The organism is Salmonella sp. SSDFZ69, from assembly GCF_004010755.1.
GTDB classification, from domain to species: domain Bacteria; phylum Pseudomonadota; class Gammaproteobacteria; order Enterobacterales; family Enterobacteriaceae; genus Salmonella; species Salmonella enterica.
This window is the reverse complement of the sequence record NZ_CP034831.1, coordinates 1,089,794-1,205,136: the sequence shown is the minus strand read 5'-3', so window position 1 is coordinate 1,205,136 and position 115,343 is coordinate 1,089,794. Positions and strand designations below refer to the sequence as shown.

Here is a 115,343-nt window from a genome sequence, read left to right as displayed (position 1 = left end):
ATCTTGAAGGTGAGATGGCGCAGATCAAACGTAACGAAGGTATTAAGCGTCTCACCGACGGTCGCGTTAACGTCCTGGTCGCGACCGACGTCGCGGCACGCGGGATTGATATTCCTGACGTCAGCCACGTTATTAACTTCGACATGCCGCGCAGTGGCGATACCTATCTGCATCGCATTGGTCGTACAGGCCGTGCGGGTCGCAAAGGCACTGCAATCTCGCTGGTAGAAGCCCACGACCATCTGTTGCTGCTGAAAATCGGTCGCTACATCGAAGAGCCGCTAAAAGCGCGCGTCATTGATGAGCTTCGCCCGACCACGCGTGCGCCAAGCGAAAAGCTGACCGGCAAACCGTCGAAAAAAGTGCTGGCGAAACGCGCCGAGAAGAAAAAAGAGAAAGAAAAAGAGAAGCCGCGCGTGAAGAAACGTCACCGCGATACAAAAAATATCGGTAAGCGCCGCAAGCCAAGCGGTACAAAAATGCAGGAGCAATCCAGCGAAGAGTGATGATAATGCCGGGTTCGTTAACCCGGCATTTTTTTATCTTCCACGGTAAAACACGCCTCCATACACTGCATAAATATCTGCATTGCCGGGCTGACCGCTTTCCCGGCATGATGGGCGCACAGCGCCATGATCGATAGCGACGGCGCGCCAAACGGCAGCTCTTTCAACTGACCGGTACTAAGTTCTCGTTCAACGGTAAAACGTGGTAAAAAGCTGATGCCCAGGTTAGCAGCCACACACTGTTTAATACTTTCAATACTCCACAGTTCAATGGTGTTTTCCAGCGTAATCCGCCTCTGCCGTAGCGTACTTTCAAATAGCTGGCGGAAGACACATTGCGGTTCATTGATGATGAAGCTGCAGGGGATATGCTGATCTGGCTGCGTAAAATCAGCATCCTGTAGCAGTGGAGAGGCCACCAGCGCCAGCGACTGCTCCCCCAGTTGCTGCATCGTGAGCGCGTCATCATTACCTACGCGATAAAAAACGCCCAGATCGACCTCGTCATTCAGCAACGCATCACGTATCACATAGCAATTCAGCGACTGTAGCGACAATTTGACATTCGGCGCTCGCAGCTTAAAACGTTGTAAAACCTGCGGCATTTTGTACGCCAGTAAGGTTTCACCTGTCGCCACGCGCAGCTCTCCGCCGGGTTCCGCATCCTGTCTTGCGGCTTTACGAATCGACTCCATCACACGCGTCAGTTCATGGATATGCGGCATCAGCTTTTTCCCCTCATTGGTCAGGCACATTCGGCGCCCTATTTTCTCGAACAGTTGCAGGGAAAACTCACGTTCAAGCTGTTGAATATGAAAAGTTACTGTCGACTGAGTGCAGCACAGCTTTTGCGAAGCCCGCAGAAACGAGCCCTCTTCCACTACCGTTTTCAGCGTAATAAACCGACGCAGATCCATGACCACCAACCTATCGAAAATCTCGAATTCAGAATTAAAAAACATTCATTTTTTTAAATATTTCATATCGGGTACTGTCTGCTAAAACAGAGGAGATGACAAGTGACACCGATGCTTTTAAGCGCTTTCTGGACTTATACATTAATCACCGCCCTTACCCCCGGCCCAAACAATATTCTCGCGCTTAGCGCAGCAACTGCACATGGTTTTCGGCAGAGTATTCGTGTACTGGCAGGTATGAGTCTGGGATTTTTGGTCGTCATGCTGCTGTGCGCCGGGATCGCGTTTTCCCTTGCGGTTATCGATCCGGCAATCATTCATTTACTCAGTTGGGTGGGGGCTGCGTATATCCTGTGGCTGGCGTGGAAAATTGCCACCAGTCCAGCGGCGGATGAGAACGCCAGACCAAAACCGGTTGGCTTTTGGGTAAGCTTTGGCCTGCAGTTTGTGAACGTCAAAATTATTCTGTACGGCATTACCGCTCTGTCTACATTTGTTTTACCGCAAACGCAGGCGCTGAACTGGGTCATCGGCGTCAGTATATTGCTGGCATTGATCGGCACGTTCGGTAATGTGTGTTGGGCGCTGGCGGGACATCTGTTTCAGCGGGCGTTTCGCCATTATGGTCGCCAGTTAAATATCATTCTGGCGTTACTGCTGGTGTACTGCGCGGTGCGGATTTTTTACTGACCCAAATAAAACAAAAGCGGAAAAGGCCCGGCCTCTTCCGCTTGTTATTACCGGATAAGCCTTACAGGCTTTCGGTAAAGGTACGAGCGATAACGTCGCGCTGCTGTTCCGGCGTCAGGGAGTTAAAACGCACCGCATAACCAGAAACACGAATAGTCAGCTGCGGGTATTTTTCCGGATGCTTAACCGCATCTTCCAGAGTTTCACGACGCAGAACGTTAACGTTCAGATGCTGACCGCCTTCAACGCGTACTTCCGGTTTAACTTCCATCGGAATTTCACGGTATTCAATCTCGCCCAGTTTGCTGACAGCCACAACTTCATCTTCAGCAAAGCCGGATTTTGCAACGATGCAGCGCGCTTCGCCTTTTTCGCTGTCCAGCAGCCAGAAGGAATTCAGCAGGTCGTCGTTAGCGGCTTTAGTAATCTGGATACCTGTAATCATGTGATGCCTCCCCAGGCAAAATTATTTGATTTCGGTCGGCCTAATCCCGGCCAATTGGTAAAACCATTGTTGCTTGAGTGTATATATACCCTTCGATCACCCTTCATTCTTTGATTTAAATCAATAAAAACCACACCATAAAAAGGGTGATGAAGGGAATTTATTGTTTTACATCAACTTACACCATTCAGACCTATAAACTTTTTACATAAATTTTCAACTATCTTTTGTAGGTAACCGTTTTTGTAGCACGCAGGATTTTGCACTGCAGAAAGAAGCAGTTAAGCTAAGGGAACTGGAAATTCGCAGGAGAGCGAGATGGCGACTGAGTTAACCTGGCACGATGTGCTGGCTGATGAGAAACAGCAACCTTACTTTATCAATACGCTTCACACTGTTGCTGGCGAGCGTCAGTCGGGTATCACGGTCTACCCGCCGCAAAAAGATGTGTTTAACGCCTTTCGCTTCACGGAACTGGGCGACGTTAAGGTGGTGATCCTGGGACAAGATCCTTACCACGGCCCCGGCCAGGCACATGGTCTGGCGTTTTCCGTGCGTCCTGGGATCGCTCCCCCGCCGTCATTAGTGAATATGTACAAAGAGCTGGAAGCCTCCATTCCCGGCTTTGTTCGCCCCGCGCACGGTTATCTGGAAAGCTGGGCGCGCCAGGGCGTACTGTTACTGAATACGGTGCTCACGGTACGGGCAGGCCAGGCGCACTCTCATGCCAGCCTGGGGTGGGAAACCTTTACGGATAAAGTGATAAGCCTGATTAACCAACACCGCGAAGGGGTCGTCTTCCTGCTGTGGGGCTCGCACGCCCAGAAGAAAGGCGCGATTATTGATCCACAGCGCCACCATATTCTGAAAGCTCCGCATCCCTCGCCACTCTCTGCGCACCGCGGATTTTTTGGCTGTAACCATTTTGCGCTAACGAACCAATGGCTGGAACAACACGGCGAGAAAACTATCGACTGGACGCCAGTATTACCGGCTGAGAGTGAATAACGTTGGCGACTCGCCGTTTTATCGCCCGGATAACGGCGCGAAAGCGCCTTGTCTGACCGGGCGGTAGAAAGTACATCATTGGCCCGGCGCGCGTTGCGTCACCGGGCTGCAGCCCTTACGCTTTATTCTGTCGCCACCACTCGGCGAGCAGTACGCCTGTCGCAACCGACACATTCAGGCTTTCCACGTTCCCGGTGCCGTTAATTTTCACGCACAGATCGTCGGGTTCGCGCGCCGCTTCCGGCAGGTAGTCATATTCACGGCCTAAGACCAGCACCATCTTTTCCGGCAGGGTCGTACTAAAGAGCGCCTGACCGCGATCGCTGGACGTCGTCACCACGGTGTACCCCGCCTGACGAAAATCATCCAGTACGTCAACAATGCTTTCACCAGTGATCGGCTGGACATGCTCCGCCCCGCCTTCCGCAGTACGAATCGCCGCGCCGGACTCCAGCAACGCCGCATCCTGTACCACCACGCCTTTCACGCCGAAGTGCGCGCAGCTACGCATCATGCCGCCCAGATTATGCGGGTTAGCGACATCTTCCAACGCCAGCACGCAGTCTTGATCCGCCGCCTGCTTTACCCATTGCTTAACGGTCGTACCGTTACGCTTTTTAATCAGGAAACACACGCCACCGTGGTGCTCGGTGCCGGAAGCTTTTGCCAGTTCGGCTTCATCCACCACATGGTAGGCTTTACGATTCGCCGCCATCCAGCGCAGCGCCTCTTTAAAACGCGGGGTCACGCTTTGGATAAACCATGCGCGCACGATGGCGTCAGGACGGCTCTGGAATAGCGCCTGGCAGGCGTTTTCACCGTAGACGCGTGTCTCTTCCGCACGCTGGCGACGCAAAACTTCAGGGTCGATAAAACTTTTACCGCTAATACCACCATGATCGACTTTCTCAGGAGTTTCATCGCCTGGCGCGCGGGACACGGTGCGCCACGGCGAAGTTTCATGTTTACGGTCACGGCTCTGATTATTTCGCTCATCACGGGCGGGGCGACGTCCACCGTCAGTGCGAGACTTTGCTGGGCGGCCTCCCCCTTTCCCGGTACGCGGGTTATGGGTGCGTTTATCAGAGTCATCATCACTACGGACATACATCACTTTGACTTTGCCGCTTTTGTTTTTTAATTCATCGTTCATGCTTTTCTCCACCAGCGCTGCGCGAAGCGCGAAGATTACCCGATGTGCATCCGGTTAGCCATGATTTCGTTTAAAAGCTTGCGACTATTGTACTCATTGAATAAAACACATTGTTGTTTAGCACAGACTCCTCGATAATATGTAACATTATAGAAACATCCCGCGCGTAGCGGGACGTCTTCCGACGTATTCAGAGGTTAGCTATGAACACCGTTTGTACCCATTGTCAGGCCATTAACCGCATCCCCGACGATCGGCTTCAGGACGCGGCAAAATGTGGACGCTGCGGTCATGAGTTGTTTGACGGAGAAGTCATTAATGCGACCGGCGAAACGCTGGACAAACTGTTGAAGGACGATCTTCCAGTGGTGATCGACTTTTGGGCCCCCTGGTGCGGCCCTTGCCGTAACTTTGCGCCAATCTTCGAGGATGTCGCAGAAGAGCGCAGCGGTAAAGTCCGTTTCGTCAAAGTGAATACCGAGGCGGAACGGGAACTCAGCGCCCGTTTCGGTATCCGCAGCATCCCGACGATTATGATTTTTAAACATGGACAGGTGGTCGATATGCTTAATGGCGCAGTGCCTAAAGCGCCTTTCGACAGCTGGCTGAACGAAGCGCTGTAAACGCCACGGGGCGCATCTTGTGCCCCGTTTTCACCTCTGCCACAATAGCGTTTTTCTCCGCAAACGCTTTCTATGACCAATAACGCTGTACTTCAGTTACGCGCCGAACGGCTTGCGCGCGCTACTCGCCCTTTTCTTGCCAGAGGCAATCGGGTTCGCCGCTGTCAACGCTGCCTGCTGCCGCTAAAATCTTGCCTGTGTGATACGTTAACGCCTTCTCAGGCGAAAAGCCGTTTTTGTCTGGTCATGTTTGACACTGAACCGATGAAACCCAGCAATACCGGCCGACTGATAGCCGATATTTTGCCGGATACCGCGGCGTTTCAGTGGTCGCGTACCGAGCCGTCGCAGGCGTTGCTGGAGCTGGTACGGCATCCGGATTATCAGCCGATAGTGGTCTTTCCTGCGTCCTACGCCGGCGAAGCGCGCGAGGTCATTTCCACCCCGCCCGCCGGGAAACCGCCGCTGTTTATTATGCTGGACGGCACCTGGCCCGAAGCACGTAAAATGTTTCGTAAAAGCCCTTATCTGGATCATCTGCCGGTCATTTCCGTCGATTTATCGCGTCTTTCAGCTTATCGTCTGCGTGAAATCCATGCCGAAGGGCAATATTGTACCGCCGAAGTCGCCATAGCGTTGTTAGATCTGGCGGGAGATACCGAGGCGGCAACCAGTTTAGGTGAACATTTTACCCGTTTTAAAACGCGCTATCTGGCAGGAAAAACGCAACATCCGGGAAACGTCACAGCATAAAATAGCGAAAGCGTTTAAAATTATCCGGTCACTTCTGTGTAAGGGAAACCGGTATGAGCCAGCAAGGACTGGAAGCGCTACTGCGACCAAAATCGATCGCGGTGATTGGCGCATCAATGAAGCCCCACCGCGCGGGTTACCTGATGATGCGTAACTTGTTGGCGGGCGGATTCAATGGCCCCGTCCTTCCCGTGACGCCCGCCTGGAAAGCCGTTTTAGGCGTCATGGCCTGGCCGGATATCGCCATTCTTCCTTTCACCCCCGATCTGGCTATTTTATGCACTAACGCCAGCCGTAACCTGGCGTTACTGGACGCGCTTGGCGCGAAAGGGTGTAAAACGTGCATTATCCTTTCTGCTCCCACGTCGCAACATGAAGAACTTCTTGCCTGTGCCCGGCATTATAAAATGCGTCTGCTGGGTCCAAACAGTCTTGGACTCCTCGCGCCGTGGCAAGGGCTGAATGCCAGCTTTTCTCCCGTCCCGATTAAACAGGGCAAGCTCGCTTTTATTTCCCAGTCTGCCGCCGTTTCCAATACTATTCTTGACTGGGCGCAACAGCGTGAAATGGGCTTTTCCTACTTTATCGCGCTGGGCGATAGCCTGGATATTGATGTCGATGAACTACTGGACTATCTGGCGCGCGATAGCAAGACCAGCGCAATTTTGCTCTATCTGGAACAGTTAAGCGACGCCCGCCGTTTTGTTTCCGCCGCCCGTAGCGCTTCACGTAACAAACCGATTCTGGTGATTAAAAGCGGCCGAAGCCCGGCAGCCCAGCGTTTACTTAATACCAGCGCGGGAATGGACCCTGCGTGGGATGCGGCCATCCAGCGCGCAGGTCTGCTGCGAGTCCAGGATACGCACGAGCTTTTTTCCGCCGTCGAAACACTGAGCCATATGCGTCCGCTACGCGGCGACAGACTGATGATCATCAGCAATGGCGCCGCGCCTGCCGCGCTGGCGTTAGATGAGTTGTGGTCGCGTAACGGCAAGCTGGCGACGTTGAGCGAAGAGACCTGCCTGCAACTACGGCAGGCGCTTCCCGCGCACATTGATATTGCCAATCCGCTGGATCTGTGTGATGACGCCAGCAGCGAACATTACGTCAAAACGCTGGATATCCTGCTCGCCAGTCAGGATTTTGACGCGCTTATGGTTATCCACTCTCCCAGCGCTGCCGCGCCGGGTACGGAAAGCGCCCATGCTCTGATCGAGACGATTAAGCGCCACCCCAGAGGCAAGTTTGTTACGCTGCTGACAAACTGGTGCGGCGAGTTCTCGTCTCAGGAGGCAAGACGGCTATTCAGCGAAGCCGGCTTACCAACCTACCGCACGCCGGAAGGCACGATTACCGCGTTTATGCATATGGTGGAATACCGGCGTAACCAGAAGCAACTGCGGGAAACGCCAGCGCTGCCGAGTAACCTGACGTCCAATACCGCTGAGGCGCATAATCTGTTACAGCGGGCGATTGCGGAAGGCGCCACCTCACTGGATACCCATGAGGTACAGCCGATTTTACACGCCTATGGGCTGCACACGCTCCCAACCTGGATTGCCAGCGACAGCGCTGAAGCGGTGCATATCGCCGAACAGATAGGCTATCCGGTAGCTCTCAAGCTGCGCTCGCCCGACATTCCGCATAAATCTGAAGTTCAGGGGGTCATGCTTTACCTGCGGACCGCAAGCGAGGTACAACAGGCCGCGAACGCCATTTTCGATCGTGTAAAGATGGCCTGGCCGCAGGCGCGGATTCACGGTTTGCTGGTACAAAGCATGGCTAACCGCGCCGGCGCGCAGGAGCTGCGTGTTGTGGTCGAGCACGATCCGGTGTTTGGTCCTTTGATTATGTTGGGTGAAGGCGGCGTAGAGTGGCGTCCGGAAGAGCAGGCGGTCGTCGCGCTGCCGCCGCTCAACATGAATCTGGCGCGCTATCTGGTGATTCAGGGCATTAAACAGCGGAAAATTCGCGCCCGTAGCGCGCTGCGTCCGCTGGATATTGTCGGTTTAAGCCAGCTGCTGGTCCAGGTTTCAAACCTGATTGTCGACTGCCCGGAAATTCAGCGTCTGGATATCCATCCGCTGCTGGCTTCCGCCAGTGAGTTTACCGCGCTGGATGTGACGCTGGATATTGCCCCGTTTGATGGCGATAACGAAAGTCGACTTGCGGTACGCCCCTATCCCAACCAGCTTGAAGAGTGGGTGGAGATGAAAAATGGCGATCGCTGCCTGTTCCGTCCTATCCTGCCGGAAGATGAGCCCCAACTGCGACAATTCATCGCACAGGTCACCAAAGAGGATCTTTACTACCGTTATTTCAGCGAGATCAACGAATTCACCCATGAAGATTTAGCCAACATGACGCAGATCGACTACGATCGAGAAATGGCCTTTGTGGCCGTGAGGCGGATGGACAACGCTGAAGAGATCCTCGGCGTAACGCGCGCGATCTCCGATCCTGACAACGTAGATGCCGAGTTTGCCGTATTGGTGCGTTCAGATCTCAAAGGGTTGGGTTTAGGACGCCGTTTAATGGAGAAATTGATTGCCTATACTCGCGATCACGGATTGAAGCGGCTGAACGGTATTACGATGCCGAACAATCGCGGCATGGTCGCGCTGGCCAGAAAACTGGGATTTCAGGTCGATATTCAGCTCGACGAGGGCATCGTGGGATTGACGCTGAATCTGGCCAAATGTGATGAATCGTGAGTAATGTACTGGAAATGTTGACCACTTTAACGGGTACTGATGTTATTATTGCTCGCTTATGTCGTCTGCATAGCACAGAGGACCCTTCAATGAACAGAGAAGAAATGCACTGTGATGTTGTCAAAATTTAAGCGTAATAAACATCAACAACACCTTGCCCAACTCCCTAAGATTTCTCAGTCAGTTGATGATGTAGATTTCTTTTATACTCCTGCTACTTTTCGGGAGACACTGCTGGAGAAAATCGCCAGCGCGACGCAGCGTATTTGTATCGTTGCCCTGTATCTGGAACAGGACGATGGGGGTAAAGGTATACTCGACGCGCTCTATGCGGCTAAACGGCAGCGTCCTGAACTGGACGTGAGGGTGCTGGTCGACTGGCATCGCGCGCAACGCGGGCGCATTGGCGCAGCAGCCTCGAATACCAATGCAGACTGGTATTGCCGACTGGCGCAGGAAAACCCCGGCATTGATGTCCCGGTTTACGGCGTACCGATTAATACGCGAGAAGCGCTTGGCGTACTGCATTTTAAAGGCTTTATCATTGATGATAGCGTCCTGTACAGCGGCGCCAGCCTGAACGATGTCTATCTCCATCAGCATGACAAATATCGCTACGATCGCTACCAGCTGATTCGCAATCGGCAAATGGCAGACATCATGTTTGACTGGGTGACGCAAAATCTGATGAATGGCCGTGGTGTGAATCGTCTGGATAATACCCAGCGTCCGAAAAGCCCGGAGATTAAAAACGATATCCGTTTATACCGTCAGGAGCTGCGGGATGCGTCATATCATTTTCAGGGTGACGCTAATGACGAGCAGCTCTCCGTTACGCCGCTGGTCGGGCTTGGCAAATCCAGTCTGCTGAACAAAACCATTTTCCATCTCATGCCCTGTGCGGAGCATAAGCTCACCATTTGTACCCCTTACTTCAATCTACCAGCGGTACTGGTGCGGAATATTATTCAGCTACTGCGCGACGGAAAGAAAGTCGAAATCATTGTTGGCGATAAAACCGCGAATGATTTTTACATTCCGGAAGATGAACCGTTCAAGATCATTGGCGCGCTGCCCTATCTCTATGAGATTAACCTGCGCCGCTTCCTGAGCCGTTTACAGTATTACGTCAATACCGATCAGCTTGTGGTGCGTCTGTGGAAAGATGACGACAATACCTATCATTTGAAAGGGATGTGGGTAGATGATAAATGGATGCTACTCACCGGCAACAATCTGAATCCCCGCGCCTGGCGTCTGGATCTGGAAAACGCCATTCTGATCCACGATCCTAAGCAAGAGCTTGCCCCTCAGCGGGAAAAAGAGCTGGAACTTATCCGAACGCACACAACCATCGTAAAACATTATCGTGACCTGCAGAGCATTGCCGACTATCCGATAAAAGTGCGTAAATTGATTCGCCGTCTGCGCCGGATCCGCATCGACAGATTAATTAGCCGTATCCTGTAATCGAAGCCCCGTCCTGTACGGGGTTTTCTCTTAGGAGTGAACTGGTGCGCGTGTTGATTCCTTTTACGGTGTTGTTTCTCTCCGGGTGCAGCCATCTGGCTAACGACCGCTGGAGCGGTCAGGATAAAGCCCAGCATTTTATGGCATCAGCGATGCTATCGGCAGCCGGTAATGAGTATGCGCGTCACCAGGGAGTAGGCCCTGACCGCAGCGCAGCGATAGGGCTGATGTTTTCTTTGAGTCTCGGAGCCTCAAAAGAACTCTGGGACAGCCGCCCGGAAGGCAGCGGCTGGAGCTGGAAAGATTTTGTCTGGGATGTCGCTGGCGCGACAACCGGTTACGCTATCTGGCAAATGGCGCGATACTAAAGGCGTAAGCCCTTTCCTTTACGGTGCAACATCAACGAAACCAGGAAAGCCAGAACGGCCATCGCGGTAACATACCAGAAGAACGAACTCTCCATACCGACAGATTTTAGCGACAGCGCGATATATTCCGCAGAGCCGCCAAATAACGCGTTTGCTACCGCGTAAGATAAACCGACGCCCAGGGCGCGAACCTGCGCCGGAAACATCTCCGCTTTCAGGATCCCGCTAATCGAGGTATAGAAACTCACAATCAATAGCGCGCACATCACTAAAGCAAATGCGGCATAAGGCGACGTCACATTCTGCAACGCGGAGAGAATTGGAACGGTGAAAAGCGTCGCGAGTGCGCCAAAACATAGCATAGAGGTGCGCCTGCCAATCTTATCGGATAACGCGCCGAATAACGGCTGCACCAACATGAAAACACACAGCGCGACCGTCATAATGCCGCTGGCGACATTGGCATGCATACCTGCTGTATTTACCAGATATTTCTGCATATAGGTGGTGAAAGTATAAAAGCACAGCGAGCCTGCCGCGGTGAAACCAAGCACCATCAAAAAGGCTTTGCGATTACGCCACAAACCTTTCAACGAACCGGCTTCTTTTAACGCGCGAGTCTCATGCTTCGAGGTTTCATCCAGTTGGCGACGTAGCCATAACGCCACAACTGCCAGCACGGCGCCCAGCGCAAAGGGAATACGCCATCCCCAGGCACGAAGCTCAGCATCCTCCAGAACCTGCTGCAAAATCACAACGACCAGCAATGCCAGTAGTTGGCCACCGATAAGCGTAACGTACTGAAACGAGGCGAAAAATCCCTTACGACCTTCAAGCGCAACTTCACTCATATATGTCGCGCTGGTCCCATACTCTCCCCCTACCGAGAGCCCCTGAAATAACCTTGCAATAAGTAGCAGCGCCGGTGCCCAGGTGCCGATGGTATCGTAACCAGGTAAGCAGGCAATCACCAGCGACCCCATGCACATCATGCACACCGAAATCAACATTGAGGCTTTGCGCCCGCGTCGATCGGCAATGCGTCCAAACAGCCAACCACCGATAGGCCGCATTAAAAAACCGGCGGCAAAGACGCCTGCCGTTTGCAAAAGCTGAGTAGTGGTATTACCAGAAGGAAAGAAGATATGTGCAAAATAGAGCGAGCAGAAAGAGTAGACGTAGAAATCAAACCATTCCACTAAGTTTCCGGAAGAGGCCCCCACGATAGCCCATATGCGTCGCCGCATCTCCGGAGCCTCAGCGTTGTTTTTATCTATACGCTGAATAATTTCTGCCATACTGTTCTCCTTGTTGCCAGGCTTAATCGGCCTTTTATTTTGGAGATTCAGATTACGCGAGACCCAAAAGTAAATAAAGTGTTAATTATTTGTTTGCTAATTTTTATCCCCACCGTGCCTGATGCTGGCGTTTCCGTTTCAGATAGTCTTCGTCCTGACGAATTTTATCCCACCAACCTTTGAAAACCGTTGCCGCCGCGGCCTTAATAGGATCATTACCCCGTGTATTCAGGCTGCCGTCTTCTGCATACTTTTTACCGCCTTTATAGTTAGCGTATCGCCTGGCGCGGGTGTATCCCATCTGAATAAATTTACGCGCCATGTCCATACCAACGAAATCATCCTGCTGCCGGTAAGCTTCGAACAACTGGTAGATCTGTTCTGCGGATTTCATCGCCGATGCTTCATCTTTATAGCGCCAGAAAGGAAGAATTTCGCTTTTGTAGGGTTCAACCAGTAGCCCCCCCTGCTCTCCTCGTCCAACCTGATACAATTCAGGCTGCTGGCGGAAGTCAATGCTGGAAAAGTCTTGCTGGTAGTTAAAAGGTTTGATAGCCAATGAAAATCCTCACTGCTTATATAAGCACGTGTAAAGGATAGTTCATCGTTAACGATTGGGTGGGTTGTGCTCTTATCGGTTCTACAAGAGCACCAGCTTCGTAGGCGGGATAATTCCTGTGGGCCGAATAAGGCGGAGCCGCCATCCGGCGGTGCCGGTTGCCTGATGGCGCTGCGCTTATCAGGCCTACATTTTTACAGTTACCGCACACGCAAAAAAGCCCGTCCGTCAGGATGGGCTTCTTCACTTGTCTGATGCCTGGCAGTTTATGGCGGGCGTCCTGCCCGCCACCCTACGGGCCGTTGCTGCGCAACGTTCAAATCCGCTCCCGGCGGATTTCTCCTCCTCAGGAGAGTGCTCACCGGCAGACCACAGATAAAACAAAAGGCCCTGTCTTCCGACAGGGCCCTTCGTTTTATTTGATGCCTGGCAGTTCCCTACTCTCGCATGGGGAGACCCCACACTACCATCGGCGCTACGGCGTTTCACTTCTGAGTTCGGCATGGGGTCAGGTGGGACCACCGCGCTACGGCCGCCAGGCAAATTCTGTTGCCGGAAACAAATCTTTTACACCGATGCTGCGTTGGCTGCATTCGCAAAGTCAGTCACATACTTCAGTATGCTCCTTCCTTTCCTTCATTTGCCGCCTTGCCTCAGCGTAAAATCTTTCGTTCCCGAAAATCTGTAATCAAAGCTGAAAATCGTCTCTCAATCCGCCAAAACATCTTCGGCGTTGTAAGGTTAAGCCTCACGGTTCATTAGTACCGGTTAGCTCAACGCATCGCTGCGCTTACACACCCGGCCTATCAACGTCGTCGTCTTCAACGTTCCTTCAGGAGACTCTAAGTCTCAGGGAGAACTCATCTCGGGGCAAGTTTCGTGCTTAGATGCTTTCAGCACTTATCTCTTCCGCATTTAGCTACCGGGCAGTGCCATTGGCATGACAACCCGAACACCAGTGATGCGTCCACTCCGGTCCTCTCGTACTAGGAGCAGCCCCCCTCAGTTCTCCAGCGCCCACGGCAGATAGGGACCGAACTGTCTCACGACGTTCTAAACCCAGCTCGCGTACCACTTTAAATGGCGAACAGCCATACCCTTGGGACCTACTTCAGCCCCAGGATGTGATGAGCCGACATCGAGGTGCCAAACACCGCCGTCGATATGAACTCTTGGGCGGTATCAGCCTGTTATCCCCGGAGTACCTTTTATCCGTTGAGCGATGGCCCTTCCATTCAGAACCACCGGATCACTAAGACCTGCTTTCGCACCTGCTCGCGCCGTCACGCTCGCAGTCAAGCTAGCTTATGCCTTTGCACTAACCTCCTGATGTCCGACCAGGATTAGCTAACCTTCGTGCTCCTCCGTTACTCTTTAGGAGGAGACCGCCCCAGTCAAACTACCCACCAGACACTGTCCGCAACCCGGATCACGGGTCTACGTTAGAACACCAGCCATTAAAGGGTGGTATTTCAAGGATGGCTCCACACGAACTGGCGTCCGCGCTTCAAAGCCTCCCACCTATCCTGCACATCAAGGACCAGTGTTCAGTGTCAAGCTATAGTAAAGGTTCACGGGGTCTTTCCGTCTTGCCGCGGGTACACTGCATCTTCACAGCGAGTTCAATTTCACTGAGTCTCGGGTGGAGACAGCCTGGCCATCATTACGCCATTCGTGCAGGTCGGAACTTACCCGACAAGGAATTTCGCTACCTTAGGACCGTTATAGTTACGGCCGCCGTTTACCGGGGCTTCGATCAAGAGCTTCTCCTTACGGATAACCCCATCAATTAACCTTCCGGCACCGGGCAGGCGTCACACCGTATACGTCCACTTTCGTGTTTGCACAGTGCTGTGTTTTTAATAAACAGTTGCAGCCAGCTGGTATCTTCGACTGATTTCAGCTCCATGGGTAAACCACTTCACCTACATATCAGCGTGCCTTCTCCCGAAGTTACGGCACCATTTTGCCTAGTTCCTTCACCCGAGTTCTCTCAAGCGCCTTGGTATTCTCTACCTGACCACCTGTGTCGGTTTGGGGTACGATTTGATGTTACCTGATGCTTAGAGGCTTTTCCTGGAAGCAGGGCATTTGTTACTTCAGCACCGTAGTGCCTCGTCATCACACCTCAGCGTTAATAAGGTACCGGATTTACCTGGAACCTCCGCCTACATGCTTAAACCGGGACAACCGTCGCCCGGCTAACATAGCCTTCTCCGTCCCCCCTTCGCAGTAACACCAAGTACAGGAATATTAACCTGTTTCCCATCGACTACGCCTTTCGGCCTCGCCTTAGGGGTCGACTCACCCTGCCCCGATTAACGTTGGACAGGAACCCTTGGTCTTCCGGCGTGCGGGTTTTTCACCCGCATTATCGTTACTTATGTCAGCATTCGCACTTCTGATACCTCCAGCATCCCTCACGAGACACCTTCGCAGGCTTACAGAACGCTCCCCTACCCAACAACACATAGTGTCGCTGCCGCAGCTTCGGTGCATGGTTTAGCCCCGTTACATCTTCCGCGCAGGCCGACTCGACCAGTGAGCTATTACGCTTTCTTTAAATGATGGCTGCTTCTAAGCCAACATCCTGGCTGTCTGGGCCTTCCCACATCGTTTCCCACTTAACCATGACTTTGGGACCTTAGCTGGCGGTCTGGGTTGTTTCCCTCTTCACGACGGACGTTAGCACCCGCCGTGTGTCTCCCGTGATAACATTCTCCGGTATTCGCAGTTTGCATCGGGTTGGTAAGTCGGGATGCCCCCCTAGCCGAAACAGTGCTCTACCCCCGGAGATGAATTCACGAGGCGCTACCTAAATAGCTTTCGGGGAGAACCAGCTATCTCCCGGTTTGATTGGCCTTTCACCCCCAGCCACAGGTCATCCGCTAATTTTTCAACATTAGTCGGTTCGGTCCTCCAGTTAGTGTTACCCAACCTTCAACCTGCCCATGGCTAGATCACCGGGTTTCGGGTCTATACCCTGCAACTTAACGCCCGGTTAAGACTCGGTTTCCCTCCGGCTCCCCTATTCGGTTAACCTTGCTACAGAATATAAGTCGCTGACCCATTATACAAAAGGTACGCAGTCACCCCACCACTAAGCCCCCTCTGCTTCTTTTGAGGTTGAACGTCGCTTTCGCTCCGTTAACCGTATCCTCAGCAAAGGATGCGTATGTGGAGTTCACCACTGGCTTAGTGGTGGGGCTCCCACTGCTTGTACGTACACGGTTTCAGGTTCTTTTTCACTCCCCTCGCCGGGGTTCTTTTCGCCTTTCCCTCACGGTACTGGTTCACTATCGGTCAGTCAGGAGTATTTAGCCTTGGAGGATGGTCCCCCCATATTCAGACAGGATACCACGTGTCCCGCCCTACTCATCGAGCTCACAGCACATGCGCTTTTGTGTACGGGGCTGTCACCCTGTATCGCGCGCCTTTCCAGACGCTTCCACTAACACACATGCTGATTCAGGCTCTGGGCTCCTCCCCGTTCGCTCGCCGCTACTGGGGGAATCTCGGTTGATTTCTTTTCCTCGGGGTACTTAGATGTTTCAGTTCCCCCGGTTCGCCTCATTAACCTATGGATTCAGTTAATGATAGTGTGACGAATCACACTGGGTTTCCCCATTCGGGTATCGCCGGTTATAACGGTTCATATCACCTTACCGGCGCTTATCGCAGATTAGCACGCCCTTCATCGCCTCTGACTGCCAGGGCATCCACCGTGTACGCTTAGTCGCTTAACCTCACAACCCGAAGATGTTTCTTTCGATTCATCATCGTGTTGCGAAAATTTGAGAGACTCACGAACAACTTTCGTTGTTCTGTGTTTCAATTTTCAGCTTGATCCAGATTTTTAAAGAGCAAATATCTCAAACGTGACTCGTAAGTCAGTTTTGAGATATTAAGGCAGGTGACTTTCACTCACAAACCAGCAAGTGGCGTCCCCTGGAGGTTTGACCTCATCAGTTTGAACGCTGGCGTCCCCTAGGGGATTCGAACCCCTGTTACCGCCGTGAAAGGGCGGTGTCCTGGGCCTCTAGACGAAGGGGACACTGAAGTCTCAATCGCAAGACGCCTTGCTATTCACTTTTCATCAGACAATCTGTGTGAGCACTGCAAAGTACGCTTCTTTAAGGTAAGGAGGTGATCCAACCGCAGGTTCCCCTACGGTTACCTTGTTACGACTTCACCCCAGTCATGAATCACAAAGTGGTAAGCGCCCTCCCGAAGGTTAAGCTACCTACTTCTTTTGCAACCCACTCCCATGGTGTGACGGGCGGTGTGTACAAGGCCCGGGAACGTATTCACCGTGGCATTCTGATCCACGATTACTAGCGATTCCGACTTCATGGAGTCGAGTTGCAGACTCCAATCCGGACTACGACGCACTTTATGAGGTCCGCTTGCTCTCGCGAGGTCGCTTCTCTTTGTATGCGCCATTGTAGCACGTGTGTAGCCCTGGTCGTAAGGGCCATGATGACTTGACGTCATCCCCACCTTCCTCCAGTTTATCACTGGCAGTCTCCTTTGAGTTCCCGGCCGGACCGCTGGCAACAAAGGATAAGGGTTGCGCTCGTTGCGGGACTTAACCCAACATTTCACAACACGAGCTGACGACAGCCATGCAGCACCTGTCTCACAGTTCCCGAAGGCACAAATCCATCTCTGGATTCTTCTGTGGATGTCAAGACCAGGTAAGGTTCTTCGCGTTGCATCGAATTAAACCACATGCTCCACCGCTTGTGCGGGCCCCCGTCAATTCATTTGAGTTTTAACCTTGCGGCCGTACTCCCCAGGCGGTCTACTTAACGCGTTAGCTCCGGAAGCCACGCCTCAAGGGCACAACCTCCAAGTAGACATCGTTTACGGCGTGGACTACCAGGGTATCTAATCCTGTTTGCTCCCCACGCTTTCGCACCTGAGCGTCAGTCTTTGTCCAGGGGGCCGCCTTCGCCACCGGTATTCCTCCAGATCTCTACGCATTTCACCGCTACACCTGGAATTCTACCCCCCTCTACAAGACTCAAGCCTGCCAGTTTCGAATGCAGTTCCCAGGTTGAGCCCGGGGATTTCACATCCGACTTGACAGACCGCCTGCGTGCGCTTTACGCCCAGTAATTCCGATTAACGCTTGCACCCTCCGTATTACCGCGGCTGCTGGCACGGAGTTAGCCGGTGCTTCTTCTGCGGGTAACGTCAATTGCTGCGGTTATTAACCACAACACCTTCCTCCCCGCTGAAAGTACTTTACAACCCGAAGGCCTTCTTCATACACGCGGCATGGCTGCATCAGGCTTGCGCCCATTGTGCAATATTCCCCACTGCTGCCTCCCGTAGGAGTCTGGACCGTGTCTCAGTTCCAGTGTGGCTGGTCATCCTCTCAGACCAGCTAGGGATCGTCGCCTTGGTGAGCCGTTACCTCACCAACTAGCTAATCCCATCTGGGCACATCTGATGGCAAGAGGCCCGAAGGTCCCCCTCTTTGGTCTTGCGACGTTATGCGGTATTAGCCACCGTTTCCAGTAGTTATCCCCCTCCATCAGGCAGTTTCCCAGACATTACTCACCCGTCCGCCACTCGTCAGCAAAGCAGCAAGCTGCTTCCTGTTACCGTTCGACTTGCATGTGTTAGGCCTGCCGCCAGCGTTCAATCTGAGCCATGATCAAACTCTTCAATTTAAAAGTTTGATGCTCAAAGAATTAAACTTCGTAATGAATTACGTGTTCACTCTTGAGACTTGGTATTCATTTTTCGTCCTAGGACGTCAAGAATCCGTATCTTCGAGTGCCCACACAGATTGTCTGATAAATTGTTAAAGAGCAGTGCAACGCGGCTTTCGCTCACCGTTGCGAGGTGGCGTATATTACGCTTTCCTCTTTTTGAGTCAAGCCTTTATTTTCGCTTTCCTCACAGACTTCTTAACGAAGTCTTTCTGACCCGGCGGCCTGTATGCCGTTGTTCCGTGTCAGTGGTGGCGCATTATAGGGAGTTATTAGAGCCTGACAAGACCTAAATGCAAAAAAAAAGCTCAACCGTTCACTTTTCAAACAACATTTGAACCAAAAGCCTATTTTCGCCTGGTTTTTAAACAAAAACGAGCCCGTCAGGGCCCGTTTTATTCAAATTTGTGACTTACTGCACTGCCACAATACGATCATCATTGGCTTCAAGGCGAATCACTTTGCCAGGAACCAGTTCACCAGACAGGATTTGCTGCGCCAGTGGGTTTTCGATCTGCTGTTGAATAGCACGTTTTAACGGACGCGCCCCGTAGACCGGATCGTAACCGTTGGCGCTCAACAGTTTCAGCGCCTCGTCGGAGATGTGGATTTCATAACCACGTTCTTCCAGACGTTTGTACAGACGCTGCAGCTGGATCTGAGCAATAGAAGCGATGTGTTGCTCACCTAACGGATGGAATACCACAACTTCATCAATACGGTTGATAAATTCCGGACGGAAGTTTTGGCTAACCACACCCAGCACCATCTCTTTCATTCGACCGTAATCCAGTTCGCCAAAGCGCTCCTGAATGAGATCGGAACCGAGGTTAGAAGTCATAATGACCACCGTATTACGGAAGTCGACCGTTCTCCCCTGCCCGTCAGTCAGCCGACCGTCGTCCAGCACCTGCAACAGAATGTTGAATACATCCGGATGCGCTTTTTCTACTTCATCCAACAAGATGACGGAATAAGGACGACGGCGTACCGCTTCCGTCAAATAACCGCCTTCTTCATAGCCGACATATCCCGGAGGCGCCCCGACCAAACGAGACACGGAGTGTTTCTCCATAAACTCAGACATATCGATACGCACCATCGCGTCGTCGCTGTCGAACATAAAGTTAGCCAGCGCTTTACACAGTTCGGTTTTACCGACCCCCGTCGGCCCAAGGAACAGGAAGGAACCAATCGGACGGTTCGGATCGGACAGCCCCGCGCGGCTACGACGTATGGCGTTCGATACTGCTTCAACGGCTTCATTCTGCCCGATCACACGGCTGTGTAACTCTTGTTCCATACGCAACAGTTTTTCACGTTCGCCTTCCAGCATTCTGGCAACCGGAATACCGGTCCAGCGCGCCAGCACTTCGGCAATTTCCGCATCCGTTACTTTGTTACGTAACAGACGCATGGTTTTACCTTCCGACTGGGTCGCGGCTTCCAACTGTTTTTCCAGCTCCGGAATTTTGCCGTACTGCAATTCAGACATTCGCGCCAGGTCGCCAACGCGACGCGCCTGCTCGATGGCAATCTTCGCCTGCTCCAGCTCCGCTTTAATAGTTTGCGTACCAGAGAGCGACGCTTTTTCCGCTTTCCACTCTTCTTCTAACTCAGAATACTGACGCTCTTTATCGTCCAGTTCTTCATTCAGCATATCGAGACGTTTTTTACTCGCCTCGTCAGACTCTTTCATCAACGCCTGCTGTTCCAGTTTGAGCTGAATAATGCGGCGGTCGAGTCTGTCCAGCTCCTCCGGCTTAGAGTCAATCTGCATACGAATGCTGGATGCCGCTTCATCGATGAGGTCGATAGCTTTATCCGGCAACTGACGGTCGGCGATATAGCGATGAGACAATGTTGCCGCCGCCACAATCGCCGGGTCAGTGATCTGCACATGGTGGTGCAGCTCGTAACGTTCTTTCAGGCCACGCAGAATAGCAATGGTGTCTTCCACTGAAGGTTCTGCGACAAACACTTTTTGAAAACGACGTTCCAGCGCCGCGTCTTTTTCAATGTACTGACGGTATTCATCCAGCGTGGTGGCGCCCACACAGTGCAGTTCACCACGCGCCAGCGCCGGTTTCAGCATATTCCCGGCGTCCATTGCGCCATCAGCCTTACCTGCGCCAACCATGGTGTGCAGCTCGTCAATAAACAGGATGACGTTGCCTTCCTGTTTTGCCAGATCGTTCAGCACGCCTTTCAGACGCTCTTCAAATTCGCCGCGATATTTCGCCCCGGCCACCAGCGCGCCCATATCCAGCGCCAGTACGCGGCGGCCTTTTAAGCCTTCAGGAACTTCACCATTAATAATGCGCTGCGCCAGCCCTTCAACAATTGCCGTTTTACCGACCCCAGGCTCACCGATTAACACCGGGTTGTTTTTAGTACGACGTTGCAGTACCTGAATGGTACGGCGAATTTCTTCATCACGACCAATTACCGGGTCAAGCTTACCTTGTTCAGCCCGCTCGGTCAGATCGACGGTATATTTTTTCAAGGCCTGACGTTGGTCTTCAGCCCCTTGATCGTTCACGCTTTCACCTCCGCGCATCTGTTCAATTGCCTGAGTGATATTGGCCGTGGTCGCACCGGCTGATTTCAGCAGATCGGTTAACGTGCCGCGAGACTCAAGCGCCGCCAGAACAAACAGCTCTGACGAAATAAAATTGTCCCCCCGTTTTTGCGCCAGCTTGTCGCAAAGGTTCAGTACGCGTACCAGTTCCGAAGAAGGCTGTACGTCGCCGCCGGTGCCTTCCACCTGCGGTAAACGGCTCAGCGCCTGATCGATAGCGGTGCGCAACTGGCCAGCATTAATGCCGGCGGAGGTTAATAAAGGACGTATCGATCCCCCTTCCTGGTTCAGCAAGGCACTCATTAAATGAAGAGGTTCGATGAATTGGTTGTCGTGCCCCAGCGCAAGCGACTGGGCATCGGCAAGAGCAAGCTGGAATTTGTTAGTAAGACGATCCAGACGCATAACTCCTCCCATAACAGGTCAAAATTGCTACTGGAGATTAAATGAGGTCATCCCTCAATTATTCAAGGTGAATGACCTGAATTATGTGAAAAGAAAGTTACCCGTACCGGATCGTCTTGATTCTTTAGGTTATATCAGCCAAATAAAACTTGCCATACGACCTGTCGTCTTGTCGCGACGATAAGAGAAGAAAGTCTCACTTTCGCTAAAGGTGCAGCGATCCCCGCCATAGACATGTTCAACGCCGGTATTCGCCAGACGTTGGCGTGCAAGCTGATAAATATCCGCCAGAAATTTTTCCCCGTGCGGCAAAAATGCGCTATCGGCTTGCGCATCTTTTGCTAAAAATGCGTCACGCACTTCCGGCCCCACTTCAAACGCGGTCGGGCCGATCGCCGGACCTAACCAGGCGATGATATTTTCTGGTTTGTCAGCAAAGCAGGTGACAGTTTCCTCCAGTACGCCTTCACATAATCCGCGCCAGCCCGCATGAGCCGCCGCCACTTCTGTTCCCTCACGGTTACAGAATAGCACAGGCAGGCAGTCTGCCGTCATTACCGCGCAGACGGTTCCTGGCGTATTGCTGTAAGACGCATCCGCACGTTTGGAGGCATAAGGTTCCCCGGTAAGCCTCAACACATTTTTACCGTGAACCTGTTCAAGCCAGACAGGTTTCGAAGGCAGATTGCCCGCCGCAAACAGACGCTTGCGGTTCTCTTCAACATGCTCCGGGTTATCGCCGCAATGCGCGCCCAGATTCAACGAATCGTAAGGCGGTAAACTCACCCCGCCAATACGGGTAGAACTACAGGCTGCGACGCCTTTCGGCAGCGGCCACTGCGGGACAATCAGTGCATTCATAACCAGTCCACATCATCTTTATGATCTTCGAAATCGGCGCGCATCGCATCGATAAGGTCCACCATATCCTGTGGAATCGGCGCGTGCCACTCCATTTCGATACCCGATACAGGATGGTAGAGACGCAGCATCGTTGCATGCAGCGCCTGGCGGTCAAACTTACGCAGCGTGGAAATAAATTCTTCCGATGCGCCTTTCGGTGGACGTGGACGACCACCGTAGACCTGATCGCCCACTAACGGGTGCGTAATATGCGCCATATGCACGCGGATCTGGTGCGTACGCCCAGTCTCCAGACGCAGCCTAAGACGCGTGTGCACACGGAAATGTTCCATAATGCGGTAGTGGGTCACCGCCGGTTTGCCCATGGGATGCACCGACATATGGGTACGTTTGGTCGGGTGACGACTGATGGGTTCATTCACCGTTCCTCCCGCCGTCATATGTCCGATCGCGACCGCTTCATATTCGCGGGTAATCTCGCGCAGCTGCAAAGACTCCACCAGGCGCGTTTGCGCCGGAACGGTTTTGGCCACCACCATCAGACCCGTCGTGTCCTTATCCAGACGATGCACAATGCCCGCGCGCGGAACATCCGCAATCGGCGGATAATAATGTAGCAACGCGTTCAGTACCGTACCATCCGGGTTACCCGCGCCAGGATGTACCACCAGATCGCGTGGTTTGTTGATAACCAGAATATCGTCATCTTCATAAACAATATCTAACGGGATATCCTGCGCTTCAAAACGAATCTCTTCGTCGATCTCCGCATCAATAGCCACCCGCTCGCCGCCTAACACTTTTTCTTTTGGCTTATCGCAAAGTTGACCATTGACCAACACGCGCTGATTCAAAATCCATTCTTTTATACGCGAACGTGAATAATCCGGGAACATTTCGGCCAAAGCCTGATCTAAGCGTTGACCGAGTTGGTTTTCGGAGACCGTTGCGGTGAGTTGTACTCGTTGTGCCATATACAGCTTCTTCGTTTAACGTTGGGTTTTACGGCTTTGCCGTTTAATATAGTGTGCTATTGTAGCTGGTCTTAACCGGGAGCAGGAACAGAGAATCTCCCGTAAAACATTTTGAGGAAAGTCAAAACGTCATGACGCGCATGAAATATCTGGTGGCAGCAGCCACGTTGAGCCTGTTTCTGGCGGGTTGCTCGGGTTCAAAGGAAGAGGTGCCCGATAATCCGCCGAATGAAATCTACGCGACTGCTCAGCAAAAGCTGCAGGACGGTAACTGGAAACAGGCAATAACGCAATTGGAAGCGTTAGATAATCGTTATCCATTCGGACCGTATTCTCAGCAGGTGCAGTTGGATCTTATCTACGCCTATTACAAAAACGCCGATTTGCCGCTAGCGCAGGCCGCTATCGATCGTTTTATGCGTCTTAATCCAACGCACCCTAATATTGACTATGTCATGTACATGCGCGGCCTGACGAACATGGCGCTGGATGATAGCGCGCTGCAAGGTTTCTTTGGCGTCGATCGCAGCGATCGCGATCCGCAACATGCGCGGGCGGCGTTCAATGACTTTTCGAAACTGGTACGCAGCTATCCTAATAGCCAGTACACCACCGACGCCACTAAGCGTCTGGTATTCCTGAAAGACCGTCTGGCGAAATATGAATATTCCGTCGCAGAGTACTATACCGCGCGCGGCGCATGGGTTGCGGTCGTAAACCGGGTAGAAGGTATGCTACGCAATTATCCTGATACGCAGGCCACGCGCGATGCGTTGCCGCTGATGGAAAACGCCTATCGTCAGATGCAGCTGAATGCGCAGGCTGACAAAGTCGCGAAAATTATTGCCGCTAACAGCAAAAACACCTGAAGCAATACCAACAAGCAAAACGGCAGCCTTCCGGCTGCCGTTTTTTTATTCGATATCTGATGCAACAGAAATGATTTCACTGCAACGCATCCAGTCAAATATGGCCTGCTTTCAGCCATTCCTCAAGTAAAAGATCGCTTCTTCCTGCGATGCCTCACAAAAAGTTCGCCTTGACAAAAAGTGACAAAATAATGTGATTTACATCACACATTTTGACATTAAGAACGGTATGCTGGAATCACCAAGACGGGAAAGACAAGAGGTAAAATTTATGACAATGAACATTACCAGTAAACAAATGGAAATTACTCCGGCAATCCGCCAACATGTCGCAGACCGTCTCGCCAAACTGGAAAAATGGCAAACTCACCTAATTAATCCTCATATCATTCTGTCTAAAGAGCCACAGGGCTTTATTGCTGACGCCACCATTAATACACCGAACGGACATCTGGTCGCCAGCGCAAAACACGAAGATATGTACACCGCTATTAATGAATTGATCAACAAGCTGGAACGGCAGCTCAATAAAGTGCAGCACAAAGGCGAAGCCCGTCGTGCCACCGCATCGGTGAAAGATGCCAGCTTCGTCGAAGCAGAAGAAGAGTAGTCCCTTACATTGAGTGTATCGCCAACGCGCCTTCGGGCGCGTTTTTTGTTGACAGGATTAAAACAGTACGGGTACTGTACTTACGTACACAAAGGAAACAGTTATGAAGCTAACCCGGTTTTTCTTCGCATTCTTTTTTATCTTCCCCTGACCGGGAGGCGTTTCGTCATGTGATAAAGAATGCGAAGACGAACAAGAAGGCCTCCCCCACCGGGAGGCCTTTTTTATTGATAACAAAAAAGGCAACACTATGACATCGGAAAACCCATTACTGGCGCTGCGAGATAAAATCAGCGCTTTAGACGAAGAGTTACTGGCCTTACTGGCAAAACGACGCGCGCTGGCGATTGAAGTGGGACAAGCAAAACTACTGTCGCATCGTCCGGTTCGGGATATCGATCGTGAACGAGCGCTGCTGGACAGGCTCATCCATCTCGGTAAAGCCCACCATCTCGACGCACACTACATTACCCGTCTGTTCCAGCTTATCATTGAAGACTCCGTGCTTACTCAGCAGGCGCTGCTGCAACAACATCTGAATAATACTCACCCTCATTCGGCACGTATTGCGTTTCTTGGGCCGAAAGGCTCCTATTCTCATCTCGCGGCGCGCCAGTATGCTGCACGCCATTTTGAGCAATTTATCGAGAGCGGTTGCGCAAAATTCACCGATATTTTTCATCAGGTCGAAACCGGCCAGGCCGATTACGCCGTGGTTCCGATAGAGAACACCAGCTCCGGCGCTATCAACGATGTGTACGACTTATTACAACACACCAGTCTGTCAATTGTCGGTGAGATGACCGTCACCATCGATCACTGCGTGCTGGTTTCCGGCGCTACGGATCTGAATACCATCGAAACGGTGTACAGCCATCCGCAGCCGTTCCAGCAGTGCAGTAAATTTTTGAGCCGCTATCCGCACTGGAAAATCGACTATACCGAGAGTACGTCGGCCGCGATGGAAAAAGTCGCGCAGGCGAACTCTCCGCGCGTCGCGGCGCTCGGCAGCGAGGCAGGCGGCATGTTGCACGGTTTACAGGTGCTGGAACGCATCGCCGCAAACCAGACGCAGAATATCACCCGCTTTCTGGTACTGGCGCGCAAAGCCATCAACGTTTCCGATCAGGTTCCGGCAAAAACCACTCTGTTAATCGCCACCGGGCAGCAAGCTGGCGCGCTGGTCGAAGCGCTGCTGGTGCTGCGTAACCACAATCTCATCATGACGAAACTGGAGTCGCGCCCCATTCACGGCAATCCGTGGGAAGAGATGTTTTATCTCGATATTCAGGCGAACCTGGAGTCGCAGGTAATGCAAAGCGCGCTAAAAGAGCTGGGCGAGATCACGCGCTCAATGAAAGTGCTTGGCTGCTATCCCAGCGAAAACGTCGTGCCGGTAGAACCTGCCTGACGTTCAATAAAACGGCTTTTCTTCATCCCTGCGACGGCTACCTGCAGGGTGAAGATGGCGCCGGAGTGCGGATAATCCGCCACTTCCTGAGCAGACATATTTTCTCTGGTTGTTGTAATAAACAGCGTTTTCATATCTGCGCCGCCAAAGCAAACCATCGTCGGACAACGTACCGGCAACCGGTACTCTTCCAGCTGCTCTCCTTGCGGTGAGAAACGCGCCACGCGCCAGCCGTCAAACATCGCGCTCCAGTAGCACCCTTCGCTATCCATCGCCGCGCCGTCGGGAAGTCCTTCTCCTTCGCCAAAATGGCGAAAAAGTTCACGCTTGCCCGGTTCGCCATGCTTATCAAGTAACGTGCGGTATATCACGCCATTCGGCGTATCGGAGGTATACATCCACTGGTTATTCGGGCTGAACGCCAGGCCGTTGTGTCCCTGGATATCGCACTGGATCACTTTTGCCGTCAGGTCATGATCGATCCGCATCAGCAACGCGCCATTATAGTCACCTGGCGCCCAGAACGTTCCGGCATAAAAACGTCCATCGCCATCAGTGCCGCCATCGTTGAAACGCGCCAGTTTCGTATTAGAGGGATTGTCGCAAACCTTACGCTGCAATAATCCATTTTTATCGGCCAGCCAGATAGCATGACGCATGGCCACAATAAATCCGCCCTGCTCACGCAAGGCAAAACAGCCCACCTCTTCCGGAAACGCCAGCACGCTATGCGTCCCGCTCGCCGGATGGTAACGATGGATCTCCTGTTCCAGGATATCGGTCCAATACAGCGCGCTTTCATCCTCGCTCCATGTGGGGCATTCTGGTAGATGTCCGACATAATCAAATAAAACGTGCGGCGTAGTCATAACGGTTCCTTAAACGAAAAAAGCCAGCAAAGCTGGCTTTTAGTATAGATGTCATCGTTATGGTCGGCTGTCATTCGCCTGACGCAATAACACACGGCTTTCATTCTGGAAGCGTCTGGCATAATCGCCAAACCAGTGTTCAACTTTGCGAAAACTGTCGATAAAAGCCTGCTTATCACCCTGTTCCAGTAACCCGATCGCATCGCCAAAACGTTTATAGTAACGCTTGATAAGCGCCAGATTGCGCTCCGACGACATAATAATGTCCGCATACAGCTGCGGGTCCTGGGCGAACAGACGCCCGACCATCGCCAGCTCCAGTCGATAAATCGGCGATGATAGCGCCAGAAGCTGCTCAAGCTGGACGTTCTCTTCCGCCAGATGCAGCCCATAAGCGAAGGTAGCAAAGTGGCGCAACGCCTGGATAAAAGCCATGTTCTGATCGTGCTCGACAGCGCTAATTCGATGCAACCGCGCGCCCCACACCTGGATTTGCTCAAGGAACCACTGATACGCTTCCGGTTGACGCCCATCACACCAGACCACCACCTGCTTCGCCAGGCTCCCGCTGTCCGGACCAAACATCGGATGCAAGCCCAACACGGGGCCATCATGGGCCACCAACATTGCCTGCAACGGACCGCTTTTCACCGATGCCAGATCGACCAGAATACAGTCGGACGGCAGGGGCGGCAGTTGCGCTATGACCTGTTCAGTAACATGAATCGGCACGCTGACGATCACCATTCCGGCATCGGCGACAATGTCCCTGGCGCGCGGCCAGTCCTGTTGTTCCAGAATACGGACCTGATAGCCCGACAGCGTGAGCATTTTTTCAAACAGACGCCCCATCTGTCCGCCGCCGCCCACAATGACGACCGGACGCAGAGAAGGACAAAGCGTTTTGAACCCCTTATCATTTTCGCTGGAGTAAGATTCACGCATTACCCGGCGCAGGACATCTTCAATGAGATCGGGCGGGACACCGATCGCTTCTGCTTCCGCCCGTCGTGAAGCCAGCATAGAGGCCTCACGCTCCGGCACGTAAATAGGCAGGCCAAAACGGCTTTTCACCTCGCCGACTTTGGCAACCAGTTCCAGGCGCTTAGCCAGTAAATTCAACAACGCTTTATCGACATCATCTATTTGATCGCGTAATGCGGTCAATTCAGCAACCATAACAACCTCTTATGCGACGCGCACCGCCAGCTGGCCGCTCAAATCTTTATGAATTTCACGTAACAGGGCATCGGTTATCTCCCAGCTAATACAAGCATCGGTGACGGAAACGCCATACTTCATTTCGCTGCGCGGCTGTTCGGAAGACTGATTACCCTCATGAATATTACTTTCAATCATTAAGCCAATGATTGAACGATTGCCATCTTTAATCTGCGCAACCACAGATTCGGCAACGGCTGGCTGGCGGCGATAATCTTTATTGGAGTTACCATGACTGCAATCTACCATCAGCGAAGGACGTAGTCCCGCCTGTTCCATCTCTTTTTCACACTGAGCGACATCTGCCGGGCTATAGTTTGGCGCTTTGCCGCCACGCAGAATTACATGGCCATGCGGATTTCCCTGGGTTTGCAATAACGCAACCTGACCGGCCTGGTTAATGCCAACAAAACGATGAGGTTGCGCAGCGGCGCGCATGGCGTTAATCGCTGTCGCCAGGCTGCCATCCGTGCCGTTTTTAAAGCCGACCGGCATAGAAAGACCAGACGCCATTTCGCGGTGGGTTTGCGATTCGGTTGTGCGCGCGCCTATCGCCGACCAGCTAAACAGATCGCCCAGGTATTGCGGGCTGTTCGGATCCAACGCTTCGGTCGCCAATGGCAACCCCATATTCACCAGTTCCACCAGTAGCTGACGCGCTATTTTCAACCCGGCTTCCACATCAAATGAGCCATCCATGTGAGGATCGTTAATCAGCCCTTTCCAGCCGACGGTAGTCCGCGGCTTTTCAAAATAGACGCGCATTACCAGATAGAGGCTATCGCTGACCTCTGCGGCAAGGGCTTTAAATCGACGGGCATATTCCAGAGCGGTTTCAGGATCGTGAATAGAACAAGGACCGCATACTACCAACAGACGCGGATCGCGCCCGGCAATAATGTCAGAAATGATTCCCCGGGACTGCGCTATCTGCGCTTCCTGCGCCAGACTCAACGGAAAGGCCGCTTTAAGCTGCTCCGGCGTCATTAATACCTGTTCATCGGTGATACGTACGTTATTCAGCGCGTCTTTTTGCATGATGGCGATCCTGTCTTTTCTTGTTTGCGATAGTTGATCCTCCACGAGGATGTTTAAACCATACCACAAAAAGTAAAGATTTCAATCCATATTACGTAAAATAAACTTTACACCATGCGCAGTAGTCGATTAACCCCCTCCATTTCGTATCAAAAACTTTACACTGCAAGCGAATTATTTTATTCCCAGCCTCAGAAAAGCGGTAAAATGAGCGATGCTCGCTATTTTTTGATTATTTTTTCTCCGCACGCATAATTTTACTTTCTGATATAGGGTGATTAATACCATTATCACAAGAATTTAATATCAGGGACGCCACTTAAATTATTCATATTATCAATAAGACATAATGACGATATGGCAAAATAATGTTATTTTGCTACAAACAATCACGGATGTATTTTAATGCTTTACGACTGAAGATGGTGGGGACTTGTTAATGCGTTTTTCTCACCGATTTATCCTTCTGTTATCGCTATTATTAGCAAGCTTGCCTCTGTATGCTCAACGCGTCACGGAAGAAGAGAAATCCGTACGCGCCATCGTCTCCGGTATCGTCAGTTATACACACTGGCCGGCGTTATCCGGGCCGCCAAGGCTATGCATATTTTCATCTGCGCGTTTTGTCAGGGTACTTAGCGAAGAGGCTGACTGGGCTTTCCCTTATCAACCGCTTGTCATCCGTACCACACAGGAAGCCCTGAGCGCCCGCTGTGATGGTTTTTACTTTGGCAATGAATCGCCAGCTTATCAGGTGGAGTTAACGCGTCATTATCCAGTTAATGCCTTGTTATTAATTGCCGAGCAAAATACCGAATGTATTATTGGCAGCGCATTTTGTCTGATCATTAACAATGATGAAGTCAAATTTTCCGTCAACCTGGACTCCCTCTCGCATAGCGGCGTGAGAGTGAATCCAGAAGTATTAATGCTTGCACGGAATCAAAAGCATGAATAAGGAATTTTCTCTGTCCAGGCCAACATTTAAACGCACACTACGGCGGATTAGTATAATCAGCGTGCTGCTTACAATGACATTGATCTGGCTATTAATTTGCGTTGCGTCTGTCCTTACGCTCAAACAGTATGCGCAAAAAAATCTCGATTTGACCGCCGCCACAATGGCCCACAGCCTTGAAGCGGCACTGGTATTTTCCGATAACGCGGCTGCAGCGGAAACGCTCGCCACACTGGGACGCCAGGGACAATTTTCAGCGGCGGAGGTCCGCGATAAAAATGGCCGTACTATCGCCTCATGGCGCTATGATGCGCGAGCCGCAGACGATAAGCTCATCGGCTTAATTAGCCACTGGCTTTTTCCATTGCCGGTATCACAACCCGTCTGGCACAACGGCAGGGCCATCGGCGAAGTACGGCTTGTCGCCCGCGACAGCCTTATTGGTCATTTTATCTGGCTATCGCTGGCAGTGCTGACAGGATGTATTCTGCTGGCATCCGGCATTGCCCTGCTGCTCACGCGTTATTTACACAATGGCGTTGTGGATGCGCTGCAAAATATTACTGAAGTTGTACACGACGTTCGCACTAACCGAAATTTTTCACGCCGGGTACCTGATGAGCGTATTGCGGAATTTCACCTGTTTGCGCAAGATTTCAATAGCCTTCTGGATGAGATGGAAGAATGGCAGCTACGGCTTCAGGCTAAAAATGCCCAGTTACTGCGTACCGCGCTGCACGATCCGCTGACGGGGCTTGCCAATCGCGCGGCATTTCGCAGCTGTATTAACGCGCTGATGAAGGACAATTCCGCTCGTAGCAGTTCGGCATTGTTATTTCTGGATGGCGATAACTTTAAATATATTAATGATACCTGGGGACATGCGGCAGGCGACCGCGTACTTATAGAGGTTGCCAAAAGATTAGCGGAATTCGGTGGTAGCCGTTATCAAACTTACCGACTCGGCGGCGATGAATTTGCGGTGGTGCTTTACGATGTACATTCGGAATATGAAGTACAACGTATTTGCGCAGCGCTATCCCAGGCGTTTAATCGACCTTTTGAACTGCATAACGGCCAGCGAATAACGATGACCCTGAGTATTGGCTTTGCGCTGACATGGGAACATGCCACTGCCGAAAAACTACAAGAACTGGCCGATCGAAATATGTATCAGGCTAAACACCGGCGTGCGGAACGCTCGCTAAACTAAGGAACGGGCCTGGCCGTTTCTGACTCAGCGTTGAGACCACTGACCCAGACTAATCATGCAACCGTCTATGGCGTGGAGCAACCCCATAAAAAAGGGGCCAGCGTAATGCCAGCCCCTTCTTTTCTACAAGCTTTCGGATGTTGCGAAAGCGCGTTCTTAGTTAAGACGCTCTTTGATACGAGCCGCTTTACCAGTACGCTCACGCAGGTAGTACAGTTTAGCTTTACGAACAGCACCACGACGTTTAACAGCAATGCTGTCAACTACCGGAGAGTGAGTCTGGAAGACACGCTCAACGCCTTCGCCGTTGGAAATTTTACGAACAGTGAATGCAGAGTGCAGACCGCGGTTACGAATAGCGATAACCACGCCCTCGAATGCCTGCAGACGTTTCTTGGTACCTTCAACAACCCATACTTTCACTTCCACGGTATCGCCCGGACGGAAGGAAGGTACGTTCTGCTTCATCTGCTCTTGTTCAAGTTGCTTAATAATGTTGCTCATAATTCAATCTCTTATCCTGGGTAAACTGATATTCGGGGGCCTATGCCATCCCATCATGTTTATGCTGCTGTTGTGCGTGTTCTGTTTTGAACTCCGCCAGCAACCTTGCTTGCTCTTCAGTCAGAGCCAGGTTTTCCAGAAGTTCAGGTCTTCTAAGCCAGGTTCGGCCCAGCGACTGTTTCAAACGCCAGCGACGTATCTCGGCATGGTTTCCCGACAGCAATACTGGCGGTACTTCCATCCCCTCTAACACTTCAGGGCGCGTATAGTGCGGACAATCCAGCAACCCATCAGCAAACGAATCTTCGATTGCTGATGCTTCATGCCCCAGAACTCCCGGTATAAACCGGGCGACGGAGTCAATCAGCGTCATTGCCGGTAGTTCGCCACCGCTGAGAACGTAATCGCCAATTGACCATTCTTCGTCAATTTCGGTCTGAATTACGCGCTCATCTACGCCTTCGTAGCGACCACACACCAGAATAAGCTTCTGATTCGTGGCCAGCTCGCTAACGCCTGCTTGATCAAGCTTGCGTCCCTGAGGCGACAGATAAATCACTTTAGCGCCTTCACCTGCCGCGGCTTTTGCTGCGTGAATGGCGTCCCGCAAGGGTTGCACCATCATTAACATCCCTGGTCCGCCGCCGTAAGGACGATCGTCCACGGTACGGTGCCGGTCATGCGTGAAGTCGCGAGGACTCCAGCTTTGGATGTTCAGCAGGCCTTTTTTTACTGCCCGGCCAGTTACCCCGTAATCGGTAATTGCGCGGAACATTTCAGGAAACAGGCTAACTATGCCAATAAACACAAGCCAATCCCCATAACGCCATTTATTACCGTTTATTCGGTGGTTTAAAAACCAGGATCCCAGTCTACTTCGATAGTACGAGTAGCGAGATCGACTTTCTTGATAACCTGCCCATCGAGGAACGGTACTAGTCGTTCCTTGATACCAAATGCATCTTTCAGGTTCGCCTTAATGACGAGAACGTCATTCGACCCGGTTTCCATCATGTCGATAACTTTACCGAGATCGTAGCCTTCAGCGGTGACTACCTGGCAACCCATCAGGTCTTTCCAGTAGTAGTCTCCCTCCTCAAGCGCAGGAAGTTGCGAGGAATCCACGACAATTTCGCAATTGGTCAGAAGATTCGCGGCATCTCGATCGTCAACGCCTTTCAGCTTGATGATCAGATCCTGATTGTGGTGCTTCCAGCTTTCCAGCTGTACCTGCTGCCACTGACCCGCCTTCTGGATAAACCAGGGCTGATAGTCAAAAATGCTTTCGGCGTCTTCAGTGGAGGAAAACACTCTGAGCCAACCACGGATACCGTATGAAGAACCCATTTTCCCCAGTACAACCGGTTCAGCGGGTACTTGTGCGGCGAGTTGCTTGCTCATCATGACCACCGTGACAGATTAAGCTGCTTTTTTTACTTCTTTGATCAGCGCCGCAACGCGATCGGAAATGGTTGCGCCCTGGCCAACCCAGTGAGCGATGCGATCCAGATCCAGGCGGGTGCCTTCTTCTTTTTCGCTAGCGATTGGGTTGAAAAAACCAACGCGCTCAATGAAGCGACCGTTGCGTGCATTACGGCTGTCGGTGACAACAACCTGGTAGAACGGACGCTTTTTAGCGCCGTGACGAGCTAAACGAATAGTTACCATAACATCCTCTTGTGTGAATAAAACAACCGGGCCCCATCGAGGAACGGAGCCCGGCGTCATATTAAAAGCCCGAAAATTTTACTGATTTCTGGGAGAATTGCAATCAACAGTTAATAACTCTGCTGTAGAAGGCCGTCGGCGGCGCAGCGAGTTCGGTACCGGCGTGCGCGCAGCCACCGCAGCGGCCACGCAGTACGTGAGGATGGCTAGCACACCCCGGTGCCGAAATAGCAAGTGAGCCAGGCCGGGAAATTAGCGGCCAGGGAAGCCTGGCGGCATCATCCCCTTCATACTCCGCATCATCTTCGCCATCCCGCCCTTCTTCATCTTCTTCATCATGCGCTGCATGTCGTCGAACTGTTTCAGAAGGCGGTTAACGTCCTGCACCTGCATCCCACAGCCCTGCGCGATACGACGCTTGCGGGAACCTTTGATGATTTCCGGCTTCGCACGTTCTTTCAGCGTCATCGAATTGATGATCGCCTCCATACGCACCAGCACCTTATCATCCATCTGCGATTTAACGTTGTCCGGAATCTGCCCCATGCCCGGTAATTTGCCCATCAGACTGGCCATACCGCCCATGTTTTTCATCTGTTTGAGCTGTTCCAGGAAGTCGTTCAGGTCGAAACCGTCGCCTTTCTTCAGTTTGGTCGCCAGCTTCTCAGCCTGTGCGCGGTCAACTTTGCTTTCGATATCTTCGATAAGAGACAGTACGTCGCCCATGCCGAGAATACGCGAGGCGATACGATCCGGGTGGAACGGCTCCAGCGCGTCGGTTTTCTCGCCGACACCGAGGAATTTAATCGGCTTGCCGGTGATATGACGAATAGAGAGCGCCGCACCGCCACGCGCATCACCATCAACTTTGGTCAGCACCACGCCGGTTAACGGCAGCGCTTCGTTAAAGGCTTTTGCGGTATTCGCCGCATCCTGACCGGTCATCGCATCGACGACAAACAGCGTTTCTACTGGCTTGATAGAAGCGTGGACCTGTTTGATTTCGTCCATCATCGCTTCGTCAACATGCAGACGACCGGCGGTATCCACCAGCAGCACGTCGTAGAATTTGAGCTTCGCTTCTTTCAGCGCGGCGTTGACGATATCAACCGGTTTCTGGCCGACATCAGACGGGAAGAAATCCACGCCAACCTGCTCAGCCAGCGTTTCGAGCTGTTTGATCGCCGCCGGGCGATAGACGTCGGCAGAGACGACCAGCACTTTCTTCTTGTGCTTCTCGCGCAAGAATTTACCCAACTTACCGACGCTGGTGGTTTTACCCGCCCCCTGCAGACCCGCCATCAATACTACGGCTGGCGGCTGCGCAGCTAAATTCAGCGTCTGGTTCTCTTCGCCCATCGCCGCAACCAGTTCGCTACGGACAATCTTGACGAACTCCTGCCCTGGGGTCAGGCTCTTGTTAACTTCATGACCAACCGCTTTCTCTTTTACGCGATTGATGAACTCACGCACTACCGGCAGCGCAACGTCAGCCTCCAGCAGCGCCATGCGCACTTCGCGCAGCGTCTCTTTAACGTTGTCTTCAGTAAGGCGCCCACGGCCACTGATATTGCGCAGCGTGCGCGACAAACGATCGGTTAAATTATCAAACATTGTCTCTCGCCTGGGGTGGAAACGGTTGGTCGCCGCAGCGACACAGTTACAGAATTTCGCCACAGTATACCATGAAGCCGTCTTTGTTGTTATGCAACGGTTGGAGCTGCGGTCACGTAACGCTATACTGCTTCTCTTTCTCACTGGTCAACTGTCGACACAACTATGCCCGTTTTTGCTTTACTTGCCCTTGTCGCCTACTCCTTCAGCCTCGCGCTGATCGTTCCCGGACTGTTGCAAAAAAACAGCGGCTGGCGGCGTATGGCTATTCTTTCTGCGGTCATCGCGCTGGTGTGCCATGCTGTCGCGCTGGAATCGCGTATTCTGCCCGGCGGCGACAGTGGACAAAACCTGAGCCTGCTGAATGTCGGTTCGCTGGTCAGCCTGATGATCTGCACGGTGATGACCATTGTCGCGTCGCGTAATCGCGGCTGGTTACTTCTGCCCATTGTCTATGCTTTTGCGCTGATTAACCTGGCCTTCGCCACGTTCATGCCTAATGAATATATTACGCATCTGGAAGCGACCCCAGGCATGATGGTGCACATCGGTCTGTCGCTTTTCTCTTACGCGACGCTGATAATCGCCGCGCTGTATGCGCTACAACTGGCGTGGATCGACTATCAGTTGAAGAACAAAAAGCTGGCGTTTAGTAATGAAATGCCGCCATTGATGAGCATTGAGCGCAAAATGTTTCATATCACGCAGATTGGCGTCGTACTGCTGACCCTTACTCTGTGTACCGGCCTGTTTTACATGCATAACCTGTTCAGTACTGAAAATATTGATAAAGCCGTGCTCTCTATTGTGGCATGGTTTGTCTATATCGTTCTGCTGTGGGGGCATTACCATGAGGGCTGGCGGGGTCGGCGGGTCGTGTGGTTTAACGTCGCAGGCGCGGGTATTCTGACGCTGGCCTATTTTGGTAGCCGCATATTACAGCAATTTGTAAGCTAAGCTTTTAAAGGAGTTTCCCCTGGAACACATCTCCACCACCACGCTGATTATCATATTAATCATCATGGTGGTCATCTCGGCCTATTTTTCCGGTTCCGAAACTGGAATGATGACGCTAAACCGTTACCGTTTACGCCATATGGCGAAGCAAGGTAATCGCTCGGCAAAACGGGTAGAAAAATTATTGCGTAAACCCGACCGACTGATAAGCCTGGTGCTGATCGGCAATAACCTGGTCAACATTCTTGCCTCGGCGCTCGGCACGATTGTGGGTATGCGGCTTTACGGCGACGCCGGCGTGGCTATCGCCACCGGGGTACTGACGTTTGTCGTGTTAGTTTTTGCTGAAGTCCTGCCCAAAACTATCGCCGCGCTCTATCCGGAAAAAGTGGCCTATCCCAGCAGCTTCCTGCTGGCGCCGTTACAGATACTGATGATGCCGCTAGTGTGGTTACTTAACACCATCACCCGCCTGCTGATGCGTCTGATGGGAATTAAAACGGACATCGTGGTTAGCGGGTCGTTAAGCAAAGAGGAATTACGCACTATCGTGCATGAATCCCGTTCGCAAATCTCTCGCCGCAATCAGGATATGCTGCTGTCGGTTCTCGATCTGGAAAAGGTCAGCGTGGATGACATCATGGTGCCGCGTAATGAAATTATCGGAATCGATATCAATGACGACTGGAAGTCTATCGAGCGGCAGCTTACCCACTCGCCGCACGGACGCATTGTGCTCTATCGCGATTCGCTGGATGACGCCATCAGTATGCTGCGCGTGCGTGAAGCCTGGCGGTTAATGGCCGAGAAAAAAGAGTTCACCAAAGAGATGATGCTGCGCGCCGCCGATGAAATCTATTACGTCCCGGAAGGTACGCCGCTCAGTACGCAACTGATTAAATTTCAGCGCAATAAAAAGAAAGTCGGACTGGTCGTCAACGAATATGGCGATATCCAGGGGCTGGTCACCGTGGAAGATATTCTCGAGGAGATCGTTGGCGACTTCACCACATCGATGTCGCCGACACTGGCGGAAGAGGTCACGCCGCAAAACGACGGTTCGGTCATTATTGACGGTACCGCCAACGTCCGGGAAATCAATAAAGCGTTTAACTGGCACCTGCCGGAAGATGACGCGCGCACCGTCAACGGGGTGATTCTGGAGGCGCTGGAGGAAATTCCGGTTGCTGGCACGCGCGTGCGCATTGAGCAGTACGATATCGATATACTCGATGTACAGGAAAATATGATTAAGCAGGTAAAGGTTGTACCGGTAAAACCGCTGCGCGAGAGTGTGGCGGAGTAACACAATGGCGAACTCCGGTTCGCCTTTTTTATCGCCGTCTTTTAAGATTCCATCAATTCCTGCCATTTACTTAACAATGCAATAATGTCTTTTCAGGCATTCAGAAAGGATATTGATGTTATGTCAGAAGATTATGTAATTGAATGGGATAAGAATTTTGCAGACGACCTCAACGTCGTCGCCAACGTTTTTTTATCGCACAACCCAACCTTATGGCCCACTATTTTCTCTCAACTTTCGACGCAACCTGAAATCTTTGAAGACGAAGATGAAGACGAATATGGGTTGCAGGACGTCCTGGATTGTAGCGGTGGCGATCTCGGAAATAACGAGCTGGCACAGGCATTTTTACAAGTTCTACGCGGCGAAGGATTTATTCACCTCGTTGACTGGAAAGGTGAAGATGAAGAAGGCGAACTGGCTAATTTTGCCGCAGATCGCTTTTATGAACTCACAAAAAACCTGACGGATTCTGAGGAATTAAGAAATCTTCTTGTCGAAATAACCCAAGAGGATGAAATCTCCGATGTCTGTGAAGCCGGGGACCGTTACCTTGACGAGATCTTTGAGCGCATCCAGACCGAACTCAATAAGAGGGGCTTCCAGATTTTTGATCTGAATGAAGGATCTGACACCTATAATGTGGTCGTTCTGCCAATGAGCGAATATAAAAAAATAGAGGACTTCAACACGCCGTGGCTGGAAGTGCAGGATTTTTTAAGCTAAAAAAATGGCCGACTTTACATCGGCCATCAGACTTTTACTTCGCCTTCGCTACAGTCACCATCGCCGCGCGAATGGTACGACCGTTCAGCGTATAGCCTTTCTGCATAATACCCAGCACATTGCCTGCCGGAACCTCTTCCGACTCCACCATCGCAATCGCCTGATGCACGTTCGGGTCCAGCGGCACGTTGGTCTCAGCAATCACTTCCACGCCGAACTTACGCACCACATCCAGCATAGACTTCAGCGTCAGCTCAATCCCTTCGACCATTGCCGCCATATCCGGATTGGCTTTGTCTGCAACTTCCAGCGCGCGATCCAGGCTATCGATTACCGGCAGCAATTCGTTGACGAACTTCTCGAGAGCGAATTTATGCGCTTTTTCGATATCCTGTTCAGTACGACGGCGCAGGTTTTCCATTTCCGCTTTGATACGCAACACGGTGTCGCGTTCGCGAGTCTGGGCTTCTGCAAGCTGAACTTCCAGATTCGCAATTTTTTCATCGCGCGGATCCACCTGCTCAGCAGAATCGTTTGGTTCAACTGCCTCAACCTCTTCGTGCTGATCCATGATAATTTCTTCCGGGGCTTGCCCCTCAGGCGTTTTCTGTTCTTTACTACTCATGAATTTCTCCGCGTTTTTTTTCGCATTCATCTCGCTAACTTCGCTTATTATGGGGATCAGATTCAGGGTTTCAAGGGAAGTACTCACATTGTCATCAATCTTCGCTACAAGGACCTCAGAAAAATGAATAATCATTTCAAGTGTATCGGCATTGTGGGGCATCCGCGTCATCCCACCGCACTCACGACACATGAAATGCTCTACCGTTGGCTATGCGATCAGGGTTATGAGGTCATTGTGGAGCAACAAATCGCCCACGAATTACAGCTAAAAAATGTGCCAACCGGCACGCTGGCGGAAATTGGTCAACAGGCGGATCTGGCGGTAGTCGTGGGCGGCGACGGCAATATGCTTGGCGCAGCGCGTACGCTGGCGCGTTATGACATCAATGTGATTGGCATTAACCGCGGTAATCTTGGCTTCCTGACCGATCTCGATCCGGACAACGCCCTGCAACAATTATCTGATGTGCTGGAAGGGTGCTATATCTCCGAAAAACGTTTTCTGCTGGAAGCGCAGGTCTGCCAACAGGACCGCCAGAAGCGTATCAGCACAGCCATTAATGAAGTGGTGCTGCATCCGGGAAAAGTGGCGCATATGATCGAATTCGAGGTTTATATTGATGAAACCTTCGCTTTTTCACAGCGATCTGATGGTCTGATCATTTCTACGCCGACCGGCTCCACCGCCTATTCGCTCTCCGCAGGCGGCCCTATTCTGACCCCTTCACTGGATGCAATCACCCTGGTGCCGATGTTCCCGCATACCTTGTCGGCGCGCCCGTTAGTCATTAACAGCAGTAGCACGATTCGTCTGCGTTTTTCGCATCGCCGTAGCGATCTGGAAATTAGCTGCGACAGCCAGATAGCGCTGCCTATTCAGGAAGGAGAAGATGTGCTGATTCGCCGCTGCGATTACCATCTCAACCTCATACATCCCAAAGACTATAGCTATTTCAATACATTAAGCACAAAACTCGGTTGGTCAAAAAAATTATTCTAATTTTACGTTAGCCTCTTTACTGTATAAAAAACCAGTTTATACTGTATTTAATTACAGTCATGGTTTTTCATACAGGAAAACAGCTATGTTGGCGCAACTGACCATCAGCAATTTTGCTATCGTTCGTGAGCTTGAGATCGATTTTCAGAGCGGAATGACCGTCATTACTGGTGAAACCGGCGCGGGTAAATCTATTGCGATTGATGCCCTGGGTCTGTGTCTGGGCGGTCGCGCTGAGGCCGATATGGTCCGTAGCGGAGCGACCCGCGCCGATTTGTGTGCCCGCTTTGCGCTGAAAGACACGCCTGCGGCATTGCGCTGGCTGGAAGAAAACCAGCTTGAAGAAGGTCGCGAATGCTTACTTCGCCGCGTTATCAGCAGCGATGGTCGCTCACGGGGCTTTATTAACGGCACCGCTGTGCCCCTGTCTCAATTGCGCGAGCTCGGTCAGTTGCTGATTCAAATTCACGGTCAACATGCGCACCAGCAGCTTACCAAACCCGAACAGCAAAAATCGCTGCTGGATAGCTATGCCAACGAAGCCGCTTTAGCGCAGCAGATGGCTGCTCGCTACCAATTATGGCATCAAAGCTGCCGCGATCTCGCCCATCACCAGCAACAAAGCCAGGAACGCGCCGCGCGCGCGGAACTGCTGCAATATCAGTTAAAAGAGTTGAACGACTTTAATCCGCAGGCCGGCGAATTCGAGCAAATTGACGAAGAGTACAAACGGCTGGCCAACAGTGGGCAGTTGCTTACGACCAGCCAGAACGCTCTGGCGCTACTCGCGGACGGCGAAGACGTTAACCTGCAAAGCCAGTTATATAGCGCAAAACAACTGGTTAGCGAGCTGGTGGGTATGGATAGCAAGCTTTCCGGCATCCTGGATATGCTGGAAGAAGCCACTATCCAACTCACCGAAGCCAGCGATGAATTACGCCACTATTGCGAGCGTCTGGATTTAGACCCCAATCGTCTGTTTGAGCTTGAACAGCGCATCGCTAAACAAATTTCGCTGGCGCGAAAACATCACGTCAGCCCGGAAGCGCTGCCGCAGCTTTATCAGTCACTGCTCGAAGAACAGCAGCAGCTCGACGATCAGGCTGATTCGCTGGAAACGCTAACGCTGGCGGTTAATAAGCATCACCAACAAGCGCTGGAAACGGCGCAAGCGCTGCATCAACAGCGTCAGTTTTACGCCCAGGAGCTGGGGCAGTTGATCACTGAAAGTATGCATTTACTTTCGATGCCGCACGGTCTGTTTACTATCGACGTGAAATTTGATGAGCATCATCTGAGCAACGACGGCGCCGATCGCGTGGAGTTTAAAGTGACGACAAACCCGGGTCAGCCGCTGCAGCCTATCGCTAAAGTCGCGTCTGGCGGTGAACTGTCGCGCATTGCGCTGGCTATTCAGGTGATTACCGCGCGCAAAATGGAAACGCCGGCGCTAATTTTTGACGAGGTCGATGTTGGCATCAGCGGCCCAACCGCCGCCGTGGTCGGTAAACTCCTGCGTCAGCTTGGCGAATCCACCCAGGTGATGTGCGTCACTCACCTGCCACAGGTAGCCGGGTGCGGTCACCAGCACTTCTTTGTCAGTAAAGAAACAGACGGGGCAATGACCGAAACACATATGCAACCTTTGGATAAACGTGCGCGTTTACAGGAACTGGCCCGCCTGTTGGGAGGAAGTGAAGTTACGCGTAATACGCTGGCAAACGCAAAAGAACTGCTGGCGGCGTAAACTTTTTTATCTCCCGAAGGTCTGAGTTCACAACAAAAACGCCGTAAGACCCGACAGCAAAAGGTTTTAAAGTGATGAAAGGTCTATTATCATCGGCATATTAATATGAGCCACGTACTGCTCAGGCCCGAAAAGGAACCCAATCACTATGCGCTGTAAAACGCTGACTGCTGCCGCAGCAGTACTCCTGATGTTGACCGCAGGCTGTTCCACTCTGGAGCGAGTGGTTTACCGACCTGACATCAATCAGGGGAACTATCTTACACCTACGGATGTCGCCAAAGTGCGTGTTGGTATGACGCAACAACAGGTTGCGTATGCTTTAGGCACGCCGATGATGACCGATCCTTTTGGTACGAACACCTGGTTTTATGTCTTCCGCCAGCAGCCAGGACATGAGAACGTGACGCAGCAGACTCTGACGCTCACCTTTAACAGCAGCGGCGTGTTAACCAATATTGATAACAAACCGGCGTTGACGAAGTAATTTTGTGATACCGCCTGATGAAGTTACGTTCATCAGGCCTGCAAACCTCTCCCCCGCCATTTGGTACGAATTTGCCTGATGGCGCTACGTTTATCTGGCTTACAGGCACACCTGTGCTTCAGGTGTGGTACGGCTTCCACACCGTTATCCGGCAAAAGAGGCTAATTATCTGCCAGCCGATTTTTCGGCGCGCTGGCGGCGTAATGCTTTTGGATCGGCGATTAAGGGACGGTAAATTTCAACCCGATCGCCATCCTGCACCGTATCGGTGAGTTTTACCGGACGACTGTAGATACCTACTTTATTTTTCGCCAGATCGATATCCGTGCGCAATTCCAGCAAGCCGGAAGCGCGAATCGCCTCTTCGACTGTCGCGCCCTCCTCCAGCGTTACGCGCTGCAAATACTGCTTTTCCGGCAGCGCATAAGCCACTTCAACCACAAGTTTATCCGGCACGGTAAACCTCTTTGGCGCGAACCGTAAACGCCTGCACCATGTTGGACGCTAACTCTTTGAATACACGGCCAAACGCCAGCTCAATGAGTTTATTGGTAAACTCAAAATCAAGCTGAAACTCAATACGGCACGCCTCGGGGCTGAGCGGGGTAAATTTCCAGCCGCCGATCAGCTTTTTAAAGGGGCCATCCACCAGATGCATCAGAATGCTCTGGTTACGCGTTAGCTGATTACGCGTCGTAAACGTCTTGCTGATACCCGCCTTCGACACGTCAACAGCCGCCGTCATCTGTGCTGGCGATGACTCCAGGACACGACTGCCAACACACCCAGGCAAAAACTGGGGATACGATTGCACGTCATTCACTAACTGATACATCTGTTCCGCACTGTAGGGGACTAAAGCAGTCCGACTAATCTGAGGCATAGCAATTCCCATCAACATAAATCGTGTAAATAATACCACTTATCAGCGAGTAAAAAAAATGCTGTCCCCAACCGTCATGCCTTAATTGTGCGTGCATAGCCCAACTCATGCTAAGATAGATTTTTGCACCTCATCAGGACGTAATGGGGTGTTTTCGATATCAGATTACCTATGAATTCACGACACTTATGACGAAGAAAAAAGCACATAAACCGGGCTCAGCCACCATCGCGCTGAATAAGCGCGCCCGGCACGAATACTTTATCGAAGAAGAGTTCGAGGCTGGTCTCGCCCTGCAAGGCTGGGAAGTAAAATCTCTGCGCGCAGGAAAAGCCAATATCGGCGACAGTTACGTTATCCTCAAAGATGGCGAGGCCTGGCTGTTTGGCGCAAACTTTACGCCGATGGCGGTCGCCTCGACACATGTTGTATGCGACCCAACCCGAACCCGCAAACTGTTGTTAAATCAGCGTGAGCTTGATTCGCTGTATGGCCGTATTAATCGTGAAGGTTATACTGTCGTCGCGCTTTCTCTGTACTGGAAAAATGCCTGGTGCAAAGTAAAGATCGGCGTGGCGAAAGGTAAAAAACAACATGATAAACGTTCCGATCTTAAAGAACGTGAGTGGCAACTGGATAAAGCACGCATTATGAAAAATGCAGGCCGATAATAGACATTTTTTGTGACCAGCTTCTCAGTATGAAGCTGGTCAATATTCATATCTCATACATGCCTCGAAAATATATTCTCTGTGTCTGACGCTTATCAATAGCAATAAATACCACAACAAGAATATATTCTTTGTTTAAAAAATTTTTATAGCCTAATAACACAATACTTCAAATGATTTTTATAAAATTTAATATTGCTGAATACCTTCACAAAAGGTATTGTTTTTATGTTAAAAAAGAAAAAGAAGATTAAATTAAAACTCATTATAAAACATAAAGATAAATAAAAAACCATCATGCGTTGTTAGCCTACCCCACCTCTCCTTAACACAAACTCCGTTATATTTCAGACGCACTAACACCTTTATCAATAGATCTTAATTTGCAGAAAGATTTTTTTCTGACTATATCATCTAATACGAAAGCACTAGTCAGGCACAAAAAACAAAGGGTTATTCGGCGAGAAAACCAGACCTTCACCTACGCTCATAAAAAAGAATATGGCTACGGAAATTCATCTCTCACGATGAACGGGAAGGCTCGTCTACGCATTTTGCCCTGAACGTCGTGCCCGTTAATTAATACACAGAGCAAATCCATCAGGAGCTAATTTATGCGTCTACTCGCCGTGGTTTCGAAATTGACTGGCGTCTCCACCACTGTGGAATCCTCAGCGGTCACTCTTAACGCCCCGTCAATTGTTAAATTATCAGTGGCCCGGGAGGAAATTAGTCAACTTACGCGCATTAATCAGGATCTGGTGGTGACGCTCCATTCCGGCGAAACGATCACGATTAAAAACTTTTACGTTACCAACGATCTGGGCGCAAGCCAGCTGGTACTGGCGGAAAACGATGGCACGTTATGGTGGGTAGAAAATCCGCAAGCCGGGCTACATTTTGAACAAATCGCTGATATTAATGAGCTGCTGGTCACTTCTGGCGCTTCCCATGAAGCAGGCGGCGCCGTTTGGCCGTGGGTACTGGCTGGTGCGGTGGCGGCTGGCGGCATTGCCGCTATCGCGTCTTCCGGCGGCGGCGATTCCCACCATCATTCGGATGGCGATAATCCGCCCCCCGATAACACCAATCCTGACGGTAATCCCCCTGATAACAGCAATCCCGGCGGCAGTAACCCTAACGGCAATACTCCAGGTAGCAGTAATCCTGTAGATACTACCCCGCCTCTCGCTCCCGGCAAGTTGTTGATTTCAGCGGACGGAAAAACGGTGAGCGGCGAGGCCGAAGCGGGCAGTACCATTACCATCAAAGATCCTTCAGGTAACGTCGTTGGCGAGGGCAAAGCGGATAGCGACGGTAAATTTAGTATTGATTTGACAGCGCCACAGCTTAGCGGCGAACAACTTACCGTGACCGCGACTGACGATGCCGGCAATACCGGCCCATCCGCAACCATTGATGCGCCCAACATACCTCTCCCCGATACACCAGCTATCACCGCCGCTATCGATGATGCCGCTCCCCTCACCGGCACGCTGAGCAATAACCAGTTTACGAACGACAATACCCCCACGCTGGAGGGAACCGGCAGCGCAGGCACAGTCATCCATATTTACGCCAATGGTCAGGAAATAGGCTCAACAAAGGTTGATAGCAGCGGAAGCTGGCGTTTTGCCATTACCAGCGCGCTGGCGGATGGGGAAAATCATTTCACCGCCATTGCGACTAACGTTAAAGGCGAAAGTAGCGAATCAGCCAGCTTTACACTGACTATCGACACACTCAGCCCCGATGCCCCACGCGTTGAACTGATTGCCGATAACACCGGTTTGCTCACCGGGCCGCTACAGAATAATGACCGGACTGACGAGGCAAAACCGCTATTTTCCGGGCAGGGAGAGGCAGGCAATACCATCACGATTAAAGAGGGTTCAACCGTTATCGGCAGCGCTACCGTAGACGAAAATGGACGCTGGACCTTTACGCCGACTACGCCGTTAAGCGATGGCGAACATACCTTTACCGTCGAACAAAGCGACAAAGCCGGAAACACGAGTCGCGTGACGACAACGCCTACTATCATTGTGGACACCACACCGCCTGACGCCGCTACCATTGATAATGTCGCGAAAGACGGCACAACCGTTAGCGGCACCGCTGAAGCTGGCAGTACCGTGTCGATCTATGACCCGGCGGGAAATTACCTGGGCTCCACGATTACCGGAGAAAATAACCACTTCAGCATCACGCTGAATCCGGCTCAGACCCACGGCGAGCGTCTGGAAGCGCGTATTCAGGACGCCGTCGGTAACATCGGCCCCGCCACGGAGTTTACCGCTTCTGACTCACAGTATCCTGCCCAGCCGACTATCCTTACCGTGACGGATGACGCTGGCGCCGTTACCGGGCTGCTGAAAAATGGCGATGCCACAGATGATAACCGCCCAACCCTCAGCGGTACTGCTGAACCAGGCAGTACGATATCGATTAACGATAATGGCTTTCCTGTACCGACCTTTCCGCCCATTGTCGCTGACGCTGACGGCAAATGGAGCTTTACCCCTTCGCTGGCACTTGCCGATGGCGACCATGTCTTTACCGCTACCGCGACCAACGATCGCGGCACCAGCGGGCAGTCCGTCTCCTTTACCATTGATATCGACACGCAGCCGCCGGTGCTGGAAGGCCTGGCGGTTAGCGACGTCGGCGACAGACTCACCGGCACTACGGAAGCTGGCAGTACTGTGGTTATCAAAGACAGCCTTGGAAATACGCTCGGTAGTGGAACGGCAGGCGACGACGGCACCTTCTCAATAGGTATTAGCCCGGCGAAAATTAACGGCGAAACATTAAGCATTAGCGTTACCGATAAAGCCGCGAATAGCGGTCCGGTAGAAACGCTGAACGCGCCGGATAAAACTGCGCCTGCGGCACCGGACGGTCTTATCGTGGCGACCGACGGTCTGTCCGTAAGCGGTCAGGCGGAAGCCGGGGCAACGGTCACTATCCGCGACAGTAGCAACACCGTACTTGGCAGCGCCGTCGCTAACGGCAACGGACAATTTATCGTTCCGCTGAATACGGCGCAGACTAACGGCCAGGCGCTTATTGCTACCGCCACCGATGTCGCGAAAAACGAAAGCGCCGCCGCGACGGTTATCGCGCCGGACAGTACCGCGCCGGAAATGCCGAAAAACGTGGTAATTAGTGAGGATGGCGCCAGTATTAGCGGCACCGCCGAACCGGGTAGCGCCATTACGATCGCCACGCCGGACGGCAAGCCGCTTGGCAGCGGCAAAGCAGATGGCGAAGGTCATTTTACCCTTCCCCTCGTCCCCGCACAGACCAACGGCGAACAGGTTACCGTCACCGCCACCGACAGCGCCAACAACGTCAGCCCGCCAACTACAGCGCAAGCGCCCGATATCACCGCTCCGGATAAGCCCATTATCACTCAGGTGCTGGACGATGTTGAAAGCTTCACCGGGCCGCTGGTTAACGGACAAACCACCAACGACAACCGTCCCACCCTTAGCGGTACGGCGGAGGCCGGCGCGCGTGTCGAAGTCTTTGATAACGGCGTTTCACTGGGACTCGCCACGCTACAGCCCAACGGCGCCTGGACGTTTACGCCGTCGCAAAATTTAGGTGAAGGCGCGCATCGACTGACCGTAATCGCAACCGACGCTAAAGGCAATGCCAGTCCGGCCGCGTCATTCGACCTGGTGGTCGATACGCAATCGCCGCAGCAACCGGTAATCACCTTCATTACAGATGATGCGCCGGGTATTCTCGGTAGCGTCGCGCATCTGGGGCTCACTAACGACAGCACGCCAACGATTAACGGTACAGGTGAACCGGGTTCCACAGTACACCTGTATCAGAATGGCGCCCGGATAGCGGATATTATCGTCGGTAATTCCGGCGTCTGGAGCTACGCTTACACCACGGCCTCGCCACTGGCGGACGACACCTACACCTTTACCGTGACGGCCAGCGACAGTAACGGCAACACCACGCCTTTTTCGACCGATTTTACGATTACCATTGATACCCAGGCCCCTGCCGCCCCCGGCGTTATCGGCGTAACTGACGGCGACGGAAATACGATTGATACCAATCAGATTACCCAGGAATCCCAGCCCCGGTTGAGCGGTAGCGGCACCGCAGGCGATACAATCATCCTTTACGATAACGGCAATGCCATAGGTCAGGCGCTGGTCGGCACGGACGGGCGCTGGCAGTTTACGCCGCCTGCCGCGCTGGGCGACGGCGACCACCTTCTGACCGCTCGCGCCAACGATCCGGCGGGGAACGAAAGTCCCGAATCCATCAGCTTTACCCTACGCATCGATACCCAGGCGCCGGATGCGCCGCAGATCGTGTCAGCCGCCATCACCGGCGGAGAAGGCGAGGTGCTACTGGCAAACGGCAGTATTACCAATCAGCGTATGCCGACCCTCAGCGGCACCGGCGAACCCGGCGCCATCATCACCCTGTACAATAACGGCGTAGAACTGGCTACCGTCCAGGTCAATCCACAGGGTAGCTGGACCTATCCGCTAACCCGTAATCTGAGCGAAGGGTTAAACATCCTGACGGCCACCGCCACGGATGCCGCAGGCAATAGTAGCCCCACCTCCGGCGTTTTCTCCGTTACCCTTGATACCCAGCCTCCAGCGCAGCCTGACGCGCCGCTAATCAGCGATAACGTCGCGCCGGTTATCGGCAACATCGGCAATAATGGCGCAACGAACGATACCACGCCGACCTTCAGCGGCACGGGAGAGATCGGCAGCACGATAATTCTCTACAATAATGGCAGTGAAATTGGTCGCACAACGGTAGGCGATAACGGTAGCTGGAACTTTACGCCTGCGGCACTGACGCCAGAAACCTATACCATTACCGTCACGGAAACCGATATAGCGGGCAATATCAGTCCACCTTCCGCCTCAGTCACTTTTACGCTAGACACCACTGCGCCCGCCAATCCGGTTATCACTTTTGCCGAAGATAACGTCGGCGAAGTCCAGGATACTATTGTCAGCGGCGCAACCACTGACGACAATACACCGGTCATTCACGGCACTGGCGACATCGGCAGCATTATTACGCTCTATAATGGCAGCAGCGTTTTAGGCGTAGTCACCGTCGATGAGACCGGCACCTGGACGCTAGCGGTGACCAGCGCGTTGCCGGATGGCGTCTACACCCTGACCGCCATTGCCGCCGATGCCGCCGGAAACAGCAGCGGCGTATCGAACAGCTTTACCTTCACCGTCGACACCGTTCCGTTGCAGCCGCCCGTCGTCAATGAGATCCTTGACGATATTGCGCCAGTGACCGGGCCATTAACCGATGGCGCCTTTACTAACGATCGGACGCTGACTATCAACGGCAGCGGCGAAAACGGCAGCACCGTCACGATTTACGACAATGGCGTGGCAATCGGGACGGCGCTCGTTACCGACGGGGTCTGGACATTCAATACGCCAGAATTGTCAGAAGTCAGCCATGCGCTAACCTTCAGCGCGACTGACGACGCTGGAAATACCACGGCGCAAACCCAACCGATCATCATTACCGTGGATATCACCGCCCCGCCCGCGCCAACGATCCAGACGGTGGACGACGATGGCACGCGCGTCGCCGGACTTGCCGACCCTTACGCTACCGTTGAAATTCATCATGCCGATGGCACCCTGGTCGGCAGCGCTATCGCTAATGGCACCGGTGAATTCGTCGTTACGCTCAGTCCGGCGCAAACCGATGGCGGTACGCTGACGGCAATTGCTATCGATCGCGCGGGGAATAACGGCCCGGCTACGAATTTTCCCGCTTCCGACAGCGGTCTGCCCGCCGTCCCGGCCATCACGGCGATTGAAGATGATGTCGGGAGCGTACAGGGGAATATTGCGGCGGGCGGCGCCACGGACGACACCACGCCGACGCTGCGCGGCACCACGGATATCGGCTCTACCGTTGAAGTTTTCATTGATGGCGATTCGGCAGGCTTTGCCACCGTTGACGCCAGCGGGAACTGGATCTTTGAGATCGCGACGCCATTAAGCGAAAGCACACATTACTTCACCGTCCAGGCAACCAATGCGAATGGCCCGGGCGGCCTGTCCGCACCGGTCGGGATCACTGTCGATCTTAGCGCGCCGGCGCAACCGGTTATTACCAGCGCAACGGATGATGTCCCCGGCATGACCGGTACGCTGGATAACGGCGCGCTCACCAATGATTCACGCCCGACGCTCAACGGAACGGGAGAAGCAGGCGCCACCATCCATATTCTGGATAACGGCGTAGAAATCGGTTCCGCCACGGTAGATCAAAGCGGCAACTGGCGCTTCACCCCGAACGCGCCGCTGGAGAGCATCGCACACATCTTTACCGCCGTGGCGACCGATCCCGCCGGCAATAGCGGCCAGCCTTCGGACGGCTTTACGCTGAACATTGACGCGCAGGCGCCAGATGTGCCGGTTATCACGTCCGTGATTGACGATAACAATCAACCGACCGTCCCGGTGTTACCGGGGCAATCCACCGACGATCGGCAGCCAATACTGAACGGAACTGGCGAACCTGGCGCGACAATCAGCATTTTTGATAACGGTACGCCGCTTGGCACGGCTCAGGTAGGCGAAAACGGTAGCTGGACCTTCCCGGTGCCCCGCAATTTGTCAGAGGGAAGCCATAATCTGACGGTTAGCGCTACCGATCCGGCGGGCAATACCAGCGCGGTCTCCGCGCCGTGGACGATCGTGGTCGATATTACGCCTCCGGCGATCCCGGTTCTCACCTCCGTTGTGGATGACCAGCCCGGTATTACCGGCAGCCTGGTTAGCGGGCAGCTAACGAACGATGCGACGCCCGCCCTGAACGGGCGCGGAGAGGCAGGCGCGACGATTAATGTCTATCTTGACGGTAATCCCGCGTCCATCGGTACCACGACGGTGAATAGCGACGGCACGTGGAGTTTCACGCCGCAGACGCCGCTTGCAAACGGTAGCCACACGTTCACCCTTAGCGCCACCGATCCGGCGGGTAATAGCAGCGCGGTGTCCAGCGGATTTGTGCTGACGATTGACGCCACACCGCCCGCCGCGCCGGTTATCGCCAGCGTGGCAGATAATACGGCGCCGGTGACGGGCATCGTCCCCAACGGCGGCTCGACGAACGAAACCCGACCAACACTCTCGGGTACCGGTGAGGCGGGTACAACCATCTCGATTTATAATGGCAGCGCGCTGGTCGGCACGGCGCAAGTTCAGGCCAACGGTAGCTGGAGCTTTACGCCGTCTACCTCGCTGGGCGCGGGCGTCTGGAACCTGACGGCGACAGCGACCGATGCGGCAGGCAATACCAGCGCCGCGTCCGAAATACGCTCGTTTACTATTGATACCACGGCTCCCGCCGCGCCTGTTATTGATACGGTCTACGACGGTACGGGCCCCATTACCGGCAATCTGAGTCCAGGACAGATCACAGACGAGGCGCGCCCTGTCATTAGCGGCACCCGTGAAGCCAACACAACTATTCGTCTCTACGATAACGGCACACTGCTGGCTGAAATTCCCGCCGACAATAGCAGTAGCTGGCGCTACACGCCCGATGCCTCTCTGGCGACGGGCAACCATGTAATTACCGTCATTGCCGTTGATGCCGCAGGCAACGCCAGTCCCGTTTCGGACAGCGTTAATTTCGTCGTCGATACCACGCCGCCGCTGACGCCGGTAATCACATCAGTCAGTGACGATCAGGCGCCAGGCCTCGGCACGATCGCGAACGGCCAAAATACCAACGATCCTACGCCAACCTTCAGCGGCACCGCAGAAGCCGGCGCCACGATCACGCTCTATGAAAATGGCACGGTCATTGGCACGACAACGGCTCAGCCTGACGGCGCGTGGAGCGTCGCCACCTCAACGCTGGCAAGCGGAACGCACGTCATCACCGCCGTCGCCACCGATGCCGCAGGAAACAGCAGCCCGAACAGTACGGCTTTCACCCTGACGGTCGATACCACCGCGCCGCAAACGCCAATCCTGACGTCCGTGGTGGATGACGTCGCGGGCGGGGTCACAGGAAATCTCGCTAATGGTCAGATAACCAATGATAACCGCCCCACGCTGAACGGCACTGCCGAAGCGGGCAGCGTGATCAGTATCTATGATGGCAACACTCTGCTTGGCGTCACCTCGGCTAACGCGGGCGGCGCGTGGAGCTTCACGCCAACGACAGGGTTAAACGACGGCACGCGCACATTAACAGTGACCGCCACCGACCCGGCAGGCAACGTTAGCCCGGCCACCAGCGGTTTTACTATCGTGGTCGATACCCTTGCGCCAACGGTTCCGCTTATAACCAGCATCGTTGATGATGTCCCGAACAATACCGGCGCCATTGGCAATGGACAATCGACCAACGACACACAGCCGACGCTCAACGGTACCGCGGAAGCCAACAGCGCGGTAAGCATCTTCGATAATGGCGCGCTGGTCGCGACCGTGAACGCCAATGCCAGCGGCAACTGGAGCTGGACGCCAACCGCCGCGCTCAGCCAGGGAAGTCACGCTTATAGCGTTAGCGCCGCCGATGCGGCTGGCAACGTTAGCGCCGCTTCGCCATCGATAACGATTATCGTGGATACCATTGCGCCCGGCGCGCCCGGCAACCTGGTCATCAATGCTACCGGTAATCGGGTGACGGGCACCGCGGAAGCAGGCAGTACAGTGACGATTACCTCTGAGACTGGTGTGGTACTGGGAACCGCCACCGCCGACGGTACAGGCAGCTTCACCGCCACACTCACGCCCGCGCAGACCAATGGTCAGCCGCTACTGGCATTTGCCCAGGATAAAGCAGGCAACACTGGCATTGCCGCCGGATTTACCGCGCCCGATACGCGCGTGCCGGAAGCGCCGATCATCACCAACGTAGTGGATGATGTGGGTATTTATACCGGCGCTATCGCCAACGGTCAGGTCACTAATGACGCCCAACCCACATTGAATGGTACCGCTCAGGCGGGCGCCACGGTGAGCATTTATAACAACGGGGCGCTGCTCGGCACCACCACGGCGAACGCCAGCGGAAACTGGAGCTTTACCCCGACAGGTAATTTGACCGAAGGCAGCCACGCCTTCACCGCCACCGCGACTAACGCCAACGGAACAGGCAGCGTCTCCAGCGCCGCGACAGTGATTGTCGATACGCTGGCGCCCGGTACGCCGTCAGGTACGCTCAGCGCCGATGGCGGTTCACTTTCCGGACAGGCAGAGGCAAACAGCACCGTAACCGTCACGCTGGCGGGCGGCGTGACGCTCACCACCACCGCCGGCAGCAACGGCGCATGGTCTCTCACCTTGCCGACAAAACAAATTGAAGGTCAACTCATTAACGTGACGGCCACTGACGCTGCGGGTAACGCCTCCGGCACGTTAGGCATTACCGCGCCGATTCTGCCGCTGGCGGCAAGGGATAACATCACCAGTCTTGATCTGACCTCTACCGCCGTCACCAGCACGCAAAACTATTCGGATTACGGCCTGCTGCTGGTTGGCGCGCTTGGCAATGTCGCCTCGGTTTTGGGTAACGATACCGCTCAGGTTGAGTTCACCATTGCTGAAGGTGGTACGGGCGACGTCACCATCGATGCCGCCGCAACGGGAATCGTGCTTTCGCTGCTCAGTACTCAGGAGATTGTGGTACAGCGCTACGACACCAGCCTCGGCGCCTGGACGACGATCGTCAACACCGCCGTTGGCGACTTCGCGAATTTGCTTACCCTGACCGGGAGCGGCGTTACCCTGAACCTGAGCGGCCTGGGCGAAGGCCAGTACCGGGTACTCACTTATAACACCAGTCTGCTCGCCACCGGGTCATATACCAGCCTGGATGTCGATGTACACCAGACCAGCGCAGGTATTATTAGCGGGCCAACCATCAGTACCGGCAACGTCATGGCTGATGATACCGCGCCGACGGGCACCACGGTCACCGCCATCACCAACGCCAACGGCGTCAGTACGCCGGTCGGCGCGGGTGGCGTGGATATCCAGGGACAATACGGCACGCTGCACATTAATCAGGATGGCAGTTACACCTACACGCTGACTAAGCCCACGGCGGGATACGGACATAAAGAGAGCTTCACCTACACCATCACCCAGAATGGCGTCGGTAGCAGCGCCGCGCAACTGGTTATTAATTTGGGTCCCGCGCCTGTACCGGGCAGTGTGATAGCGACAGACAATAACGCCTCTCTGGTCTTTGATACTCATGTTAGCTACGTCAACAACGGTCCCTCGACACAAAGCGGCGTCACGGTATTAAGCGTCGGACTTGGTAATGTACTGAACGCGAATCTGCTTGATGATATGACTAATCCGATCATCTTTAACGTTGAAGAAGGCGCTACGCGAACCATGACGTTACAGGGAACCGTCGGCGGCGTCTCACTGGTTTCCACGTTCGATCTGTACGTTTATCGCTTCAACGATGCCATTCAACAATATGAGCAGTTCCGGGTGCAAAAGGGCTGGATTAACACCCTGTTGTTAGCCGGACAGTCCCAGCCGCTGACCCTGACGTTGCCTGGCGGCGAATACCTGTTCGTGCTGAATACCGCCAGCGGCATTAGCGTCCTCACTGGCTATACGTTGGCGATTTCCCAGGACCACACCTATGCCGTTGACAGTATCACCGCCAACACCACCGGCAACGTACTGACCAATGATGTCGCCCCTACGGACGCCCTCCTCACTGAAGTAAACGGCGTGGCGATTGCGGCGACCGGCACGACGGAGGTAAACGGGCTGTATGGCACGCTCACCATTGACGCAAGAGGCAACTATACCTACACGCTGAAGAACGGCGTCGGCGCCGACAGCATTAAAACGCCGGACAGCTTTATCTATACGGTCAAAGCGCTAAACGGCGATACCGATACGGCCTCGCTCAATATCACGCCAACCGCCAGGGCGCTGGATGCGATTAATGATGTCAGCGATACCCTTAGCGTCGCCACGCTTCAGGATACCGCTGCCTGGCTGGACTCCAGCGTCGGCAGCGCCAGTTGGGGGCTACTCGGCAAATCGGGCAGCGGGAGCGGCACCTTTGACGTTGCAACGGGCACCGTACTTAAAGGCGCGTCACTGGTCTTTGATGTCTCCACGCTCATTACGCTGGGCAATCTGAATATTAGCTGGGCCATTCAGGAGAACGGGACCGTCATACGCAACGGAACCGTTCCGGTGGCGAATATCACGCTGGGCAGCGCGACGGTGACCGTCAACCTGAGCGGCCTGGAGCTGGATGCCGGAACGTACACGCTTAACTTTACCGGCACCAATACCCTGGCCGGGGCGGCGACGATCACGCCACGCGTCATCGGCACCACCGTCGATCTGGATAATTTTGAAACGTCCGGAACGCATACCGTTCTCGGCAATATTTTTGATGGCAGCGATGCGGCGGGGGCGATGGATCAGCTTAATACGGTGAATACCCGCCTGAGCATTAGCGGGTATAACGGCAGCGCCGCCACGCTGGACGCCGCGGCGAATACCACCAGCGCCACGATTCAGGGACATTACGGCACATTGCAAATTAACCTTGATGGCGCTTACACCTACACCCTGAATAATGGCGTCGCGATGTCGTCCATCACCAGTAAAGAGGTCTTTACCTATCAACTGGATGACAAGATGGGTCATACGGATAGCGCCACATTGACCATTGATATGGCGCCGCAAATCGTCAGTACCAACCAAAACGATGTTCTCATCGGCTCCGCCTATGGCGATACGCTGATTTACCACCTGTTAAACGGCGCGGACGCGACCGGCGGCAACGGCGCCGATCGCTGGCAAAACTTCTCTACCGCGCAGGGCGACAAGATCGATATCCACGAACTGCTGACGGGATGGGATCACCAGGCGGCGACGCTGGGTAACTTTGTTCAGGTTCATACCAGCGGCGCCAATACGATGATATCCGTCGATCGCGACGGCGCCGGCAGCGCGTTTAAATCAACTGACCTTGTCACTCTGGAGAATGTGCAGCTTACGCTAAATGATCTTTTGCAGAACAACCACCTGATAACCGGCGGTTGATAAAAAAGCCCCGAACGCCACGACGTTCGGGGCAACAAGCGGTGATATTTAAAAGGGATAAACTATGGGAAGAGTCGCGCCTGTCGCCATCGTACTGGCATTTGCTTTGTTTCATCACCAGCCCCGGGGCGCAGAAGCGCCGCCAATGATTACATCCGAAGGATTAGCAACGGACCAGATGCTTCCTTCGCTGGATGGCTCCGCCGCTGAGTTGCCGCTCAGCGCCGCCGCGCCGGGCAACCTGACGCTCAATGACGCGGTCAATCGCGCCGTTAACTGGCATCCTTCTATTCGCGAAGCCGTCGGCAAACTGCTCGCACAGAATGAACAAATAGAGGTCGCCAAATCGAAATATTATCCGCAAGTCAGCGCTGGCGTGAACAATGGGTACAGCAATACCTACACCGATCACGGGTATAGCCCCTCGCTGGTGCTGTCGGTATCGCAAATGCTTTATGACTTCGGCAAAGTGGCAAGCCAGGTTCGCGCCGAAACCGCAGGCGCAGCGCAGCAACAGGCCAATGTGTTGCTCAGTATTGATACCGTCGCGCACGAAACCGCCAACGCCATTGTACAAACGCAGAGCTGGCAGCAAATGGTAGACGCGGCGGAAGAACAGCTCGTCGCGCTGGACGGCATCGGTAAACTTATCCGGCAGCGCAGCGATGAAGGCGCTACGTCGCTATCTGACGTGGTGCAAACCGAAGCCAGAATCGAATCCGCCCGCTCGCAACTGGCGCAGTATCAGGCCAATCTCGATAGTGCGAAAGCCTCACTGATGAGCTGGCTGGGCTGGAATTCGCTTAACGGCATCAATAATGACTTCCCGGCGAAACTCGCTCGCAGCTGTGAGACGGCGACTCCCGACGATCGACTGGTGCCCGCGGTACTGGCCGCCTGGGCGCAGGCCAACGTTGCGCGGGCGAATCTGGACTATGCCAGCGCGCAAATGACGCCGACGATTTCGCTCGAACCTTCTGTACAACATTATCTTAATGATAAATATCCCAGTCATGAAGTGCTGGATAAAACCCAGTATTCCACCTGGGTGAAAGTTGAGATGCCGCTTTACCAGGGCGGAGGGCTGACTGCCCGACGCAACGCCGCCAGCCATGCGGTAGACGCGGCTCAGTCGACCATTCAGCGCACCCGGCTTGATGTCCGCCAGAAACTGATGGAGGCGCGCAGCCAGGCAATGAGTCTTGCCAGCGCGTTACAAATCCTTCGTCGGCAACAGCAGCTTAGCGAACGCACGCGCGAACTGTATCAGCAGCAATACCTTGACCTCGGTTCCCGCCCGCTGCTCGACGTGCTTAATGCGGAGCAGGAAGTTTACCAGGCGCGTTTTGCCGAACTGCAAACGGAAAGCCAGTTGCATCAGTTGCAACTGAACTGTCTGTATAACACCGGCGCGCTTCGTCAGGCGTTCGCGTTAAATCATCGCAGCATTCAATCCGTGGAGATCCAGCCATGACCCGCGCCGCCCCCGATGTAGAAGAGATACTCAGTGAGCGCGCGCTAAGCCAATGGGCGCAGGCCATCAGCTATGTCGCCGGTCATTATCGCATTGCCTGTTCTCCCGGTTCAATTCAGGCCAACGCCCCGTGGTTTAGGGGTAAAAGCAGAACGACCGCCTTAACGCAGCTCGCGCGGCAGGCGGGTTTATCCTTTCATGCGCCGGACATAGACAAAACGGCATTTAGTCAGTGGCGATTGCCGTTGGTTGTCGAGCTCCGGGACGGGCAGTTATTGGTCATCGAGCATGTTAATGGCGAAGATGCGGTAGACGTTTTTGTGATTGAAGAAGAGGGTCAGCGTAACCGCCTGACGCTCAGCGAGTTATTGCCGGAGATCCTCTATGTTGCCGCGCTACGCCCGCTATCGGCACTCAAGGATAGCCGCGTCGATCGCTATATCTCCCGCTTTAAACCCGACTGGATGCGCGAGCTGGTTCTGCAGGATATTCGCCCTTATTTACCGGTAATGGTCGCCGCCTTTCTGATTAACGTGCTGTCGCTGGCCGGGATTGTGTTCTCTATGCAGGTTTACGATCGGGTGATCCCCGCTCAGTCATATCCTACCCTGTACGTGCTCTCCTTCGGCGTGCTGGTAGCGGTGCTGTTCGGTTTTCTGCTGCGTGAAGCGCGTACGCACATTATGGACGTGCTCGGTAAACGCGCCGATATGCGCATTTCCGATCGGGTATTCGGTCATGCGTTAAGGCTGCGCAACAGCGCTATCCCCCGTTCCACCGGCAGTTTTATCTCGCAGTTACGCGAACTGGAGCAGATCCGCGAGATGATTACCTCTTCAACGCTGGCGACCATTGTCGATCTGCCTTTCTTTTTCCTGTTTATGATAGTCCTGGCGATTATTGCCCCACCGCTGGCATGGATAGCGCCCGTGGCGGCTCTGCTGATGATCCTGCCGGGCGTCGCACTGCAAAAAAAACTGGCTGTCCTCGCCAACCAGGCCGCCCACGAAGCGACGCTACGCAATGCAGTCTTGGTCGAAAGCGTTCAGGGGCTGGAAGATATTAAACTGATGCAGGCGGAGAACCGCTTTCTTCAGCAGTGGAATAGCTATATCCGTATTACCGGCGAGTCGGGTCTACGCACCCGCAAACTCACGCAAGGGCTTATCAGTTGGGGGATGTCGGTACAAAGTCTGGTGTATGCCGCAGTGATTATGTTTGGCGCGCCGATGGTCATTGAAGGCAGTATGACTACCGGCGCCGTGGTCGCCGCGTCGATGCTCGGCTCGCGGATGATCGCGCCAATGGCTAACCTGTGCGGCGTGCTGGCGCGCTGGCAGCAGGTGAAAGCGGCGAAGATGGGTCTCGACAACATTATGCAACTGCCCACCGAGACACAGCATGACGATAGCCTGATACACCGCGACATCCTCCACGGGCATTACCTCTTTGAAAACGCTCAGTTTCGTTACCATAACGACGATCAACGCATACCGTTGCGCCTCGTACGTCTGGAGATCATGCCAGGCGAGCGGATTGCGATACTGGGGCGTAACGGCGCGGGTAAATCCACACTTTTACAGGCGATGGCGGGCGGCCTGGAGATGATTCAGGGAGATGCCCGGCTTGATAATCTCAGCTTGTCGCACATCGATATGGCGGATTTACGCCGCAACATCGGCTTTCTTAGCCAGAACGCGCGGCTTTTCTTCGGCACCCTACGAGAGAACCTGACGCTCGGCGCGCCGCACGCCAACGATGAACAGATTTTTGACGCGCTCGAAGTCAGCGGCGGCGCCGTCTTCGTCAGGCGGCTGGCAAAAGGGTTGGATCATCCCATTATGGAGGGTGGTAACGGCCTGTCCGGCGGGCAGCGTCAGTCCCTGTTGCTGGCGAGAATGCTGCTGCGCTCCCCCAATATTGTGCTACTTGACGAACCCAGCGCCTCGCTGGACGAGCATACGGAACGAGAGTTTATTCAGCGGTTACATCAGTGGCTTGGCAATCGAACCCTGGTCGTCGCGACGCACCGGGTACCAATACTGGAGCTGGTTGAGCGTGTCGTTGTCCTGAAAGAAGGACAACTGGTGATGGATGCGCCAAAAGCGCAGGCGCTTAACGCGGATCGGATGCAAAGTCACCGTCGGGAGTGGAAAAATGAAAATCAATCAGCATGATGCCGCGATGGACGATCCCGATATTCAGCGTGAACGGGCGTTTTCCGGCGCGGGTCGTATTGTTCTGATCTGCTCACTGTTATTTCTCATTCTCGGCATCTGGGCGTGGTTTGGCCGACTGGATGAGGTTTCCACCGGCAACGGGAAAGTGATCCCCAGTTCACGCGAACAGGTTCTGCAGTCGCTGGATGGCGGCATTCTGGCGCAGTTGACGGTGCGGGAAGGCGACAGAGTTCAGGCTAACCAGATTGTCGCCCGGCTTGATCCGACGCGTCTGGCGTCCAGTGTTGGTGAAAGTGCGGCAAAATATCGCGCTTCACTCGCCTCCAGCGCACGGTTAACCGCGGAAGTCAGCGACTTACCTCTCGCCTTCCCCGCTGAGCTGAACGGCTGGCCGGATCTGATTGCCGCAGAGACGCGTCTCTATAAAAGCCGCCGCGCGCAGCTGGCCGATACCGAAGCCGAGCTACGGGATGCGCTGGCGTCGGTTAATAAAGAGCTGACCATTACCCAGCGGCTGGAGAAAAGCGGCGCGGCCAGTCATGTTGAAGTGCTACGCCTGCAACGACAAAAAAGCGATTTAGGCTTAAAAATTACCGATCTGCGCTCACAATATTATGTGCAGGCACGCGAAGCGTTATCGAAAGCGAACGCTGAGGTCGATATGCTCTCCGCCATTTTAAAAGGACGCGAGGATTCCGTCACCCGCCTCACCGTGCGTTCGCCGGTACGCGGCATTGTTAAAAATATCCAGGTCACGACGATTGGCGGCGTGATCCCGCCTAACGGCGAGATGATGGAGATAGTGCCGGTAGACGATCGTCTGCTGATTGAAACCCGCCTTTCGCCGCGTGATATCGCCTTTATTCATCCCGGCCAACGCGCATTGGTTAAAATTACTGCTTACGATTACGCCATTTACGGCGGGCTTGACGGCGTGGTGGAGACCATTTCACCGGACACCATTCAGGATAAAGTGAAACCGGAAATTTTCTACTATCGCGTGTTTATCCGCACCCACCAGGACTATCTACAAAATAAATCAGGACGCCGTTTTTCGATTGTTCCAGGCATGATCGCCACGGTAGATATCAAAACCGGTGAAAAAACCATTGTCGACTATTTAATCAAACCGTTTAATCGCGCGAAAGAAGCGCTGCGCGAGCGGTAAATCGTTGAAGATAAGAAGATACGGGGGCTGGTCACGCGTGTCACAAGTCTGTTATACTTACCTTACACATTGGGGCTGATTCTGGATTCGACGGGATTTGCGAAACCCAAGGTGCATGCCGAGGGGCGGTTGGCCTCGTAAAAAGCCGCAAAAAAATAGTCGCAAACGACGAAAACTACGCTTTAGCAGCTTAATAACCTGCTTAGAGCCCTCTCTCCCTAGCCTCCGCTCTTAGGACGGGGATCAAGAGAGGTCAAACCCAAAAGAGATCGCGCGGATGCCCTGCCTGGGGTTGAAGCGTTAAAACGAATCAGGCTAGTCTGGTAGTGGCGTGTCCGTCCGCAGGTGCCAGGCGAATGTAAAGACAGACTAAGCATGTAGTACCGAGGATGTAGGAATTTCGGACGCGGGTTCAACTCCCGCCAGCTCCACCAAATATTGATGTACTGAAGTTCAGTAAAGTCTACTAAGCCCGTATAGCACAAGCTCTGCGGGCTTTTTTACGTCCATTGCCGCCTGGTGAGGATTGCAGAGAACCTTACGGACACTGGAGTCAAATGACGCGGTGGGTAAAGCGGCTGCGCGATGGGTGACAGGGCAAAACGCCAAAAGTCTCACCAATAACTCCCGAAAGAATTGGAATACGAGAGTCAAAGAAAATAGAACACTCACTGAGAGTCCTGCCTGGCTGGGGCAAAGCTCGCAGTCAGACTGTCGAGCATAAAGATAAGCAGTTGCCCGTGAGACGCCAGGATGTTGGGCTACGGTATCCATAGATTTGCGAAGATTCAGCAGACCTTCTTTGCGAAGCTTTAATGATCAATTCTTTTCTGTCAGCTGCTTTAAGCGTCCTGGCCGTAGTGGCACGAGCAGCGGCGAAACTATCTATGCGCTGTCGAATGGTCTCTGTTCCTCCAGGAGCAATATTTTCTCACGGAATTTTTTGTTACCGTATGCGTTATTCAGCATAATCCGAAGACGTGATCCTGCTCACCCAGTCAAACATAACTTGCATATGATTGCCATTGGATGTCCTCACACCAACCTGACACGCATTTACGCCTGTCGTTTTGCCAGTCAAAACCTGTCCATACTTCATATAGATTTTGATACCGACTCCCTGTTTATAGCACTTATTGCAAATCGAGAAATAATCTCTTCTTGATGGAGTATATTGCTGAAGATTAAATCCGTCAGCCGGCACCAGCGAAAGATTAAAAGCGTCATTACCTGATAATTCTTCAAGAATTGCCAGAGACTCTAGTTTAACTTCAATGCGCTTATTTCCTTTAGGTTTATCCGAAGCCAGAATCAAATTTTCCTTCGGATTAAACTTCGCAATGTAGCCTGTGATTATCCGGGCATTATTACTCACCAATCGAACAGGGATATCATTAAAACGTAGAAATTGAACTCGACGAGCAAGCATAGAATAATCCCGCGGCCATATTTCAGCCTCTCGCCCGTAGGAAATATCATTTACAGCTATACATTCCATAAAGATATATTCATCTATGCTGAATGAAAAAGCCCCGGATTCACGGGGCTGAATAAAACAAAATAAATTAACGTAACAGAGACAGCACGTTCTGCGGGACCTGGTTAGCCTGCGCCAGAACGGAAGTACCGGCCTGCTGCAGAATCTGCGCGCGAGACATGTTGGAGACTTCGGTCGCGTAGTCGGAATCTTCGATACGGCTACGGGCAGAAGACAGGTTATTTACGGTGTTGCCCAGGTTGGTGATAGCGGAGTTGAAACGGTTCTGAACCGCACCCAGGTCAGAACGCAGCGCATCCACCTGCGCCAGCGCGGCATCAATTTTCTGCAGCGGGTTTTCAGTGGTTGTAGCAGCCGCTTCCGCCAGCTCTGGCTGTGCTTTGAAGTTGTGCCCAGCGGCTTTGCTGGCATTGTAGGTTTTACCGTCGATAGTAACAACTTCGGTTTTACCGTCTGCGCCACCCAGTTGGTTCAGTGCAGTTTTAGTGTTGCCGCCTTTATCGGTATATTCAGTGGTGTTAATGCTGAACGATCCATCTTTATTTTTTGTTGCAGCATAAATATTAGCCCCAACTTTAACACCGAAACCGCCATCAATAGTCTTACCGTTTTTATCCGTATAAGACATCGTAACTAATTGACCTTTTGCAGCATCAGCAGCACTAATACCACTGTCGGTCAACTGATCTTTAACTGCTGTACTGAGAGCTACAGGTTTTGGCTGCGTTTCGGTTACTGCCGTCGCCGTGGCTGGCATGCCTCCTGCCACTTTCGTGGTTGCCGGCATTGTAACAGTGCCATCATCTGCAACACTAACTTCATAAACACCATTTTTAGTAGCGTCGCCAGCGGTTAAACCTTCTACTTCAATAAAATATTTATTATCAGTTGCATCGAAGAAGACTTTACCATCCTTAATTGCAGCAGTACCGTTTGTTGCACCACCAACACCCGCTTTAAGAGCTGTATCATTAAGACCAGCAGTATTGAGGGTTGCCCCACCGCCGCTTTTAACTGCTTCGCTCTTCACATCATATTTTTTCTGCACATTCAGCGTATCCAGGCCCAGGGTCTGAGAGTTGATCTGCTTCAGATCGATATCGATAGTTTCACCGTCGTTGGCACCAACCTGGATGGTCAGGGTGTTGTCCTGCGCCAGGACTTTCACGCCGTTGAACTGAGTCTGGCCGGATACACGGTCGATTTCGTTCAGGCGCTGGGTGATTTCAGCCTGGATGGAGTCGAGGTCAGACTGGGAGTTGGTGCTGTTAGCAGACTGAACCGCCAGTTCACGCACACGCTGCAGGTTGTTGTTGATTTCGTTCAGCGCGCCTTCAGTGGTCTGCGCAATGGAGATACCGTCGTTAGCGTTACGGGAAGCCTGAGTCAGACCTTTAATGTTCGCGGTGAAACGGTTAGCAATCGCCTGACCTGCCGCATCGTCTTTCGCGCTGTTGATACGCAGACCGGAAGACAGACGCTCGATAGCGGTGCCCAGTGCGGACTGGGATTTGTTCAGGTTATTCTGGGTCAGCAGCGACAGACTGTTAGTGTTGATTACTTGTGCCATAAAATTTTCCTTTTGGAAGGTTTTTGATAAAGCAATCCTCCATGAGAAAAGCGACTAAAATTCTTCCTTATCTGATGTAAAGGAGAAAATCATGGCTACTATTGGGTATATTCGGGTGTCAACAATTGACCAAAATATCGATTTACAGCGTAATGCGCTTACTAGTGCAAATTGTGACCGCATTTTTGAGGACCGTATCAGTGGCAAGATTGCAAACCGCCCCGGCCTGAAACGGGCGTTAAAGTATGTAAATAAAGGCGATACTCTTGTCGTCTGGAAATTAGACAGACTGGGCCGTAGCGTGAAAAATCTGGTGGCGTTAATATCAGAATTACATGAACGTGGAGCTCACTTCCATTCTTTAACCGATAGTATTGATACCAGTAGCGCGATGGGGCGATTCTTTTTTCATGTAATGTCAGCACTGGCCGAGATGGAGCGAGAATTAATTGTCGAGCGAACCCTTGCCGGACTGGCTGCCGCCAGAGCGCAAGGACGACTGGGAGGGCGCCCTCGGGCGATCAATAGACATGAACAGGAACAGATTAGCCGGCTATTAGAGAAAGGCCATCCTCGGCAGCAACTAGCTATTATTTTTGGTATTGGCGTATCTACCTTATACAGATATTTTCCGGCAAGCCGCATAAAAAAACGAATGAATTAAAATAAAAATTACAACAGGATGGATATAACGTTTTTGTAATACAGGCGTATGGCATAAATAAACCGGAAGGGTATACAAAAAAGACAGCATCTAATTAAAAAGAGAAAAAATTCAACGCATTAACATATATAGTGTAGCGCGCTCACGATAAGGCCTATGTTACATCCAGCTATAGACGATATCGCTCAAAACACTAGCAGATACTGCGTTCACATAGAAAGGCTTTTTAATCAAAACGTTAGGTGTAAGCAATTACAGACGGAAAAAGTAGTAAAGTTTATGCCTCAAGTGTCGATAACCTGGATGACACAGGTAAGCCTGGCATAACATTGGTTATCAAAAACCTTGGTTTTCAAGAACCAATAAATCGTGTGGCTGATGCGCTATAAAAATCGCAGAGCGGTGACGATATCCGCATAAGGAGCTGTTCGTTCGCAACATTCGAACGGTGACGTTAAAGCTGGTTTCATTGGTTAATGAAGACGAAGGGGACAAAATTACTACAGAGTTGATACCACAGAGATAGTCCAGGCTCGCAGGTGATACGGGATTTAACGCCGGAAAGTCTGCACAGAACACGATCCGCCGCCGGACACCGTTAAATTGCCCGGCAACGCGTTATCAATACTACTACCTACGCTTCCCGTTACCTTGTTGTCGGTACGTTTACCTCATTGTCTGAAAGGTTATGTGCGAAGTTATCATTAATAATCCACGGGCGTCTGGTATGCGAATCCAGTTCCCCAATCCTGGCGCTTTGCCTTCGCGACCATACGCACGTAAATAAGTCTGAAACCAAACTTCACCGCTTAACGCTCTCCTCTTTCCCGATTTTTACGCAAAAAATCATCACATGATCAAGTGTCGTATTAGTTATTGCATTTTCCAAATGATATTGGTAATTATTATCATTCTCATTAACGACTTGTTCGATGTATGACGTGGAGAGAGAGGATTTCTCATGCGTATTCTGTTTGTCGGTCCACCACTGTATGGACTGCTATACCCTGTGCTGTCCCTGGCGCAAGCGTTTCGTGTTAATGGCCATGAAGTGCTGATTGCAAGCGGTGGAAAATTTGCACAGAAAGCAGCCGAAGCTGGGTTGGTGGTATTTGATGCTGCGCCTGGTTTCGATTCGGAAGCGGGTTATCGCCGTCAGGAGGCATTGCGAAAAGAAAATAACATTGGAACAAAAATGGGGAACTTCTCATTCTTCAGCGAAGAGATGACTGACCCGCTGGTCGCGTTCGCCGGGCAGTGGCGGCCAGATCTCATCGTCTACCCTCCTCTTGGGGTCGTTGGACCACTGATTGCCGCTAAGTATGACATTCCGGTAGTGATGCAAACCGTCGGCTTCGGTCATACGCCCAGGCACATCAAAGGCGTGACGAAATCACTTTCTGACGCCTACCGCCGCCATGGGGTCAGCGCGCCACCAAGAGATCTGGCGTGGATAGACGTCACACCGCCCAGCATGAGCATACTGCAAAATGACGGAGAGCCGGTTATCTCCATGCAATACGTCCCGTATAACGGCGGCGCCGTCTGGGAAGAATGGTGGGAACGTACACCTGATCGCAAGCGTCTTCTGGTCAGCCTCGGCACCGTCAAACCGATGGTGGATGGCCTGGATCTGATTTCCTGGGTAATGGATTCTGCCGGCGAAGTAGATGCCGAAATCATCCTGCATCTTCCGGCAAACGCCCGCTCGGATTTACGTTCACTGCCGCCGAATGTCCGTCTGGTCGACTGGCTTCCGATGGGCGTTTTCCTTAACGGCGCCGACGGTTTTATCCACCATGGCGGCGCAGGCAACACCCTGACGGCGCTACATGCCGGCATTCCGCAGATAGTCTTTGGTCAGGGTGCCGACAGACCCGTCAATGCCCGCGCCGTGGTCGAGCGCGGATGCGGAATTATTCCCGGTAAGAGCGGACTTACGAGCAGCATGATCAATACCTTCCTCGGTAATCACGCGCTTCGCGAGGCGTCGCAGGAGGTCGCGGCGGAAATGGCGGCCCAGCCTTGCCCGACCGAGGTGGCAAAAAAACTGATCGCCATGCTGCAACACGGCTAACCGCGGCAGCGCAATGACAATATGGCGGCTGAACCCAGCGTGTGTCGCCATATCTCATCTTTCACCGATAAGGAGGCTTAATGCCCGCGACTCATTCCCCCATGCCCGCTCGTGCCTGGATAGTTCGCCTTGCCCGCGTGTGTTGGGAACGTAAAAAACTGAGCATCATTGTCATCGTAGCATCAGTATCGACCATTTTACTGGCTGCGCTGACGCCGCTAATAACGCGTCAGGCCGTCAATGACGCGATAGCAGGCGATACAACCCACCTGCCGTTACTTGCCTGCGGCCTGCTGTTAATTGCCCTTTTTGATTTTATCGGGAATTACGTGCGCCGCGGCTATGCCGGGGAACTCTCGCTGTGGGTTCAGCATACGTTACGTAGCCGTGCGTTCGATAGTATTCAAAAACTGGACGGCGCAGGCCAGGACGCCTTGCGTACCGGGCAGGTCATTTCGCGTACCAACAGCGATCTTCAACAGGTACACACCTTGCTACAGATGTGTCCGGTGCCGCTGGCGGTGCTCACTTACTATGTGGCCGGTATCGCGGTGATGCTATGGATGTCGCCATCCATGACGCTTATCGTGATTTGCGTACTGGCCGCCCTTGCTATTACCGCCCTGCGCGCCCGCCGCCGTGTTTTCGCGCAAACGGGGCTTGCCTCAGACCGGCTGGCGCACATGACGGAGCATATGCGCGAAGTATTGGAACAGATCTCAGTGGTGAAGTCCTGCGTGGCGGAGTTACGCGAAACGCGTTGGCTCGATGGTCAGTCGCGGCAGATGGTGCGGGTACGCATCGGCGCCGCTATCTCGCAGGCGATGCCGGGCGCAACCATGCTGGCGCTACCGGTGATAGGGCAAATCGTCCTGCTGTGCTATGGCGGCTGGTCGGTGATGAACGGGCGCATCGATCTGGGAACCTTCGTTGCGTTCGCGAGTTTTCTCGCTATGTTGACCGGCCCCACCCGCGTACTGGCATCGTTTTTGGTTATCGCACAGCGCACACAGGCGTCGGTGGAGCGCGTCTTCGCGCTTATCGACACGCGTTCTCGCATGGAAGACGGTACTGAGTCGGTTGAGGGTCAGATTATCGGGCTGGACGTGGAGAAGATGAGTTTCCACTACGACAACGGTAACCGTATCCTCAATGAGATCTCGTTTTCCATTCACGCCGGTGAAACCGTGGCGGTGGTTGGCGCATCCGGCTCCGGAAAATCAACATTGCTGATGTTGCTGGCGCGCTTTTACGATCCCACCTCCGGCGGAGTATGGCTCAACACCACTACGGGTCAACAGAATATTCGCGACCTGAAACTGACGGCGCTTCGTCGTCGCGTTGGCGTAGTTTTTGAAGACGCGTTTCTGTTTGCCGGTACGGTGGCGGAAAACATCGCCTATGGGCACCCGCAAGCGACTCAGGACGACATTCGACGCGCCGCCGATGCCGCAGGCGCCAGCGGGTTCATCAATGCGCTACCGCAGGGGTTCAACACCCGACTGACCGAACGCGGAAGCAACCTCTCCGGCGGCCAACGCCAGCGTATTGCGCTAGCCCGGGCACTGATTACCGCGCCGGAACTGCTGATTCTCGATGACACCACCTCGGCGGTCGATGCCGGTACTGAAGCGGAAATTAACACGGCTCTTGGTCGTTATGCCGATAATGAGCATATGCTGCTGGTGATTGCACGCCGCCGTTCAACACTGCAGTTAGCCGATCGGATCGTCGTGCTGGATAAAGGCCGCGTCGTGGATATCGGTACCCAGGCGGAGCTGGATGCAAGGTGTCCGACGTTTCGCTCGCTGATGAGCGGCGAGGGGGATTTTCTCGCCCTTGCCCCGGCAGAACAACGTACGCTATGGCCAACAACGCAGGCGGTAAAATCCGACGACGCGCATGAGCGCCAGACAACCGCCGGAAAAGGTTTTGTCGACCGGATGACGCGCGTTCCGGAACGCGCCGTACAGATGGCGCTGGCAGGCCACGGGCGTCAAGTCTCATCGCTGCTGACGCCAGTAGCCTGGATGTTCGTCATCGCCGCCCTGCTTATCGCGCTTGATTCCGCCGCAGGCGTTGGCGTGCTGGTGCTTTTGCAGCGCGGTATTGACTCAGGCGTTGCCGCAGGGGATATGTCGACTATTGGCATATGCGCCCTGCTCGCGCTGTGCCTGGTGGCGATCGGTTGGTGCTGCTATGCGCTGCAAACGATCTTCGCCGCCCGCGCGGCAGAGTCGGTACAGCATACGGTACGCTTACGCAGCTTCAGCCACCTGCTACGCCTGAGTCTTCCCTGGCACGAGAAGCACATCGACTCGCGTCTTACTCGCATGACCGTCGACGTTGATTCACTCGCCCGATTTCTGCAAAACGGTCTTGCCAGCGCGGCCACCAGCATCGTGACGATGGTCGCTATCGCCGCGGCAATGTTCTGGCTTGACCCCATTCTTGCGTTAACGGCATTAAGCGCCGTACCTGTAGTGATACTGGCGACGTGGATTTACCGCCGTTTGAGCTCGCCTGCTTACGCCCAGGCACGGCTGGAAATTGGTAAGGTGAACAGTACGCTTCAGGAAAAGGTCTCCGGTATGCGGGTAGTGCAGTCACACGGTCAACAGAAGCAGGAAGCCGCCAGGCTACGGGCGTTATCAGACAACTTCCGCGCCACCCGCGTGCGGGCGCAAAAATACCTTGCTGTCTATTTTCCGTTCCTGACCTTCTGCACCGAGGCTGCCTATGCCGCCGTGCTTTTAATCGGAGCGACCCGGGTCGCCGAAGGCGAAATGACGCCCGGGATACTGGCGGCGTTCTTCCTGCTATTGGGACAATTTTATGGCCCGGTACAGCAGTTGTCAGGCATTGTTGATTCCTGGCAGCAGGCGACCGCCAGCGGCAAACATATCAATGCGCTATTGGCGACTGAGGAAACGGAGAATATTGAACCGTCCTCCATAACGCCTGGCACTGGCGGCGCGCTACGTCTGGAGGCATTGACATTCCGCTATCCCGAAAAAACGCAACCTGTGCTTGATAATCTCTCGCTCACCATTCCGCCAGGAACGGTAGTCGCGGTGGTCGGACGTAGCGGCGCCGGCAAATCGACGCTGATCAAGCTGCTGGCCGGGCTCTACTCTCCCGGCAGCGGGCAAATCCGTGTCGGTGAGCGCCTAATTGATGCCGCGTCGCTTAGTGATTATCGTCGCCAGACGGGGCTGGTCACTCAGGATGTCGCATTATTTAGCGGCGATATTGCCGAAAATATCCGCTATTCACGGCCAGACAGCAGCGACACGGAGGTGGAGATCGCGGCGCGACAGGCGGGACTCTTTGAAACTGTGCAACATCTGCCGCTGGGGTTTCGTACTCCGGTCAATAACGGCGGCACGGATCTGTCCGCGGGCCAGCGTCAGTTGATTGCCCTCGCCCGCGCCCAACTGGCGCAGGCGCACATTCTGCTGCTCGACGAGGCGACAGCACGTATCGACCGCAGCGCCGAGGAGCGCTTAATAACCTCGCTTACCGGAGTGACGCATACCGAGAAACGCATCGCGCTTATCGTCGCGCACCGACTGACCACCGCTCGCCGCTGCGATGTTATTGTCGTAATCGATAAAGGATGTATCGCTGAATATGGCAGCCATGAGCAGTTGATAGCGGCTCATGGCCTGTATGCTCGTCTGTGGCGGGCCAGCGTCGGCCAGACACGCGATACGCAAGGAGAGGTCGTAGGATAGTTTTTATCGCCACGATTTACGCAAAAGAAAGCCCGCAAGCGGCTGTTCCTGTAACAGCCGCTTTAGCTATTGATACTGACCGAAATATAAACGAGATGGAATACAAAGAATGAGACTGAGCCCGCCCGTCGCTCCTGTCGCTATACAGACCGCTACGCGCCTTCGCCGCCAACTCGCCGCCGGAAGACAGGTTGACGCTTCTCACTTCTGGCGAGAAGTAAACTCGCTCGCGCTGCCGCTGGTGACAGCCATTAACGGCGCAGACGATGAACGGGAAGTCACCTTCCTGTGGCGTGCCGCCTCTCCTCTGCGGGGGGTTTATGTTCGCCTGAACCGTGTCACCGATAAAGATAACGTGGCGAAAGGTATGATGACGCAACTGCCCACAACGGATATCTGGCATCTGACGCTTCGCTTACCGGCGTCCTACTGCGGTTCCTATACGATGGTCGAAATACCACCGGAAACCCCGGACGAGACGGTGTTGCAGCTTGGAAGCCGTTTCGCCCCCCTTGTCGGGAAGGCGGACCCGCTGAACAGCACGCCGGGAATAAATGTTCGGGGCAATGCGCAGGAGTCCGTTCTGGCGTTGGATCATGCCCCGGCACAGGAGGAGTGGTCAGGCTGTCGCGCTTACGCCGGGCAGCTTTTCACCTCAGAACATCGGCTCGCCGGACAACGTCGCCGTGTGCGGCTGTATCTTCCTGACGTTCCTGTCGAACAACCGCTGGGCTTGCTGGTACTCACGGATGGCGAGATCTGGTTCGACCATCTTGGGGTAAGCGCCGCCATTGACGCCGCCATCCGCAGCGGACGCATCGCGCCGGTGGCCGTACTCGGCGTTGATAATATCAATGCGCGTGAACGCGTCGCAATCCTCGGCGGTCGCCGCGAGCTGGTGCTCGACATTGCCGAACGCCTGCTGCCAACCCTTCGCGCCAAATACCCGGAACGACAGTGGGCGGACCGTACACAAACGGTGCTAGCAGGGCAAAGCCTCGGCGGCGTGACCGCGCTGATGGCGGCCCGCCACGCGCCAGAGAGCTTCGGCCTGGTGCTGAGCCACTCCCCCTCAATGTGGTGGACGCCGGACAACCGCAATCGCCCGCCCCATTTCAGCGCAGAAGAGCGCTCATGGGTCAGCGAACATGTGTTATCCGCGCCCTCGCCAGCCGTACGTACGCATCTGTGCGTGGGATCGCTGGAAGGTTCGACGGTCCCGCAGGTCAAACAGTTGCATGAAAAATTGCGCGCCGCCGGCGTTGAAAGCCATTGCAGCGTGTACACCGGCGGTCACGATTATGCCTGGTGGCGCGGCGCGCTGATTGACGGATTACGTCTACTGCCCCGATAAAACTTCACCTGCCAAAAAGGAATCACATCCGATGTATGGTCGCCAGTACCACAACAAGTGCTATCGCATGGCGCTATTTTTAGTGAGTTTTTGTTTTAGCGCGCTGAGTTATGCGCAGCCGGATATGCAGCCATTAGGACCGAATATTGCTGATAAAGGTTCGGGATATTACCATTTTAGGGTCAATGACTTTCAATCTGCCGATGGCGCAAGACATTACCGGGTATGGACCGCTATTCCCAATAAAGCCGCCCCGCCGTCGGGTTATCCTGTCTTATATATGCTGGACGGCAACGCAGTGATGGACAGACTGACGGAGACGCTGCTCAAACAGCTGGCAGACCACTCGCCGCCGGTGATTGTGGCGATTGGCTATCAGACTAACCTGCCGTTTGATCTTAACGGCAGAGCTTATGACTATACGCCGGCGCCGGGAATCGAAGGCAGTGAAAATAACCCGCGTTTTCATCGTAAGACCGGCGGCGGGCCAGCGTTCCGCCAGCTACTGGAGAGACATATCGCGCCGCAGGTGGAACAAGGAATAACCATCAACTCCGAACGGCGCGGGGTATGGGGACATTCTTATGGCGGCCTGTTCGTTTTAGACTCCTGGCTGTCGTCATCCTTCTTTCATATCTATTACAGCGCCAGCCCGTCACTCAGCAGGGATAACTTTGTCCTGTTGAATCGCCTTACGGCAGTGAAGCCGTCGCTGTTCTGCCATAAAAAACTCATCATAATGGAAGGTTCAGCGTCGAATGGGGATAGCAGGCAACGCCAGATGGCCGAGCTCCTGCAAAAAGTTCAGGAGACCGTGAGAACGCTTGAGAACAACGGCGTTAACGCGGCCCTGCAGCATTACCCGGGCCTGGGCCACGGGCCCATGTTTAACGCCTCTTTTCGCAGTGCATTGCTGGATATCAGTCGCGAACCGGCAAGCCAAAAACCACGCTGCCATTAACCCGCCGCCAGAATATGCCCGCCAGCGGCGGGCATAATCCATCAAAACGAGGCCGTCACACCGGCATAATAAGCCCGACCCGGTTCGTTATAGGTATTTGCCCCTTCGGCGGAGCGATAGATCTGTTTATCGAAGATATTGCTGATACCGACATTAAGACGCAGGTTCTTGTTGATATCGTAGTTAACGTTGGCACCAACCAGTGAGTAAGCCCCCAGCGCTTTCCCGGACAATCCTTTGGTCTCTTCACTACGCGACTCCGCATGTGTTCGCGGTTTTTGCTTGCCGTATAACGTCCAGTTGACGTTAGCGGAGAGCGCGCTGGTGATAGTCCAGTCGAGGAAGGTATTCACCGTATATTTCGGGATTATCGATAAGGGATTGCCGGTATCTTTTTGCTCAGACGCGATCATATAAGTCGCATTGGTATTCCAGTTCAGACGGTCCGGCATCAGCGGAACAGCCATGCTGGCTTCAATACCTTCAATCAGCGCTTTACCGCCGTTCTGCCATTGCAATACATAAGCGCCAGATGCGCTTCTGCCAATAATTTTATCACCTGCGACAATCTTATTCTGATAATCGTTACGGAAATACGTGACGCTTGCGTGGTAATCGTCTACGGTAAATTCCAGCCCGACCTCTTTATTGATGCTAATTTCAGGATCGAGGTTCTTATTACCAACCAGGTAACAGCCGCCCGACGTAATATCTTTTGGACAACCGTTGCCTTTCGAATAGAGTAAATACCCCTCACTGGTTTGATACAAGTTCGGTGCCTTAAAGGCACGGGCAATACCGGCTTTCACCTTGACGTATTCACCTAACTCCTGGGAAAGGTTAAGACTGGGACTAAAATTACTCCCGGATTCGCTTAAATAGTCAAAACGCAGACCCGGAATAATATTGGTACCGGCCATGGGTTCGATATTATCTTCAACGTACAGCGCACTGATTTCCGATTTATTTTTGCTGCTACGGTTAGCCGCCGAACCGGAAATCCCGGCGATATTGCTATCCTTAACCGTCAGACTGGTAGAGGAAGGATCGTTCAGCTCATCGCGGTTCCACTCCGCGCCGACGGTGAGCGTTTGCTCAAATAGCCATATCACCGGGACATTCACCTCGCCGCTGGTGCGATACGAGGTCAGGCGGTTAGTGGTGAACGTCTGGTCGTTGGTAATACGCCCCTCGCCGCCGCCGGAGAGCCCCTCATTCATGCGGGTGTTATCGGTTTTTTCATAGTAGAACCCCAGGCGGCTTTGCCCCCAGTCCCAGATGCCGTTATGAGTTAGACCGTAATTCTGCCGGTACAGGCGATTGGTCTCCCGCCCGGACTGCGCCAGACTTTTGGTAACCGCGTTTGAAGTACTGTTTTGCGTATCGCCAGCATAAATATTCCCCTGCCGACTATATCCCGCTTCAAAATCAAGGATTTGCTGCGGGGTCATTTTCCATGAGAAGACGCTATTAATATCTTTATTGGTGACCCCCTCCCGTCCGGCGGCATTTTTGGTACCGGCGGAGGAGTTAATATCCCAGCTATCGGCATCGGTTCTGTTGAGATTACCGTACAGGCGCATCGTCAACGTATCTCCAGCCAACGGGCCGCTAAGGCTAAAGTTACCCCGCCGGGTGTCACCTTCTTTGCTGCTTTCCGGCTGGTTGGTATAGAGCGACAGCGAGCCGTGCCAGTCATTAGTGGGGCGTTTGGTGATGATATTCACCACCCCACCTGCGGCACCGGAGCCATAGCGCGCGGCAGCGGGCCCACGGATCACTTCAATACGTTCTACCATCTCCGGCGGCACCCAGTTCGTATCGCCACGGGTGTCGCGTTCTCCGCGCCAGCTATAGCGAACCGAATTTCGCGACGTCACCGGCACGCCGTCAATCAGCACTAAGGTATTTTCCGGCCCCATACCACGAATATCAATTTGTCGGTTATTTCCGCGCGTCCCCGAGGCGCTATTGCCGGTAAGATTAACCCCAGGCATCTTACGAATAATATCGGCAAGATCGTTAACGGGAGGATTCTTTTGAATATCGTCACGAGTAATAATCGAAACGCCCGGCTGTTGCTTTAATACTTGCTCGGCGGTGGATTCAACCACCATCGTTTCGCCGTTGTCGTCAGTAGATTCTGCTGCTGATAATGGACTATTAATCCCTGTAGAAACCACGGTTATTAACCAGATGAACTTCTTAACTCTCATACCCATTCCCTAAATAATGTCTAAAGTAGCGCTGTTGCCCTCAAGCTCACATCCTTGCCAGGTTACGTCTATATAGTAATTATTATCATATGCTAATGATAATAATTATCATTCAATTAAGAAAAAGGCAATCTTTCGACCGCAAAAATCTGGTAATAAAAAACGGAAATGGGATTTTGCAATATGACTCTCTGTCCGGGCTCCGCTTTGCCAGTAAATCCGGGAAGGGTGGCAGAATGCGCCTACTGAACGGAGGTTTTACAAAACAGAAATAGATGAAATAAAACTATTTTTCAAAGCGTTAATGATAATAAACACCCAGGTAAGATGGTATAGTGCGGTTCAGAGTTCACCGGCGCTTCCCTGTCGACGGCAAACCGTTCTTACAGTTTGCCGTCAGGGTAATGGCGGGATCGGATACGATTGTAGTCATTCGATATATGACAATGAAAGTGATGTTGGCGCCAAAATACAAAGCGCCTGGTAATAATTATCAGGCGCTTTGCAGACAGAAAACCATCAAACATCGGTTTCTCGTTCTCCAGGATCTACTGGAAAATATGGCAACCCACAGTTAGTGGATTTTACTGTCGGGTCTTGCCAGGGATGTTGTGTTACCCCCAGGTCTTTTAAAAGACCTCGTAACAGCACTAACTCGCTGGGTGTCATTTTTTGCTTTGGTTCACCCTCTTTAGGTGGACGAATATCCTCCTGACTAGTACATGTAACACAATAACCTTTTAACTCTATCCACTTAGGCTTAGGGGGGGCCTTAGGATCGGGAGGCGTCGGGCTGGCAACGCACGAACAGGCACTTATACATCCAGGCATAACGTTTTCCTTTTCAAACAATTCGCTTTAGTTGGAAGTTCTACTTGAGAAAATAGAAATGGTTATTCAGATATTTTTACCGGCGCATACTCCTGTAATAATAAAAGATACTGTAAATAATTAACTCTCAGCTACTATTCAGTAGCAGATTGTTATTCTTACATTGCTTTTATTTCAGATTTACGTCAAATAGGGCTAAATATTTTCACTATAAAATACGTTAAAAAGTGTTTGTGTACTTGTAGACATTGTGGCGTCTTCGGTACGCAAATCGGTTAGTGTACAATCTTTAAAACTGGTATTTCTTAAATTAGCCTCAGACAAATCAGCCCCGTCCAGGTTCGTAGCAGTAAAACTAGCCTTTTGCAGGTTTGCCCGAGTTAAGACAGCGCCTTCCATAATAGCAGCCATTATAGTAGCACCCTTTAATGTCGCACCGCTCATATCGGCACGTATAAGGGTTGAGCCTGAAACATTAGCGTGATCCATATTCGCACCGGAACAATTACATTCTACCATGCTACAGCCTAACAGACTTGTGTGTTGTAAATTGGCGCCAGTAAGATTAGCGCGATCGAGGGTAGCGCCACACATAATACTATCTTCCAGACAGGCGTTCGTTAAGTTACTGTCGCCTAATGATGCTCCCGATAGATTTGCGCCCTTAAAATTTGCACCGTCACAATCCGCCATAAACAGTATTGCCCCCTCTAAATCTGCGCCGCTTAAGTCTGCGTCACATAAATTTTCTGCCGTCAGATTTGCTCCGGTAAGGACAGCGCCTTTAAGATTCATGCCTCCCTGGGCAGTTAATATTACAGAATCCTGAGGAAGAGAAAATTCGCATCTGAATAGTAAAGCTCGACATATTTTTTCAAAAGAGGCAAGCGGAATTTCTCTTGTCTCAGAATTGTCGCCTTTACTGACTCGTACAATAACTTGTCCAGCTTCGTTATTCTCACCAGGAAGATTAAATTCGACACGACACCCGCCCATATCCTCCAGTATAATGTTTTCTGGCAACGGAGCACCTCTGTCAGACATTGAACTTTTCAATGTATCAGCCATAGTGTCTATCAATTCCTGATATTGTGCTTCATTTTTCCGACGCACCCCACCACAGGTAAAAAAGTTAATGATATGTTCCAGAATAGTTTTGGGAGAGGTGGCTTGCCGCATAGCAGCAGAAGTCCCCGCGCCAAAAGCAGATGTAGCCATACCGGCCAGACTACCGAGTGAACGCTGCATATATTTTCTCCCAGAGAGAGCAACACAGTACATGATAAAATTTATCATATAGATTTGCATTTAGAGATAAGGTGAATACCCCCTTTGCGTCTGGTTACATAATCACGCATCACGACGCGTTGCTGTCTGACTTACACAATACCAGCCAAATAAATATATTGGCTTATACTCGTCATACTTCAAGTTGCATGTGCTGCGGCTGCGTTCCCTCACCCCAGTCACTTACTTTAGTAAGCTCCTGGGGATTCGCTCGCTTGCCGCCTTCCTGCAACTCGAATTATTTAGAGTATAAACATTATTTAAAATAATAAACACGGCATTCGTTTTAATACTACGTTCAGGACTCATCCCACTCATTAGCAGAAAATCTATTAAAAAGCGCGTTCAGGCATTTTATTGCTGCCATTGATAAACTGTTTAACAACGTCGTCTGTACAGGCCTTCTTCGTTGCCTTTATGTTTAACTCAATCAGGCTACCGTCTCGGTTATAAGTCTATCGAGTAGTAGGGACGTAGTATGACGATGCAGCAAAGTGATATGGAAAGATATAATCCATTATTAATGTTAAAAGAAGTCATGGCGCAGACGCCTTATCGCCATAAACGCTGGGGAGAGCGTAAGTTTCGCTATAAATTTGTATTACGTTGCCTTATTAACCCCGTAACGACAATTAAATACTTCAATGAATTATGCCATCTGTCTCAGCCCAGAACGCTGATTATTCATCGTCCACTGTTGCCGGCAAAAATCCAGCGGCCCTATTTGTATACCGGACTTAGCATACGTTGCCGGGCAAGGGCTATTCTGGAACACTACCAGTTCGTTCAGTCCTTTCCGGAAAGTAAAATTAAAAAGATCCTTCTGTCCGAGGAACAAATCTTACTCGCTCACCTGGAAGGAAAAAACGGTGCTCTGGTAGATATCTACTGCGGTCCCTGTGGCTATGACAGAGAAGGTGAACTGACATTAACGCTGTGCTTCAATGATACGCCGTTGGCACGTTTATCATTTTCCTTTATCCGCCATGAAGGGAAGCAAATAGCGCTGGTTGCCGGGTTACAAGGGCCCAGTAAACATATCGGCCCACAAGTCATACGTAACGCCACCAAAGATTGTTACGGTCTCTTTCCTAAACGGATGCTGTATGAAGCATTTGCGACATTGATGCAGGCCTGTAATGTCGACGAGATTTACGCGGTAAGTGAAAACAACCATGTTTATCGTCAACTCAGGTACTTATTCCAGAAGAAAAAAACTTTTGTGGCCAGCTATAGTGAATTCTGGGAGTCGCTAAACGGCGTTAAGAAAGGTGCCTTATATCATCTGCCATCACAGGTGATGCGTAAAGCGCCTGAAAGTATCCCCAGCAAAAAACGCGCAGAGTATCGGAAGCGCTATCATATTCTGGATACAATAATACAAGAGGTTAACAGCCTCTCCCGGTAGAACTATTTCATACGCGGATGTGCAGATCCTGCTACCGTTCAGCGGATCTCTTTGAAATCTGTATCGCTACTGGATGGTTAAATACAGAATGGCTTGCGAGTGAAAAGCGCGGCATTAAACCGTCGCTTTCACTCATGCTATGATCAACATCTTAATCTTATTCCCTTCACCATAACGTCATCGATTAGCATGTTAACCATTAAATACAAGCTAAACATTTTTCACATTTTTATTTGGTTGAGCGAAAAAATAATACAAAATAGAATTTTCAGTAAGCTAAGTCAGGAGTTTTGGTGAAAATACAAGAAGTTAAGCGTATATTAACCCGCTGGCAACCGTCTTCCTTTTCCCTATACCGGGAGGTGTTTACGCAATACGGCGGTAGTATCAATATGCACCCAGATATTGTGGATTATTTCATGAAGCGCCATAACTGGCATTTTAAATTCTTCCACTATAAAGAAGATGATAAGATTAAAGGCGCCTACTTTATCTGTAATGATCAGAATATTGGCATCCTGACGCGCAGAACCTTCCCGCTATCTTCAGATGAGATACTTATTCCGATGGCGCCAGATTTACGCTGCTTCTTGCCCGATCGTACTAACCGACTTTCGGCGTTGCATCAGCCACAAATACGCAATGCCATATGGAAACTCGCCAGAAAGAAACAAAATTGTCTGGTCAAAGAAACGTTCTCTTCTAAGTTTGAAAAAACACGCCGTAATGAATATCAGCGGTTTCTTAAAAAAGGCGGAAGTGTAAAAAGCGTTGCTGATTGTTCTTCTGATGAACTGACTCATATTTTTATCGAGTTATTTCGGTCTCGTTTCGGCAATACTTCATCCTGCTATCCCGCTGATAACCTTACCAACTTTTTTAGTCAACTGCATCACCTTCTGTTTGGGCATATTCTTTATATTGAAGGGATACCCTGTGCATTTGATATCGTACTGAAATCTGAAAGCCAGATGAACGTCTACTTTGACGTATCTAATGGTGCAATTAAAAATGAGTTCAGGCCACTCAGTCCCGGCAGCATACTGATGTGGCTAAATATTAACCGCGCCAGACATTACTGCCAGGAAAGACAAAAAAAATTACTTTTTTCCATCGGCATACTAAGGCCTGAATGGGAATATAAGCGCATGTGGTCGACCCCCTATTTTACCGGGAAATCGATTTGCTAAAAAGAAAGCCTGGACGTAAATATGTTTTTTACGTCCAGATTTTTCATAAGTCCTGATGAACTGATAAAAAACGAAAGTTTAATCATAATTTGAAAAATAAGTTAACCACCATATAATCATAATGACAATTACTCGAAATTCACTTACACTATACTCGGTTTTATGGAATTGATTAACACAGTATGTTACAGATAACGTGCTAAAAAGCGTGCAGCGGTTATACATTTTCATATGTGTGTGTCATTAACCTGGCGTCAGGAACAGATGATGATGACAACTACCCTTTTATCTCTTCTGGCCTGGCATACCGTCAGTAGATTAAAGGTGTAGCCTTGCTTTATGGCATTACAAAAATGTGGGTGAGGTCTATGCTCAATGTATACGTTATTTGTAACAACGCTCTTGTGCATAAACAATACGTTATTGCCAACAGCACTGAACGGGTACAGTGGTTCTTGCTGACAACAGGCTTAAAGATCGTCTTAACACGGGATACCTGATAACTGGATTATATTATGACACATGCAGACTGGCTGATTCTTGGGTATACAACTGTTATTATTATTTTTGGTATTGTATGTTATATCGGATTGCTTAAATTGATAACGAAAGGCAAGCATGAAAAATAACGCGCTTACCGGGAAGAATATACTCTCAGGAGATAAAATGCTTCGGCAATGATATGACACCACTGCCGAAATGCTATTTTTACAGAAATCAATCAGGTATTGAGGGTGATTTTATCATAGCCGCGCCAGCGATAATTCAACAACGAGAGCAGCCAGAATAGCACGAAAGCGCCCACTACCCAGAAGCCCACATTCCCCATATGATCGTTAAGCGTGCTTACGGTCTGCCAAAATGTTCCGCTTAACTGTAACGCATCATCAATCAACCCCAGCGCCTCAAGCCCGCCAATCGCCAGCGCGACAATGACGGATGCGGCGGTAATGGTCATATTATAATAAAGCTTACGTAATGGATGCGAGAAAGCCCAACCGTAAGCGCCGACCATGACAAAGTTATCCAGGGAATCCACCAGCGCCATCCCGGCGGTAAACAGCACAGGAAAAATCATCATCGACCAGAGAGATAGCCCCTGGTTGGCTGCTGAAGCGGAAATGCCCAGCAACCCAACCTCGGTTGCGGTATCAAATCCCAGACCAAACAGAAAACCGACAAAATACATATGCCAACTGGAAGTGACCAAACGAAACGTACGCTGAAATATACGCGTCATCAGCCCGCCAGGTATGGCCTCGTCATGCGCCCTCACTGACTCGCCGCGGGTAACCGAGCGAAATTGCCGCCAGACGTTGAACAAAATAAACAGGTTAAGCAGGGCCATCGCCAGCAGAAAAAAAGCGGAAACAGCCGTACCAATCAATGAACCATATTGATGCAAAACATCAATACGATCGCGAAATGCCATCGACGTCACAACAATCGCCAGACATGCCAGAACGACAATGGTCGAATGACCCAATGAAAAAAACGCCCCCACGCCTAAAGGCGTTTTACCCTGCTGCATCAGTTTACGGGTGACGGTATCGATGGCTGCGATATGATCGGCATCAACCGCATGACGCAGCCCAAAGCTATACGCCAGTATGGCTGCACTTAGCATGACTGCATGGTGATGAAAAACACAGAACGCCCAAATCCAGGCCAGGATGTTAACCCCGACAAGAAAGACGGTTAATGCTATTCCCCGTCGTTTAGTATGATTATTCATGCCCCTGCACCCACTATATTTTTAATTAACGCTACGGTTTGTAGGGGGAATGTATGATCATTTGATTAAAACGTCACACCTCAAGATGCGACTTTTTGTAAACGTGCTTTACCGCTGACACATTTGTGCGCATTACTGCGGAACAAGGCTTAAAAAGCGTATCCGAACGTATAACCCTCCCAACGCTTCACTACGGGAAAAATGGGGATGAGTACGGTGCAGGCGTGCGATATCATTGACCAAAGCCAGACCAATGCCCGCCCCGGCCACATTTCCTACGTTATCGAGCCGGTGGAACGGCTGTAGCGCCAGATGGATGTGTTCATCATCAATGCCGGGGCCGCTATCTTCGACAACCAGCGTCACGGCATCGCCATCTCGTTCAAGCCGCGCGGTGACGATGCCTTGCTCAGGCGTGTATTTCAGCGCATTATCCAGCAAGTTTCCGCACAGCTCGCTAAGCAGTACCTCATCCCCCTCGATCCACATCGCTTCCTGTTCGCCTTCGTAGCCCAGGTCGATATGTTTACTTCGCGCCTGCGCCAGGCGGGTAAAGCAGCCGCTCTGTACGATATCGTACAGATTCACTGGGGAAAAACGCCGCTCGCCCTGCTCTTTATGCTTTACCGCAGAAAGTTGCAACAATCTTTCCGTGAGCTGAATGGTGCTATCCAGCGTTACGCTCATCGCCTGCAGACTTTCGTACCAGTGATGAGGGTGCTGGCTGGCTAACGCCACCGCCGCCTGCGTTTTTAACACCGCCAGCGGCGTTTTTAACTGGTGAGAAGCATCGGCGCTAAAGCGTTCCTGCCGGGAAAGGATGCCGCGGAGCCTGTCAATGTAGCGATTAAACGCCACGATTAACAAGCGTGTTTCCGACCACGGCAGCAGTTCCGGCAGTGGCGTTAACAGACCCGGTTCGCGGCGTACCATTAATGATGAAAGTTGACGCATAGGGCGCAGGATCCGGCGTAATAACCAGCCAACCAGCACCAGGGTCAGCAACACCAGCAGCCCCTGTGAGATCCAGGAAGAGAACAGCAGTTGGCCCGCCAGATAACGACGGGACTGCAGCGTCTCTGCGACATAAATCTCCGCCATGCCGATAATGCCGCCTTCGTTGACCGGCTGTAGCAAACGCGCCACGCGGATCGCCTCGCCGCGATACTCGGTATGATAGAACCACGCCAGCGCCGGATAAAGCCGGGTACGGGGCGTAGCGGGCGGCATGGCAGGCAGATCGTCATAACCGGAAATGACCTTTCCGGAAGGGTCGACGACTTTGTAATAGAGTCGATCATTCATATTAAGCTCGAAGCTATCCAGCACCACCCAGGGCACGTTAACTTCCAGATGGTTATTGCGCACCACCAGCCGTTCCGATACCGTTCGCGCCGAGGAGAGCAATGTACGATCATAAGCCTGAGTGGCGGCCTGTAGCGCATTGACATAGCTGTTAAACGCCGACAGCCCCCATAGCAGAATCAGCGGCAACCCCAGGAACAGCAAGAGTTGCAGGTACAACGATTGCGGCTTAACCCACTTCATCGCCGCGCTCCAGCACATAACCCAGGCCGCGCAGCGTCGTAATTCGTACATCGCTTCCATGAAGTTTTTTACGCAGTCGATGAATATAAAGTTCGATGCTTTCAGGGCTTACCTCATCGTTCAGGCTGAACACCTGTTCAAAAAGCTGCTGACGCGAAACTGGTCGCGTTCGTCGGTACATCAATACGGTTAAGAGCGCCTGCTCACGCGGCGTCAGCGCTAACGGCTGTCCCTGTAACAGAAAATACCCTTCATCATGAAAGATCAATTCCCCCAGTTGCTGAACTTCATGAACCTGCCCAGCGCTGCGTCGCAGCAAGGCCCGTAAACGGGCATCCAGCTCTTCCAGTTCAAAGGGTTTCGGCAGATAGTCATCCGCGCCGACGTTGAGACCTTTTACGCGATCCGCCACCGCGCTTCGCGCCGTGAGCAGCAAAACGGGCAAGGTCTGACCGCGTTTACGCAGCCGTTGCACCACCTCCAGTCCATCCATTCCCAGCATATTGATATCCAGTACCGCCAGCGCGTACATTTCACTGTGCAGAAGATGGTCAGCCGCCAGGCCGTCAAATACGCAGTCCACGGCAAAGCCGTTTTGCACCAGCGCTTTCTCCAGCCAGTGAGCCAGCTCACGGTTATCTTCCGCCAATAAGAGACGCATATCACATCCTGTAAAGTTTCTGCCGCATTGAAAGGGAATTGAAAGGTTATTGTTTTAACAATCACGCAACCGAACTGCTACATGTCGGCTCACATAATCACAAAAATCTTCTTCCGAACCTGAAAAATCCGGACGTCCGGCGTGAGGATAAAAAATGAAAAAACAATTACTTCGTACCCTTACTGCAAGCATTTTATTAATGAGTACCTCTGTTCTGGCGCAGGAGGCGCCGTCGCGAACGGAATGTATCGCGCCAGCCAAACCTGGCGGCGGTTTCGACCTCACCTGTAAGCTGATTCAGGTGAGTTTGCTGGAGACTGGCGCTATCGAGAAACCCATGCGGGTAACGTATATGCCCGGCGGCGTCGGCGCTGTGGCCTATAACGCGATAGTCGCCCAACGCCCTGGCGAACCCGGGACTGTGGTCGCCTTTTCCGGCGGTTCGCTGCTCAACCTGTCGCAGGGGAAATTTGGTCGCTACGGCGTGGATGATGTGCGCTGGCTGGCAAGCGTGGGCACTGATTACGGCATGATCGCCGTGCGTGCGGATTCCCCGTGGAAAACGCTGAAAGATCTGATGACGGCGATGGAAAAAGATCCCAACAGCGTGGTCATTGGCGCTGGCGCCTCTATTGGCAGCCAGGACTGGATGAAGTCGGCGTTGCTGGCGCAAAAGGCGAACGTCGACCCGCACAAGATGCGCTACGTTGCCTTTGAGGGCGGCGGCGAGCCGGTGACGGCATTAATGGGCAACCATGTTCAGGTTGTCTCCGGCGATCTCAGTGAAATGGTGCCTTATCTGGGCGGCGACAAAATCCGCGTGCTTGCCGTCTTTTCAGAAAATCGTCTGCCGGGCCAGCTTGCCAATATCCCTACCGCTAAAGAACAGGGCTACGACCTGGTGTGGCCGATTATTCGCGGCTTCTACGTCGGGCCCAAAGTCAGCGATGCCGATTACCAGTGGTGGGTGGATACCTTCAAGAAGCTTCAGCAAACCGACGAGTTTAAAAAGCAGCGCGATCTGCGCGGCCTGTTTGAGTTCGACATGACCGGCCAGCAGCTCGATGACTACGTGAAAAAACAGGTTACTGATTACCGTGAACAGGCGAAAGCCTTCGGACTCGCGAAATAATCGCGGAGGCAATGATGAGCGATCGTATCTTTGCGGGTATCTGGCTGTTGCTCTGTATCGCCGGGCTATTCATCGCCTGGCAGATCCAAAGCGAATACAGCTATGAACCCGTCGGCCCCCGCCCTTTTCCGCTGGGGATTATCGGCCTGATGGCGCTCTGCGCGCTGGCGCTGTTATTGCGCCATCCCGACACGGTTAGCTGGCCGCGCCGCCATGTGCTGCAAAAGCTAATTACCATGATCATCATCCTGTTGATGTATGCCTGGGGATTCGAATGGCTGGGTTTTCCCATCGCCACCGCGCTTCTCACCATGGTTATCGGGATGCTGTTCGGCGCCACGATTCCGGCGGCGGGTATCTCCGGCGCGGTATTGGGTATTCTGCTGTGGTATGCCTTTGACCGGCTGCTTGATGTCACCTTACCTCTCGGCGCCTGGCTGAGTTAACGGAGCAACGATGGATACCTGGATATATCTTTCTCAGGGCTTTGCGGTGGCGATGACGCCGGAAAACCTGGTTATCGCGTTGATTGGCTGCTTCGTGGGCACGATCGTCGGTCTGCTGCCGGGCCTGGGACCGATCAACGGCGTGGCAATCTTACTGCCGCTGGCCTTTGCGTTGCATCTGCCTGCGGAGTCGGCGCTAATTCTGCTGGCGACGGTGTACATTGGGTGTGAGTATGGCGGCAGGATCTCCTCCATATTGCTCAACGTCCCCGGCGATGCGGCGGCGATCATGACGGCGCTGGACGGTTACCCGATGGCGCAGCAAGGGAAAGGCGGCGTAGCGCTGTCGATTTCCGCAGTCAGCTCGTTTTTCGGTTCATTAATCGCTATCGGCGGCATCATTCTGTTCGCCCCTTTACTGGCGCAATGGTCGCTGGCCTTTGGTCCTGCGGAATATTTCGCCTTAATGGTTTTTGCCATCGCCTGTCTTGGCAGCATGATGGCGCAAAACCCGCTTAAATCATTTCTGGCAGCGCTGATCGGTCTTGGCCTTGCGACCGTCGGCGTAGACGCCAACACCGGGGTTTATCGCTTTACCTTTGACAGCGTTCATCTTTCCGACGGCGTACAGTTTATCGTCGTGGTGATCGGCCTGTTCTCGGTATCAGAAATACTTTTAATGCTGGAACATACCAGCAGCGGGCAAACAATGGTCCGCAAAACGGGTCGAATGTTATTCAACCTGAAAGAAGGCGCGCAGTGTATCGGCACTACCCTGCGTTCTTCGGTAATCGGCTTTTTTGTCGGCGTATTGCCCGGCGCCGGGGCGACCATCGCCAGCGCCATTACCTATATGACCGAGAAAAAACTCAGCGGCAACAGCGATAGCTTCGGCAAAGGGGATATTCGCGGCGTCGCGGCGCCGGAGGCGGCAAACAACGCCTCTGCCTGCGGCTCCTTCATCCCGATGCTGACGCTGGGCGTTCCCGGTTCCGGCACTACGGCAGTGATGATGGGGGCGCTGACGCTGTACAACATCACGCCAGGCCCGGCGATGTTCACCGAACAGCCGGATATCGTCTGGGGACTCATCGCTGCGCTGCTGATTGCGAACGTGATGCTGCTGATCATGAATATCCCGTTGATCGGTCTGTTCACCCGTATGCTCACCATTCCGCTGTGGTTCCTGGTACCCGCCATCGCTGCCGTATCGGCGGTAGGGGTGTATGCGGTACACAGCACCACCTTCGATCTGGTGCTGATGGTCGCGCTCGGCGTGTTAGGGTACATTTTACGTAAAATGCACTTCCCCATGTCGCCGCTGATCCTGGGATTCGTACTGGGGGAAATGCTGGAGCAGAACCTGCGTCGCGCACTCTCCATCAGTAACGGCAATATGGCGATTTTGTGGCAAAGCGGCGTTGCCAAAGCCCTGCTGATCATGGCGATCATGGTCATTGTCGTACCGCCAGTGTTACGTCTGATCCGTAAACACAGCCGTAAACCGCAGGTTGACGCCGGTTAATTGACTGCTGAAATACGTTGTACTTGTCCGGCCTACGCGCTCATGTGTCAGGCCGGGCAACCCCGCCAGCATCACTTTCCCCATAACGCTCTCATTTTACACCCCTTCTTGCCGTTGTCAGGCTCGTGGCGCCGTTAACCTCACCCTTTGCATTGTTAAATATTTGTTGTTTTTGATCACAATAATTAAACAAAAGCGGTTGTTTCATACGCGTTCCTGGAAAATGTCGATATTTTTAATTTATGGCTACGAAATGAGCATCGCCATGTCTCCCTGACCATCTTACCGAGAGGAATGATTCTGATGAATGCACTGACTGCCGTAAAAGCGAACACAGATGATTTAGCCCAACGCCATACTGGTTTCACCCTTGCCCCTTCGGCGCAGTCGCCGCGCCTGCTGGCGTTAACGTTTACGGCGGATACCACAAGACAATTTCTCCATCAGGTTGCGCAATGGCCGGTGCAGGCGCTGGAATACAAATCTTTCTTACGTTTCAAAATCGGCAAGATCCTCGACGATCTGTGCGGCAATCAGCTACAACCGCTGTTGATCAAAACGCTCCTCAACCGTGCACAAGGCGCGCTGTTGATCAGCGCCGAAGGGATCGATGATGTCGCACAGGCAGAAGAGATGGTCAAACTGGCGACGGCGGTGGCGCATCTTATTGGTCGCTCCAACTACGATGCGATGAGCGGCCAGTATTACGCGCGTTTCGTGGTCAAAAACGTCGACAACTCCGACAGTTATCTGCGCCAGCCCCACCGCGTAATGGAACTGCACAATGACGGTACCTATGTTGAGGAGGTGACCGACTACGTGCTGATGATGAAAATCGACGAACAAAATATGGAAGGCGGTAACTCGCTGCTGCTGCACCTTGATGACTGGGAACATCTGGAGTCGTTTTTTACCCATCCGCTGGCGCGTCGCGTCATGCGCTGGGCGGCGCCGCCAAGCAAGAATGTTAGCCATGACGTCTGGCACCCGGTGTTTGATGTCGACCAACAAGGCCGCCCGGTCATGCGTTATATCGACCAGTTCGTCCAGCCAAAAGACTTTGAAGAAGGCGTCTGGCTCAGCGAGCTTTCAGACGCGCTGGAAACCAGTCAAAACATCCTCTCCGTGCCGGTACCGGTCGGCAAATTCCTGCTGATTAACAATCTATTCTGGCTACATGGACGCGATCGTTTTACGCCGCATCCTGACTTGCGTCGCGAGCTGATGCGCCAGCGCGGTTACTTCGCCTACGCCGCCAGCCATTATCAAACTCACCAATAAGCGCCACGGCGAAGGAATTACGCGGATGTATGATTTTGTGATTATCGGCGGCGGCATTATCGGCATGTCGACCGCCATGCAACTTATTGATGTCTACCCGGATGCGCGCATCGCATTGCTGGAAAAAGAGTCCGCGCCAGCCTGCCACCAGACCGGGCATAACAGCGGCGTGATCCATGCCGGGGTGTACTACACGCCCGGCAGCCTCAAAGCGCGGTTTTGTCTGGCGGGCAATCAGGCGACCAAAACCTTTTGCGATCAAAACAACATCCGCTACGACACCTGCGGCAAAATGTTGGTCGCCACCTCGGAGCTGGAAATGGCGCGGATGCGCGCGCTATGGGAGCGGACGGCGGCCAACGGCTTAGAGCGCGAGTGGTTAAGCGCGGCGGAGCTGCGTGAACGCGAACCCAATATCATTGGCCTGGGCGGGATTTTTGTCCCTTCCAGCGGGATTGTCAGCTATCGCGATGTCGCGACGGCCATGGCGAACCGCTTTCAGGCCAAAGGCGGCGAGATCATCTACCATGCCGAGGTCAGCGCGCTAACAGAACATGCCGCTGGCGTTGTCATTCGCACCTCGCAAGGTCGGGAAATCGAAACCGCTACGCTTATCGGCTGTGCAGGGCTGATGGCGGATCGGCTGGTCAAAATGCTGGGCGTGGAGCCCGGTTTTATTATCTGCCCTTTCCGCGGCGAGTACTTTCGTCTGGCCCCGCGACACAACCGGATCGTTAACCATTTGATCTACCCGATCCCCGATCCGGCAATGCCGTTTCTCGGCGTCCATCTTACCCGCATGATCGACGGCAGCGTTACGGTCGGGCCGAATGCGGTGCTGGCGCTTAAACGCGAAGGCTACCGTAAGCGCGACGTTTCCTTCACCGACACCCTGGAGATTTTCCGCTCCGCCGGCATTCGTCGCGTACTGCAAAATCATCTGCTTTCCGGACTGGGCGAGATGAAAAACTCGCTGTGCAAAAGCGGCTATTTGCGGCGAGTACAAAAGTATTGCCCCAGCCTGACCGTCAACGATCTCCAGCCCTGGCCGGCAGGCGTGCGGGCGCAGGCGGTTTCGCCGGACGGCAAACTGATTGATGATTTTCTGTTTGTCACGACGCCGCGTTCCATTCACACCTGTAACGCCCCCTCCCCGGCGGCGACATCAGCGATACCTATCGGCGCGCATATCGTCAGCAAAGTTCAGGCGCTACGCGAAAGCCAGATCAACCCCGGACGTGCGCTGCGTGCGGCACGCAGCGTGGACGCATTACACGCCGCATTTACCCGTTAACCCTTCAGACAGGAAGCAATTATGCAACTTAACGACTCTACCCTGTTCCGCCAGCAGGCCTTTATCGATGGCGACTGGCGCGACGCGCGCGGCGGCGATGTCATCCCCGTGAGCAACCCCGCCAACGGGAAACCGCTTGGCAATGTGCCCAAAATGGGGGCGGAAGAGACGTGCGACGCCATCGACGCCGCCAATCGCGCCCTGCCCGCCTGGCGCGCGCTCACCGCCAAAGAGCGAGCCAATATCCTGCGTCGCTGGTTCAATCTGATGATGGAACATCAGGACGATTTGGCGCGTCTGATGACGCTGGAACAGGGTAAACCGCTGGCGGAAGCGAAAGGCGAAATTAGCTACGCCGCCTCGTTTATTGAATGGTTCGCCGAAGAGGGGAAGCGTATCTATGGCGACACGATTCCAGGTCATCAGGCTGATAAACGGCTGCTGGTGATTAAACAACCCATCGGCGTCACCGCCGCGATTACCCCGTGGAACTTTCCCTCGGCAATGATCACCCGTAAAGCCGGCCCCGCGCTGGCCGCAGGCTGCACAATGGTACTCAAACCCGCCAGCCAGACGCCGTTTTCCGCGCTGGCGCTGGCGGAACTGGCCCGGCGCGCCGGAATTCCCGCAGGCGTATTTAACGTCGTTACCGGTTCGGCAGGCGATATCGGCGGCGAGCTGACCAGCAACCCGCTGGTACGCAAACTGTCGTTTACCGGCTCGACGGAGATTGGCCGCCAGCTAATGGAACAATGCGCCAAAGACATTAAAAAAGTGTCGCTGGAGTTGGGCGGCAATGCGCCGTTTATCGTCTTTGACGATGCCGATCTGGATAAAGCCGTCGAAGGCGCGCTGGCTTCGAAGTTTCGCAACGCCGGGCAGACCTGTGTCTGCGCCAATAGATTGTATGTTCAGGACGGCGTTTACGATCGTTTTGCGGAAAAACTCAACCAGGCGGTAAATAAGCTCGCGGTCGGCGACGGCCTGCAAGCCGACGTCGCTATCGGGCCGCTGATTGATGAAAAAGCCGTGGCGAAAGTCCAGGAGCATATCGCCGACGCGCTGGAAAAAGGCGCCCGCGTCATTACGGGCGGTGAAGCGCACAAATTGGGCGGCAACTTTTTTCAACCGACCATTCTGGCGGATGTTCCTGATAACGCGAAAGTCGCCAAAGAAGAGACATTCGGGCCGCTCGCGCCTCTGTTCCGCTTCAGCGACGAGGCGGACGTCATCAGACAGGCTAACGATACCGAGTTCGGCCTGGCAGCCTATTTTTATGCACGCGATTTAAGCCGCGTTTTCCGCGTCGGCGAAGCGCTGGAATACGGCATCGTCGGTATTAATACCGGCATTATCTCCAACGAAGTCGCGCCTTTCGGCGGTATTAAGGCCTCCGGATTAGGCCGTGAAGGTTCCAAATACGGCATCGAAGATTATTTAGAAATCAAATATATGTGCATCGGCCTTTAACAGGAGAGTCGCTAATGAATACCAATAACGCTTTAATGCAGCGCCGTCATAACGCCGTTCCTCGCGGCGTGGGCCAGATTCACCCGATTTTCGCCGAGCGGGCGGAAAATTGTCGGGTCTGGGATGTCGAAGGCAGTGAGTATCTCGATTTCGCGGGCGGCATTGCCGTCCTGAACACCGGTCATTTACATCCGGGCATTGTTTCAGCGGTCGAAGCGCAGTTGAAGAAATTGTCCCATACCTGTTTTCAGGTGCTGGCCTATGAACCGTATCTGGCGTTGTGCGAACGCATGAACCAGAAGGTACCGGGCGATTTCGCCAAAAAAACGTTGCTGGTCACGACCGGTTCAGAAGCGGTTGAAAACGCGGTGAAAATCGCCCGCGCGGCGACAAAACGCAGCGGCGCTATCGCGTTTAGCGGCGCTTACCACGGTCGTACCCACTACACGCTCTCTCTGACCGGGAAAGTACACCCGTACTCTGCTGGTATGGGATTGATGCCAGGCCATGTCTACCGCGCGCTTTATCCTTGCCCGCTACACAACATCAGCGACGACGACGCGATCGCCAGCATTGAACGCATCTTTAAAAATGATGCCGCGCCGGAAGATATCGCCGCCATTATTATTGAGCCGGTACAGGGCGAAGGCGGATTTTACGCCGCCTCTCCCGCGTTTATGCAGCGACTGCGCGCGCTATGCGACCAACACGGCATTATGTTGATTGCCGACGAAGTGCAAAGCGGCGCGGGCCGGACCGGTACGCTGTTCGCCATGGAACAGATGGGCGTTGCGGCAGATATTACCACGTTTGCGAAATCGATCGCCGGCGGCTTTCCGCTGGCAGGCGTTACCGGCCGGGCAGACGTGATGGACGCTATCGCGCCGGGCGGGCTGGGCGGCACCTATGCCGGAAACCCGATTGCCTGCGCCGCCGCACTGGCGGTACTGGACATTTTCGAGCAGGAAAATCTACTGCAAAAAGCGAATACGCTTGGCAACACGCTGCGCGATGGCCTGATGGAGATAGCGGAAACGCACCGTGAGATTGGCGACGTGCGCGGACTGGGCGCCATGATCGCCATTGAGTTGTTCGAAAATGGCGACCCCGGCAAACCGAACGCGACTCTGACCGCCGACATTGTGGCCCGCGCCCGCGAGAAAGGGTTAATTCTGCTCTCCTGCGGTCCTTACTACAACATCTTGCGCATCCTCGTTCCACTCACTATTGAGGCCTCGCAGATTCGGCAAGGCCTGGAGATTATCGCCCAGTGCTTTGATGAGGCGAAACAAGCGTAATGTCCAATAAGCAGCGTCGGGTGGCGACGTAACTGTCTTATCCGGCCTACAAAAACCGTTTCGATTGTAGGCCGAATAAGCCAGGCGCCATCCGGTAAACGAGCGCAATAACAATAAAGAGGTTTTAGGATGGGGCAATTGTCAGAATCACATGCATTAGGGGGCGGGCTGAAATCACGCCACGTCACCATGTTATCGATCGCCGGCGTCATCGGCGCCAGCCTGTTTGTCGGTTCCAGCGTGGCGATTGCGGAGGCCGGCCCTGCGGTACTGCTGGCCTATCTGTTCGCAGGACTTTTAGTCGTCATGATTATGCGAATGCTGGCTGAAATGGCCGTCGCCACGCCGGATACCGGTTCTTTTTCCACCTATGCGGATAAAGCGATCGGCCCCTGGGCCGGGTATACCATCGGCTGGTTATACTGGTGGTTTTGGGTGCTGGTTATTCCGCTGGAGGCCAATATTGCCGCCATTATTCTGAATTCATGGATACCGGGTATTCCGGTGTGGCTATTTTCATTAGTGATTACGCTTGCCTTAACCGGAAGCAATTTATTGAGCGTCAAAAATTACGGCGAATTCGAATTCTGGCTGGCGCTATGTAAAGTGATTGCTATCCTGGCGTTTATCGCGCTGGGCGCGACGGCGATTAGCGGTTTTTATCCGTATGCCGAGGTAAGCGGTATCTCCCGGCTATGGGATCACGGCGGTTTTATGCCTAACGGCTTCGGCGCGGTGTTAAGCGCCATGTTGATCACCATGTTCTCTTTTATGGGCGCGGAAATCGTCACTATTGCTGCCGCGGAATCCGATACGCCGGATAAACATATCGTACGCGCCACCAATTCTGTTATCTGGCGAATTTCCATCTTTTACTTGTGTTCCATTTTTGTGGTGGTGGCGCTGATCCCGTGGAATATGCCGGGTCTGAAAAGCGTAGGTTCGTACCGCTCGGTACTGGAGCTGCTTCATATTCCGCACGCAAAATTCATTATGGACTGCGTGATTTTGTTGTCGGTAACCAGTTGTCTGAACTCCGCATTATATACCGCCTCCCGGATGCTCTATTCCCTTAGCCGCCGCGGCGATGCGCCTGCGATAATGGGAAAAACTAACCGTAGCAAAACGCCCTGGGTAGCGGTTCTCCTCTCTACCGGCGCGGCGTTTTTAACCGTTATCGTCAATTATTATGCCCCGGCAAAAGTGTTTAAATTTCTTATCGACAGTTCCGGCGCCATCGCGCTGCTGGTCTATCTGGTGATTGCGATTTCGCAATTGCGGATGCGTAAAATTCTGCTGGCGCAGGGCGGAGAAATTAAGCTGAAAATGTGGCTTTATCCGTGGCTCACCTGGCTGGTTATCGGCTTTATCTGCTTTGTCCTGGTGGTGATGCTGTTTCGACCGGCACAGCAACTAGAAGTCATTTCGACCGGGCTGTTAGGGCTGGGCATAATAGGTACTGTCCCCATTATGTCTCGCTGGAAAAAACTGATAAGGTGGCAAAAAGCCCCCCTGCAAAACCTACGTTAGTTATTCCCGGCGTCAGCCGGGAAGCTTCTCAGGAGTAAAAGATGACCGCCCTTTCCCAACCGACGGCCATAGATGGCTATCGCTGGCTTAAAAATGACATTATTCGCGGCACTTATCAGCCGGATGAGAAACTGCGGATGAGTTTATTAACCGCCCGCTATGCGCTTGGCGTAGGGCCGCTGCGCGAGGCGCTGTCACAACTGGTGGCGGAACGGCTGGTCACCGTGGTGAATCAAAAAGGCTATCGCGTGGCGTCCATGTCAGAGGCAGAACTCCTCGATATTTTTGACGCGCGCGCCAATATGGAAGCGATGCTGGTACGCCTGGCGATTGAACGCGGCGATGATGCGTGGGAGGCGGAGATCCTGGCGCGAGCGCATATGCTCAGCAAACTGGAAGCCAGCGATGCCAGTGAACATATGCTCGATGAATGGGATCAGCGCCACCAGGCGTTCCATTCCGCCATTGTCGCCGGGTGCGGCTCCCACTATCTGCTACAGATGCGCGAACGCTTATTTGACCTGGCGGCCCGCTACCGCTTTATTTGGTTACGTGAAACCGTTCTGTCCGTCGAGATGCTGGAAGATAAACATATCCAGCATCACACGCTAACCGAAGCGATACTGGCGCGCGAGGCGGCACGCGCCAGCGAATTAATGCGTCAGCATTTGCTGACGCCGATTCCCATTATTCGCCAGGCGATGGCAGGGAAAATGTAGCCTGGCGCGACCTGATAGCCATTATTCTTCAGGAATACGCAACACTTGTCCCGGATATATTTTTTCCGGGCTTTTCAGCATCGGTTTATTTGCCTCGAAGATTTTATTATACAGATTGGCGTTACCATACACTTGCTTTGAAATAGCGCTCAGGGTGTCGCCTGATTTTACGGTATAAAACTGACTTTCAGCCGCCGGCGTCGTGGTTTTAACCTGATCGTCAACGCTGCTAATCCCGGCGATATTCCCCACGGCAACCAGAATTTTTTCTTTTGCCTCCTGACTCAGCCCATCACCCGTCACTGTCGCTTTTCCATCAGCTATTTGCACATTCACTTTGTCAGCGTCGGGTATTCCCGTTTTATTTAAATGTTCCTGGACTTTTTTCGCCTGATCGTCCTTATCATGATTAGCGGTTACCGCGTCCCAGAGTTTTTCACCTGCATCTTTTACAAAATTGAAAAGTCCCATATTCACCTCGCTTGTCAAAAATACACACAAAGAAAAGTGTAGCAGAGGGAATGAGGTTATCCTGATAAGCGGCGCTTATGCGCCGCCGGTGGCCGGTAATTAATGACGCATCTGAACCCAAAATGCGTGGATAAGCCCCGGAATATATCCGAGTAATGTCAGCAGGATATTAAGGATAAATGCCCAACCGAACCCTTTTCCTAAAAGTACGCCGAGCGGAGGCAAAATAATCGTAAATACAATTCTCCAGAAACCCATATACACTCCATACAAGCAAAATTAGTCATTGTTTAAAAAGAGATTTTATCTCTAAGCATAGTCAGTTTACCTGAGCCTGCCAGTCACGCGCCGCGCTTTTACCCTCCTTTACGCTCTTTACGCTGGCATTAGGTTGACGTTTATTTTAGAATTAACTAAATTTAGAAAATACTTAAATAACTATGACAGAGCTTGAACAACTTCAGTCCAGCGCAGAACAGGCGGCGGCCCTGCTCAAAGCGATGAGCCACCCAAAAAGATTACTGATTTTATGTATGCTTTGCGGTTCGCCAAAAACCAGCGCAGGCGAACTGGCGCGCATTACCGGGCTAAGCCCCTCCGCGACGTCGCAACATCTGGCGCGGATGCGGGAAGAAGGGCTGATTGATAGTCAACGCGATGCCCAGCGCATTCACTATTTCATTAAAAATGAGGCGGTTAATACGATTATCGCCACGTTAAAGAATCTCTATTGTCCATAAGGAGGCACGATGTCCATTGGGATAGTTTCCCCCCGTGAGGCGCAAGCGCTGATAGCGCAAGGCGCGAAACTGATTGATGTACGCGACGCCGACGAATATCTGCGCGAGCATATTCCACATGCGCAACTGGCGCCGCTTTCCCGGCTTGAACAGGGCGATTTGCCCGCCAACCTGCGAGCGGAACAGATTATTTTTCACTGTCAGTCAGGTAAACGAACCAGCAGCAATGCAGCAAAACTACAGGCCATTGCCGCCCCAGCTCAGGTCAGTCTACTGGAAGGCGGTATCGACGGATGGAAAGCGGCAGGATTGCCCGTCACAGAAGACAAATCGCAACCGTTGCCGCTGATGCGTCAGGTGCAAATCGCCGCCGGCGGGTTGACGTTGCTTGGGGTGATTCTGGGCTATACGGTCCACGGCGGCTTTTTCCTCATTAGCGGTTTTGTCGGGGCCGGGTTAATGCTGGCAGGCATGACCGGCTTCTGCGGAATGGCGCGACTACTGGAAAAAATGCCCTGGAATACCCGTACTCATTAAGCGGTACCTTCACCGCGCGTCGGTAGGTGTGTAGTAGACTGAAGGCGGGTTTATACCATTGTTCAACAGGAGAGCGTGATGTTCACACCAGGCGATATCGTACAGCCCCGAATGGGTGGGCCGAAACTGAAAGTGATTGAAGTCAACGAGGATCATATTGTCGCGGTACAGGTCGGTAATGAGCAGGGCGAAAAATTGATCCTCAAAGCGGCAGATGTCACCCCCTATTGCGAAGAGGGCGATTTTGGCGTGTGCTGATTTATCAGAATGAGCATGGCGCAACGTTCCCTGAGTCCCGGTTAATAGAGACAGGAAACGAAGCGCCATCTGTTAAAGGTTATCCGTGATTAGATTAAGAAATCATCCAGAGATTTCCCCGCCGCCAGCGCCTGGGCAATCGGTTTAGGCGTACGACCTTGTCCGGTCCAGGTTTTTTCTTCGCCATTGAAATCAGTAAAACGATATTTTGCCGGACGCGGCTGGCGCTTTTTAGCAGAACGCGGCATTGCTGAATCCATGGCAAATAACTCTTCCGGGTTAATACCGTCTGCTTTCATCAGCTCCAGAAAGGCATTAATTTTCTCCTGCTTCTCGGCAAGCTGGCGTTGCTGCAATTCTTCTTCTTCGCGTCTTTCTTTAGTGACAACCCTGAATTTTTCGAGCATTTCTTCAAGAACGTCAATGGAGAATTCGCGAGCCATAGCGCGCAGCGTGCGGATATTATTTAAGTTCTGTAACATCAAATTCATATCAATAAAAACCTTTTAACGCAGAAAACAAAAACTATTACAGGCGGTATTGTATGCGATTATTGATTATATTTCCAGATCCTAAAGTTCATACAGATATACTCAGTATAACTCGATTAATTATATTAATCTGTTAACCAGAAGGTTATATTCATTACCCCCTGTGTGTTTCAGGTTATTCTGCCTACGGTATATCTGTAGGTTTCCCGTTCGGCTGTTTATACCCTTCATTCTTCAAGTTGCTTATGTGTTGGCTACGGATTACCCGGCTCATCCATGGGCCTCGCCCTGACGGGTCGTCGCACGCGACGTTCAAATCTGCTCCCGGCAGATTTGTCGCTCCCCACAGTCACATCGTTATCTATACTCCTGGGGACTCACTCCCTTGCCGCCTTTAAGCAACTCGAAATCCATAGCGTATATAGCGTATTGCGTATCTCAGTAACCACGGTGACCCTCACGGTGGCTGACCTTATACAGAAGTGAATATTTCAGCACAATAAGAGATTAACCATTCAAAAATCACCATCAGAGCTTTATGCTAAAAATCAGCCTGCAATAGCTATAATTATGCTGAGAAAAGTAGAGCGCGTGCCGTTAGCCGAGAATACATCGCATCTGACAACATTTGGAATGTGGCTGAAAATCGCCAGAAAAACAATGCATTATAATGCATTGATTTAAAAGTAATTAATAACTAACAACAACGAAAATCTCGCCGCGAGCAAAAAACACACAACAACAGAGTATTTTATCGACAAAAAGTCTATAAATAAAAATATTGCACTAGTTGATAGTTATTATATAGGGATATACTCTATGCAAATACAAAAGTGCTTTATGATTTCACTACCAACCATCACCTCATTCTGATTGATACGCTACAAGGAGCATTAACATGTTCTCTCCACAGTCACGCTTGCGTCATGCCGTAGCAGACACGTTTGCGATGGTTGTTTACTGTTCTGTTGTGAACATGTTGATCGAGATATTCCTCTCCGGAATGAGCTTTGAGCAGTCGCTTTCTTCCAGGCTGGTGGCGATACCTGTCAACATTTTGATTGCATGGCCATACGGCGTTTACCGCGATCTGATTATGCGCGTCGCGCGTAAGGCAAGCCCGGCGGGATGGGCCAAAAACCTGGCGGATGTATTGGCTTATGTCACCTTTCAGTCACCCGTTTATATTATCATCTTGCTGACCGTCGGCGCTGGCTGGCATCAGATAGTGGCCGCCGTGAGTTCAAACATTGTTGTTTCAATGTTAATGGGCGCGGTTTATGGCTACTTCCTGGATTATTGTCGCCGCCTGTTTAAAGTGAGCAGCTATCATCAGGCTAAGGCGTAAGTTAACGTCGCGACTGGCATTGCCAGTCGCGATTTTAGTCGCTTTTTTCGTCGCCAAAAAGCCCGTTCAGATAACGTTCTAACGCTATTCGGGAGCTAAAGCCGTGGGGAATACCGTAATGTTCGTGGGTCTCGCCGCCTAAATAGAGCGGAAAATTTTGGTAGTGATCGCAGGTCTTAATATCCGAAGCCGGGTCAGCCAGTGATGAGCTACGGTCTTTTAATCTGGGATGAATGATCAGCGCGGTACGCCCCATACGCGCCTCGCGGTTAACATAAACATAATTCTCGCCGCGTCGATAACCATACGTCTTATTCGTCACCACATCGACGGTAAACCCTGCCTTTTCCAGTACCCGCGCCACCTCGTCAGGTCGTAAATACATATTTTATCCTCATTCTCTTGTACTGCGGGCTTACCTTACCCGATAGCGCGTTATCAACGCTTTCAGAAAAGTCCAGAAACGCATGATATCGCCGTAACAAGCCTCAGCAGGTAAAAATATGAACTACACTGAAAGCTACATCGAAATCAATGGAGGATCATATGCTTAACAAACCGAACCGAAACGACGTCGATGATGGTGTTCAGGATATTCAGAATGATGTCAATCGATTAGCCGACAGTCTGGAAGATGTCCTTAAATCCTGGGGAAGCGATGCGAAAGACGAAGCCGAGGCTGCGCGACGTAAAGCACAGGCGTTGCTGAAAGAGACCCGGGCGCGGATGCATGGACGTACTCGCGTAAAACAAGCCGCCTGTGATGCGATGGGGTGCGCGGATACGTTTGTGCGTGAAAAACCCTGGTGTAGCGTAGGAACCGCCGCAGCGGTGGGGATTTTTATCGGGGCGCTGCTTAGCCTGCGTCGCTAACGACGTGCGCTGCCGGATGGCGACATACTTTATTGGGCCTGCATCATTGCCGCAGGCCCAGGTCGCGCCATTCGGCGAAACGGTTACTGTATCGCCTGTCGAAGCTGCCATGCGACCTGTTTCGCCATGCCAGCGGAAGTAATATTGGTAAACGACAGTAAAATGCCCCCCTTTCCTGACGAAACCACTCGCCAACGACTTAGCGCCTGTACCGCCAGTCCGGCCTGATTCGCTTTTGCTACCAGCGCTTTATCATCACCTTCAACCTCAATAACCAATTGAATACCGCCTTTCTGTAATGTCACGACAAATCCCTGTTCTGCCAGCGCCTCTTCAATCCATAACCGTCGCTGAGCATAATGTTGACGCATCTTTTTCAGATGCCGCCAGAAATGGCCATCACGGATAAAATCAGCCAGCGTGTGCTGCCATAACAACGGTACGCTACAGGGCATCAGCGACGCCTGCTGGCGGAAAGGCTCAATCTGCTTTATCGGCACCACCAGCCAGGCGGTACGTAATGCCGGAAAGAGCGACTTACTGAACGTTCCGGCGTAAATCACTCGCTGCGGGGCATCCAGACTCTTGAGCGGCGGAAGCGGTTTACCGTGATAACGAAATTCGCTGTCGTAATCATCTTCAATAATCCAGGCCTGCACATTCGCCGCCCATGCCAGAAGTTGCCGTCGGCGAGTTAACGACAGCGCCACCCCCAACGGACTTTGATGGGCGGGCGTCACCAATGCAAAGCGCCCCTGCGGGCAATCCCGCATCCCCGCCGCGACATTCAGCCCATCGGCATCGACCGGAATCGGCGCCAGCGTAATCCCCTCCTGCGTTATCACCGGGCGAATTAACGGAAAGCCGGGATCTTCCACCCACATGCTGTCTCCCGGCACAGACAATGTACGCAGGATTAGCCGCATAGAATTCGCATATCCGGAGGTAATAAATACCTGTTCCGGCAGACATTCAATGCTACGCGAAACCCGCAGGTAATCGACTATCGCCTGGCGCAAAATCGCCTCGCCGCAGACGTCGCCTAATGCCAGATCGAAGCGCGTCTGCGTGCGCAACCGACGCCCCATCACTCGCGCCCACTTCTCGCGTGGAAAGAGATCCAGCGCCGGTAACCCCATCTGAAAGGGTTTCGGTTCCGGACTTTCTCCGGCAAAAACAGCGGGTATCGGCGGCGCCGTCTCAAACCGTAGAGCGTTGCTCACAAACGTGCCTGCCTGGCCACGTCGCTCCAGCCAGCCCTGCGCCACCAGCTCGCCATAGGCATTTTCCACCGTGGCGCGAGAAACGCCCAGTTCCTGCGCCCACGTCCGACTGGAAGGCAAACGCGTTCCGGGCGCGAGTTCTCCTTGCTCAATGGCCGTTTTTAACTGACGAGCGATGTGCTGATAGCGCGGCATATGGTCTGCTTTTTCTGTAAAAATATGGCTCTCTTTTACAGACCATTATAGTGCTACAGTGCTCGTCATCAACACGAGGAGAAACATGATGACGACGTTACGCCAACCCTATTATGAACTGAGCCCGGAGGTTTACAGCGCTCTGGTGCAGGCGAAAAACGCGCTGGAAAAGAGCACGCTTGACCTCACTCTGATGGAGCTGATTTACCTGCGTGTTTCGCAAATAAATGGTTGTGCATTTTGCCTGGAGATGCACAGTAAAGCGCTGCGTAAGGCTGGCGTGAATCAAGCTAAATTAGATGCGCTGGCAGGATGGCGGGTAAGCCACCATTTCAGCGAGCAAGAGTGCGCGGCGTTAGCCTGGGCGGAATCGGTGACGCACATTGCTGAAACCCACGCCGAAGATAATGTTTACCTGCCGCTGCTCAATCATTTCAGCGCGCGTGAAATCAGCGATCTGACCTTCGCCATCGGTTTAATGAACTGCTTTAACCGTCTGGCGATTGGTATGCGAATGTGACGCATTGTTGCCGGATGGCGCAGATGTCAGCCAACTCTGTTATGCGTCAACCTGCAGGCCGGATCGGGCGTTCACGCCGCCATCCGGCAAAAATTAGCCATGCCGCCCCTACCCCGCTGCGTTCATCAGCGGCGTTAAAATCAATCGAAAATTCCCATATCTTGTATGGTTGAATCTTAATTCAACTACATCTAGTATTTCCTGTATCAACACACGACAATCCGACGCGTTTCATCGCGCCGTTTTCTCATTTTAAATGGAAATACGAATCATGAGCATTACTATTTACACTCGCAATAACTGTGTTCAGTGCCACGCCACAAAGCGGGCGATGGAAAGCCGTGGATTTGAATTTGAGATGGTGAACGTCGATCTGGTGCCGGATGCAGCGGATACGCTCCGGGCGCAAGGATTTCGTCAATTACCGGTGGTGATGGCGGGCGATTTGAGCTGGTCTGGCTTCCGCCCGGACATGATTAACCGTCTGCACCCGACACCCCACGCGGCAAACGCATGAGCGCGCTCGTCTACTTCTCCAGCAGCTCTGAAAATACGCACCGTTTTATGCAGCGTCTGGGGCTGCCTGCCACGCGTATTCCGCTCAATGAACGGGAGCGAATTCAGGTAGACGAACCGTACATTCTGGTTGTGCCGTCATACGGCGGCGGCGGGATGGCCGGTGCGGTGCCGCGACAGGTGATCCGCTTTTTAAATGATGAACACAACCGGGCGCGCATTCGCGGCGTCATCGCCTCCGGTAACCGCAATTTCGGCGATGCCTGGGGATGCGCTGGCGATGTGATAGCACAAAAATGCGGCGTCCCCTGGCTGTACCGCTTTGAGCTCATGGGCACACAACGCGACATCGATAACGTCCGAAAAGGAGTAAATGAATTTTGGCAACAACTACCCCGGAGCGCGTAATGCAGGAAACCATGGATTACCACGCCCTGAACGCGATGCTGAATCTTTATGATAAAGCAGGCCATATTCAGTTCGACAAGGACCAGCAGGCGATCGACGCCTTCTTTGCCGCCCACGTCCGCCCGCATTCCGTGACGTTTGCCAGCCAGCATGAACGTCTGGAGACGCTGGTTCGGGAAGGGTATTACGATGACGCCGTCCTCGCGCGTTACGACCGCGCCTTCGTCCTCCGCCTGTTCGAGCACGCCCACGCCAGCGGCTTTCGCTTCCAGACGTTTCTTGGCGCCTGGAAGTTCTATACCAGTTACACGCTGAAAACCTTCGACGGCAAACGTTATCTGGAACACTTTGAAGATCGGGTGACAATGGTGGCGTTGACGCTGGCGCAGGGTGACGAAACGCTGGCCACCCAACTGACCGATGAAATGCTTTCTGGTCGCTTTCAGCCCGCTACCCCGACTTTTTTAAATTGCGGTAAACAGCAGCGTGGGGAACTGGTCTCCTGCTTCCTGCTCCGTATCGAAGACAATATGGAGTCGATCGGGCGGGCGGTGAATTCGGCGCTGCAACTCTCCAAACGCGGCGGCGGCGTCGCGTTTTTACTCTCCAATCTGCGCGAGGCGGGCGCGCCGATCAAACGCATTGAGAATCAGTCTTCCGGCGTGATCCCGGTGATGAAAATGCTGGAAGACGCGTTTTCGTATGCCAACCAGCTTGGCGCGCGCCAGGGGGCCGGCGCGGTTTATCTCCATGCGCACCACCCGGATATTCTGCGTTTTCTGGATACCAAACGGGAAAACGCTGACGAAAAAATCCGGATCAAAACGCTCTCTCTCGGCGTGGTGATCCCGGACATCACCTTCCGGCTGGCGAAAGAAAACGCGCAAATGGCGCTCTTTTCGCCCTATGACGTACAACGACGCTACGGCAAACCGTTTGGCGATATCGCCATTAGCGAACGGTACGATGAATTAATTGCCGATCCGCACGTGCGCAAAACCTATATTAACGCCCGTGACTTTTTTCAAACACTGGCGGAGATTCAGTTCGAATCCGGGTATCCCTACATCATGTTTGAAGATACGGTAAACCGCGCGAATCCTATTGCTGGTCGCATTAATATGAGCAACCTGTGCTCGGAAATTTTACAGGTCAATAGCGCCTCTCGTTACGACGATAACCTTGACTATACCCACATCGGGCATGACATCTCCTGCAATCTCGGCTCGCTGAATATCGCTCACGTCATGGATTCACCGGACATTGGCCGTACCGTAGAAACCGCTATTCGCGGCCTGACGGCGGTGTCTGACATGAGCCATATACGCAGCGTGCCCTCAATAGCCGCCGGTAATGCCGCCTCTCATGCCATCGGTCTGGGCCAGATGAATCTGCATGGCTATCTGGCGAGGGAAGGTATTGCCTACGGTTCGCCGGAGGCGTTGGATTTCACCAATTTCTATTTTTACACCATTACCTGGCATGCCGTGCATACTTCAATGCGGCTGGCCCGCGAACGCGGCAAAACCTTCGCCGGATTTGCGCAGTCGCGCTATACCAGCGGCGACTATTTTACGCAGTATTTACAGGACGACTGGCAACCGAAAACGGCGAAAGTCAGGGCGCTATTTGCCCGCAGCGGCATTACGCTGCCCACACGAGAAATGTGGCTAAAGCTGCGCGACGATGTGATGCGCTATGGCATCTATAACCAAAATTTGCAGGCGGTGCCGCCGACCGGTTCGATTTCTTACATTAATCATGCGACCTCCAGCATTCATCCGATTGTAGCCAAAATTGAGATTCGCAAAGAGGGCAAAACCGGGCGTGTGTATTACCCCGCGCCGTTTATGACCAATGAAAACCTGGACATGTATCAGGATGCTTACGATATCGGTCCGGAAAAAATTATTGATACCTATGCTGAGGCCACGCGCCACGTCGATCAAGGACTGTCGCTCACCCTGTTTTTCCCCGATACCGCCACGACCCGCGATATCAACAAAGCGCAGATCTATGCCTGGCGAAAAGGTATTAAGTCACTGTATTACATCCGGCTTCGCCAGTTGGCGCTGGAAGGTACTGAAATTGAAGGCTGCGTATCCTGCGCGCTATAAGGAAAGCCATATGAAATTATCTCGTATTAGCGCCATCAACTGGAACAAGATCCAGGACGACAAAGATCTGGAGGTATGGAACCGGCTGACCAGTAACTTCTGGCTGCCGGAAAAAGTGCCGTTATCGAATGATATTCCGGCCTGGCAGACGCTGAGCGCCGCCGAACAGCAGCTCACCATTCGCGTGTTTACGGGACTTACGCTGCTCGACACTATCCAGAACATCGCAGGCGCGCCGTCGTTAATGGCAGATGCCATCACGCCGCATGAAGAGGCAGTGCTGTCGAACATCAGCTTTATGGAAGCGGTACACGCCCGCTCTTACAGTTCTATTTTTTCCACGCTGTGCCAGACGAAAGAGGTTGATGCCGCCTACGCCTGGAGCGAAGAAAACCCGCCGCTTCAGCGTAAGGCGCAGATTATTTTGGCTCATTACGTCAGCGATGAACCGCTAAAGAAAAAAATTGCCAGCGTCTTTTTAGAGTCTTTTCTGTTCTATTCCGGCTTCTGGCTGCCAATGTATTTCTCCAGCCGCGGTAAGCTCACGAACACTGCCGACCTGATTCGTTTAATCATTCGCGATGAAGCGGTTCACGGTTATTATATTGGCTATAAGTATCAGATAGCGCTACAAAAACTATCGGCAATCGAGCGTGAAGAGTTAAAGCTTTTCGCGCTGGATTTGTTGATGGAACTGTACGACAACGAAATCCGCTACACAGAAGCGTTATATGCGGAAACCGGCTGGGTTAACGACGTCAAAGCCTTCTTGTGCTACAACGCCAATAAAGCCTTAATGAACCTGGGTTATGAGGCGTTATTTCCGCCGGAGATGGCAGACGTGAATCCCGCAATCCTTGCCGCGCTCTCGCCGAATGCCGACGAAAACCATGATTTCTTTTCCGGCTCAGGTTCATCTTATGTGATGGGGAAAACAGTCGAAACCGAAGACGAAGACTGGAATTTTTAACCTTGCGGGCATGGGAAATAACGTTACATTTTCCATGCCTTTATTTCAAGCAATACCGGGTTAAATCGCGCAAATATTACAACATGTCCTACACTCAATACGAGTGACATTATTCACCTGGATTCTTCCAATTCAGGTGGATTTTTGCTGGTTGTCTCAAAAAATATCTCTCCCTCCCCATTCGCGTTCAGCCCTTATATCATGGGAAATCACAGCCGATAGCACCTCGCAATATTCATGCCAGAAGCAAATTCAGGGTTGTCTCAGATTCTGAGTATGTTAGGGTAGAAAAAGGTAACTATTTCTATCAGGTAACATATCGACATAAGTAAATAACAGGAATCATTCTATTGCATGGCAATTAAATTAGAAGTGAAGAATCTGTATAAAATATTTGGAGAGCATCCGCAGCGTGCCTTCAAATATATTGAAAAGGGACTATCGAAAGAGCAAATACTGGAAAAAACGGGGCTATCGCTTGGCGTTAAAGACGCCAGTCTGGCCATTGAAGAAGGCGAGATATTTGTCATCATGGGATTATCCGGCTCGGGTAAATCCACAATGGTACGCCTTCTCAATCGCCTGATTGAACCCACCCGCGGACAGGTTCTGATTGACGGCGTTGATATTGCCAAAATATCAGACGCTGAGCTTCGCGAGGTGCGCAGGAAAAAGATTGCGATGGTCTTCCAGTCATTTGCGCTCATGCCGCATATGACCGTGCTGGATAATACGGCATTCGGTATGGAATTAGCGGGCATCGCGGCGCAAGAGCGTCGAGAAAAAGCGCTGGACGCCTTGCGTCAGGTGGGGCTTGAGAATTACGCTCACGCCTATCCGGATGAACTTTCCGGTGGGATGCGTCAGCGTGTTGGGCTTGCCCGCGCGCTGGCAATCAACCCTGATATCTTATTAATGGATGAAGCGTTTTCCGCCCTCGATCCATTAATTCGTACCGAAATGCAGGATGAGCTGGTGAAATTACAGGCGAAACATCAGCGCACCATTGTCTTTATTTCCCACGATCTTGATGAGGCTATGCGTATTGGCGACAGGATTGCCATTATGCAAAATGGCGAGGTCGTACAGGTTGGTACGCCGGATGAGATCCTGAATAATCCGGCAAATGATTATGTCCGCACGTTCTTCCGTGGCGTGGATATTAGTCAGGTCTTTAGCGCCAAAGATATTGCCCGTCGCAGTCCGGTCGGCTTAATTCGTAAAACGCCAGGTTTCGGTCCCCGTTCGGCACTGAAATTATTACAGGACGAAGACCGTGAATATGGTTACGTCATTGAGCGTGGCAATAAATTCGTGGGCGTCGTGTCCATCGACTCATTAAAAGCGGCATTAAGCCAGGCGCAAGGGATTGAAGCGGCGCTTATCGACGACCCTTTAGTCGTTGATGCGCAAACCCCACTCAGCGAGTTGCTCTCTCACGTCGGTCAGGCGCCCTGCGCAGTGCCGGTTGTCGATGAAGAACACCAGTATGTTGGCATTATTTCAAAACGTATGTTGCTACAGGCTTTAGATCGCGAGGGGGGTAACAATGGCTGATCAAACGAATCCGTGGGATACCGCACAGGTGGCCGATACTACGACGCAAACGGCTGATGCCTGGGGAACACCGGCAGGCGTAGCCACGGACGGCGGCAGTACCGACTGGTTGAACAGCGCGCCCGCGCCAGCCCCTGAACACTTTTCTCTTCTGGACCCGTTCCATAAGACGCTGATCCCGCTGGATAGCTGGGTCACAGAGGGAATCGACTGGGTCGTCACCCATTTCCGTCCCCTTTTTCAGGGGATTCGTGTGCCGGTGGATTACATCCTTAACGGCTTTCAGCAACTGCTGCTGGGAATGCCCGCCCCTGTGGCGATTATTCTCTTTGCGCTGATTGCCTGGCAGGTTTCCGGTGTGGGCATGGGGATCGCGGCGCTGATATCGCTGATCGCCATCGGCGCGATCGGCGCCTGGTCGCAGGCGATGATTACCCTGGCGCTGGTGCTGACCGCCCTGTTGTTCTGCGTCGTGATCGGATTACCGATGGGAATCTGGCTGGCGCGCAGCCCGCGCGCGGCCAAAATAGTTCGTCCGCTGCTGGATGCGATGCAGACCACGCCCGCGTTTGTCTATCTGGTGCCGATTGTCATGTTATTCGGCATCGGTAACGTGCCGGGCGTGGTGGTGACGATTATTTTTGCTCTACCGCCGATTATACGCCTGACGATCCTGGGCATTAACCAGGTGCCTGCCGACTTAATTGAAGCGTCGCGCTCGTTCGGCGCCAGCCCGCGCCAAATGTTGTTCAAAGTGCAACTACCGCTGGCGATGCCCACCATTATGGCAGGCGTTAATCAGACGCTGATGCTGGCTCTCTCGATGGTCGTCATCGCCTCGATGATTGCGGTCGGCGGGCTTGGCCAGATGGTATTACGCGGCATTGGTCGTCTTGATATGGGGCTGGCAACCGTCGGCGGCGTCGGCATTGTGATTCTCGCCATCATTCTGGACCGTCTGACGCAGGCCGTCGGGCGCGACTCGCGTAGCCGCGGTAACCGTCGCTGGTATACCACCGGTCCTGTTGGGCTAATCACCCGCCCTTTCGTTAAGTAACTCTCCTGACGCCCGGTGACATTGCGCTTACCGGGCTTACAACTCCCTACCATAATTAAAGGAACAACGATGCGACATACTGTGATATTTGCCTCAGCGTTTGCCACCCTTGTCACCGCCAGCGCTTTCGCTGCCGACCTGCCTGGCAAAGGCATTACCGTTCAACCTATCCAAAGCACGATTTCTGAAGAGTCCTTCCAGACGTTACTGGTCAGCCGGGCGCTGGAAAAGTTGGGTTATACCGTAAATAAGCCGAGTGAAGTCGATTACAACGTAGGCTATACCTCCATCGCCTCTGGCGATGCGACGTTTACCGCCGTGAACTGGCAGCCGCTGCATGATGATATGTATGCCGCAGCAGGCGGAGACAACAAGTTTTACCGCGAGGGCGTCTTCGTCTCCGGCGCTGCGCAGGGCTATCTGATCGATAAAAAAACCGCCGAGCAGTACAACATCACCAATATCGCTCAGCTAAAAGATCCGAAAATCGCCAAAATCTTCGATACCAATGGCGACGGAAAAGCGGACATGATGGGCTGCTCGCCGGGCTGGGGCTGCGAAGCCGTGATCAATCACCAGAATAAAGCGTTTGATCTGCAAAAAACCGTTGAGGTCAGCCACGGTAACTATGCGGCGATGATGGCTGATACCATTACCCGTTTTAAAGAAGGCAAGCCGGTGCTGTATTACACCTGGACTCCGTACTGGGTGAGCGACGTAATGAAGCCGGGTAAAGATGTCGTCTGGCTACAGGTACCGTTCTCCTCCCTGCCGGGCGAACAGAAAAATATTGATACTAAACTGCCGAACGGCGCGAACTATGGGTTCCCGGTTAATACCATGCATATTGTCGCCAATAAGGCATGGGCGGAGAAAAACCCGGCGGCGGCGAAACTGTTCGCCATCATGAAGCTGCCGCTGGCGGATATCAACGCGCAGAACGCCATGATGCATGCCGGTAAATCGTCTGAAGCCGATGTTCAGGGCCACGTGGACGGCTGGATCAACGCCCACCAGCAGCAGTTTGACGGCTGGGTGAAAGAAGCGCTGGCCGCGCAGAAATAAGATCGTTTTTTATGCCGGATAAAGCGCAGTTCATGCGCCGCTATCCGGCCAACGCAATCTCTCCTCAAAGCGCACGATTCATCACGTCACCGTTCCCCTTTATTCATCAACATCCGCTATGATTGTTTTCCCAGGAAATAATTATCTGAATCACGATTACCATAATGACGAAACCCACTCATGAGCTTAGCCCGGCGCTGATCGTTTTAATGTCTGTGGCCACAGGTCTGGCGGTCGCCAGCAACTACTATGCCCAGCCGCTGCTTGATACCATCGCGCATCACTTTTCGCTTTCCGCCAGCTCCGCAGGGTTTATCGTTACCGCCGCGCAGTTGGGCTATGCCGCTGGCCTGTTGTTTCTGGTGCCGCTCGGCGACATGTTTGAACGCCGAACGCTGATTGTCTCCATGACGTTGCTGGCGGCTGGCGGAATGCTGATCACCGCCAGCAGTCAGTCGCTTAGCATGATGATACTCGGAACGGCCTTAACCGGACTGTTCTCCGTGGTGGCGCAGATTCTGGTTCCGCTGGCCGCCACGCTTGCGACGCCCGCCACCCGCGGTAAAGTGGTCGGCACCATTATGAGCGGCCTGTTGCTGGGGATCCTGCTGGCGCGAACGGTCGCCGGACTGCTGGCAAACCTCGGCGGTTGGCGCACCGTATTTTGGGTAGCGTCGGCGCTGATGGCGCTGATGGCCGTCGCGTTGTGGCGCGGACTGCCAAAGCTCAAATCCGACACCCATCTTAACTACCCGCAACTGTTGGGTTCTGTATTCAGCCTGTTTATTCACGATAAGCTGCTGCGTACCCGCGCGCTGCTGGGCTGTCTGACCTTTGCTAATTTCAGCATCCTCTGGACATCAATGGCCTTTTTGCTCGCCGCGCCGCCGTTTAGCTATTCCGAGGGGATGATTGGCCTGTTTGGCCTGGCGGGGGCCGCCGGCGCTTTAGGCGCGCGTCCGGCTGGCGGATTTGCCGATAAAGGTAAATCTCACCTCACCACCACGTTCGGCTTACTGCTGCTGTTACTCTCCTGGCTGGCTATCTGGCTTGGGCACACCTCGGTACTGGCGCTGATTATTGGCATTCTGGTACTGGACCTCACCGTTCAGGGGGTACATATCACCAATCAGACGGTCATCTATCGTTTGCATCCGGATGCGCGTAACCGGCTCACCGCCGGCTATATGACCAGCTACTTTATCGGTGGCGCCGCGGGGTCGCTGATTTCCGCCTCCGCCTGGCAACATGCCGGCTGGGCCGGTGTTTGTCTGGCGGGTGTCACGGTAGCCTTACTTAATTTACTGGTTTGGTGGCGAGGTTTTCACCGACAGGAAGCCGTAAATTAAGCGGATAGTGAGCGTTTACCTTTGTTTAAGCTCCTTAGGGTGTTAAGGAGCTCCCCAGTCTGTTAAGGTTATGCTATTCATTTATCATGGTTATTTTTATACCGGTGAAGAATAATATAATTCTATGGAAAGCCCTGCATCCCCATCTGCTCCCAGGCCAATAGCGCCCGTTCAAGGATTCGAAGGTCGTTCACCGATAGCTATCCGTGATATTCCGGTGGCTTTTGCATCGGGTTGTAAGGCCGTTTACCCGGCTTTCGCCCCTCCCGCTTATCGTTCTCTCCTGATTTTTTCATGCAGGCACTCACGCTTTTCTCGTCATTCCTGGATTTGCCGCAGGCGGCGCTTTACCGGGCCCAATGTTCCCGCTGGCGTCTCAGTCTGCGTATCATTGGTTGCTTTATAGCCTGAAAGAATGATTTTGTATTAATAATACATTTACTTTATTTGTCACTGTCGTTACTATATCGGCTGAAATTAATGAGGTCATGCCCAAATGGATAGTTCGTTTACGCCCATTGAACAAATGCTAAAATTTCGCGCCAGCCGTCACGAAGACTTTCCTTATCAGGAAATTCTTTTGACTCGTCTTTGTATGCACATGCAAGGCAAGCTCCTGGAAAACCGCAATAAGATGCTGAAGGCTCAAGGGATTAACGAGACGTTGTTTATGGCGTTGATTACGCTGGAGTCTCAGGAAAACCACAGTATTCAGCCGTCTGAATTAAGCTGCGCGCTGGGTTCATCTCGCACCAATGCGACACGCATTGCAGATGAGCTGGAAAAACGCGGCTGGATTGAGCGTCGTGAGAGCGATAACGACCGCCGTTGCCTGCATCTGCAATTAACGGAGAAAGGCCAGGCATTTTTGCAAGAAGTGCTTCCGCCTCAGCATCATTGTCTGCATCAACTCTGGTCATCACTTAGCACAGCCGAAAAAGATCAACTTGAGCACATCACTCGTAAACTCCTGACGCGTCTTGATCAAATGGAGCAGGAAGGCACTGTTCTTGAGGCGCTGCGCTAAAGCGCCGACCCGCTCAAAATCCAGATTAATAACAGGAAAGCGGACAGGCCGGCACGCATTACTGCTGGCCTTTCTGACAACAGGTCGGCTCAGCCGATGTGAATAATAAGATCGTGGAGAACAACATGAGCGCAAATGCGGAGATCCAAACCCCGCAGCAACCGGCTAAGAAGAAAGGCAAACGCAAAACAGCGCTGCTACTTCTTACCTTGCTCTTTGTTATTATTGCCGTGGCATATGGAATTTATTGGTTTTTAGTATTGCGTCATATTGAAGAGACAGATGATGCTTACGTGGCAGGGAACCAGGTTCAAATCATGGCGCAGGTGTCAGGCAGCGTGACGAAAGTCTGGGCTGATAACACCGACTTTGTAAAAGAGGGCGATGTTCTGGTCACGCTCGATCAGACTGACGCCAAACAAGCGTTTGAAAGAGCCAAAACGGCGCTGGCCTCCAGCGTGCGCCAAACGCACCAGTTGATGATTAACAGTAAGCAGTTGCAGGCGAATATCGACGTGCAAAAAACCGCCCTGGCGCAAGCGCAGAGCGACCTTAACCGTCGTGTGCCGCTGGGTAATGCCAATCTTATTGGCCGGGAAGAGCTGCAACACGCCCGCGATGCCGTCGCCAGCGCGCAGGCACAGCTGGATGTCGCCATTCAACAGTACAATGCCAACCAGGCAATGATACTCAACAGTAATCTGGAAGATCAGCCTGCGGTTCAACAAGCGGCGACCGAAGTGCGTAACGCCTGGCTGGCGCTGGAGCGTACTCGCATCGTCAGTCCAATGACCGGTTATGTCTCCCGCCGCGCCGTCCAGCCTGGCGCGCAGATCAGCCCCACCACGCCGCTGATGGCCGTGGTGCCTGCAACCGATCTGTGGGTGGACGCTAACTTTAAAGAGACCCAATTAGCGAATATGCGCATTGGGCAGCCAGTGACGATTATTACTGACATTTATGGCGACGACGTAAAATACACCGGTAAAGTCGTCGGTCTGGATATGGGAACAGGCAGCGCCTTCTCCCTGCTGCCCGCGCAAAATGCGACGGGTAACTGGATTAAAGTGGTTCAACGTCTGCCGGTACGCGTCGAACTGGACGCCCGCCAGTTAGAACAACATCCGCTGCGTATTGGTTTATCGACGCTGGTCACCGTGGATACCGCTAATCGCGACGGTCAGGTACTGGCCAGCCAGGTACGAACGACGCCGGTTGCCGAAAGTAACGCACGCGAAATTAATCTCGCGCCGGTCAATAAACTGATCGACGACATCGTACAGGCTAACGCGGGTTAATCCTGAGGTGCGTGTGATGCAACAGCAAAAACCGCTGGAGGGCGCGCAGCTCGTCATCATGACGATCGCGCTGTCGCTGGCGACATTCATGCAGGTGCTAGACTCCACCATTGCCAACGTGGCGATTCCGACCATCGCCGGGAACCTGGGTTCTTCCCTAAGCCAGGGGACATGGGTTATCACCTCTTTCGGGGTGGCGAACGCTATCTCGATTCCCTTAACCGGCTGGCTGGCGAAACGTTTTGGCGAAGTCAAACTGTTCATGTGGTCGACGGTCGCCTTTGCCGCGGCCTCCTGGGCCTGTGGCGTATCCAGCAGCCTGAATATGCTTATCTTCTTCCGCGTGGTGCAGGGCGTGGTCGCCGGGCCGCTGATTCCGCTCTCGCAAAGCCTGTTGCTGAATAACTATCCGCCTGCAAAGCGCTCCATTGCGCTGGCGCTCTGGTCAATGACCGTCATTGTCGCGCCGATTTGCGGCCCGATTCTGGGGGGCTACATCAGTGATAATTACCACTGGGGATGGATTTTCTTCATCAACGTGCCGATTGGCATCGCCGTCGTCCTGATGACGTTACACACGCTGCGCGGACGTGAAACGCATACCGAACGGCGACGTATTGACGCCGTCGGGCTGGCGTTACTGGTGATTGGCATCGGCAGCCTGCAAATTATGCTCGATCGCGGTAAAGAGCTGGACTGGTTCTCCTCACAGGAAATTATCATCCTGACCGTGGTCGCCGTCATCGCCATCAGTTTCCTGATCGTCTGGGAACTGACCGACGATCACCCTATCGTCGATCTTTCTCTTTTTAAATCGCGTAACTTCACGATTGGCTGCTTGTGCATCAGCCTTGCCTATATGCTCTATTTCGGCGCCATTGTTCTACTGCCGCAGCTTTTGCAAGAGGTGTACGGCTATACCGCAACGTGGGCAGGTCTGGCGTCGGCGCCAGTCGGCATTATTCCGGTAATTTTGTCGCCGATTATCGGACGCTTCGCGCATAAACTGGATATGCGCAGGCTGGTCACGTTCAGCTTCATTATGTACGCCGTCTGTTTTTACTGGCGCGCCTGGACGTTCGAACCGGGTATGGATTTCGGCGCTTCCGCATGGCCGCAGTTTATTCAGGGATTTGCCGTCGCCTGCTTCTTTATGCCGCTGACCACCATTACGCTCTCCGGGTTACCGCCAGAACGGCTGGCGGCGGCATCAAGCCTGTCGAACTTCACGCGAACGCTGGCGGGCTCCATCGGCACCTCGATTACCACCACTATGTGGACCGATCGTGAGTCGCTACACCATGCGCAGCTCACCGAGTCGATTACGGCGTATAATCCAAACGCTCAGGCTATGTACGATAAACTGGAAGGCTTAGGGATGACGCACCAACAGGCGTCAGGCTGGATAGCCCAGCAAATCACGAATCAGGGGCTGATTATTTCCGCCAACGAAATCTTCTGGATGTCGGCGGGGATCTTCCTGGTGCTGCTCGGCCTGGTGTGGTTCGCCAAACCGCCCTTCGGTGCGGGCGGCGGCGGTGGCGGCGCGCACTAACTATCTGATAAAAGGGATCTGCGGATCCCTTTTTTAGTAGACCAACAATCAGAAGAAATATTTGAATCTCAGACGCCCGCCGTAACGCGCATCTTCACTGTTATCGCCATTATTCGGATTGGCCTCTACCCATGAAGCATAGGCACCGAGGTAGATGTTAAAGTTTTTCATATCCATCACGTTGGGGAATAAATATGAGGCATGAATAGTGTGAATGTCATAATTGCCGGGATCGGTGATCCAACAATCGTCCTCACAAACGGCATCGATATTAGTAGCATTGAAGGCTTCGATTTTGTTATGCGCATAGATATAACCCAGTTCAAATCGATGCCACAGCGCATTCACTCCAGCGGTAAAATCTGTCTCATCGGTCGCGTCCATATAGGCGGTATTCAGGTTAATCACTGCGCCATCTTCCGGATCAGTTTTTTGACCATTCCAGGTCATGGTAAAACCATAGCCCGTACGATCTGACTGATCGATCCACTTCCCATTCTCATAATAGCCATAGGCGTTGTTAACGACGTTACTTTCCATCGCTATCGCCGTTGAAAAACGCCCGTTTTGCCAGGCGATAACCGGACGGACGTAAGCCACGTTTTTATCGTTGGTTAAATCCATTCCGTGGTACTGCTTCTCGGTATATAACGTACTGCCATTTTCCAGCAATGTGTTAACTTCGAAATACCAGTTGTCGATGGTTTTACTCAGCAGGAAGTTACCCCCACTGTCGCTACGTCCCCGTCCTTCTTTCATCATATAGATATAGCCGTAACCGTCACTGTAAAGATCGTTCGCTGTATTCCCCGAATATTCAATAAACGTATCCTGATTCAGCGGGAACATATCGTAGGCTTCAAAACGACCAACCTTAATTTTCCAGTCATTCTCACGACCAAAGAAGAAAACGGCATCATCAAGGTTCATTTTTCCGGTCAGGTCCGCCAGAGGCTGTACAGAGAATCCGGCAAAATTACCGTTGTCCAGCCGCTGGTAGCCATCAAAGCCCAACAACAGGCGTCCGTTAATATCCCAGCGTTCATTGGTTCCTGATGCCCAATCTTTATTCGCTGACGTTCTCATCGAGGTCAGGCTACCGGAACGGCTTGCCGCATCCATATTAAATTCGACATCGCCATAGAACTTAATATCGCTGAATCCGGATAAGGTCAGCTTCGGCGGCGTTTTATCTGCTGCAATGGGCTCGGCGGACTGGACATTCACCGTCGGCGTAGCGGCGACCTGCTGCTGTTTCAGCGAGCGAATTTGCGCCTCGGCATCGGATGCCCGTTTTTCAGCATTAACAACACGTTGCTCCAGTTCAGCCAGACGCTGCTCAATAGTGATATTATTCGCTGCCCAAAGGTTATGAGAAAAGCAAGCACCGATCATCAGCGCCAAATATTTAGCCTTCATTTTTTATCCCTTAAGTTTGATGTATACCAGATAAGATTTGCTAAAAACCCCATCGACCGGCTATTAGTAGAGTCTTGTTATTACCTGGATATCTGGCGCATTCCATTATGTTTTTCTATTAATTATTTATGATTTTTAGTTTATGTGATCAATACACTCTGGCATCGTGAGTTATCCGCCTTTTCTGTTTACCAGATCACATTTTATTATTTAACAGGCCAGGCATTACTTAATTTAAAATGTATTCTTGCCGCAAATATAATAAACGCAAATTATATTAAGCAATAAAAAACCCCGGCCATAGACCGGGGTTAATTTAAATACTGGAAACGCTTACCAATAAGACTAAATATGCAGTTCCTGCAGTTTTTCTTTCGGCAGCGCCAGCTCTTTATTGCTGTTCACGCGCACATCACACTCCAGAATATGACGGGCAATGTCCTGCGCTTCACTGAGCGAGTGCATCTGATACGTACCGCACTGGTAAACGTTCAGCTCCGGGATCTGGTTTTGATCCTGCACTTTCAGCACATCCGCCATCGCCGCTTTCCACGCGTCGGCAACACGCTGCTCGTC

Annotated in this window: 92 protein-coding genes, 1 tRNA gene, 3 rRNA genes, 1 other RNA gene, 1 pseudogene and 1 other annotated feature (2 of these 99 running past the window's edge); of the genes and pseudogenes, 59 read left to right on the top strand and 39 right to left on the bottom strand. The window is 52.7% G+C overall.

Translation table 11 applies throughout. The features are described from left to right. Positions 1 to 506, top strand: partial view of an ATP-dependent RNA helicase SrmB gene (gene srmB / locus EOS98_RS05980; RefSeq protein ID WP_000219174.1) — the 3' end only. Its footprint begins 829 nt before the window's first position; the window shows 506 of its 1,335 coding nt (coding positions 830–1,335); the start codon falls outside the window, past its left edge; the stop codon is at positions 504 to 506. A 17-nt stretch (positions 507 to 523) separates the two neighbouring features. Here the strand turns inward: srmB and EOS98_RS05975 are convergent, their stop codons facing one another. Beyond that, positions 524 to 1,423: a LysR family transcriptional regulator gene (locus EOS98_RS05975; protein WP_079945187.1), complete on the bottom strand. Its 900-nt coding sequence runs from the start codon at positions 1,421 to 1,423 to the stop codon at positions 524 to 526. A gap of 102 nt (positions 1,424 to 1,525) precedes the next feature. Between EOS98_RS05975 and eamB the strand changes: the two genes are divergently transcribed. Further along, on the top strand, positions 1,526 to 2,113 hold the full coding sequence (gene eamB / locus EOS98_RS05970; protein ID WP_000188414.1) for a cysteine/O-acetylserine transporter: 588 nt from the start codon (positions 1,526 to 1,528) through the stop codon (positions 2,111 to 2,113). Between the two features lie 61 nt (positions 2,114 to 2,174). Here the strand turns inward: eamB and grcA are convergent, their stop codons facing one another. Next, positions 2,175 to 2,558: an autonomous glycyl radical cofactor GrcA gene (grcA, locus tag EOS98_RS05965; RefSeq protein ID WP_000627811.1), complete on the bottom strand. Its 384-nt coding sequence runs from the start codon at positions 2,556 to 2,558 to the stop codon at positions 2,175 to 2,177. Between the two features lie 318 nt (positions 2,559 to 2,876). Between grcA and ung the strand changes: the two genes are divergently transcribed. Next, positions 2,877 to 3,566, top strand: a complete 690-nt coding sequence (ung, locus tag EOS98_RS05960) for a uracil-DNA glycosylase (RefSeq protein ID WP_000179978.1) — start codon at positions 2,877 to 2,879, stop codon at positions 3,564 to 3,566. Between the two features lie 115 nt (positions 3,567 to 3,681). On the opposite strand, the gene EOS98_RS05955 is transcribed toward ung, so the two are convergent. Next, entirely contained in the window at positions 3,682 to 4,719 is a 1,038-nt protein-coding gene (locus tag EOS98_RS05955) for a tRNA/rRNA methyltransferase (RefSeq protein ID WP_000997368.1), read from the bottom strand. Between the two features lie 203 nt (positions 4,720 to 4,922). Here EOS98_RS05955 and trxC point away from each other — a divergent pair, with 203 nt between their 5' ends. The 5 genes from trxC (at position 4,923) to EOS98_RS05930 (ending at position 10,647) form a co-directional block, all read left to right on the top strand. After that, positions 4,923 to 5,342 carry a thioredoxin TrxC gene (trxC, locus tag EOS98_RS05950; protein ID WP_001098732.1) on the top strand — a complete coding sequence of 140 codons (420 nt, stop codon included), beginning with the start codon at positions 4,923 to 4,925 and terminating at the stop codon, positions 5,340 to 5,342. A 72-nt stretch (positions 5,343 to 5,414) separates the two neighbouring features. Next, positions 5,415 to 6,095, top strand: a complete 681-nt coding sequence (gene tapT / locus EOS98_RS05945) for a tRNA-uridine aminocarboxypropyltransferase (protein WP_126523908.1) — start codon at positions 5,415 to 5,417, stop codon at positions 6,093 to 6,095. Between the two features lie 53 nt (positions 6,096 to 6,148). Then, complete coding sequence (pat, locus tag EOS98_RS05940) at positions 6,149 to 8,809, top strand: protein lysine acetyltransferase (RefSeq protein WP_126523907.1); 2,661 nt, start codon at positions 6,149 to 6,151, stop codon at positions 8,807 to 8,809. Between the two features lie 114 nt (positions 8,810 to 8,923). Then, a complete protein-coding gene (gene pssA, locus EOS98_RS05935; RefSeq protein ID WP_000949286.1) occupies positions 8,924 to 10,279 on the top strand; it encodes a CDP-diacylglycerol--serine O-phosphatidyltransferase in 1,356 nt (451 codons plus the stop codon). Between the two features lie 44 nt (positions 10,280 to 10,323). Continuing rightward, complete coding sequence (locus EOS98_RS05930; RefSeq protein WP_023249612.1) at positions 10,324 to 10,647, top strand: YfiM family lipoprotein; 324 nt, start codon at positions 10,324 to 10,326, stop codon at positions 10,645 to 10,647. Here EOS98_RS05930 and EOS98_RS05925 read toward each other — a convergent pair. From EOS98_RS05925 to rluD, 9 genes are all read right to left on the bottom strand, one after another. Continuing rightward, on the bottom strand, positions 10,644 to 11,945 hold the full coding sequence (locus tag EOS98_RS05925; RefSeq protein WP_126523906.1) for an MFS transporter: 1,302 nt from the start codon (positions 11,943 to 11,945) through the stop codon (positions 10,644 to 10,646). The genes EOS98_RS05930 and EOS98_RS05925 overlap by 4 nt on opposite strands. 103 nt (positions 11,946 to 12,048) lie before the next feature. Then, positions 12,049 to 12,504: a DUF4385 domain-containing protein gene (locus tag EOS98_RS05920; RefSeq protein ID WP_000985648.1), complete on the bottom strand. Its 456-nt coding sequence runs from the start codon at positions 12,502 to 12,504 to the stop codon at positions 12,049 to 12,051. Between the two features lie 424 nt (positions 12,505 to 12,928). After that, positions 12,929 to 13,044 (bottom strand): 5S ribosomal RNA (gene rrf / locus EOS98_RS05910). 197 nt (positions 13,045 to 13,241) lie between these two features. Then, positions 13,242 to 16,250: ribosomal RNA gene (locus EOS98_RS05905) — 23S ribosomal RNA — on the bottom strand. Between the two features lie 232 nt (positions 16,251 to 16,482). Next, positions 16,483 to 16,558 (bottom strand) — tRNA-Glu (locus EOS98_RS05900). Between the two features lie 85 nt (positions 16,559 to 16,643). Then, a 16S ribosomal RNA gene (locus tag EOS98_RS05895) occupies positions 16,644 to 18,185 on the bottom strand. The 16S, 23S and 5S rRNA genes sit together here with 1 tRNA gene alongside, the layout of an rRNA operon. 454 nt (positions 18,186 to 18,639) lie before the next feature. Continuing rightward, the gene (gene clpB / locus EOS98_RS05890; RefSeq protein ID WP_001235092.1) at positions 18,640 to 21,213 is read right to left on the bottom strand and encodes an ATP-dependent chaperone ClpB; all 2,574 of its coding nucleotides are present in this window, start codon (positions 21,211 to 21,213) and stop codon (positions 18,640 to 18,642) included. Positions 21,214 to 21,342: 129 nt separating this feature from the next. Then, positions 21,343 to 22,074 carry a purine nucleoside phosphorylase YfiH gene (gene yfiH / locus EOS98_RS05885; protein ID WP_000992639.1) on the bottom strand — a complete coding sequence of 244 codons (732 nt, stop codon included), beginning with the start codon at positions 22,072 to 22,074 and terminating at the stop codon, positions 21,343 to 21,345. Beyond that, positions 22,071 to 23,051, bottom strand: coding sequence for a 23S rRNA pseudouridine(1911/1915/1917) synthase RluD (gene rluD, locus EOS98_RS05880; RefSeq protein WP_000079130.1), 981 nt, complete (start codon positions 23,049 to 23,051; stop codon positions 22,071 to 22,073). Before rluD ends, yfiH begins: the two co-directional genes overlap by 4 nt. A gap of 131 nt (positions 23,052 to 23,182) precedes the next feature. Between rluD and bamD the strand changes: the two genes are divergently transcribed. From bamD to pheA, 4 genes are all read left to right on the top strand, one after another. Beyond that, the gene (gene bamD, locus EOS98_RS05875; RefSeq protein WP_000197660.1) at positions 23,183 to 23,920 is read left to right on the top strand and encodes an outer membrane protein assembly factor BamD; all 738 of its coding nucleotides are present in this window, start codon (positions 23,183 to 23,185) and stop codon (positions 23,918 to 23,920) included. 271 nt (positions 23,921 to 24,191) lie between these two features. After that, positions 24,192 to 24,530, top strand: coding sequence for a ribosome-associated translation inhibitor RaiA (gene raiA, locus EOS98_RS05865; RefSeq protein ID WP_000178449.1), 339 nt, complete (start codon positions 24,192 to 24,194; stop codon positions 24,528 to 24,530). A gap of 102 nt (positions 24,531 to 24,632) precedes the next feature. Next, positions 24,633 to 24,758: a sequence feature (Phe leader region), on the top strand. Then, the gene (gene pheL, locus EOS98_RS05860) at positions 24,634 to 24,681 is read left to right on the top strand and encodes a pheA operon leader peptide PheL (protein WP_010989056.1); all 48 of its coding nucleotides are present in this window, start codon (positions 24,634 to 24,636) and stop codon (positions 24,679 to 24,681) included. (Overlaps the previous feature by 48 nt.) 22 nt (positions 24,759 to 24,780) lie before the next feature. Further along, the gene (pheA, locus tag EOS98_RS05855) at positions 24,781 to 25,941 is read left to right on the top strand and encodes a bifunctional chorismate mutase/prephenate dehydratase (protein WP_000200080.1); all 1,161 of its coding nucleotides are present in this window, start codon (positions 24,781 to 24,783) and stop codon (positions 25,939 to 25,941) included. On the opposite strand, the gene EOS98_RS05850 is transcribed toward pheA, so the two are convergent. From EOS98_RS05850 to aroF, 3 genes are read right to left on the bottom strand one after another with little or no spacing between them, the layout of a single operon-like run. Then, on the bottom strand, positions 25,902 to 26,810 hold the full coding sequence (locus EOS98_RS05850) for an SMP-30/gluconolactonase/LRE family protein (RefSeq protein WP_126523904.1): 909 nt from the start codon (positions 26,808 to 26,810) through the stop codon (positions 25,902 to 25,904). The genes pheA and EOS98_RS05850 overlap by 40 nt on opposite strands. 57 nt (positions 26,811 to 26,867) lie before the next feature. Then, positions 26,868 to 27,989: a bifunctional chorismate mutase/prephenate dehydrogenase gene (gene tyrA / locus EOS98_RS05845; RefSeq protein ID WP_126523903.1), complete on the bottom strand. Its 1,122-nt coding sequence runs from the start codon at positions 27,987 to 27,989 to the stop codon at positions 26,868 to 26,870. Positions 27,990 to 27,998: 9 nt separating this feature from the next. Continuing rightward, entirely contained in the window at positions 27,999 to 29,069 is a 1,071-nt protein-coding gene (aroF, locus tag EOS98_RS05840) for a 3-deoxy-7-phosphoheptulonate synthase AroF (RefSeq protein ID WP_024797838.1), read from the bottom strand. A 439-nt stretch (positions 29,070 to 29,508) separates the two neighbouring features. Between aroF and EOS98_RS05835 the strand changes: the two genes are divergently transcribed. After that, complete coding sequence (locus EOS98_RS05835; RefSeq protein WP_001212379.1) at positions 29,509 to 30,027, top strand: YfiR family protein; 519 nt, start codon at positions 29,509 to 29,511, stop codon at positions 30,025 to 30,027. Beyond that, the gene (gene dgcN / locus EOS98_RS05830; protein ID WP_023231960.1) at positions 30,020 to 31,240 is read left to right on the top strand and encodes a diguanylate cyclase DgcN; all 1,221 of its coding nucleotides are present in this window, start codon (positions 30,020 to 30,022) and stop codon (positions 31,238 to 31,240) included. Before EOS98_RS05835 ends, dgcN begins: the two co-directional genes overlap by 8 nt. Positions 31,241 to 31,396: 156 nt before the next feature. On the opposite strand, the gene rplS is transcribed toward dgcN, so the two are convergent. From rplS to ffh, 5 genes are all read right to left on the bottom strand, one after another. Continuing rightward, positions 31,397 to 31,744 (bottom strand): 50S ribosomal protein L19, encoded by a 348-nt coding sequence (gene rplS / locus EOS98_RS05825; protein ID WP_000065257.1) that lies wholly within the window; start codon positions 31,742 to 31,744, stop codon positions 31,397 to 31,399. A 40-nt stretch (positions 31,745 to 31,784) separates the two neighbouring features. Next, positions 31,785 to 32,552, bottom strand: a complete 768-nt coding sequence (trmD, locus tag EOS98_RS05820) for a tRNA (guanosine(37)-N1)-methyltransferase TrmD (protein WP_000469807.1) — start codon at positions 32,550 to 32,552, stop codon at positions 31,785 to 31,787. A gap of 44 nt (positions 32,553 to 32,596) precedes the next feature. After that, positions 32,597 to 33,145, bottom strand: a complete 549-nt coding sequence (gene rimM / locus EOS98_RS05815) for a ribosome maturation factor RimM (protein ID WP_000043266.1) — start codon at positions 33,143 to 33,145, stop codon at positions 32,597 to 32,599. An 18-nt stretch (positions 33,146 to 33,163) separates the two neighbouring features. Beyond that, positions 33,164 to 33,412 (bottom strand): 30S ribosomal protein S16, encoded by a 249-nt coding sequence (gene rpsP, locus EOS98_RS05810; RefSeq protein WP_000256453.1) that lies wholly within the window; start codon positions 33,410 to 33,412, stop codon positions 33,164 to 33,166. A 252-nt stretch (positions 33,413 to 33,664) separates the two neighbouring features. Further along, positions 33,665 to 35,026, bottom strand: coding sequence for a signal recognition particle protein (gene ffh, locus EOS98_RS05805; protein ID WP_000460052.1), 1,362 nt, complete (start codon positions 35,024 to 35,026; stop codon positions 33,665 to 33,667). A 165-nt stretch (positions 35,027 to 35,191) separates the two neighbouring features. On the opposite strand from ffh, the gene EOS98_RS05795 reads away from it, so the two are divergent. The 3 genes from EOS98_RS05795 (at position 35,192) to EOS98_RS05785 (ending at position 38,015) form a co-directional block, all read left to right on the top strand. Beyond that, positions 35,192 to 35,983: an inner membrane protein YpjD gene (locus tag EOS98_RS05795; RefSeq protein ID WP_001537507.1), complete on the top strand. Its 792-nt coding sequence runs from the start codon at positions 35,192 to 35,194 to the stop codon at positions 35,981 to 35,983. Positions 35,984 to 36,002: 19 nt separating this feature from the next. Continuing rightward, a complete protein-coding gene (locus tag EOS98_RS05790; protein WP_127172650.1) occupies positions 36,003 to 37,289 on the top strand; it encodes an HlyC/CorC family transporter in 1,287 nt (428 codons plus the stop codon). Between the two features lie 120 nt (positions 37,290 to 37,409). Then, positions 37,410 to 38,015, top strand: a complete 606-nt coding sequence (locus tag EOS98_RS05785; RefSeq protein WP_001287923.1) for a hypothetical protein — start codon at positions 37,410 to 37,412, stop codon at positions 38,013 to 38,015. 34 nt (positions 38,016 to 38,049) lie between these two features. Here EOS98_RS05785 and grpE read toward each other — a convergent pair whose 3' ends face one another. After that, positions 38,050 to 38,640, bottom strand: a complete 591-nt coding sequence (gene grpE / locus EOS98_RS05780; RefSeq protein ID WP_001518875.1) for a nucleotide exchange factor GrpE — start codon at positions 38,638 to 38,640, stop codon at positions 38,050 to 38,052. Between the two features lie 123 nt (positions 38,641 to 38,763). On the opposite strand from grpE, the gene nadK reads away from it, so the two are divergent. The 3 genes from nadK to bamE all read left to right on the top strand — a co-directional run bounded on the left by nadK (position 38,764) and on the right by bamE (position 41,876). Next, on the top strand, positions 38,764 to 39,642 hold the full coding sequence (gene nadK, locus EOS98_RS05770; RefSeq protein ID WP_126523902.1) for an NAD(+) kinase: 879 nt from the start codon (positions 38,764 to 38,766) through the stop codon (positions 39,640 to 39,642). An 85-nt stretch (positions 39,643 to 39,727) separates the two neighbouring features. Then, complete coding sequence (recN, locus tag EOS98_RS05765; RefSeq protein ID WP_000880958.1) at positions 39,728 to 41,389, top strand: DNA repair protein RecN; 1,662 nt, start codon at positions 39,728 to 39,730, stop codon at positions 41,387 to 41,389. A gap of 148 nt (positions 41,390 to 41,537) precedes the next feature. After that, positions 41,538 to 41,876, top strand: a complete 339-nt coding sequence (gene bamE / locus EOS98_RS05760) for an outer membrane protein assembly factor BamE (protein ID WP_001203445.1) — start codon at positions 41,538 to 41,540, stop codon at positions 41,874 to 41,876. 165 nt (positions 41,877 to 42,041) lie between these two features. Here the strand turns inward: bamE and EOS98_RS05755 are convergent, their stop codons facing one another. Together EOS98_RS05755 and EOS98_RS05750 are read right to left on the bottom strand one after the other, a co-directional pair. Then, positions 42,042 to 42,332, bottom strand: a complete 291-nt coding sequence (locus tag EOS98_RS05755; RefSeq protein WP_001112990.1) for an RnfH family protein — start codon at positions 42,330 to 42,332, stop codon at positions 42,042 to 42,044. Further along, the gene (locus EOS98_RS05750) at positions 42,322 to 42,759 is read right to left on the bottom strand and encodes a type II toxin-antitoxin system RatA family toxin (RefSeq protein ID WP_001543334.1); all 438 of its coding nucleotides are present in this window, start codon (positions 42,757 to 42,759) and stop codon (positions 42,322 to 42,324) included. The genes EOS98_RS05755 and EOS98_RS05750 overlap by 11 nt, the downstream gene beginning before the upstream one ends. Before the next feature lie 188 nt (positions 42,760 to 42,947). Between EOS98_RS05750 and smpB the strand changes: the two genes are divergently transcribed. From smpB to ssrA, 6 genes are all read left to right on the top strand, one after another. Then, positions 42,948 to 43,430, top strand: a complete 483-nt coding sequence (gene smpB / locus EOS98_RS05745; protein ID WP_001518569.1) for an SsrA-binding protein SmpB — start codon at positions 42,948 to 42,950, stop codon at positions 43,428 to 43,430. A gap of 614 nt (positions 43,431 to 44,044) precedes the next feature. Next, positions 44,045 to 55,519 (top strand): biofilm-associated protein BapA, encoded by an 11,475-nt coding sequence (gene bapA / locus EOS98_RS05740; protein WP_127821148.1) that lies wholly within the window; start codon positions 44,045 to 44,047, stop codon positions 55,517 to 55,519. A gap of 64 nt (positions 55,520 to 55,583) precedes the next feature. After that, positions 55,584 to 56,993, top strand: coding sequence for a TolC family outer membrane protein (locus EOS98_RS05735; RefSeq protein ID WP_080210469.1), 1,410 nt, complete (start codon positions 55,584 to 55,586; stop codon positions 56,991 to 56,993). Beyond that, positions 56,990 to 59,170 (top strand): type I secretion system permease/ATPase, encoded by a 2,181-nt coding sequence (locus EOS98_RS05730; RefSeq protein WP_126523901.1) that lies wholly within the window; start codon positions 56,990 to 56,992, stop codon positions 59,168 to 59,170. The genes EOS98_RS05735 and EOS98_RS05730 overlap by 4 nt, the downstream gene beginning before the upstream one ends. 7 nt (positions 59,171 to 59,177) lie before the next feature. Next, positions 59,178 to 60,341: an HlyD family type I secretion periplasmic adaptor subunit gene (locus tag EOS98_RS05725; protein WP_072101394.1), complete on the top strand. Its 1,164-nt coding sequence runs from the start codon at positions 59,178 to 59,180 to the stop codon at positions 60,339 to 60,341. Positions 60,342 to 60,412: 71 nt separating this feature from the next. Then, positions 60,413 to 60,775: a transfer-messenger RNA gene (gene ssrA, locus EOS98_RS05720) on the top strand. Positions 60,776 to 61,049: 274 nt separating this feature from the next. Here ssrA and EOS98_RS24785 read toward each other — a convergent pair. The 3 genes and pseudogenes from EOS98_RS24785 to EOS98_RS05700 all read right to left on the bottom strand — a co-directional run. Next, positions 61,050 to 61,272, bottom strand: a pseudogene (locus EOS98_RS24785) (helix-turn-helix domain-containing protein); the annotation flags it as partial. A 27-nt stretch (positions 61,273 to 61,299) separates the two neighbouring features. Continuing rightward, positions 61,300 to 61,839 carry a phase 1 flagellin gene repressor FljA gene (gene fljA, locus EOS98_RS05705; RefSeq protein WP_000388871.1) on the bottom strand — a complete coding sequence of 180 codons (540 nt, stop codon included), beginning with the start codon at positions 61,837 to 61,839 and terminating at the stop codon, positions 61,300 to 61,302. Between the two features lie 67 nt (positions 61,840 to 61,906). Continuing rightward, positions 61,907 to 63,409 (bottom strand): FliC/FljB family flagellin, encoded by a 1,503-nt coding sequence (locus EOS98_RS05700; RefSeq protein WP_023258319.1) that lies wholly within the window; start codon positions 63,407 to 63,409, stop codon positions 61,907 to 61,909. 91 nt (positions 63,410 to 63,500) lie between these two features. Here EOS98_RS05700 and hin point away from each other — a divergent pair, with 91 nt between their 5' ends. From hin to EOS98_RS05670, 5 genes are all read left to right on the top strand, one after another. Further along, the gene (gene hin / locus EOS98_RS05695) at positions 63,501 to 64,073 is read left to right on the top strand and encodes a flagellar phase variation DNA invertase Hin (RefSeq protein WP_000190920.1); all 573 of its coding nucleotides are present in this window, start codon (positions 63,501 to 63,503) and stop codon (positions 64,071 to 64,073) included. A 961-nt stretch (positions 64,074 to 65,034) separates the two neighbouring features. Beyond that, positions 65,035 to 66,150 carry a salmochelin biosynthesis C-glycosyltransferase IroB gene (iroB, locus tag EOS98_RS05685; RefSeq protein WP_126523899.1) on the top strand — a complete coding sequence of 372 codons (1,116 nt, stop codon included), beginning with the start codon at positions 65,035 to 65,037 and terminating at the stop codon, positions 66,148 to 66,150. An 80-nt stretch (positions 66,151 to 66,230) separates the two neighbouring features. Further along, positions 66,231 to 69,887 (top strand): salmochelin/enterobactin export ABC transporter IroC, encoded by a 3,657-nt coding sequence (iroC, locus tag EOS98_RS05680; RefSeq protein WP_126523898.1) that lies wholly within the window; start codon positions 66,231 to 66,233, stop codon positions 69,885 to 69,887. 109 nt (positions 69,888 to 69,996) lie between these two features. Next, complete coding sequence (locus EOS98_RS05675) at positions 69,997 to 71,241, top strand: esterase family protein (RefSeq protein ID WP_126523897.1); 1,245 nt, start codon at positions 69,997 to 69,999, stop codon at positions 71,239 to 71,241. Positions 71,242 to 71,272: 31 nt separating this feature from the next. Then, positions 71,273 to 72,202: an alpha/beta hydrolase gene (locus EOS98_RS05670; RefSeq protein WP_126523896.1), complete on the top strand. Its 930-nt coding sequence runs from the start codon at positions 71,273 to 71,275 to the stop codon at positions 72,200 to 72,202. Positions 72,203 to 72,243: 41 nt separating this feature from the next. Here the strand turns inward: EOS98_RS05670 and EOS98_RS05665 are convergent, their stop codons facing one another. The 3 genes from EOS98_RS05665 to pipB2 form a co-directional block, all read right to left on the bottom strand. Further along, on the bottom strand, positions 72,244 to 74,418 hold the full coding sequence (locus tag EOS98_RS05665) for a TonB-dependent siderophore receptor (protein WP_275094216.1): 2,175 nt from the start codon (positions 74,416 to 74,418) through the stop codon (positions 72,244 to 72,246). Between the two features lie 519 nt (positions 74,419 to 74,937). Beyond that, entirely contained in the window at positions 74,938 to 75,270 is a 333-nt protein-coding gene (locus EOS98_RS05655; protein WP_077905756.1) for a hypothetical protein, read from the bottom strand. A gap of 174 nt (positions 75,271 to 75,444) precedes the next feature. Continuing rightward, positions 75,445 to 76,497, bottom strand: a complete 1,053-nt coding sequence (pipB2, locus tag EOS98_RS05650) for an SPI-2 type III secretion system effector PipB2 (RefSeq protein WP_126523894.1) — start codon at positions 76,495 to 76,497, stop codon at positions 75,445 to 75,447. Positions 76,498 to 77,014: 517 nt separating this feature from the next. Here pipB2 and EOS98_RS05645 point away from each other — a divergent pair. Together EOS98_RS05645 and EOS98_RS05635 are read left to right on the top strand one after the other, a co-directional pair. Further along, on the top strand, positions 77,015 to 77,944 hold the full coding sequence (locus tag EOS98_RS05645; RefSeq protein ID WP_000178742.1) for a VirK family antimicrobial peptide resistance protein: 930 nt from the start codon (positions 77,015 to 77,017) through the stop codon (positions 77,942 to 77,944). A gap of 293 nt (positions 77,945 to 78,237) precedes the next feature. Continuing rightward, the gene (locus EOS98_RS05635; protein WP_023250986.1) at positions 78,238 to 79,134 is read left to right on the top strand and encodes an antimicrobial resistance protein Mig-14; all 897 of its coding nucleotides are present in this window, start codon (positions 78,238 to 78,240) and stop codon (positions 79,132 to 79,134) included. Positions 79,135 to 79,855: 721 nt separating this feature from the next. Here the strand turns inward: EOS98_RS05635 and EOS98_RS05630 are convergent. The 3 genes from EOS98_RS05630 to tctD form a co-directional block, all read right to left on the bottom strand. After that, complete coding sequence (locus EOS98_RS05630; RefSeq protein ID WP_001059351.1) at positions 79,856 to 80,869, bottom strand: HoxN/HupN/NixA family nickel/cobalt transporter; 1,014 nt, start codon at positions 80,867 to 80,869, stop codon at positions 79,856 to 79,858. A 132-nt stretch (positions 80,870 to 81,001) separates the two neighbouring features. After that, a complete protein-coding gene (locus EOS98_RS05625) occupies positions 81,002 to 82,417 on the bottom strand; it encodes a sensor histidine kinase (RefSeq protein WP_000872338.1) in 1,416 nt (471 codons plus the stop codon). Beyond that, positions 82,404 to 83,078, bottom strand: a complete 675-nt coding sequence (gene tctD / locus EOS98_RS05620; RefSeq protein WP_127821147.1) for a transcriptional regulator TctD — start codon at positions 83,076 to 83,078, stop codon at positions 82,404 to 82,406. Before tctD ends, EOS98_RS05625 begins: the two co-directional genes overlap by 14 nt. Positions 83,079 to 83,232: 154 nt before the next feature. Between tctD and EOS98_RS05615 the strand changes: the two genes are divergently transcribed. From EOS98_RS05615 to csiR, 9 genes are all read left to right on the top strand, one after another. Beyond that, positions 83,233 to 84,210 (top strand): Bug family tripartite tricarboxylate transporter substrate binding protein, encoded by a 978-nt coding sequence (locus tag EOS98_RS05615; protein ID WP_000744413.1) that lies wholly within the window; start codon positions 83,233 to 83,235, stop codon positions 84,208 to 84,210. A gap of 11 nt (positions 84,211 to 84,221) precedes the next feature. After that, entirely contained in the window at positions 84,222 to 84,656 is a 435-nt protein-coding gene (locus EOS98_RS05610; protein ID WP_001574835.1) for a tripartite tricarboxylate transporter TctB family protein, read from the top strand. Between the two features lie 10 nt (positions 84,657 to 84,666). Further along, positions 84,667 to 86,181, top strand: coding sequence for a tripartite tricarboxylate transporter permease (locus EOS98_RS05605; protein WP_000382034.1), 1,515 nt, complete (start codon positions 84,667 to 84,669; stop codon positions 86,179 to 86,181). Positions 86,182 to 86,484: 303 nt separating this feature from the next. After that, positions 86,485 to 87,462, top strand: a complete 978-nt coding sequence (glaH, locus tag EOS98_RS05600; RefSeq protein WP_000993100.1) for a glutarate dioxygenase GlaH — start codon at positions 86,485 to 86,487, stop codon at positions 87,460 to 87,462. 25 nt (positions 87,463 to 87,487) lie between these two features. Then, complete coding sequence (lhgO, locus tag EOS98_RS05595; protein WP_126523893.1) at positions 87,488 to 88,756, top strand: L-2-hydroxyglutarate oxidase; 1,269 nt, start codon at positions 87,488 to 87,490, stop codon at positions 88,754 to 88,756. Between the two features lie 21 nt (positions 88,757 to 88,777). Then, positions 88,778 to 90,226 carry an NADP-dependent succinate-semialdehyde dehydrogenase gene (gabD, locus tag EOS98_RS05590; RefSeq protein ID WP_126523892.1) on the top strand — a complete coding sequence of 483 codons (1,449 nt, stop codon included), beginning with the start codon at positions 88,778 to 88,780 and terminating at the stop codon, positions 90,224 to 90,226. A 14-nt stretch (positions 90,227 to 90,240) separates the two neighbouring features. Then, positions 90,241 to 91,524, top strand: coding sequence for a 4-aminobutyrate--2-oxoglutarate transaminase (gabT, locus tag EOS98_RS05585; RefSeq protein WP_126523891.1), 1,284 nt, complete (start codon positions 90,241 to 90,243; stop codon positions 91,522 to 91,524). Positions 91,525 to 91,653: 129 nt separating this feature from the next. Continuing rightward, positions 91,654 to 93,054 (top strand): GABA permease, encoded by a 1,401-nt coding sequence (gene gabP, locus EOS98_RS05580; RefSeq protein WP_000531282.1) that lies wholly within the window; start codon positions 91,654 to 91,656, stop codon positions 93,052 to 93,054. Between the two features lie 41 nt (positions 93,055 to 93,095). Beyond that, the gene (gene csiR, locus EOS98_RS05575; RefSeq protein ID WP_000126152.1) at positions 93,096 to 93,773 is read left to right on the top strand and encodes a DNA-binding transcriptional regulator CsiR; all 678 of its coding nucleotides are present in this window, start codon (positions 93,096 to 93,098) and stop codon (positions 93,771 to 93,773) included. A 21-nt stretch (positions 93,774 to 93,794) separates the two neighbouring features. Here the strand turns inward: csiR and lysM are convergent, their stop codons facing one another. Both lysM and EOS98_RS05560 read right to left on the bottom strand, forming a co-directional pair. Then, positions 93,795 to 94,244 carry a peptidoglycan-binding protein LysM gene (gene lysM, locus EOS98_RS05570; protein ID WP_000522406.1) on the bottom strand — a complete coding sequence of 150 codons (450 nt, stop codon included), beginning with the start codon at positions 94,242 to 94,244 and terminating at the stop codon, positions 93,795 to 93,797. A 99-nt stretch (positions 94,245 to 94,343) separates the two neighbouring features. After that, on the bottom strand, positions 94,344 to 94,502 hold the full coding sequence (locus tag EOS98_RS05560; protein WP_000508175.1) for a YqaE/Pmp3 family membrane protein: 159 nt from the start codon (positions 94,500 to 94,502) through the stop codon (positions 94,344 to 94,346). 182 nt (positions 94,503 to 94,684) lie between these two features. Here EOS98_RS05560 and EOS98_RS05555 point away from each other — a divergent pair, with 182 nt between their 5' ends. The 3 genes from EOS98_RS05555 to EOS98_RS05545 all read left to right on the top strand — a co-directional run bounded on the left by EOS98_RS05555 (position 94,685) and on the right by EOS98_RS05545 (position 95,779). Further along, positions 94,685 to 94,984: an ArsR/SmtB family transcription factor gene (locus EOS98_RS05555; protein WP_001749413.1), complete on the top strand. Its 300-nt coding sequence runs from the start codon at positions 94,685 to 94,687 to the stop codon at positions 94,982 to 94,984. A gap of 9 nt (positions 94,985 to 94,993) precedes the next feature. Beyond that, the gene (locus EOS98_RS05550) at positions 94,994 to 95,521 is read left to right on the top strand and encodes a rhodanese family protein (protein ID WP_000022011.1); all 528 of its coding nucleotides are present in this window, start codon (positions 94,994 to 94,996) and stop codon (positions 95,519 to 95,521) included. Between the two features lie 78 nt (positions 95,522 to 95,599). After that, the gene (locus EOS98_RS05545; RefSeq protein ID WP_000494943.1) at positions 95,600 to 95,779 is read left to right on the top strand and encodes a hypothetical protein; all 180 of its coding nucleotides are present in this window, start codon (positions 95,600 to 95,602) and stop codon (positions 95,777 to 95,779) included. An 89-nt stretch (positions 95,780 to 95,868) separates the two neighbouring features. Here EOS98_RS05545 and stpA read toward each other — a convergent pair whose 3' ends face one another. Next, positions 95,869 to 96,270: a DNA-binding protein StpA gene (gene stpA / locus EOS98_RS05540; RefSeq protein WP_001051100.1), complete on the bottom strand. Its 402-nt coding sequence runs from the start codon at positions 96,268 to 96,270 to the stop codon at positions 95,869 to 95,871. Between the two features lie 898 nt (positions 96,271 to 97,168). Here stpA and alaE point away from each other — a divergent pair. Further along, on the top strand, positions 97,169 to 97,618 hold the full coding sequence (alaE, locus tag EOS98_RS05530; RefSeq protein WP_000492669.1) for an L-alanine exporter AlaE: 450 nt from the start codon (positions 97,169 to 97,171) through the stop codon (positions 97,616 to 97,618). A gap of 34 nt (positions 97,619 to 97,652) precedes the next feature. Here alaE and EOS98_RS05525 read toward each other — a convergent pair whose 3' ends face one another. Further along, entirely contained in the window at positions 97,653 to 98,003 is a 351-nt protein-coding gene (locus EOS98_RS05525; protein WP_000281304.1) for a DUF2002 family protein, read from the bottom strand. A 161-nt stretch (positions 98,004 to 98,164) separates the two neighbouring features. On the opposite strand from EOS98_RS05525, the gene EOS98_RS05520 reads away from it, so the two are divergent. Further along, on the top strand, positions 98,165 to 98,491 hold the full coding sequence (locus EOS98_RS05520) for a DUF883 domain-containing protein (RefSeq protein ID WP_001650455.1): 327 nt from the start codon (positions 98,165 to 98,167) through the stop codon (positions 98,489 to 98,491). Between the two features lie 83 nt (positions 98,492 to 98,574). On the opposite strand, the gene EOS98_RS05515 is transcribed toward EOS98_RS05520, so the two are convergent. Then, positions 98,575 to 99,909: a PLP-dependent aminotransferase family protein gene (locus EOS98_RS05515; protein ID WP_126523890.1), complete on the bottom strand. Its 1,335-nt coding sequence runs from the start codon at positions 99,907 to 99,909 to the stop codon at positions 98,575 to 98,577. Positions 99,910 to 99,997: 88 nt separating this feature from the next. Between EOS98_RS05515 and EOS98_RS05510 the strand changes: the two genes are divergently transcribed. The 12 genes from EOS98_RS05510 (at position 99,998) to emrB (ending at position 113,348) form a co-directional block, all read left to right on the top strand. After that, the gene (locus tag EOS98_RS05510; protein ID WP_023193597.1) at positions 99,998 to 100,429 is read left to right on the top strand and encodes a carboxymuconolactone decarboxylase family protein; all 432 of its coding nucleotides are present in this window, start codon (positions 99,998 to 100,000) and stop codon (positions 100,427 to 100,429) included. A gap of 271 nt (positions 100,430 to 100,700) precedes the next feature. After that, entirely contained in the window at positions 100,701 to 100,946 is a 246-nt protein-coding gene (gene nrdH, locus EOS98_RS05500; protein WP_000028870.1) for a glutaredoxin-like protein NrdH, read from the top strand. After that, positions 100,943 to 101,353 carry a class Ib ribonucleoside-diphosphate reductase assembly flavoprotein NrdI gene (nrdI, locus tag EOS98_RS05495; RefSeq protein WP_001275401.1) on the top strand — a complete coding sequence of 137 codons (411 nt, stop codon included), beginning with the start codon at positions 100,943 to 100,945 and terminating at the stop codon, positions 101,351 to 101,353. Before nrdH ends, nrdI begins: the two co-directional genes overlap by 4 nt. Continuing rightward, the gene (gene nrdE / locus EOS98_RS05490; RefSeq protein WP_126523889.1) at positions 101,326 to 103,470 is read left to right on the top strand and encodes a class 1b ribonucleoside-diphosphate reductase subunit alpha; all 2,145 of its coding nucleotides are present in this window, start codon (positions 101,326 to 101,328) and stop codon (positions 103,468 to 103,470) included. Before nrdI ends, nrdE begins: the two co-directional genes overlap by 28 nt. A gap of 10 nt (positions 103,471 to 103,480) precedes the next feature. Then, positions 103,481 to 104,440 carry a class 1b ribonucleoside-diphosphate reductase subunit beta gene (nrdF, locus tag EOS98_RS05485; protein WP_000777903.1) on the top strand — a complete coding sequence of 320 codons (960 nt, stop codon included), beginning with the start codon at positions 103,481 to 103,483 and terminating at the stop codon, positions 104,438 to 104,440. A 354-nt stretch (positions 104,441 to 104,794) separates the two neighbouring features. Continuing rightward, positions 104,795 to 105,997, top strand: a complete 1,203-nt coding sequence (proV, locus tag EOS98_RS05475) for a glycine betaine/L-proline ABC transporter ATP-binding protein ProV (RefSeq protein WP_000985529.1) — start codon at positions 104,795 to 104,797, stop codon at positions 105,995 to 105,997. Continuing rightward, on the top strand, positions 105,990 to 107,054 hold the full coding sequence (proW, locus tag EOS98_RS05470; protein WP_000775015.1) for a glycine betaine/L-proline ABC transporter permease ProW: 1,065 nt from the start codon (positions 105,990 to 105,992) through the stop codon (positions 107,052 to 107,054). The genes proV and proW overlap by 8 nt, the downstream gene beginning before the upstream one ends. Before the next feature lie 69 nt (positions 107,055 to 107,123). Continuing rightward, a complete protein-coding gene (proX, locus tag EOS98_RS05465) occupies positions 107,124 to 108,119 on the top strand; it encodes a glycine betaine/L-proline ABC transporter substrate-binding protein ProX (protein ID WP_001216618.1) in 996 nt (331 codons plus the stop codon). A 164-nt stretch (positions 108,120 to 108,283) separates the two neighbouring features. Continuing rightward, positions 108,284 to 109,468 carry an MFS transporter gene (locus tag EOS98_RS05460; RefSeq protein WP_000165758.1) on the top strand — a complete coding sequence of 395 codons (1,185 nt, stop codon included), beginning with the start codon at positions 108,284 to 108,286 and terminating at the stop codon, positions 109,466 to 109,468. 496 nt (positions 109,469 to 109,964) lie between these two features. Next, positions 109,965 to 110,495 (top strand): transcriptional repressor MprA, encoded by a 531-nt coding sequence (gene mprA / locus EOS98_RS05455; RefSeq protein WP_000378431.1) that lies wholly within the window; start codon positions 109,965 to 109,967, stop codon positions 110,493 to 110,495. 125 nt (positions 110,496 to 110,620) lie between these two features. Continuing rightward, positions 110,621 to 111,793, top strand: coding sequence for a multidrug efflux MFS transporter periplasmic adaptor subunit EmrA (gene emrA / locus EOS98_RS05445; protein WP_001275605.1), 1,173 nt, complete (start codon positions 110,621 to 110,623; stop codon positions 111,791 to 111,793). Positions 111,794 to 111,809: 16 nt separating this feature from the next. Then, entirely contained in the window at positions 111,810 to 113,348 is a 1,539-nt protein-coding gene (gene emrB, locus EOS98_RS05440) for a multidrug efflux MFS transporter permease subunit EmrB (RefSeq protein ID WP_001187297.1), read from the top strand. 48 nt (positions 113,349 to 113,396) lie between these two features. Here the strand turns inward: emrB and EOS98_RS05435 are convergent, their stop codons facing one another. Then, positions 113,397 to 114,767, bottom strand: coding sequence for a carbohydrate porin (locus tag EOS98_RS05435; protein WP_000645137.1), 1,371 nt, complete (start codon positions 114,765 to 114,767; stop codon positions 113,397 to 113,399). 345 nt (positions 114,768 to 115,112) lie between these two features. Beyond that, positions 115,113 to 115,343 carry the 3' portion of an S-ribosylhomocysteine lyase gene (gene luxS, locus EOS98_RS05430; protein WP_001130193.1) on the bottom strand. It continues 285 nt past the right edge of the window, so the window shows 231 of its 516 coding nt (coding positions 286–516); its start codon lies off the right edge, out of view; it ends in the stop codon at positions 115,113 to 115,115.

Excerpts from the sequence above, each read along its gene's own strand:
- nrdF (WP_000777903.1), top strand. The coding sequence starts at position 103,481 with ATGAAATTATCTCGTATTAGCGCCATCAACTGGAACAAGATCCAGGAC.
- EOS98_RS05545 (WP_000494943.1), top strand. The coding sequence starts at position 95,600 with ATGTTCACACCAGGCGATATCGTACAGCCCCGAATGGGTGGGCCGAAA.
- EOS98_RS05555 (WP_001749413.1), top strand. The coding sequence starts at position 94,685 with ATGACAGAGCTTGAACAACTTCAGTCCAGCGCAGAACAGGCGGCGGCC.
- nadK (WP_126523902.1), top strand. The coding sequence starts at position 38,764 with ATGAATAATCATTTCAAGTGTATCGGCATTGTGGGGCATCCGCGTCAT.
- rpsP (WP_000256453.1), bottom strand. The coding sequence starts at position 33,412 with ATGGTAACTATTCGTTTAGCTCGTCACGGCGCTAAAAAGCGTCCGTTC.
- aroF (WP_024797838.1), bottom strand. The coding sequence starts at position 29,069 with ATGCAAAAAGACGCGCTGAATAACGTACGTATCACCGATGAACAGGTA.
- rimM (WP_000043266.1), bottom strand. The coding sequence starts at position 33,145 with ATGAGCAAGCAACTCGCCGCACAAGTACCCGCTGAACCGGTTGTACTG.
- clpB (WP_001235092.1), bottom strand. The coding sequence starts at position 21,213 with ATGCGTCTGGATCGTCTTACTAACAAATTCCAGCTTGCTCTTGCCGAT.
- raiA (WP_000178449.1), top strand. The coding sequence starts at position 24,192 with ATGACAATGAACATTACCAGTAAACAAATGGAAATTACTCCGGCAATC.
- trxC (WP_001098732.1), top strand. The coding sequence starts at position 4,923 with ATGAACACCGTTTGTACCCATTGTCAGGCCATTAACCGCATCCCCGAC.
- grcA (WP_000627811.1), bottom strand. The coding sequence starts at position 2,558 with ATGATTACAGGTATCCAGATTACTAAAGCCGCTAACGACGACCTGCTG.
- fljA (WP_000388871.1), bottom strand. The coding sequence starts at position 61,839 with ATGGAATGTATAGCTGTAAATGATATTTCCTACGGGCGAGAGGCTGAA.
- bamE (WP_001203445.1), top strand. The coding sequence starts at position 41,538 with ATGCGCTGTAAAACGCTGACTGCTGCCGCAGCAGTACTCCTGATGTTG.
- bapA (WP_127821148.1), top strand. The coding sequence starts at position 44,045 with ATGCGTCTACTCGCCGTGGTTTCGAAATTGACTGGCGTCTCCACCACT.
- pat (WP_126523907.1), top strand. The coding sequence starts at position 6,149 with ATGAGCCAGCAAGGACTGGAAGCGCTACTGCGACCAAAATCGATCGCG.
- EOS98_RS05750 (WP_001543334.1), bottom strand. The coding sequence starts at position 42,759 with ATGCCTCAGATTAGTCGGACTGCTTTAGTCCCCTACAGTGCGGAACAG.
- rplS (WP_000065257.1), bottom strand. The coding sequence starts at position 31,744 with ATGAGCAACATTATTAAGCAACTTGAACAAGAGCAGATGAAGCAGAAC.
- emrA (WP_001275605.1), top strand. The coding sequence starts at position 110,621 with ATGAGCGCAAATGCGGAGATCCAAACCCCGCAGCAACCGGCTAAGAAG.
- iroB (WP_126523899.1), top strand. The coding sequence starts at position 65,035 with ATGCGTATTCTGTTTGTCGGTCCACCACTGTATGGACTGCTATACCCT.
- EOS98_RS05835 (WP_001212379.1), top strand. The coding sequence starts at position 29,509 with ATGCGTTTTTCTCACCGATTTATCCTTCTGTTATCGCTATTATTAGCA.
- ung (WP_000179978.1), top strand. The coding sequence starts at position 2,877 with ATGGCGACTGAGTTAACCTGGCACGATGTGCTGGCTGATGAGAAACAG.
- nrdH (WP_000028870.1), top strand. The coding sequence starts at position 100,701 with ATGAGCATTACTATTTACACTCGCAATAACTGTGTTCAGTGCCACGCC.
- smpB (WP_001518569.1), top strand. The coding sequence starts at position 42,948 with ATGACGAAGAAAAAAGCACATAAACCGGGCTCAGCCACCATCGCGCTG.
- EOS98_RS05955 (WP_000997368.1), bottom strand. The coding sequence starts at position 4,719 with ATGAACGATGAATTAAAAAACAAAAGCGGCAAAGTCAAAGTGATGTAT.
- pheA (WP_000200080.1), top strand. The coding sequence starts at position 24,781 with ATGACATCGGAAAACCCATTACTGGCGCTGCGAGATAAAATCAGCGCT.
- EOS98_RS05665 (WP_275094216.1), bottom strand. The coding sequence starts at position 74,418 with ATGAGAGTTAAGAAGTTCATCTGGTTAATAACCGTGGTTTCTACAGGG.
- EOS98_RS05630 (WP_001059351.1), bottom strand. The coding sequence starts at position 80,869 with ATGAATAATCATACTAAACGACGGGGAATAGCATTAACCGTCTTTCTT.
- tctD (WP_127821147.1), bottom strand. The coding sequence starts at position 83,078 with ATGCGTCTCTTATTGGCGGAAGATAACCGTGAGCTGGCTCACTGGCTG.
- grpE (WP_001518875.1), bottom strand. The coding sequence starts at position 38,640 with ATGAGTAGTAAAGAACAGAAAACGCCTGAGGGGCAAGCCCCGGAAGAA.
- pipB2 (WP_126523894.1), bottom strand. The coding sequence starts at position 76,497 with ATGCAGCGTTCACTCGGTAGTCTGGCCGGTATGGCTACATCTGCTTTT.
- EOS98_RS05515 (WP_126523890.1), bottom strand. The coding sequence starts at position 99,909 with ATGCCGCGCTATCAGCACATCGCTCGTCAGTTAAAAACGGCCATTGAG.
- EOS98_RS05510 (WP_023193597.1), top strand. The coding sequence starts at position 99,998 with ATGACGACGTTACGCCAACCCTATTATGAACTGAGCCCGGAGGTTTAC.
- EOS98_RS05435 (WP_000645137.1), bottom strand. The coding sequence starts at position 114,767 with ATGAAGGCTAAATATTTGGCGCTGATGATCGGTGCTTGCTTTTCTCAT.
- EOS98_RS05700 (WP_023258319.1), bottom strand. The coding sequence starts at position 63,409 with ATGGCACAAGTAATCAACACTAACAGTCTGTCGCTGCTGACCCAGAAT.
- nrdI (WP_001275401.1), top strand. The coding sequence starts at position 100,943 with ATGAGCGCGCTCGTCTACTTCTCCAGCAGCTCTGAAAATACGCACCGT.
- gabP (WP_000531282.1), top strand. The coding sequence starts at position 91,654 with ATGGGGCAATTGTCAGAATCACATGCATTAGGGGGCGGGCTGAAATCA.
- recN (WP_000880958.1), top strand. The coding sequence starts at position 39,728 with ATGTTGGCGCAACTGACCATCAGCAATTTTGCTATCGTTCGTGAGCTT.
- rluD (WP_000079130.1), bottom strand. The coding sequence starts at position 23,051 with ATGGCACAACGAGTACAACTCACCGCAACGGTCTCCGAAAACCAACTC.
- EOS98_RS05460 (WP_000165758.1), top strand. The coding sequence starts at position 108,284 with ATGACGAAACCCACTCATGAGCTTAGCCCGGCGCTGATCGTTTTAATG.
- proX (WP_001216618.1), top strand. The coding sequence starts at position 107,124 with ATGCGACATACTGTGATATTTGCCTCAGCGTTTGCCACCCTTGTCACC.
- EOS98_RS05725 (WP_072101394.1), top strand. The coding sequence starts at position 59,178 with ATGGACGATCCCGATATTCAGCGTGAACGGGCGTTTTCCGGCGCGGGT.
- EOS98_RS05615 (WP_000744413.1), top strand. The coding sequence starts at position 83,233 with ATGAAAAAACAATTACTTCGTACCCTTACTGCAAGCATTTTATTAATG.
- yfiH (WP_000992639.1), bottom strand. The coding sequence starts at position 22,074 with ATGAATGCACTGATTGTCCCGCAGTGGCCGCTGCCGAAAGGCGTCGCA.
- glaH (WP_000993100.1), top strand. The coding sequence starts at position 86,485 with ATGAATGCACTGACTGCCGTAAAAGCGAACACAGATGATTTAGCCCAA.
- EOS98_RS05550 (WP_000022011.1), top strand. The coding sequence starts at position 94,994 with ATGTCCATTGGGATAGTTTCCCCCCGTGAGGCGCAAGCGCTGATAGCG.
- EOS98_RS05730 (WP_126523901.1), top strand. The coding sequence starts at position 56,990 with ATGACCCGCGCCGCCCCCGATGTAGAAGAGATACTCAGTGAGCGCGCG.
- lhgO (WP_126523893.1), top strand. The coding sequence starts at position 87,488 with ATGTATGATTTTGTGATTATCGGCGGCGGCATTATCGGCATGTCGACC.
- tapT (WP_126523908.1), top strand. The coding sequence starts at position 5,415 with ATGACCAATAACGCTGTACTTCAGTTACGCGCCGAACGGCTTGCGCGC.
- lysM (WP_000522406.1), bottom strand. The coding sequence starts at position 94,244 with ATGGGACTTTTCAATTTTGTAAAAGATGCAGGTGAAAAACTCTGGGAC.
- proV (WP_000985529.1), top strand. The coding sequence starts at position 104,795 with ATGGCAATTAAATTAGAAGTGAAGAATCTGTATAAAATATTTGGAGAG.
- pssA (WP_000949286.1), top strand. The coding sequence starts at position 8,924 with ATGTTGTCAAAATTTAAGCGTAATAAACATCAACAACACCTTGCCCAA.
- emrB (WP_001187297.1), top strand. The coding sequence starts at position 111,810 with ATGCAACAGCAAAAACCGCTGGAGGGCGCGCAGCTCGTCATCATGACG.
- EOS98_RS05560 (WP_000508175.1), bottom strand. The coding sequence starts at position 94,502 with ATGGGTTTCTGGAGAATTGTATTTACGATTATTTTGCCTCCGCTCGGC.
- EOS98_RS05610 (WP_001574835.1), top strand. The coding sequence starts at position 84,222 with ATGATGAGCGATCGTATCTTTGCGGGTATCTGGCTGTTGCTCTGTATC.
- EOS98_RS05675 (WP_126523897.1), top strand. The coding sequence starts at position 69,997 with ATGAGACTGAGCCCGCCCGTCGCTCCTGTCGCTATACAGACCGCTACG.
- tyrA (WP_126523903.1), bottom strand. The coding sequence starts at position 27,989 with ATGGTTGCTGAATTGACCGCATTACGCGATCAAATAGATGATGTCGAT.
- gabT (WP_126523891.1), top strand. The coding sequence starts at position 90,241 with ATGAATACCAATAACGCTTTAATGCAGCGCCGTCATAACGCCGTTCCT.
- proW (WP_000775015.1), top strand. The coding sequence starts at position 105,990 with ATGGCTGATCAAACGAATCCGTGGGATACCGCACAGGTGGCCGATACT.
- mprA (WP_000378431.1), top strand. The coding sequence starts at position 109,965 with ATGGATAGTTCGTTTACGCCCATTGAACAAATGCTAAAATTTCGCGCC.
- EOS98_RS05525 (WP_000281304.1), bottom strand. The coding sequence starts at position 98,003 with ATGTATTTACGACCTGACGAGGTGGCGCGGGTACTGGAAAAGGCAGGG.
- csiR (WP_000126152.1), top strand. The coding sequence starts at position 93,096 with ATGACCGCCCTTTCCCAACCGACGGCCATAGATGGCTATCGCTGGCTT.
- stpA (WP_001051100.1), bottom strand. The coding sequence starts at position 96,270 with ATGAATTTGATGTTACAGAACTTAAATAATATCCGCACGCTGCGCGCT.
- EOS98_RS05925 (WP_126523906.1), bottom strand. The coding sequence starts at position 11,945 with ATGGCAGAAATTATTCAGCGTATAGATAAAAACAACGCTGAGGCTCCG.
- EOS98_RS05625 (WP_000872338.1), bottom strand. The coding sequence starts at position 82,417 with ATGAAGTGGGTTAAGCCGCAATCGTTGTACCTGCAACTCTTGCTGTTC.
- EOS98_RS05645 (WP_000178742.1), top strand. The coding sequence starts at position 77,015 with ATGACGATGCAGCAAAGTGATATGGAAAGATATAATCCATTATTAATG.
- bamD (WP_000197660.1), top strand. The coding sequence starts at position 23,183 with ATGACGCGCATGAAATATCTGGTGGCAGCAGCCACGTTGAGCCTGTTT.
- EOS98_RS05735 (WP_080210469.1), top strand. The coding sequence starts at position 55,584 with ATGGGAAGAGTCGCGCCTGTCGCCATCGTACTGGCATTTGCTTTGTTT.
- EOS98_RS05785 (WP_001287923.1), top strand. The coding sequence starts at position 37,410 with ATGTCAGAAGATTATGTAATTGAATGGGATAAGAATTTTGCAGACGAC.
- hin (WP_000190920.1), top strand. The coding sequence starts at position 63,501 with ATGGCTACTATTGGGTATATTCGGGTGTCAACAATTGACCAAAATATC.
- EOS98_RS05670 (WP_126523896.1), top strand. The coding sequence starts at position 71,273 with ATGTATGGTCGCCAGTACCACAACAAGTGCTATCGCATGGCGCTATTT.
- iroC (WP_126523898.1), top strand. The coding sequence starts at position 66,231 with ATGCCCGCGACTCATTCCCCCATGCCCGCTCGTGCCTGGATAGTTCGC.
- EOS98_RS05975 (WP_079945187.1), bottom strand. The coding sequence starts at position 1,423 with ATGGATCTGCGTCGGTTTATTACGCTGAAAACGGTAGTGGAAGAGGGC.
- EOS98_RS05520 (WP_001650455.1), top strand. The coding sequence starts at position 98,165 with ATGCTTAACAAACCGAACCGAAACGACGTCGATGATGGTGTTCAGGAT.
- alaE (WP_000492669.1), top strand. The coding sequence starts at position 97,169 with ATGTTCTCTCCACAGTCACGCTTGCGTCATGCCGTAGCAGACACGTTT.
- gabD (WP_126523892.1), top strand. The coding sequence starts at position 88,778 with ATGCAACTTAACGACTCTACCCTGTTCCGCCAGCAGGCCTTTATCGAT.
- EOS98_RS05795 (WP_001537507.1), top strand. The coding sequence starts at position 35,192 with ATGCCCGTTTTTGCTTTACTTGCCCTTGTCGCCTACTCCTTCAGCCTC.
- EOS98_RS05850 (WP_126523904.1), bottom strand. The coding sequence starts at position 26,810 with ATGACTACGCCGCACGTTTTATTTGATTATGTCGGACATCTACCAGAA.
- ffh (WP_000460052.1), bottom strand. The coding sequence starts at position 35,026 with ATGTTTGATAATTTAACCGATCGTTTGTCGCGCACGCTGCGCAATATC.
- EOS98_RS05605 (WP_000382034.1), top strand. The coding sequence starts at position 84,667 with ATGGATACCTGGATATATCTTTCTCAGGGCTTTGCGGTGGCGATGACG.
- dgcN (WP_023231960.1), top strand. The coding sequence starts at position 30,020 with ATGAATAAGGAATTTTCTCTGTCCAGGCCAACATTTAAACGCACACTA.